This is a genomic window from Pseudomonas sp. NFX1 (assembly GCF_051123555.1).
Taxonomy (GTDB): Bacteria; Pseudomonadota; Gammaproteobacteria; order Pseudomonadales; family Pseudomonadaceae; genus Aquipseudomonas; species Aquipseudomonas capeferrum.
In genome coordinates, this window is the sequence record NZ_CP169366.1 from 1,082,623 (window position 1) to 1,195,929 (window position 113,307).

Sequence of the window (113,307 nt, forward strand, 5' to 3'; positions counted from 1 at the left end):
TTGGCGCGGATTTCCGGCTTCAGATCTTCAACAAAACCGCGACCGGCCCATGGGTTTTTGATCACCACGGCCAGGCCGACCATGGTCACCGGTTTGTCGGTGGCCTTGCCGCCTTCGATGCGGGTCTCTTCGGAGTAGGTGACGATCTTGCGGATTTCGAAACTCATGGGTGGCTCCTGGTGAGGGTTATCAGCTCTTGTTGTCTGATGGTATACCATAATATTTGTTGCGCAAGAGGGGGCTGGAAAAATCTCTTGCCGGGGGACGAAAGGCGTCTTGATCCCTTGATTTGCGCGGCGTCTGTACTGGCCGAAAAACTCAAAAAAATGCCCGCTCGCGAGGGCCACAAGGACCCCCGGGAGCGGGCTGATCCCGCAACTACTTCAGGCAAAGGGAATTCAGGCGAACGCCGGCACCACTTCGTTGATGAACAGCTCGAGCGACTTCTTCTTCTCGGCGTGGGGCAGGCTGTTGTCGCACCAGAAACTGAACTCGTCGACGCCCAGTTCCTGGTAGTACTTGATGCGCGCGATGATTTCTTCGGGTGTACCGATCATGGTGTTCTTGCGGATGTTCTCCAGCTGGAACGCCGGCACTTCGGCAAACTTCGACTCCGGGCTTGGCGCAAGGAAGCCATTGACCGGCACGGTCTTGTTGCCGAACCAGGCATCGAAGGTGCGGTAGAAACGCGAAATGGCCTGGGCGCCGACCTTCCAGCCTTCAGGTTCGGACGGGCTGTGCACGTGGGTGTGGCGCAGCACCATCAGTTGCGGGCGTGGCACATCCGGGTTGTTGTCCAGGGCCGCCTGGAACTTGTTGCGCAGGTCCAGCACTTCTTCATCACCCTTCATCAACGGGGTGACCATGACGTTGCAGCCGTTGGCCACGGCGAAGTTGTGCGAGTCCGGGTCGCGGGCGGCGATCCACATCGGCGGTTCGGCGTTGAAAGGCTTCGGTACGCTGGTGGAGGTGGGGAACTTGTACACCTCACCGTCGTGGGCGTAGTCGCCTTCCCACAGCTTGCGCACCACCGGCACCATTTCGCGCAGGGCCTTGCCGCCGTCGGTGGCGGGCATGCCATTGGCCATGCGATCGAACTCGAACTGGTAGGCGCCACGGGCCAGGCCCACTTCCATGCGGCCGTTGCTGATCACGTCGAGCAGGGCGCATTCGCCAGCCACGCGGATCGGGTTCCAGAACGGCGCGATGATGGTGCCAGCGCCCAGGCGAATCTTCTCGGTGCGCGCAGCGAGGTAGGCCAGCAGCGGCATCGGGCTTGGCGAGATGGTGTATTCCATGGCGTGATGTTCGCCGATCCACACGGTGCTGAAACCGCCGTGCTCGGCCATCAGGGTCAGTTCGGTCAGGTCTTCGAACAGCTGGCGATGGCTGACCTGTTCATCCCAACGTTCCATGTGTACGAACAACGAAAATTTCATGGGGCTTTCCTCGGAGCTTGAAAGTCTCGCCTGGCGCACCAGGCGTCAGTAATAAGGCTAGGTGCTTCAGGCGAAGGCGGGCAGGCTGGCCATCTTGCCGCGGCAGTAGATCATCGGCTGCGGGGCTTGCTCGGGGACGATCAGGTTGTGCACTTTGCCGACCATGATGGCGTGGTCGCCACCTTCGTATTCACGCCACAGTTCGCATTCGATAATGGCGGTGGCATTGGCCAGCAACGGGTTGCCCAGGGCGCTGAGGGTCCACTCGATGCCGGTGGCCTTGTCCTTGCCCTTTTTCGCGAAGGCATAGGCTTCGGCTTGCTGTTCACCGGACAGCAGGTGAATGGCGAAGCGCTTTTGCTTGATCAGCACAGGGTAGGAGTCGGAGCTGTAGTTGGGGCAGAACAGCACCAGTGGCGGGTCCATCGACAACGAAGAGAAGGCGCTGGCGGTGAGGCCGACGATCGAGCCGTCGTCGTCCAGGGTGGTGATGACGGTGACGCCTGAGGGGAAGGAGCCCAGGACGTTCTTATAGACGGTTGCGTCGATCATGGCGTGTACCTCGAAAGGGGTAGCGGTGGGCCGCTTTTTATCGTTGATGTGTCTGATGGTATACCGTAATACTCGATTTGCAAGCGGAATTTTCTGCCGTGCAAAATTCGCGATGAATGGCGCAAAGCCGCGTGAATAGGGGGTTTGGAGAAAGCGAGACGCCCTGAGCGCGGCTGCTGAACCGGATCAGTTGAAGATTTTTAGACCGAATCAGTGTTGTCAAAAGTTTGGAATACCATAATATGGTCCGCAGCTGAGAGGCCGCCTAGACGCGGTTTCCTTACAAAGATAAAAACGACCTTTCGAGCTGAAAACCATGTCCCAACCGTCATCGCAACACCAGTTTGTCGAGAATCACACGGTCGATTACGTTCCACCTGCCGAGCGCCATGGGAAGGCGCGCGACCTGTTCACCCTCTGGTTCAGCACCAACATTGCGCCACTGCCCATCGTCACCGGCGCCATGGTGGTCCAGGTGTTCCACCTGAACCTGTTGTGGGGCCTGGTCGCCATCGTGCTGGGCCATCTTGCCGGGGGGGTGGTCATCGCCCTGGCTTCTGCGCAGGGACCGCAGCTGGGCATTCCGCAGATGGTCCAGAGCCGCGGCCAGTTCGGCCGCTATGGTGCCTTGCTGATCGTGTTCTTCACGGCGCTGATCTACGTCGGCTTCTTCATTTCCAATATCGTGCTGGCGGGCAAGACCATCCACGGCATTGCCCCGAGCGTGCCGATGCCCGGTGCCATCGTCATCGGCGCCCTCAGCGCGACGGCCATCGGCGTGATCGGCTACCGCTTCATCCATATCCTCAACCGCATCGGTACCTGGGTTATGGGCTCGGCGCTGCTGGCCGGTTTCATCATGATGTTCGTCCAGGAGCTGCCGGCTGATTTCTTCAGCCGCGGGGCGTTCAACCTGTCCGGCTTCATCGCCACCGTGTCGCTGGGCACGATCTGGCAGATCAGCTTCTCGCCGTACACCTCGGACTACTCGCGCTACCTGCCGAAGGAAGTCGGCATTGCCAAGCCGTTCTGGGCGACCTACTTCGGCGCCACCCTGGGCACCATCCTGTGCTTCAGCTTTGGTGCAGTGGCGGTGCTGTGCGTGCCAGAAGGCACCGACGCGATGGACGCGGTCAAGCAGGCCACGGGCTGGCTGGGGCCGATCCTGATGGTGCTGTTCCTGCTCAACATCATCAGCCATAACGCGCTCAACCTGTATGGCGCGGTGCTGTCGATCGTCACGGCCATCCAGACCTTCTTCGCCAAGTGGACGCCGAGCATCAAGGTGCGAGTGATTTTGGCCTCGGTGATTCTGCTGGGCTGCGGGATGGTTGCACTGAATGCTTCGGCGGGCTTCATCGGCCAGTTCATCGGCCTGATCCTGGCGCTGCTGCTGGTGCTGGTGCCGTGGGCCTCGATCAACCTGATCGACTTCTACCTGATCAAGAAGGGCCAGTACGACATCGCGTCTATCTTCAGTGCCGACGGCGGCATCTATGGCCGCTTCAACCACCACGCGATCATTGCCTATGCCTGCGGGATTGCGGTGCAGTTGCCGTTTGCCAACACCGCGCTGTATGTGGGGCCGTATTCGAACCTTGTCGAAGGGGCTGATTTGTCCTGGTTGATCGGCTTGCTGGTGACGGTGCCGCTGTATTACTGCCTGGCCACGCGGGGGCAGGCGGTCAATCGTGCGCGGGTTATCAGCGTCAACGACTGACAGTTGCAAAGGGGGCCGCAAGGCGGCCCCGGCCATGTCTGATCAGACTTTGAATTGGGCAACCATGCCATTCAGGTCAACCGCCAACCGCGACAAATCCTGCGCCGCCGCACTGGTCTGATTCGCCCCCGCCGATGTCTGCATCGCCAGGTCACGAATGTTCACCAGGTTACGGTCCACCTCGCGCGCCACCTGTGCCTGTTCTTCAGAGGCGCTGGCGATTACCAGGTTGCGCTGGTTGATCGAGGCGATGGCCTCGGCAATCACCTCCAGCGCCTGGCCCGCACCCTGCGCCACTTCCAGGGTACCCGCAGCGCGCCCTTGGCTGCTGTGCATAGCCGTCACCGCACGCTCGGTGCCGGTCTGGATGCCCACGATCATCTGCTCGATCTCTGCCGTCGACTGTTGGGTACGGTGGGCGAGGGCGCGTACTTCATCCGCCACCACCGCAAAGCCGCGGCCGGCCTCACCCGCGCGGGCGGCTTCGATGGCGGCATTGAGCGCCAGCAGGTTGGTTTGCCCGGCGATTGCGCCGATTACATCGAGCACCCGGCTGATCTCGTTGGCGTTGCTGGCCAGCTGTTCGATTTCGGCCGAGGTGCCGGTCACGTCGTCGACCAGGTGCTGGATCGACGCCAGCGCCTGGTTGACCTGGTCGCGGCCGTCACGGGTGGTGCGGTCGGCGCCTTTGGAGGCGTCAGCGGTACTCACGGCATTGTTGGCCACTTCTTCCACGGCGGCGGTCATCTGGTTGACTGCGGTGGCTGCCTGGTCAATTTCGGCGCTCTGCTGATGCAGGCCGCGGCTGGTGTCTTCGGTGACGGTGTGCAGCTCTTCGGAGGCCGAGGCCAGTTGGTCGGACGAGGCGGCGATCTTGCGCAAGGTGTCGCGCAGGCTCTCTTGCATGCGGCCCAAGGCGCGCAGTAGCAGGGCCGGCTCGTCGCGGCCGGTGACCAGGATGTTCTGGGTCAGGTCGCCGGTGGCCACGCGCTCGGCCACGGCCACGGCAGCGGCCAGGGGCACGACGATGCTGCGGGTGAGCAGTGTGGCGATGGCGGCCAGTACCAGCATGATGACCAGCAATGAACCGATGATGGCGGTCAACGCCTGGTCAGCGACGTCGCTGCTGCGTTGCGAGGCCTCTTCGGCGCCCTTGCCGTTGTAGGCGATCAGCGCGGCCATGGCGTTCATCATGTTGTCGGCATGCTCGGAAAGCGGGCCGTTGATCTGCAGTTTGGCCTGGTCGAGGCGCCCGCCAGCAATGTCGCTGATGACCTGCGCCTGAAGGCTGACGTATTGCTCGTGGGCGGTATTGAAGCGGTTGAACAGGGCGCGGTCATCGGCGGCGATGATGGTGTTGTCGTAGGCCTTCAGGCCATCCTTGAGTTGCGCATTGATGCTTTTGAGCATGTCGAGACTGCGCGCACGCTCCAGGTCGGTTTCTTCCAGCGCTGCGCGCAGGGTGACCGCCCGCGCCCGGCCCAGGTTGCTGCTGATTTCACTGAGGGCTACCACGGCCGGCATCCAGGTGACACGGATTTCATCCGTGGCCTCGTCCATTTGCCGGGTTTCATAAAGGGCTATCAAGCCCATGGCCAGTACCAATACGCCCAACAGGGCGAATACGCTGGCTGCGCGAATGCCGATCTTCATATTCCGTAACTGCATGGAATGCTCCTTGACGGTGGCGTGCAGGCGTCAAGAGCATGGACGGAAGGCCGGCTCACCAGGGGGGTGCCAGCTCTCGATGCGCTGCGGATTTAGTGTGTGTGCCTTACCCTCGTACGTTTTTATTTAAATGATGTCACATAGCCATCATTATTGACCAGTCATTCAATGTAACGACGTGTGCTGACAAATCCGTCGTTTACTGACGGATTTGCCCGCAATCAGGTGTCACACGATCGGGATCAACGGGTCGGCAGCGGCCAGTGCCAGCGCACGGTCAGCGGCGGGCGGGTAGATCCATACCGAGTTGATCTGGCGTTTCAGCGCCTTGCCCTCCTGGCCGTGCAGCTTCAGCTCCCGTTCCCAGCCCTCGCTGTAGGCCGCGCCCCAGTCGCCCAGGTCGAGGCAGGTGACATATTTGGGCTGCCGGTAGATAACAGGTTCGACGCCGATCAGGTCGGCTGCCGCATTGTTGCCGGAATGCCGGCCCATGGGGATGGCGTGCTGGCAGGTCATCAGGGCGTGGTTGCCCAGGTCGTCGACGGCGGCCCATGCGGTGTCGCCCGTGGCATAGATGTGCGCCTGGCCGATCACTTTCAGGTGCTCGTCGACCCGCAGGCGGCCCGCGCCGTCACGTTCGCCAGCGACCTGTGCGGTCAATGGGCTGGCCTTGACGCCTGCGGTCCAGATCACGGTGTGGCTGGCGATGTACTCGCCGTTGTCGAGGGTCACACCGCCGGCGTCGACTGCCACCACCGAGGTGCCGGTCAGCCATTGCACACACGCTTGTGCCGAGGCGGCCTGGATCGTCGGGGTGATGCCCGCGCCTAGCGCCGCGCCCACGCTGGCGCCGCGGTCGACCAGCAGCACCCGCACCGGGCTGTCGTCACCCAGGATGGCGCGCAGGCGCGCGGGCATTTCGGTGGCGGTCTCGATGCCGGTAAACCCGCCACCACAGACCACTACGGTGTTGCGTGCGGGGGCGGCGGGCAGGGCGGCCAGCCGCAGCAGGTGCTGCTCCAGGGCGATGGCCGACTCCATCTGGTCGACATCGAAGCTGTGTTCGGCCAAGCCCGCCACCGGCGGGCGTGCTACCTGGCTGCCGGCGGCGAGGATCAGGCGGTCGTAGCCGAGCTGCTGTTGCTGCCCTGCGCCGTCGGTGTAGCTGACGCTGCGCCCGTCGGCATCGATGCGGTCAGCGTTGCCCTGGATGAAGTGAATGCCCACGGCCTCGAACAGCTCGCCCAGCGGCGCCTTCATGGCCTGCACATCCGCCTCGTAGAAACGTGGGCGAATGCGCAGTTCGGGTTGCGGGGCGAGCACGCTGATGCGCACGTCTTCGCGTTGCGCCTGGTCCAGCAGGCGGGCAGCGCTCAGGGCGCTCCAGACACCGGCAAAGCCGGCACCGATGATCAGGATGTTGGATTTCATGCAGGTGCTCCGCAGAGGTCGGATAGAGAAAAGGGGGCTTCGATCACACGTAAGGTGCCTCTCGAATAACTACGACTGTATTTGTCGTAGTTATTGCCTGCAAGCTTTTTTTCTTATCTACCCTCTCCTGCAGGGGCAGGGAGGAGGGGGCGGCAGGGCCGCAAACCTTGATATCCCCACCCCCATCCGTTATAGATAAAAAGGAAACCATAAAGAAAAGAGGCCATTTCAGCCCCCATGCACGAGATCACACGTATCTTCCGCCCCTCAGGCCCCCATTTCGCGCCCTGCGCAGATGGATACGGGCCGACCTCAATGACTCCCTCTCCGCTTTCGAGCCTGTTCCACGTGCTGTCGATCCCACCGGTCAAGCTCCTGCTGACCCAGATGCGCAAACGCCCCGTCCCTCCACCTGCACCGTAGCGCCTGAATTCCACCACCCCCGGCCTTTTGCCGTTCGGGGTTGGGGAGCCTTTGCTTTTTTTCAGCGTTCAACTGTTCAGGAATCACTATGACTCTTCGTGTCGCAATCATCGGTGCCGGCCCGTCCGGCCTTGCGCAACTGCGTGCCTTCCAATCCGCCCATGCCCAGGGCGCACCCATGCCCGAGATCGTATGCTTCGAAAAGCAGGCTGACTGGGGCGGTATGTGGAACTACACCTGGCGCACCGGCCTCGACCAGCATGGCGAACCGGTGCACGGCAGCATGTACCGCTACCTGTGGTCCAACGGCCCCAAGGAATGCCTGGAGTTCGCCGACTACAGCTTCGATGAGCACTTTGGCCGGCCGATTTCCTCGTACCCGCCGCGCGAGGTGCTGTGGGACTACATCCAAGGTCGCGTGAAGAAGGCCGGGGTGCGCGACTACATCCGCTTCAATACCGCAGTCAAGAACGTCAGCTTCGATGAGAACACCCGCGAGTTCACCGTCAGCGCCCACGACTACAGCGCGGGGCTTGGCATCGAGCAGGTGTTCGATTACGTGGTGGTGGCCAGCGGGCACTTCTCTACCCCGCACGTGCCGGAGTTTGAAGGCTTCGAGCGGTTCACCGGGCGTATCCTGCACGCCCACGACTTTCGCGAAGCGATGGAATTCAACGGCCAGGACCTGCTCATTGTCGGCAGCAGCTACTCGGCCGAAGACATCGGCTCGCAGTGCTACAAGTACGGCGCGCGCTCGATCACCACGGCTTACCGTACCCAACCGATGGGCTACAAATGGCCCAAGGGCTGGGAAGAGCGCCCGCAGCTGGTCCGCGTCGAAAACGACCTGGCGTTTTTCGCCGATGGGTCGAACAAGCGCGTGGATGCAATCATCCTGTGCACGGGCTACCAGCATCACTTCCCGTTCCTGCCCGATGAACTCACCCTCAAGACCAACAACCGCCTGTGGCCTGCCGGGTTGTACCAAGGCGTGGTGTGGGAGCAGAACCCGCAGTTGCTCTACCTGGGCATGCAGGACCTCTGGTACAGCTTCAACCTGTTCGATGCACAGGCCTGGTTTGCTCGCGACTACATGCTGGGGCGCATCAAGCTGCCGGCCAAGGCGGCCATGCAAGCCGACAGCGCGCGCTGGCGCGAGGATGAGGAGCAGCTGGCAACCACAGCTTCGATGTATGAATTCCAGGGCCGATACATCAAGCACCTGATCGAACAGACCGATTACCCGCGCTTCGATATCGATGCGGTAAACCGCATCTTCCTGCAATGGAAGAGCGACAAGAAGCACGACATCATGGGTTACCGTGACAAATCGTACCGCTCAGTGATCACCGGCACCAAAGCCGTGCCTCACCATACCCGCTGGCTGCAGGCGATGGACGACTCGCTGCAGGAGTACCTGCGCGAAACGGACGGCAAGCAAGGTGAGGTGAAAGTGCTACGCGGGTAGCCGCCGGCCCTGACATCGCGACCAGGTTCTGTGGCAGGCGGGGAAGTGCTTTGCGGTGCTGGCCTTCCCCGCGTATCATTTGCGACAAAGTTGGTCGGAGATTGATATGGCGCTTTACAGTGCTGGCGTCGAATACGGCATCCATTGCCTGTTGTACTTGGTGGGCGAGCGCGGTGACACGCGTGAGTCCAGCGTGCGCGACCTGGCTGAGTTGCAAGGTGTGCCTCAGGAATACCTGGCCAAGGTCTTCACCAAACTGGCCCGCGCCGGGCTGGTGGCTGCCACCGAAGGCGTGCGCGGTGGTTTCCGCCTGGCGCGGCCGTCGGACGAAATCAGCGTGTTGGACATCGTCAATGCCATTGACGGACCCAAGGCTATTTTCGACTGCCGCGAGATTCGTGAGCGTTGCACGCTGTTCGAAGGTTCGCCTCCCGGTTGGGCGACTGAAGGCACCTGCGCGATCCATGCGGTGATGCTGGGGGCGCAGAAGCGCATGGAAGAGGCGCTGGCGCAGCAGACCATCCTCGACCTGGCGCGACGTTTCGGGCGCAAGGCGCCTGCGGCGTTTGGGCAGCAGGTCAATGAGTGGATGGGCGAACGGCGCGAGCGCAAGGGCGGGGGGGATATCCCGGTCGGTCAGCTGTAAGGAGCGCTCAGATTCAGTACGAACTGTCTGCAAACTGGCTTCTCACCGATGCACAACCTCTGAATTGAGTTGCGAATCGGTGGGAGGCCTGTTCGGCGCGGTTGGGGCCTGATGCAGCCTTTACTCTTTTGGAGTAAAAACTCGGCGACTTCGCAGTTCTGATCGGGTATTTCTGTCAAATTTTATTGGCAGGTAACGTCATGCCGAGGTTCATTTTTAATTCTGATGCACGGCAGGCGACTTTCATGGTAGGCACGAGCCTCTATGAAGCGCCTGGCCGAGGATGCTGACAACTGGCAAAAATGCTAGTTCTAATGCCGCGGTTCCGGCCTGATCACCTACAAGCCGATCGCTACAAAGACCGACAACTACCTACCTACCTGGGCTTGCCTGCGATGTTCCGAGAAACGGTCAGCGGTTCTCATGCTGGCGCCGATACGCCCCCGGCTGCACCCCCACCGCCTTGGCAAACGCCCGGGTAAACGCCGCCACCGACTGATACCCCACCTGCGCTCCTACCTGCTCAACGGTGTTCCCTGCCTGCAGCAGCTGGCACGCATGGCGCATGCGCAGGGCCAGCAGCACCTGCCCCGGTGACTGCCCGGCCAGTTCGTTGAAACGCTTGAAAAACGCCGAGCGCGACAACCCCGTGCACGCCGCCATGCTTTCCAGCGTCCACGCCTGCCCAGGCTGTTCGATCAGTTGCGCCAGCAACGCGGCAAACGCCGGCTGCCGAGCCAGGGCCACAAGCCCGCCGAGGGGCTGCCCGGCATGCACTTGCTGGCGCAAAACGTACAGGAACAACAAGTGCGTCAGCCGCTCAAGCAGGGTCTGCGATGGGGCTGGCAGGCGCTCGCATTCTTCCAGGATCAGCCCGAAAAGCGCTCGCGCCGCATGCCCGGCAGGCTCGTCGGCGCGCAACAGAATCCAGTCGGCCAGGCCCTCGACGATCAGTGACGACAGCCCCGGGCGGAAGTGAAAGAACCCGCACACCAAGCCCACGCCATCCCCGGCATGGGCATCCAGCGCCTGCATGGCCTGGCGCGGCTGGGTACAGGCGCTTGCCGGGTCGTGGTCGCTGGACAACCGATACGCCAGGTCGCGCAGCAGGAACACCGCATCGCCGGCCTCCAGCCGCAGCGCCTCGGCTTGGCCGTCGATGTGCAGCCAGCAATATCCTTGCACCACCAAGTGGAAGCTGGCGCGGCCCATGCCCTGGGTGCTGGCGTGCCAGCCACCGCAATAGCGGCCGACATGAAACAGGCTGGCATCGAGCTCCAGGCCTTCTAATAACCAATCGACAAGGTGGCTGGACGAAATCATCTAATGCAAAGACTCAGGAGCAAGGAAAGGCGACTGATGAATATGGAGGCGAATTCTTATAACCAACAGACTGTAAGGACACCCACCACAGGAGACCACTCCATGTCCTCGCGCATTACTTTACACACTCTGCAGAGCGCCCCGGAAGCGGCCCGTCCATTCCTCGAGAACGCCCAGAAGAATTCCGGCTTCATCCCCAACCTGCTGGGCGTGCTGGCCAACGCCCCGGCCGCCCTGGAAACGTACGTGACCGTGTCGGCGCTCAATGGCAAGTCCGAGCTGACCCTGGCCGAGCGAGAGGTGGTGCAGCTGATTGCCGCTACCCAGCATGGCTGTGACTTCTGCGTCGCCGGCCACACTGCGGTGGCCTTGAACAAGGCCAAGCTGCCCCAGGACGTGGTCGATGCGCTGCGCGCCCGTGGCGAACTGCCCGATGCACGCTACGAAACCCTGGCCGCGTTTGCCCGTGAAGTGATCGCCACCCATGGCAACGTCAGCGAGCCCACCTACCAGGCATTTCGCGATGCCGGCTTCAGCGAAGGCAACGCCCTGGAGGTGATTCTTGGCGTGAGCCTCGCAACCTTGTGCAACTTTGCTAATGTCTTCGCCCAGACACCGCTCAACGACGAACTCAGCAAGTACCGCTGGCAGCCGTCTGCGTAAGCCAAGTGTGGTGCCGACCACGCCGGCGTTTTCAAAGGAGTAGAGACATGCTTGATCCCGCATTTCGGCAATGGCTGGATGCCAACGCCGAGGCAATCGACCAAGGCGTGTGCGACCCGCACCTGGTCCTGGCGCACATCGCCGAAGCGCAAGTGCTGCGCGTCGGCGTCGATCCGGCCCAGGGCGGCACGGGCGGGCAGGTGAGCGACGCGGTCGAAGCGATCGCGGCCATTGCCAGCCGTTCATTGGCGGCGGCGTTCGTCTGCTGGGGCCAGCGCGCCTTCATCGAATACCTGCTGCAAAGCCCCAACCAGCTGCTGCGCGAGCGCCTGTTGCCGCGCCTGTTGACGGGCGAGCTGGCCGGTGCAACCGGGCTGTCCAATGCCATGAAGTTTCTCTCCGGCATCGAGAGCCTGCAGGTGCGAGGCCGCCAGAGCCGCGACGGGTGGCAGCTTGAAGGCCGGCTGCATTGGGTGACCAACCTGCGCAAGAGCGGTTTTGTGGTGGCGGCAGCCATCGAGGGGGATGCCGAAGGGGCACCGTTCGTGGTGGCCATTCCATCCGAGGCGCAAGGGTTGGAGCGCTCGGACGACCTGCAACTGATGGGGCTGCAATCGAGCAATACCGCCGCACTGGCGTTCCACCAGGTCGAGCTGGGCCGCGAGTGGCTGCTGCACGAGAATGCCCGCGCGTTCCTGCCCAAGGTGCGCCCGGCCTTCCTGGCACTGCAATGCGGCATGGCCATCGGCCTGGCCCGGCGGGCACTGGATGAGGTGGCGGCACACCTGCAAGGCCGTGGCTCGTTCCTCGACGAGGCCGGCCAGGTGCTGAAGGCGCGCCTGGAAAACACCGTAAGCGAACTCAAGCAGGGCCTGCTCGACGAGCGTTTCCTGCAGCAGCCGGCGGCGCTGTTCAAACTGCGCATCACCCTCGCCGAATGCGCTGCCGACGCGGTGCAGTTGGAGCTGCAGGCCAGTGGCGGCAAGGCCTACCTCAGTGAGTATGGCGAAGGCTTCGCCCGCCGTTGGCGCGAGTCGGCGTTCGTGCCGATCGTGACGCCGAGCCTGGTGCAACTGCGCGCCGAACTGCAACGCCAGGCGGGCGCCGCATGAGCGAGGTACTGCTCGACGCCCGTGCCATCAGCCTGGGCTACCCCCGCGAGGGGGGCTGGCAAGAGGTGCTGGCACAGTTCGACCTGCAGCTGGCGCCGGGCGAGGTGGTGAGCATCCTGGGCCCCAGTGGTGTCGGCAAGTCCAGCCTGTTGCGGGTGCTGGCCGGCCTTCAGGCACCGCGTGGCGGTAGCGTGACGCTGCGCGGCGAGCCGCTGCAAGGGCCGCATCCGCGCCTAGCGGTGGCCTTCCAGGACCCCAGCCTGCTGCCCTGGTTGAGCCTTGAGAAGAACGTCGCCTTCGGCCTGGACTTTGCCCGCCAGCCTAAATTGGCGGCCAGCGAGCGGCGTGCGCGCATCGACCATGCGATTGCCGCCGTGGGCCTGGCCCATGCGCGCAACCAGTACCCGGCGCAGTTGTCCGGTGGCATGGCCCAACGCACGGCGCTGGCCCGCTGTCTGGCGCGTCAACCTGAAGTGCTGTTGCTTGACGAGCCGTTCGGCGCCCTCGACGAAGTGACCCGCGCCGACATGCAGCAACTGCTGCTGCAACTGATCGCCACCCACAATACTGCGGCGGTGCTGATCACCCACGATATCGACGAAGCCCTGCTGCTGTCCGACCGGGTCCTGCTACTGGGCAACCACCCAGCGCATATCCTCGGCCAGTGGTGTATCGACCTGCCGCAGCCGCGCACGCACCGGGTCGAGGAACTGGGCGCCCTGCGCATCGAGATCGTCAAAACCCTTCGGCGGGCAAGCCGCACAGTCGAACCTTCCCCAACCCCCTTGCCCTCGGAGGCTGTCCATGTGCATGGATGACTGCTGTTCTGCTTCGTCGCGTCGCGACTTCCTCAAGCTTGGCGCCATGCTCACTGCCGCCGGTGCCTTGCCGTTGCTGTCGAGCTTGCAAGCCCGCGCTGCCGCCGAACCGGACGCGCCGGTGCGCATCGGCTACTTGCCGATCACCGACGCTACGCCGTTGCTGGTGGCGCACAACAATGGCCTGTTCGAGGCCGAAGGCATCAAGGCCGAGCGCCCGGTGCTGCTGCGCAGTTGGGCGCAGGTGATCGAGGCGTTCATCTCCGGCCAGGTCAACGTGATCCACCTGTTGTCGCCAATGACCGTATGGGCGCGGTACGCCAGCAAGGTGCCGGCCAAGGTCGTGGCCTGGAACCATGTCGGCGGGTCGGGCCTGACCGTGGCGCCCGACATCACCGACATGAAGCAACTGGGCGGCAAGACCGTGGCCATCCCGTTCTGGTACTCGATCCATAACGTCGTGCTGCAGCAGATGCTCAACGACAACGGCCTGACCCCGGTGTCCAAACCGGTCAACACGCAGCTTGCGGCCAACGAAGTCAACCTGCTGGTGCTGCCGCCGTCCGACATGCCCCCGGCACTGGCCAGCAAGCGTATCGCTGGTTATATCGTCGCCGAACCGTTCAACGCCCTGGCCGAAAACCTCAAGGTTGGCCGTGTGCAGCGGTTTACCGGCGATGTCTGGCGCAACCACGCCTGCTGCGTGGTGTTCATGCACGAGCACGACCTCAACAACCGCCCGGAGTGGTCGCAGAAGGTAGTCAACGCCATCGTCAAGGCCCAGCAATGGACCCGCGAGCACCGCGCCGAAGCCGCCGCATTGTTGTCCAAGGCCGGCCCCAACAAGTACACCCCGCACGAACCTGCGGTGCTGAGCAAAGTCCTGGCCCCAGCCGCCGAGGATCGCGCAGCCTATATCGCCAGTGGTGCGATCCAGCACCAGCAGTGGGACGAGCGGCGTATCGACTTCCAGCCTTACCCGTTCCCCAGCTACACCGAGGAGCTGGTCAAGCGCCTGCAGCGCACGTTGATCGAAGGTGACAGTGGTTTTCTCGCAGGCCTGGACCCGGCGCAAACCGCCCGCGACCTGGTCGATGACCGCTTCGTGCGCAACGCCATCGCCGCCGTTGGCGGGCCATCGGTGTTCGGCATTGCCGACAGCTTCGAGCGTAGCGAGGAGTTCGCGGTCTGATGGGCAAGCATGTGGTTCATACCGGCCTGGGCTTGGCCGGGCTGTTGCTGTTGCTGCTGGTGTGGTGGGCAGGTGTGGCGCTGTTTGGCGAGGCCGACGGCCTGTCGGCGCGCTTCGCGCCCGAGGCCACCCTGGCCAGCCTGGTCGAGCTGCTGGGGCAGGGCGAGGTCTACGGCCACGTCTGGGTCAGCCTCAAACGTATTTTGATCGGGCTGCTGTTGGCGCTGTTGATCGGCGTACCCCTCGGTTTGCTGGTGGGCAGCTACCGGCACCTGGAGGCGGCGACCACGCCGGCCTTCCAGTTTCTGCGGATGATTTCGCCGCTGTCGTGGATGCCGGTGGTGGTGATGCTGATGGGGGTGGGCGACCAGCCGATCTATTTCCTGCTGGCCTTCGCCGCGCTGTGGCCGATTCTGCTCAACACCGCTGCGGGCGTGCGCCAGCTCGACCCGCGCTGGTTGCAACTGAGCCGCAGCTTGAGTGCCACGCGCTGGGAGACGTTGTGCAAGGTGATCGTGCCGGGGGTGATCGGCCATGTGCTGACCGGTGTGCGTCTGGCCATCGGCATCCTGTGGATCGTGCTGGTGCCGTGCGAGATGCTGGGGGTCAGTGCGGGGTTGGGGTATTTCATTCTCGACACCCGCGACCGGCTGGCGTATTCGGAGCTGATGGCGATGGTGCTGCTGATCGGCGTGCTGGGGTTCATGCTCGATGCCCTGGCGCGTGGCTTGCATCGGCGCTGGGTGCATGGCTGAAAACAGTAGGGGCCGCTGTGCGGCCCCCGTATCAATGCACGGTCTTGCGCTGCCTTACACAGGCCTGCGCCTGAACAGCCAGCTCGTCCAGCCGCTCGTCGCGCATCTGCTCGGCCTCGATCATCGCATCCTCGCCCTGCTGGTTGAGCAGGTAGGTATGGATCTGGTGCACCTCGGTGGTCTGGTAGATCGGCCCGATATCCAGCCGGCCAATCAACGCCCCGCTGGCTTGCCCGGTGCTGCTCATCAGCACCTGCGGCCCGTTGGCCGCCACCACCTGCATGCCCATCGCTTCGAACCAGGGTACCTGGCCGGCGAAGGTGTTCAGTTCGACGCAGGTGTGGCGCGCCTGCAGGTCAGCCAGCAGGGCGCGGGCGATACCTTGGCGGCGATGGCTGGTGCGCACGGCGAGAAACGCCAGCGCGCAGGTGGCCGGGTCGTCATCCGCCGGCAACGCCAGGGCGAAGCCGAGCAACTGGTCCGGGGCGTCGGCATCCAGCGCCAAGGTCAGCGTTACCGACAGGCCACCGGTACCGTCCATGGCCTGCAGGTACTGGTGCACCTCCATCCCGACACCGTACTGGTACAGCGGATACAGCGGGTTGTCGGCAAGAATGGCAACGCTGCTCAATTCGCCGACGTGGTTGATCACCAGCTCACGGATCTGGTTCTGGAAAGACTCGGGCGGCACGCTGTCGAGGCGGCTCAGGATGAACATCGGGGGGCGGGCTCCGGCGGGTAGGAATACAACCCGCGCCTTGCTGACGCGGGTAGTACAGTCTAACCGGTTTTGCCGAATCAGCCTTGCGCGTGTAGCGCCGCGAGCATCAGCTCGAGGTTTTGCACCGCCGCCCCGGAGGCGCCCTTGCCAAGGTTGTCGAACACCGCAGTCAGCAATACCTGGCCATGCTCCGGGTTGGCGTACAGCGCCAGGCGCAGGTCATTGCTGTCGTTCAGCGCTTCGGGGTCGAGCGCCGCCGCCGGGCCTTGCTGATGCAGGGGCATCAGTTGCACGTGGCGAGCCCCTTCATAGTGCTGTTGCAGGCAGGCATGCAGCTGTTCGGCGCTGACCTGGCCGGGCAGCAGGCGCAGTTGCAACGGGATGCTGAGGACGATGCCCTGGCGATAGGCGCCGTAGCCGGGCATGAACACTGGCCGCGCCGACAGCCCGGCGTGCTGCTGGATCTCCGGCACATGCTTGTGCGCCAGCTCCAGGCCATACATTTGCAAGGTCGGGGTTTTCTCGGTACTTGGCTGCTCATGGCGCTCGACCGCCGCGCGGCCGCCACCGGAGTAGCCCGAGATGGCATGAATGCTCAGTGGGTAGTCGGCTGGCAACAGCCCGGCGCTGATCAGCGGGCGCAGCAAGGCGATTGCACCTGTGGGGTAGCAGCCAGGGTTGCTGACACGCTTGCTGTGGGCGATACGCTCGGCTTGCTGTTCATCCAGCTCCGGCAGGCCATAGACCCAACCTGGGCTTGTGCGGTGGGCGGAACTGGCGTCGATAACCCGTACTTGCGGGTTATGGATCGCCGCCACGGCTTCGCGCGCTGCGTCATCGGGCAGGCAGAGTACGGCGATGTCGGCGCTATTGATCGCTTCGGCGCGGCGTTGTGGGTGCTTGCGCTCGGGTTCGGGCAGGGTCAGCAGGCGCAAGTCGCTGCGCCCGTGCAGGCGCGCGTGAATCTGCAGGCCAGTGGTGCCTTGGTCACCGTCGATGAAGACAACAGGGGTGTGCATGGTCGGGGTCCGGTCGGGGGAGAGATGGCCTATGCTCGCCTGCGGCTGGACTAAAGGAAATTTGAATATCATGATGCTGACGTTCATTTTTACTGAAGCATGCCATGCGCGAAATCAGCCTTGACCGCCTCCGCACCCTGGTCGAAATCTCCGACCTGGGTTCTTTTGCCGAGGCCGCACGCCGGCTCAACCTGGCCCCGCCCACCATCAGCCTGCACGTGGCCGAGCTGGAGGCGCGGGTGGGCGCCCCCTTGCTCACCCGTAACCGTGGCCAGGTGCGCCCTACGGCCATTGGTGAGACGTTACTGGCCCGCGCCCGACGCCTGCTGGCCGACGCCGACCTGGCCCTGGAAGAGGTTCGCCGTCAGGTCGAAGGCCTGACCGGCCGGGTACGGTTGGGCGCCTCGACCGGCGCCATCGCCCACCTGTTGCCCAAGGCGCTGGAACACTTGCGTGTGGCTCACCCGGGGATCGACGTGCAGGTCCAGGTGCTGACCTCCCAGGCGTCACTGGCGCGGCTGCGCGAGGGGGCCTTGGACATTGGCCTGGTGGCCTTGCCGCAAGTTGCGGGCAAGGGGCTAAAGGTCACACCTTGGCGGCGCGACCCGATCCTGGCCTACGTGCCGGCCGACTGGCAGCCGCCGGCCAAGGTAACGCCGGCATGGTTGGCGCAGCGGGCGTTGATTCTGAATGACAGCAGCACGCAGTTGTCGCGGGTGACGGGGGAGTGGTTCGCGGCGGCGGGGTTGTTCCCCGCACCGCGCATCGAGCTGAACTACAACGATGCGATCAAGAGCCTGGTGGGGGCGGGGTACGGTGCGACGTTGCTGCCGCAGGAGGGCGACGCGGCGGAGCTGGACCGGCGTATTGCCCGCCGGCCGTTGCGTCCGGGGTTGTGGCGGCAGTTGGGGATTGCCTGCCGAGAGGGGCAGGTCGAGCGGGCCACGGGGTATGTGCTGGAGGCGCTGGAGCGGTTGTTGTAGGGCACCTGCTGGCGCTGGGAAAGCATTAGGGCTGGCGGGTGCATGCCATGATGCTTTCAGCGCCTGTGAGATCGAGCGCCGCCCGCGCGGCGCATCGCGAGCGAAGCTCGCTCCTACATCTGTTTCGGGCCAGTGAGTCCTTTTATATAGGCGCGCGACCCCTTGTTTGTACGACGCGATGTCGAGCCGGGCGCCAAGGGGCCGCGCGCAAATACTTCAGGAATAATTGGCCCGAAACAGATGTAGGAGCGAGCTTCGCTCGCGATGCGCCGCGCGGGCGGCGCTCGATCTCACAGGCGCCGCCCCCCCAAGACATGCACCTTGAGCTCCACTGTCGCCCTCACCTCAGAACCAGCGGTCGTTCTTCTTCCGCCCGCGGGTCAGCGCCGGCATGATCAACCCCACCAACAAACCCGCGCCGGCAATGCTGCCGCCATACACCATATAGCGCATCATCACCTGCTTGTTCTCGTCCCCCAGGCGCGCCTGGGTGTCGCGCAGGGTCGACTGGCTCTGGTCCAGCTGCTCGTTCAGCGCCTGGTTGCGCGCCTCCAGCTCATCGATCAATTGCTTGCGCGAATCCAGCGTTTCCTGCATGCCCTGCACGCGGTTCTTCCAGCTGTCATCGATACTCTTGAGCTGCCCGGACAGGTCCGCCACCTGGGCATCGAGCTGCGGTAGCCGCTCGCCCTGGCCAGGCACGTCCTGCAGGTCGCTGCTGAGGATCCACACCAGGTCACCATTCTGCCCGCGTACCTGGCTGTAGCTGCCCTGGCTGCCGACCAGGGTCAGCTTTTGACCAGATTTGAGCGTGCCGACGATGCGGTGGCCATCGGTCGGCCCACTGCGCACATAGGTACTCAGGCTGTCACTGACCCAGCGCGCATCACTGGCAGGCGTTTCGGCATGCACCGGGGCGGCTAGGGCCACCAGGGCTGCGATCAAGCCGCCGCGCAGGGCTGGGAGGGCGGAAAATGTTGGACGGGAGTCGGGCATGTTGAGTCTTCGCTGAAACAGGACAAAAGTAGGCCCGATGACTGGGCCGATGAACCGGTCGGTGAGTTGACCGTCAGCGAAAGACCGTTTTTATGTAAGCAGGTTCACTACCTGATGTCGGAAATGTCTGCAGAATGTTGCAAAAGCCGAGGTGCACGGCCTGTCACGATGGTGGTTGAAACACCGCAACAGGCGCGTGGCGATCAGCTCTCTGGCTGCGGCACGATGGCCAGTGCATCAGGCTCTGGCCCGGTTTGCCAGCGTGCCTTCTCGCGCCAGTCAGCGGTATCGATGACGGCTACCTGGTCACCGCCACTGATGGCCACGTAGACCCGTTTGCCATCCGGCGAGACCACCGCACCGATCGGCAGGGCTTCGGCACCCAGCAGTGTCTCGCGGTATTCGGCACCTTCCTGAGCCAGGCTGATGCGCTTGATCTCGCGCTTGGCCGCGACATCGAACACGGCCAGCTCCGCCGACTTGGCGCAGGTGACCAGGGCATGCTTGCCGTCCGGGGTCATTACGACGCGTATCGGAAACAGGCCGGTACGGAGGCGGTCGGTGACCTCCAGGCGTTCGGCATCGACGATCACCACTTCATTGCCTTCGCGATTGCTGACCCACACCTGTGCGCCCGTCTGGGTCACCGCAACGCCCTCACTGCCGTTGCCGGTGGGGATGTCGGCGATCTTCTTCTTGTGCAGCAAGTCGATGACCGACAACGTGCCGGAGTCTACATGGGTTACGTAGGCGCGGTCCGCACCGGGCGACAGGGCGACCATGTGCGGCTTGCCGCCGCCGACGTCGATGCGGTCGAGGACCTGGCCCTGGGCCAGGTCGACGATCAGCAGGCGCTCGCTGTCCTCGGTGGTGACCACCACCCGCTGGCTGTCCGGCAGGAAGCGGATGCCGTGGGGGCGCGAGTCCTTGCCCAGGTCGATGGTGCGCACCACGCTGCGTGACGGCCAGTCGATCACGCTCAGGCTGTTGTTGGCGGTGCCGTGGGCGCCATAGTTGCCCACCACGGCCAAGCGGCCATTGCTGGCAACTACCACCTCGTGCGGGCCGGTGCCCACGGGCAGGCGGACCAGTTCCTTGCCGTTGCTGATGTCCAGTGCCGAGACACTGGCATCGGCCTTGTTGCCCACCAGCAGCACATCCTGCGCCTGAACCAGCGGCGCGCAGGCCAGTAGTGCGCCAGCCAAGGCCAGGTTACGGATGCGGAGGGCGATCGGGTTGTAAGGGTAGGGCATGTCCAGTCTCCTTTGGATTACAGTCCATGTTGCATGCTCACAGGGTGTGACCGGGGCAGGGTGGCAAGGGTTTCGTTTTTTTGCCGCGCCACGCTCACGATCTAGACTGAAGGGTTCACACCTGTTCATGGAGCTACACCATGACTGCCAAGAATACGGTTTGCCTCTGGTACAACAATGATGCCGAGGAGGCGGCGAACTTCTACGCCGCAACCTTCCCCGACAGCCGCGTGGTGGCGGTTCACCAGGCCCCCAGTGATTACCCGTCGGGCAAGGCGGGTGATGTGATCACCGTCGAATTCACCGTGATGGGCGTGCCCTGCGTAGGGCTTAACGGCGGCACGGCGTTCAAGCACAGCGAAGCGTTCTCGTTTCAGGTCAGCACCGAAGACCAGGCCGAGACTGACCGCCTGTGGAACGCCATCGTCAGCAATGGCGGCGAAGAGAGCGTCTGCGGCTGGTGCAAGGACCGATGGGGGGTCTCGTGGCAGATCTGCCCGCGCATCCTGATCGAGGCCATCGGTAACCCTGACCGGGCGGCGGCCAAGCGGGCCTTCGAGGCCATGATGGAAATGGGCAAGATCGATGTCGCCGGGATCGAGGCGGCATTGAAGGGCTGACGGCGAGCAACCCAGGGGCCGACTGACGGCCCCCAGCTCGCGGCTTAGTCGTTCAACTCCACGTCGGCCTGGGGTTGTGTCTGCTTGGTCGCAGACTTCTTCTCCTGCACCACGATGTAGAACTCCTCGCCATGTTTCACCGCGCCATACAGCACGGCCTTTTCGATCAGCTCGGTACCCCGCAGATGCCGCAGCATCATCGGGTCCTTGCGCAGGTCGCGGTACAGCGCCAGGCACAACAGCACCATCACCACGACAAACGGCAGCGCCACCACGATCGTCAGGTTCTGCAACCCCGTCAGTGCCTCGCCGGGGTTGCTGGGGTCGCCGATCGCCAACATGACCGCCGCCACCGTGCCGGTCAGCGCCCCCCAGAAGATCACGGTGCGCCGCGACGGTGCGGGGGTGCCGTGTTCCGACAGGGTGCCCATGACCAGTGAGGCGGCATCGGCGCCGGAGACGAAGAAGATGCCCACCAGGATCATCACCAGCACCGAGGTCAACGAGGCCAGCGGGTAGCTGTCCAGCAACTGATAGAGCGCGTGGTTGCTGTTGACGGCGCCATTGACCAGCGCGAAGCTACCCTCGCGCAGGGCGTCGATCGCCGCACCGCCGAAAATGGTGAACCACACCAGGCTGACCAGGCTCGGTACCAACAGCACCCCGGTGACGAACTGGCGAATGGTGCGGCCGCGGCTGATGCGGGCGATGAACATGCCGACGAAAGGCGTCCAGGATATCCACCAGGCCCAATAGAACACGGTCCAGCCGGCCAGCCAGCTGTCCATCTGCTCACCGCCGCTGGCGTTGGTGCGTGCCATCATTTCTGGCAGCAGCTTGATGTAGATGCCGATCGATGTGGGCAGCAGGTTGAGCATCAACAGCGTCGGGCCGACCAGAAAGACGAAGGCCGCCAGCACCAGTGCCAGCACCATGTTGGTGTTGGACAGCCACTGGATACCCTTGCCGATGCCGGACACTGCGGAGGTGACGAAGGCAATGGTCAGCAAGGTGATGATCGAGATGTAGAACAGCTTGCCGGGGCTCTCGATCCAGCCGTTGTATTCCAGGCCGCCGGCGATCTGCAGGGCGCCCAGGCCGAGCGAGGCGGCAGAGCCGAACAGCGTGGCGAAAATCGCCATCATGTCGATCACGCGGCCAACGGGGCCGTTGGCGTGCTTGCCGATCAGCGGCCGAAAGGCCGTGGAAATCAATTGCGAACGGCCGCGGCGGAACGTGCCGTAAGCGATCACCAGGCCGACGATGGCGTACATGGCCCAGGGGTGCAGGGTCCAGTGGAACAGCGTGGTGGCCATGGCCACCTGCATCGCCTCGCTCGATTGCCCGGTCGTCGTTCCAGGAGGGGGCGTCACATAGTGCGACAGGGGCTCGGCAACGCCGAAGAACATCAGGCCGATGCCCATGCCGGCGCTGAACATCATGGCCACCCAGGAAACGGTGCGGAACTCTGGCGCTTCGCCATCACGCCCCAGCGGGATCCTGCCATAGCGGCTGGCGGCCAGCCACAGCACGAAGATGACGAACACGGTCGAGGTGAGCACGAAGAACCAGCCAAAGTTGAGAATGACCCAGGACTGTGCCGACGACGCGCTGGCGGCAAGGCTGGCCTGGCTGACGAAGCCCCAGATGACGAAGGCAATGGCCAGAATGCTGGTGATGCCGAAGACGATCCAGTCGATCTTGCCCTCCAAGTGCCTGTCCTGGCGTGCCTCGGCGGTTTTCGAGGGGTCCGTAACGCCAAGGTCGAGCGTTTCGGTGATGTGTTCCTTTGCCATGAATAGTGATGCCCCTTTGTGGCTTACCTGCGTATGCAGGCTTGTTGTTGTGGGCTGCCGGGGTCGGTGACGGTCTCGGCGGGAAGTGCAGCTGGCCGGATTATCCTGCTTGGCAAACAGCGGCTCCTGTCCCGATAACGCCCTGGGGCGTCCACTGAACGACCTGTTTAATACTTTTAGTTCCGGGGGCGATGGCCCTTTCTGCGCCGCGTTCTGGTACCCTGATGGGCATTAACCTGGCCTGCATTCCCGAGCACCGTAGAAGCGGCGTTGCCTGCGGGCCTGGCCTTACCAGGAAACGGAGATTCGTCAATGGCCACTGACCGTGTGAGCCTGATTCATTTCGATAAATTGAGCATGAGCCCGGCTGCTGCCGATCGGTTCCAGACAGCCCTCGACGCGCTGGAAGCGCTCAAGCTGCAGGACCGTTACGTGTACCTCGTTGCTCCTTATCTGGGTGATATCGCCGACGCCTCCGACCGTGAGCAACTGGCCACGGCCATGGAGCAGGGCATCCGCGTCGTGCATGACCTGCTGGCCGCCAAGTCGATCACCAAAGCGAAGTCCGACGAGCTGTGCAACGTGTTTGAAAATGCCGCCGAGCGTGTGCGCGCTGAAATGCCGGCCTGAAGGGTGCAATGGCCAAGGACATAGACAACCCCTGCGTTTCGCTATGCCAGCTCAACAGCGAGCTGTGCGTAAGCTGTGGCCGCAGCCGTGAAGAAATCCGCAAGTGGCGTGGCATGAAGCGCCCGGAGAAGATGGCCACCGTGCAGCGGGCGGCCACGCGGATGAAGGCCATCGTCAAGAAGAGCGCGAAGCGGCAGAATGCCGACTGACCTTCGCATGCTGTTATAACCCGCGTTCCCTGAACCTTTATCGAGCCTGGAAAATGGATTCTCACTCGCTTCTTGCCTTTACCCTGGTTGCCGCGATCGCCATCGCCAGCCCTGGTCCTGCGACCCTGATGGCGATCAACAACAGCCTGGCCCATGGGCAACGCAGCGCGGTCTGGTCTTCACTGGGCAATGGCTCGGGCCTGTTCTGCCTGTCGGCAGCGGCCATGCTCGGGCTGGGGGCGTTGCTGGCAAGCTCCGAAGTGCTGTTCAACGCCGTCAAGATCATCGGCGCGGGTTACCTGTTCTACCTCGGCGCACGGCAGTTGTTGAAGAAGAGCCCGATGTTGGAGGAGGGCGCAACCGCCGGGGTGGCCAAGGAGCGGCCGACACCGCTCAAGCTGTACAAGTCGGCATTCCTGACGGCAGTGACCAACCCCAAGGCGACCATGTTCTTCACGGCGCTGTTCCCGCAGTTCATCGACCAGGGCGCCGCGTTGCTGCCGCAGTTCCTGATCCTTACCGGAATCTTCGTCGCCTTGTCGCTCGTTTCACTGACCCTGTACGCCGCGCTGGCCTCGCGGGCCAAGGGCGTGTTGACCCGGCCGGCGCTTTCGCGCTGGGTGAGCCGGGTCGTGGGCACGACCTTCATCGGCTTTGGTGCGGCGATTCTCACAATCCGTCGACAGTCGGCGTAGGTTTTTGCGGGCCGCCTGACGACGCGCAGCGGCCCTGGCAACTCCCCGGTCGATGAAAACCCTGGCGGCTGGCTGCCGATGGGCCAGACTGTCTACACCACGCGAAGCCAGATGCCCCATGTGCCGAGGGTTGTAGATGATCGAGCGTTGCTTTCGCCACGCCTTGCTGTCGTTGCTGTGCGCGCTGCTGCTGCCTGCGGTTGCAGGCGCGCAGGAGGCCTGCCAGCGCCTGACGGCCACCGGTAACCCCGAATACCCTCCTTATTTGTGGCGCGACCCGCATAACCCTCAGCAATTGATCGGGGCCAATGCCGACCTGCTCAAGTACCTGGGCAAGCAACTTGGGCTGGAGGTCGAAGTGGTCTACGGGGGGCCTTGGTCCCGTGCCCAGGAGCAAGTGCGCACAGGCCGTATCGACCTGCTCGCCGGGTATTTTCTGACCCAGGCACGGCAGCAACTGATGGACTTCATAAGCCCGGCCTTTCTGCACACGCCCAGCGTGGTCTGGGTACGCCAGCAAGGAGCCTTTGCCTACCATCAATGGGCTGACCTGCAAGGCCGTAAAGGCGGGATCCTGGTCAATAACAGCCATGGCCAGCAGTTCGATGACTATGCCACGGCCAACCTCACGCTCGAAGCGGTGCCCAGTGCCAAGCAGGCCTTCGAGAAGCTGCTGCTCAAGCGCAGCGACTACGTGGTGTTCGAGCACTATCCAGGCATGGCGTTGGCGCAGACGCTGGGCATGCAAGACAGCCTGCAGGTGCTAGACCCGCCGGTGTCCAGCGAAGGCTTGTACCTGGCGCTGTCGCATCAATCACCGTGCAACCAGCCGCAGTTGCGCGAAGACCTGGCACGGGAGATGAAAGCGATCGTTTCCGGCGCATTGCCAGAACAGTTGTTGCGCCAGAACCTGGAGCGCTGGCATCAACAGCACACAGCAGCCATTGTTCAATGACCCATCGGTAAACCGAGGGCCTGAGGGACATCCACGTCCAGCACCACCCCGGCATCGTCAACGGCGACCGTGATACAGGCGTGCGGGTTGTCCAGCATGACCTGCCGGCCGCCCTGATCACCTTGCAGTTGCGCCAGCGCCGGCCAGAACGCACGGCCGAAAATCACCGGATGCCCGCGCTGCCCCTGGTACTGCGGCAACACGATGTGTGCTGCACTGGCTTGCCGGCAGAGGGCTTGCAGGCTGCCGGGTGCGATCCATGGCATATCTGCCAACAGCACCGCCACCGCCTGGGCCTGTGTCTGCAGCAGCGCCGTAACCCCGGCCGCGAGGCTGGCGCCCATGCCAAGCGCTGCCTGCTCGGCCCGCACGATATGGGCTCGCGGGTCGATACCCAGGTGCTGCGCATCGTCACCCGGCCGTAGCACGACGTGCACTTCTGCGAAATGATCGAATGCGTGCGCCAACGCCGTGGCCAGCAGGGTGTGCCCGGAGGGCAGCCGTGCCAGGCGTTTGTCGCTGCCAAAGCGCTGCGCACGCCCGGCCGCCAGCACCAGCGCGGCGCAGATCACAGGTTGTGCTGGCACGCCTCGGCCTCCCGGGCAAGCTTGGCCTTGGTCACGTTGACTGCGCCAGGCAGGCACACGTCGTTCTTGGCCGCGAGGATCTCGGCCATGACGCTGACGGCGATTTCGGCCGGGGTCTTGCTGCCGATGTAGATGCCGATAGGGCCGTGCAGGCGCTTGAGGGAGGCTTCAGTCTCGCCAAAGTGTTCGATCAGGCGCTCGCGGCGCAATTGGCTGTTGCGCCTGGACCCGATCGCGCCGATGTAGAACGCCGGGCTGTGCAGCGCCTCGAGCAAGGCCAGGTCGTCAAGTTTGGGGTCGTGGCTGACGGCAACGATGGCGCTGCGCAGGTCGGGGGCGAAGGCACGCACCACGTCGTCCGGCATGCCGGCCAGTTTCGAGACGCCCGCGACGCCCCAGCCGCCCATGTATTCAGGCCGTGGGTCGCACACCGAAACGTTGAAGCCATTGAACAGCGCCATGGTCGCCAGGTACTCGGCCAGCGCGCCGGCGCCGATCAGCAGCACGCGGTAGCCAGGGCCGAGGGTGCTGAGCATGCGCTGGCCATCGAAGCTGAACTGCTCGGGCGTGGTGCTGGGGATGAGCGCGGCTTCGCCGCTGTGCAAGTCCAGTTCGCGGCGCACCAGGCTGCCACTGTCGAGGCAGGCCAGCAGTTGTTCGAGGTGTTCTGCCGAAGGTTCGAACTCGAGGACCAGTTGCAGGGTGCCGCCACAGGGCAAGCCGAACCGGTGAGCGTCCTCGGCGCTGACACCGTAGCGCACCACCTCGGGCAGCCCGGTCTGCATACCTGGGCCACCGTAGGCAGTGGTGTAGCGGTGGATGAGGTCATCCTCGATGCAGCCACCGGACACGCTGCCGACCACGCGACCGTCGCTGCGCAACGCCATCATCGAACCGACCGGGCGAGGGGACGAGCCCCAGGTGCGGGCCACAGTGGCCAGCAAGACGCGCTCGCCGCTGGCAAGCCAGTCGCGAGCGGTGCGCAGGACCAGCAGGTCGATGCTTTCCATCATCTTTCTCCAAAGCGTAATGCTTGTGCCGGCTTCATCGCATGTGCAACACAATCGGGCTGCTGCTGGCCGGGTCTGTGTGCCCGCGCAACGTGCCCACGGCCTGCGCATCCACTGCACCACCGTGATTACCCCAGGCGCCGCGCACGAAGCTCAATACTTCGGCAATTTCCCGGTCGCTCAGCTGTTCACGGAAGGCCGGCATGCGGTAGGCGTCGGGCAGCCCGGCAGCGACGATGCGTTGCGAGCCATTGAGGGTGATGTTGATCGCCGACGCGCTTTCTTTGGCCAAGGCCGAAGTGGCCCCGGCCAACGGCGGCATCCACTCGGCCTGGCCCTTGCCGTCCAGGCCGTGGCACGACGCGCAACGGGTCAGGTAAGTATGCGCCCCAGGGTTATCGAGCTTCGCGGCTACCGATTCGGCCTGGTACTGCCACGGCGTACCGTCACGCTGTGGATCGCCGGGCAGCGATTTCAGATAGCGGCCGATCGCCGCCAGGTCATCGTCACTCATGAATTGCGTGGAGTTGTTGAACGCCTCGGTCATCGAGCCATAGACCACGGCATGCCGGTTGCGCCCGGTCTTGAGGAACTGCACGATCTCGGTTTCGCTCCAGCGGCCAAGGCCGGTGTTGTGGTCGGCGCGCAGGCTTGGTGCGTACCAGCCATCGAGCAGCGCACCGGCCAGGAAGGGTTTGCCACTTTCATCCAGGGCTTTCTCGTTGAAGGCCAGGCCTCGTGGGCTATGGCAGCTGCCACAGTGCCCTGGGCCTTGGACGATGTAGGCGCCGCGGTTCCACAGGGCGTCCTGATCAGGCTTGGCGGCATACGGTGTGTTGGCGGCGAACAGCCCGTTCCACAGCGCAATGGGCCAGCGCATGTTCAGCGGCCAGGGAATGTCACTGGCGAGGTTCGCCTGCTGGGCAGGTTGCACGCCCTTCATGAAGAACGCGTACAGGGCCCGCACATCGTCATCGCTGAGTTTGGCGTAGGAAGGGTACGGCATGGCCGGGTACAGCCGCCGGCCACCGGGGGCCACGCCGTGGCGTACGGCGCGGTCGAAGTCGGCAAGGCTGTAGTGACCAATGCCAGTGTCGCGGTCGGGGGTGACGTTGGTGGCGTGAATCGCCCCCAGTGGCGTGGCCATCTCCAGCCCGCCGGCGAACGGCTTGCCGCCGGGCAGGCTGTGGCAGGCCACGCAGTCGCTCAGCCGGGCCACATATTCGCCGCGGCTGACCAGTGCGGGGTCGAAACGGTCAGCCTGCTCGGCCTCGAAAGGTGACGCGGGGTCACGGGTGACGTACCAGGCCAGCAGGCCTGCCGCGACCAGGCACGGCAGCGCCAGCCAGCCGGCGGTTCTTGCGAATCGGCTGTGGGTCATGGGCGTTCCTTGTGCTGTCAGGTGAAGGTGTAGCGGCTTAGCGGAATGCTGCGGATGCGCTGGCCGGTAAGCCGCGCCACCGCGTTGGCCACCGCTGGCGCAACGGCAGGTAGCGGCGGTTCGCCGATGCCGCCCATCTTCGCGCCGCTTTCGACGATGCGCACATGCACCCGTGCCATGCGCGAGGGCGGCAGGATGGGGTACAGGTCGTAGTTGCGCCCGCGGGGCTGGCCGTCGATGTACACCGCCTCTTCCAGCAACGTCTGCGACAGGCCCAAGGCCACGGCGCCGTTGACCTGGGCCTCGATGATCGCCGGGTTGACGATGCTGCCCGGGTCGATCGCCTGCCAGATGTCGTGGACCTTGACCTGGCCATTCTCGATCGAGACTTCGGCGATCACCGCCGCTTCCGAGCCGAACGGCGAGGCCATCGCCACGCCGCGCGCCCGCTTGCTGCCGTCCTCGGCAGTGAACGGCCCGCGCTTCCAGCCGCCAGACAGTTCTCCTACCGCGTGCAGCAGGTTGGTCAGGCGCTGATTGTCACGCAGCAGGTGCAGGCGCAGCTCATAGGGGTCCTTGCCACCCTTGTCGGCCAGCTCGTCGAGGAACGCTTCGTAGAAGAAGTCGTTCAGCGAATTGCCCACCGAACGCCAGTAGCCGAGCATGACCGGGCCTTTGACGTAGATCTGGGCAATGCGTTTGTTGGCGATGGCGTACGCTTTACCCGACAGCCCCTCCAGGGCGGTGGGGTCTATCTTGTCCCCCTGCTTGCCGGCCAGTGCCTCGGTCGGGCCTTCGGTGGCGCTCACCGCTTCTATGGCCACGGGCAGCCCGTCGGCGTCCAGCGCGGCGCGGAACTTGACCACCGCCAGTGGGCGCAACACGTCGCGCAGAAACTCTTCCTCACGGCTCCAGATCAGCTTGACCGGGCGGCCGACCGCTTTGGCCAGGGCGATGGCCTGAGGGTAAGGGTTTGCCGAGTCGTAGAGAAAGTGCCGGCCAAAAAAGCCGCCGAGCAAGGGCGAGTGCAGGGTGATGCGCGCAGCGTCCAGGCCGGTGCGCTTGGCGATGTCGTCGCGGAACATGTCCGGGGCCTGGTTGGGTAGCCAGACCTCCAGCGAGCCGTCGGGGTTGAAGCGGGCCAGGGCAGAAGGTGGTTCAAGCTGGGCGTGGTTGAGGTACTGGTTGTGGTAGGTGGCCTCGACCTTTGTCTTGGCATTGGCCAGCACACCTGCCACATCGCCTTCGTTTTCTTCGTCGCGGGCCGGGCCTTGCTCGCTGGCCAAGCGCTCCCGGTAGGCGTCGCTGGAAAAGTCCGCTGGCATCGGCCGTAGCGGGGTATCACTGCCGGGCTCTTGCCAGTCCACCTGGATGGCCTCGACCGCGCGTTTGGCATGCCACCAACGCTCGGCGACCACCGCCACCGCGCCCGGCAATTGATGCACGGAGTGCACGCCTTTCATGGCCTTTACCTGCGCTTCGTTGCGCAGGCTGCCCACCGTCATGCCCAGGCGGGGTGCATGCTGCACGGCGGCGTGCAGCATGCCGTCGAGCTTGATGTCGATGGTGTACAAGGCTTTGCCGGTGGATTTGTCATAGGCGTCGACCCGGCGTACCGGCTTGCCGATCCAGCGAAACTGGCTGGGGTCGCGCAGCTGTACGCTGGCCGGGTCTGGCACGGGCAGGTCGAGGGCGCGCTCGGCCAGTTCACCGTAGGGCAGTGAACGGCCAGATGCGGCGTGCACCACCTTGCCAGGCTCGGTGGACAGTTCGCCGAGCGGCACCCCCAGTTGTTCGGCAGCGGCCTGCAGCAACATGGCCCGGGCCAGCGCGCCGAGGCGGCGCATGGTCGGGTAGCTCATGCGCACCGACATGCTGCCGCCGGTGATGCGCATGCCGTTTTCCATCACCACATAGGCCTCGCCGGGCGGCGCGCAGTCGACCAGGAACGTGGCAGGGTCGGCATCCAGCTCTTCGCCAACGATCTGCGCCATGGCGGTGTAGGTGCCCTGGCCGCCTTCCATGAACGGGCAGAGCAGGCGTACGGTGCTGTCGGGCCGGATTTCGAGGAAAGCCGGGACCTGGGTGCCGCGCTCCTGGGCAGCAGCGGTGGCGGCCTGGGCCCTGGCCGAACCCAGCGGCAGGCCAAAGCCGAGCACCAGCGCACCGGCGGCGGCACCGGCCGAAGCCAGCAGGAAGCGGCGACGCGACAGGTTGACCGGCGCCCCCAAGGGCCCAAGCGGGCTATCGACAGGCGTGTTCATCAGGCACCCTCCTGCTGCGTGGCAAGGTCGTGCACGGCCGCATGGATGGCGTTGTAGGTGCCGCAGCGGCACAGGTTGACCATGGCCGCATCGATCTGCGCGTCGCTGGGGTTGGGCGTGTGTTTGAGCAGCGCGGTGGCCGCCATCACCTGGCCCGACTGGCAGTAGCCGCACTGCGCCACCTGGTGTTCGACCCAGGCTGCGACCACACGCTTGCCGACGCTGTCGGCCTCGATCGCCTCGATGGTGGTCACCTCACGCCCGACCACGCCTGCCACCGGGGTCACGCAGGCGCGCACCACGCTGCCGTCCACCAGCACCGAACAGGCGCCGCACTGGGCCAGGCCGCAGCCATACTTGGTGCCGGTCAGCCCGAGGTCGTCACGGATCACCCACAGCAGCGGCGTGTCAGCGTCGGCTTCGACCTCATAGGTCTTCTGGTTGATGCGTAGTTCCATGGTTCACCTGCCCATCATCGGTTTGCTGTCGCGTCATTGTCTTTGAGCGGGGGGTACGTTGCCCCCCAGTGCAGAAACGCTAGCACAGCGCGGCGGCCGGTGAGCGGGCGCTGCTGGGAGGTCAGGAGGATCAGGCAAGCAATCCGGTGAAATGCGCAAGGCCGGCGATGCGCCAGGCAAACAGGACTTCCAGGCGAAAAACCCGGATAATGCCGGCCAATTCGTTTTGCACGCTTAAATCACGGTAATCCCGCATGGAAATCAAGGTCAATTTTCTCGACAATCTCCGCCTCGAAGCCAAGTTCGACGACTTCACGGTGATCGCCGACCAACCGATCCGTTACAAAGGCGACGGTTCGGCCCCAGGGCCGTTCGATTATTTCCTGGCGTCTTCGGCGTTGTGCGCGGCTTACTTCGTGAAGCTGTACTGCCAGACCCGCGATATCCCCACCGAAAACATTCGCCTGTCGCAGAACAACATCGTCGACCCGGAAAACCGCTACAACCAGATCTTCAAGATCCAGGTCGAGTTGCCCGAAGACATCTCCGAGAAGGACCGCCAGGGCATCCTGCGCTCCATCGACCGTTGCACGGTGAAGAAGGTGGTGCAGACCGGGCCTGAATTCGTGATCGAGGTGGTCGACAACCTGGATGCCGATGCCCAAGGGCTGTTGATGCCGGTGTCGGACACCAGCACCTACATCCCGGGCAAGGACCTGCCGCTGGAGCAGACCATCGCCAACATGTCGGCGATCCTGGCCGGGTTGGGGATGAAGATCGAGATCGCCTCGTGGCGCAATATCGTGCCTAACGTGTGGTCGCTGCATGTGCGCGATGCGCAGTCGCCGATGTGCTTCACCAATGGCAAGGGCTCGACCAAGGAGGCCGCGCTGGCCTCGGCGCTGGGTGAGTTCATCGAGCGCTTGAACTGCAACTTCTTCTACAACGACCAGTTCTGGGGCGAAGAGATCGCCAACGCTGCGTTCGTGCACTACCCGAACGAGCAGTGGTTCAAGCCTGGGCCAAAGGATGCGCTGCCCAGCGAGATCCTCGACGCGAACTGCCTGGACATCTACAACCCCGACGGCGAACTGCGCGGCTCGCACCTGTACGATACCAACTCGGGCAATACCGCGCGGGGCATCTGCTCGTTGCCGTTCGTGCGCCAGTCGGACCAAGAGGTGGTGTACTTCCCGTCCAACCTGATCGAGAACCTGTTCCTCAGCAATGGCATGAGCGCTGGCAATACCCTGGCCGAAGCGCAAGTGCAGTGCCTGTCGGAAATCTTCGAGCGGGCGGTGAAGCGCGAAATCCTCGAAGGCGAGCTGTGCCTGCCGGATGTACCGCAGGAGGTGCTGGCCAAGTACCCGGGCATTATTGCTGGTATCCAGGGGCTGGAAGAGCAGGGCTTCCCGGTGCTGGTCAAGGATGCGTCGCTGGGCGGTGAATTCCCGGTGATGTGCGTGACCTTGATGAACCCGCGTACCGGTGGCGTGTTCGCCTCGTTCGGCGCGCACCCGAGCCTTGAAGTGGCGCTGGAGCGCAGCCTTACCGAATTGCTCCAGGGCCGCAGCTTCGAGGGCCTGAACGACCTGCCGCAGCCAACCTTCGAAAGCCACGCGCTGACCGAGCCGAACAACTTCGTCGAACACTTCATCGACTCCAGCGGCGTGGTGTCGTGGCGTTTCTTCAGTGCCAAGGCCGATTTCGAATTCGTCGAGTGGGACTTCTCTGGCCACGGCGAAGACTCCAACGTGCAGGAAGCCGCGACGCTGTTCGGCATCCTTGAAGACCTCGGCAAAGAGGCGTACATGGCGGTGTACGACAACCTGGGTGCCACCGCGTGCCGCATCCTGGTGCCGGGCTACTCGGAGATCTACCCGGTCGAGGACCTGATCTGGGACAACACCAACCGGGCCTTGTCGTTCCGCGCCGACATCCTCAACCTGCACAGCCTGGACAACCGCTCGCTCAAACTGCTGCTCAAGCGCCTGGACAACTGCGATGTGGATGACTACACAACCATCACCACGTTGATCGGTGTCGAGTTCGACGACAACACGGTGTGGGGCCAGTTGACCATTCTTGAGCTGAAGCTGCTGATCTGCCTGGCTGTGCAGCGCTTTGAAGAGGCCAAGGAGCTGGTCGAGGCGTTCCTGCAGTTCAACGACAACACCGTCGAGCGCGGGCTGTTCTACCAGGCCTTGAATGTGGTGCTGGAAGTGGTGCTGGACGATGAACTGGAGATGGAAGACTACGAAACCAACTTCCGCCGCATGTTCGGCAACCCGCGAATGGACGCGGTGCTGGGCTCGGTAGACGGTAGCGTGCGGTTCCATGGCTTGACGCCGACCAGCATGAAGCTGGAAGGCCTGGATCGTCATTTGCGCCTGATCGAGAGTTACAAGAAGCTGCATGCCGCTCGGGCCAAGTTTGCCTGAGGTGATGTAGGTCTGGAGTGTTTCAGCGCCTGGTAGATCGAGCGCCGCCCGCGCGGCGCTCGATCTACCAGGCGCCTCAAGCCACACGCCTCAGTTCTTGCACTTCGCCATCACCACCTGGCAAGTCTTGGGTGTCCCCCCCGATCGGCCTGCGTAACGAACGCAGTTATTCAGCGACTTCTGCCGGGCAATACTCAAGGTATTGCCCCAGGCCAGGCCGCCTTCGCCGGTGGTGGGCACGGCCTTGGCGAAGCAATTGGAGCCGACGGTGGTGGCTGCGTAGCGGGCCTTGCTGTGTTTGCTGGAGCAGCCCGAGGCCAGCCCCAGGCCGAGGATGAGCAGCGTGTTCAGTGCCCAGAGCGCACCCGTACGCCCCCAGTTGTTGCTCATGCCGATCTCCTCGTTGAAAAAATACCGCACAGAAACACCGTGGCGGTTCTTGTCAGGATATTTCATTCAAGCGAAACGGTGAACTATCGCGTTGTAGAGACGCTCCTTTGCTAAGCGCACCCCGCGCACGCCTGATGGCTTCAGCCATCAGCCAAGGGTCACTGAACGATAAGGAGGCGCCGTGACCGCATCTGAGCAAACCCTCTACCGCTGCACGCCAGGCCCGTTGCACGCCATGCTGCTGGCCGGCAGTGTTCCGTTGTTTCTTGGCGCGCTGCTGAGCGATATCGCCTACTTCAACAGCTTCCAGATCCAGTGGAGCAACTTCGCTGCCTGGCTGATCGCCGGTGGCCTGGTGTGCTGTGGGCTGGCGCTGCTGTTCGCGTTGGTCAACCTGGTCCGCGCCGAGCACAAGGGTGGGCGTGCAACCCTGTACTTCGTACTGTTGCTGGCCACCTGGGTGCTGGGGCTGGTCAATGCCTTCGAACATGCCAAGGACGCCTGGGCGGTAATGCCCTCGGGCTTGGTGTTGTCGGTGATCGTGACCGCGCTTGCAGCTGTGGCCGCGTGGACCGGGCTGAGCAACCTGCGTTCGGGAGGTGTGGCATGAAGCCTTTGCATGCATTGAGCCTGTTGAGCGTGGCGGTATTGCTGAGCGCGTGTGGCGGGGAAGGGGAGCCTACCCAGGCCCATGGCCCCGACCCGAAGTTGCCGGAGCCACAGCGCGGGCTGCTGCCGAGCATGAAAATCGCCGAGCCGGTGGCCTGGGGTGAACAGAAACCCACCGTGCCCGAAGGCTTCAGCGTCACGGCGATTGCCACCGGCCTGAAGATCCCCCGCCAGAGCCTGGTGCTGCCCAATGGCGATATCCTCGTGGCCGAGGGCCGCGGTGGCAGCGCAGCGAAACTTAAGCCCAAGGATGTGATCGCCAGCCAGATCAAGGCCAAGGGCAATACCCAGGTCAAAGGCGGCAATCGCCTGACCCTGCTGCGGGACGCCGACGGCGATGGCACCTACGAGCTGCAGACGGTGTTCGCGGAAAACCTCAATGCGCCCTATGGCCTGGCGTTTGCCGACGGCAAGCTGTACGTGGCCAACCAGGATGCGCTGGTGCGTTTCGACTACCAGGACGGCCAGACCAAGGCCAGTGCTGCGCCGACCAAGGTCACCGACCTGCCGGCCGAAATCAACCACCACTGGACCAAGGCGCTGACCGCAAGCCCTGATGGTCGTTTCCTGTATGTCGGCATCGGTTCGAACAGCAACATCACCGAGCGCGGCCTTGAAGTGGAGATCGATCGGGCCATGGTCTGGCAGGTCGATGCCCAGACCGGCGCGCACCGGCCCTACGCGACCGGCCTGCGCAACCCGACGGCCTTGGCTGTTCAGCCGCAGACAGGGCAGGTGTGGGCGGTGGTCAACGAGCGTGACGAACTTGGCCCCGACCTGGTGCCGGACTACCTCACGTCAGTGCGCGAAGGCGGCTTCTACGGCTGGCCCTACAGCTACTGGGGGCAGAACGTCGATGATCGGGTCAGGCCGCAGAACCCGGACAAGGTAGCGGCGGCGATCAAGCCGGATTACAGCCTGGGTTCGCATGTGGCCGCCTTAGGTGTCGACTTCTCTATTGCGGCCATGGGCGAGCGCTTCGCCGACGGTGTGTTCGTGGGGCAGCACGGCAGTTGGAACCGGCCGAACCCGGTGGGCTACAAGGTGGTGTTCGTGCCGTTCAGCAAGGGCAAGCCGGCAGGCGAACCGGTCGACTTCGCCACAGGCTTTCGTGGTGAGGATGGCAAGACCCGCGGGCGGCCGGTGGGGGTCACGGTCGACCCGCGTGGCGCCTTGATCATCGCCGACGACCTGGCCAACACCGTCTGGCGGGTGACTCGCAACCGCTAAGCGCAGCGGGCGCCCTTGCATCGCCGCACGGGTGCCCGACAGTGTCTATGCTTGTGGGCGCGTGAGTATTTCACGCACCAACCCGGAAACGATTACAGGGAAGCATGCCTATGAAACCTATCAGTTCACTCGCTCGCGCTGTGGCAATCGCCTCGCTGGTCTTCGCTGGCAGCTTCACGGCCCAGGCCGCCGATGTGCCGATTGGCAGTGAAGCGCTTGAAAGCCATGTCACCACCCAGGTGCAGGCTATCGACCTGGAGAAGCGCCTGGTCACGGTGCAGGGTGCCAACGACAAGCCTGTGACCTTCCAGTTGACGGAAAAGGCCAAGGCGCTGCCCAACCTCAAAGTCGGTGACACGGTCGACATCTACGTGACCCGCGCGGTGGCCTATGTGCTCAACACCGATGTGGGCGGTGCGCCGAAGGTCAGTGATGAGTCTGGCACCATTCGCGCCACCGAAAACAACCCGAACCCGGGCGGCGAGGCGTTCCGCCAGGTCAGGGTCACCTCGCAGATCAAGAAGATCGACCTCAAGCAGCATGAAGTGAGCCTGCTGCCGCCAGAGGGCAAGCTGCAGGTGGTCAAGGTCGAAAACCCAGACCTGCAAGCGCGGATGAAAAACCTCAAGGTGGGCCAGACGGTCGATGCCATCTACACCGAAGTGCTGAGGGTCGAGACGTCGCGTTGACGGCGGCCGCTTAGGGGGGGATTCAGCGGGTCAGGCTGCGTGTGGCCCGTTGCTGGATGCGTCGTGAGGCCTTGCAGGCCGGTGGGTGGCGCTCGAACAGGTCGAGCACCCAGTCTGGGCGGGTTTTGCTGGCGTCATTGAGCCAGTTGGCTACCGAGTCCTGGGGGTATTTCTCGCTTTCCGCCAGGTGCGGCACCAGCAGCGCTTCGGCCGCCTCCGGCGCCTGCTTGAAGGCCGTTATGTGTTCGCACCAGACGCCACGTGGGCGCAGCACTTCGATGCAGAACCGACGCTCCAGCGGGTCTTCGCTACTGGCCTGCCTAACGAGCAATGCGAGGGCCGCAGGGAGGTCCTCGCTGAGGCGCGGGCGCAAGGCGATCCAGGCCCATTCGCGCACACCGAAGTGCGGGTCTTTGGCGAAGCGCAGTTGGGCCGCCAGGGCCGCCTGCAGGTCAAGGCTGGCGGTGAGGTGCGCCTGCGCGAAAGCCGCCCAGCTGCGCACCGTATCCGAAGGGTGGGCACAGCAGTGTTCGAACACCTGCTGGCTAATCGCAATGGGGGCTTGTTGCAACCATTGGCCGAGGGCCAGGCCGATGCCCGCGATTTTTTTCGACAGCCCCAAGGGCTGTTTTTCCTTGGCTGCATGAACCAGGCATTCACCTACGGCAGGCGGCAGTTGCTGTGCGACGGCCGTTGCCAGGGCAAGTTGGTCGACTGCCAGGCATTGTGCAAGGTTGCGGGTCGGCATCAGGCCGTGGTCCAGTTGCGTCTTGCGTTCATCGCTCATCGAATGTGTTCCATCACAAAAGGGGAAATACGCCTGCGGTCGACAGCGTGCAGGCGCGCAAGGCCAGCATCCTAGCTCAACGGGTTGGTTCTGGGGCTGCCCTGTATCACGGTCCGGTCTCCCGCCATCCATCGCACGAATAATACGCGTGCATGTTTTCGATTTCCGTCCTCCTGGTAAATGTCCTGATCATGACACCCTCACTACTCGAAACTGAGGGCGGTCATGTACAGCAAAACCCTGTTTTTCATCCTTGTCCCGATTGCCATGGCTTTGCTCGCGGGTGCGCTGCTGCCGTTTCAGGCGGCTGGCAACGCCGCGGTTGGCCGTGCCTTGGGGCATTGGTTGTGGGGGGCATTCACCTCGCTTGCGGTGAGTTCGCTGGTGGTGATCGCAGCGCTGCTGATCCTCCGGGTACCCGCACCAGACGTAAGCAAGGCCCTGCAAGGGCCCTGGTGGTTATGGATCGGCGGTGTGCTGGGCGCCATTTACGTGGCCGGCGCAGCCGCACTTACGCCGAAACTGGGCGCAGCGGGTTTTCTTGCGCTGGTGGTGGCAGGGCAGATCCTGATGGCGGTAATCGCTGACCATTTCGGGGTAATGGGGTTGGGTGGCAAGCCGATCAGCCTGGTCAGGCTGGCCGGGGTGGTGCTGATTTTGTGCGGGGTAGTCATGGTGCAGGGCAACTGGGCGACAAGCGCTGCGGCCAAGCCGACAGTGCTCAATCAGTCAGGAGGCTGATCAAGCGGCTGACTGCAAGCCCATACGGCTTCGCGCAGCCAGCGGTGCCCAGGGTCGCTGTCTTTGCGCTGATGCCAGGCCTGTTGATAGGCAAACGATGGAATGGCCAGTGGCGGTTCAAACCGGCGCAACGCTGCGTGCTGGCGCAATGAACCGACCGCACGGCTGGCCACTGTGAGAATCAGGTCGGTGCCGGCAAGTACCTCCACCGCCGCGCTCCAGTGCGGCAGAGCGAGGGCAATGCGCCGTTGCAGGCCTCTGGCGGCCAGCGCGCGTTCGATTTCATCGTGGGCATCCGGGCGCATGGCTATCAACACATGGGGCCGCGCAAGCCAGTCGGTCAACTCTAGGCCTCCGCTGGCGGGCAACACCTGGCGGTCGGCGACGCTGGTGAAGATTTCCTCGAACAGTGGCTGTGCGGTGATGTCCTGCGGCAGGTCGGGGAAGATGCCCAGGGCCAGGTCGAGTTCGCCATCGAGCAGCTGAGCCAACATGGTTTCTCGGCTGGCCTGGCTGATCGCCAGGTCCACGCCTGGGGCGACCTGGCGCACGTGGCGAACCAGCGCTGGCAGGATGATGCGCGACGAATAGTCGGACAGTGACAAGCGGAAGCGGCGCTGGGCCTGGGCCGGGTCGAACAGGGGGGCGGCCAGCAGCGCATTGAGGTTGCCCAAGGCGTCTTGCAGCGGCTTGGCCAGCGACTGCGCACGTGCGGTCAGCGCCATGTAGCCGTTCTGGCGGACCAGCAACGGGTCGTCGAAATGCCTGCGTAGTTGTGCCAGTGCATGGCTCACTGCCGGCTGGCTGCGATGCAGACGAAGGGCGGCGCGGGTCACGTGCTTCTCGGTCAGCAGCGCATGCAAGGCCAGGAGCAGGTTGAGGTCGATCTTGCGCAGTTCATCCATGGGGTGAATAGTCGAGGCTGGCCGAGAGGGGTTTGATCAGCCTAACAGATGTCCAGGCGCTGGACGCCGGTCACAGCGTCTAGCGGCTGCGGCCGACGGCGCGGCTGGATGGTTCGGACAGGATCCGTACTCAATGCTTTACTTAAAGTATCGACTCTAAGTTTATGAAAAATAATATTTTATCTTCTTGCGACTGCATGCTGCACGCATTGCTCATAGTAGGTCTGCTTGATCGCCGCCGGCTTCAACCGCGATCGGCTGTTGTAAGTCTGCTCGGTAATGCCGAAGGCGGTCATGCGCATCCACGGTTTGGCAAATCTGCGCACCTGCAGCTTCTTGCGCGTGGCATACAGGGTTACCCCCGATAACTTGGCCTGCTGAGCTTCTGCAGCAATCTGCGCGCCCCAGCCACAGGTGTGGCGATCATTCTGGCTCAGCGCCCTGGCCTGGGCGCCGAAGGCGGCCGTGGCCAGCAGGCAGCCGGCCATCGTTGCTAGAAGTACTCGCATGTTGCTGTCCTAAGCATCTGAAGGAGAAGGGAGTTTGCCTTCGCTTCAAGCCGCTGGGGGCCAGCAATTTGCCGTCAGATTACGGCCATGCGCAGCGCGTTGGCTGGCGGGCGCAAGCTGGCCCAGGCCAGGCCAGCGACCCAGACCACCGATACGCCGTAGTTCAGGCGCTGGTACAGGCCGAACAGATGGCCGCTCTGCGCCGCCTGCCCCATCAGCACGACGGTGGCGATCGCCAGCACCACGCACGCCAGGGAGAACAGCGCCAACGTTCGCGAACCGGCAACCCGATTGCCCAGCCATGCCCACAGGGCACTGGCCAGGGTCAATGAAAGAAACATCAGCAGGCCCGAGAGGTTGTGCAGTTGCTGTGACAGCGAGGGCTGCGCCGGTGCGCAGCCCTGGTCGCAGGGGAACCAGCCAGTGCCCAGGCTGCCCAGGCCATGCAGCAGCACCAGAACGGCGCTGACCCGTGCCAGGGTCGACCCCTGCCAGCGACGGGCCAGGCCCCAGGCGAACAGGGCGAACAGCACGGCCAAGGGGAAGTTGTTGACCCATGGCGACCAGAGCTGGGTGGGTGCACCCTCGGCGCCGAGTTGGCTCATGGCCTGTTGCAGGTGGTCGTAACCTGGGTAAGCCTGGGCGGTCAGCCAGACGCCGGCCAGCAGCCAGAGGGGGATCACCAGGCCAGTGGCGAGCAGAAGACGGTCGAGGGGTTTCATGCTGTCGTTTCCTTCCATGGATGAGTGAGCGCGAAGGCGCACAGTACAGCCTTGCAGCGGGGATAGACCAGCGCGTGAAGCAGATTTTTTGCGTGGTGCGTGGCGCAGACCCATACAGAAATACCGCATACGGTGTATGTGATCGTACAACTGCTTGCGCTATCATGGGCATTGTCTTTCAAGGTGAAATACAGGGCATGACAGAGCAGCAGGTACAGGCAAGGACCCGGCGCAAGCCGCGCAGTCTGGCCCAGGAACTGGTCACAGTGCTGACCGAGCGGATTCGCAGCGGCCAACTGAAGCGCGGCGACAAGCTGCCGACCGAATCGCAGATCATGGCCGAAGAGGGCGTCAGCCGCACGGTGGTGCGCGAGGCTATCTCGCGGCTGCAGGCCGCAGGGCAGGTGGAGACCCGGCACGGCATCGGTACGTTTGTGCTGGATGCACCGTCCACGGGCGGTTTCCGTATCGACCCGGCGACCGTGGTGACCCTGCGCGAAGTGCTGGCGGTGCTGGAGTTGCGCATTGCCCTGGAGATCGAGTCGGCGGGCCTGGCGGCGCAGCGGCGCAGCGATGAACAGCTGGTTGGCATGCGCGCGGCGCTGGATGAGCTCAACGAAGGCGCGGCCCATGCCAACGATGCCGTATCGGCGGATTTCCAGTTCCACCTGCGCATTGCCCAGGCCAGTGGCAACCACTACTTCGCCGACATCATCAACCACCTGGGTACCAGTATCATCCCGCGTACCCGGCTCAACTCGGCGCGCCTGGCCCATGACGACCAGGCGCACTACATGAGCCGGCTCATGCATGAACACGAGGCGATCTACGAAGCCATTGCCCGGCAAGACAGCGAAGGGGCGAAGATGGCCATGCGCATGCACCTGAGCAACAGCCGCGAGCGCCTGCGCCAGGCGCATGAAGAAGCTGAGGCGCAAGGGGCCTGAGACCTCTCTCACCCTCGAAGAGGCCGGTACCGACAAAAGAAAAAGCCCCGACGTGTGCGGGGCTTTTACATTTCAGGGCGATCAGATCCCCCCGTCACTCCACTGCCCATTCACCAACCGGCGCAACCCCAGCGGGTTCTCATCGCGAAGCGCCTCAGGCAGCAACGCCTGCGGGTAGTTCTGGTAGCACACCGGGCGCAGGAAGCGGTCGATGGCCAAGGTGCCGACCGAGGTGCCGCGCGCATCCGACGTAGCCGGATACGGCCCGCCGTGGACCATGGCATCGCACACTTCGACGCCGGTGGGGTAGCCATTGACCAGAATCCGACCGACCTTTTCTTCCAGCAGCGGTACCAGCCAGGCGAAGGCTTCGAAATCTTCAGGCTCGCCGATCAGGGTCGCGGTCAACTGGCCACGCAGGCCGAGCAGCGCGGCGCGCAGCTGTGCGTTGTCCTGGGCTTCGACAGCCACGGTGGTCGGGCCAAACACTTCTTCTTGCAGCAAGGGGTCGGCGTCGACCAGCAGGCGCGCCTGTGCCTTGAACAGCTGGGCGCGGGCCTGGCTGCCTTGTTGCGGTTGGCCGGCCAAGTGTTCGATACCGGCATGGGCGTGCAGGTGTTCCAGGCCGCCCACATAGCTGCGCAGGCCGCCGGCGTTGAGCAGGGTCTGGCCGGCCTGTTGCTCGAGGTGCTGACCGAGGTCGGCGAGCAGTTGGCTGTATTGCGGCGATTGCAGACCGATCACCAGGCCCGGGTTGGTGCAGAACTGGCCGGCACCCAGGCACACCGAGCCCGCCAGTTCGCGGGCGATGGCTTCGCCGCGCTTGGCCAGGGCGCCAGGCAGGATGATCACCGGGTTGATGCTGGACATCTCGGCGAATACCGGGATTGGCTGTGGGCGCTCTGCGGCCATGCGGCACAAGGCGTCGCCACCCTTGAGCGAGCCGGTGAAACCGACCGCCTGGATGGCCGGGTGCTTGACCAGCCATTCGCCGACACCACCGCCGAAGACCATGTTGAACACGCCCTTGGGCATGCCGGTGCGCTCGGCGGCGCGCTGGATTGCACAGCCGACCAGGTCGGCTGTGGCCATGTGGCCGCTGTGTGCCTTGAACACCACCGGGCAGCCAGCGGCGAGGGCGGCAGCCGTGTCGCCACCGGCTGTCGAGAAGGCCAGCGGGAAGTTGCTGGCACCGAACACGGCAACCGGGCCTACGCCGATGCGCATCTGGCGCAGGTCGACGCGAGGCAACGGTTGGCGCTCGGGCAGGGCCAGGTCGATGCGTGCACCGAGGTAGTCACCGCGCCGCAGCACTTGCGCGAACAGGCGCATCTGGCCACTGGTACGGCCGCGCTCGCCCTGGATCCGCGCTGCAGGCAGGGCGGTTTCGCGGCAGACGATGGCGACGAAGGCGTCGTCCAGTTCATCCAGCTCGGCAGCGATGGCATCGAGGAACTCGGCGCGGCGCGCCGGGGCCAATTGGCGGAACTCGGCAAAGGCGGCAGCGGCGGCCTGGGCGGCTTGGTCGACTTCGCTTTCAGTGGCTTGCACGAAGCTGTAAGGCAGGGCCTCGCCGGTGGTGGCGTCCAGGCTCTGCAGGCGTTGCGCGCCAGCGGCACTGCGCTGACCGGCGATGAAGTTGTGGCCTAGGATCTCAGGCATTTTGGCACTCCTGTAGGTGAATGAAGGGGGTAGGCGGTCGAGAAGGGCTGCAAAGCAGCCCCAAGGGCCTCAGGTAATCGGCGCCGGGTTGAACAGGGTGATGTCGTTGTGCAGCCTGTGCTGCTCGGCCCAGGTCTGCTTGCGGCCGCTGGCCACGTCCAGGTAGTAGTGGAACAGCTCCCAACCCAGTTCCTCGATGCTCGAGCGGCCTGTGGCGATGCGCCCTGCGTCGATGTCGATCAAGTCGGGCCAGCGTTCGGCCAGTTCAGTGCGGGTGCAGACCTTGACCACCGGGGCCATGGCCAGGCCGTACGGCGTGCCACGGCCCGTGGTGAACACATGCAGGTTCATCCCGGCCGCCAGTTGCAAGGTGCCGCAGACGAAGTCGCTGGCCGGGGTGGCGCAGAAGATCAGGCCTTTGCGCGCCACCCGCTCGCCAGGGCCAAGCACGCCCTGAATGGCGCCGCTGCCGGACTTCACGATCGAGCCCAGGGACTTTTCGACGATGTTGGACAACCCACCCTTCTTGTTGCCCGGCGTGGTGTTGGCGCTGCGGTCGGCCGCGCCTTGTTGCAGGTAGCGGTCGTACCAGTCCATCTCACGCACCAGCGCCTCGGCCACGTCCTGGTTCTCGGCGCGGGAGGTAAGCATGTAGATGGCGTCGCGCACTTCGGTCACTTCCGAAAACAACACGGTCGCGCCAGCGCGTACCAGCAGGTCCGAGGCGTAGCCCAGTGCCGGGTTGGCGGTGATGCCGGAGAACGCATCGCTGCCGCCACACTGCATGCCCAGGATCAGCTCGCTGGCGGGCACCGTTTCGCGGCGGCGCTGGTCGAGTTTTTTCAGGCGGGTCTCAGCCAGCGCCATGATCTGTTCGATCATTTCGCCGAAGCCCAGGCTGGCATCCTGCAGGCGGTACAGCCACGGGTCGCTGAGGTCTACCGACGGATCGTTGTCATGCATGACCTGGCCGGCCTGCAGTTTTTCGCAGCCCAGGCTGATGACCAGCGCTTCGCCACCAAGGTTGGGGTTGCGCGCCAGGTTGCGCACGGTGCGGATCGGGATGTAGGCATCGCGGGCATTGATCGCCACGCCGCAGCCGTAGCTATGGGTGATGGCGACCACGTCATCGACGTGGGGGTACTTGGGCAGCAGTTCTTGACGAATGCGCTTGACCGCATGCTCCAGCACGCCGGTCACGCATTGCACGGTGGTGGTGATGCCAAGGATGTTGCGGGTGCCCACGGTGCCGTCGGCATTGCGGTAGCCCTCGAAGGTGAAGCCTTCGAGCGGCGGCAGGGGCTCGGGCACGGCGTCGCAACGCGGCAGGCTGTCCAGCGCCGGCGCCTCTGGCATGGCCAGCTGGCTTTCCTGCACCCAGGTACCCTGGCGCAAGTCTTCCAGGGCGTAGCCGATGATCTGCCCATAGCGGCGCACAGGCTCGCCCTTGGCGATCAGCACGGTGGCCACCTTGTGGCTCTGTGGCACGCCTTCGACCAGGGTCAGGCCGTCGGGGAAGCGGGCGCCTTCACCCAGGCCACCGTCGTTGACCACTACCACGACATTGTCGTCATCGTGCAGGCGGACGTAGCGGGGCGAGTCGGAATGTTCGATCAACTGCATGTTCGGGCCCTTCTAGTGATTGCTCAGGCTTTATACATCCGCCCGCCGCCGGCAGGTGCCAGCGGCGGGCGTGTTCACTCAGTGACGGGAGCTTGCCAGTTCGCCATTGGCGCCGGGCTCGGCTTCAGCCTTTGGGGTTTCACGCAGCTCGATGCGCTTGATCGGGCCGACGATCACCAGGTAGCTGAACACCGCGACCAGGGCGTTGGCGCCCACATATACCAGGGCCCACTTGAACGAGCCGGTGGCGCTGATGATGTAGCCGATGACGATGGGCGTGGTGATCGAGGCGATGTTGCCGAAGGTGTTGAACAACCCGCCCGACAGGCCAGCGATCTGCTTCGGCGAAGTGTCGGCGACCACCGCCCAGCCCAGTGCGCCAATGCCCTTGCCGAAGAAGGCCAGGGTCATGAAACCGACCACCATCCACTCAGCGTCGACGTAGTTGCAGAAGACCATGGTGGTCGACAGCAACAGGCCGCAGACGATGGGCAGCTTGCGCGAGAAGGTCAGCGAGTTACCGCGGCGCAGCAGCCAGTCCGACAGCACACCGCCCAGCACGCCACCGATGAAACCACAGATGGCGGGCAGCGAGGCGATGACACCCGCCTTGAGGATGGTCATGCCGCGCTCCTGCACCAGGTACACCGGGAACCAGGTCAGGAAGAAGTAGGTGATGGCGTTGATGCAGTACTGGCCCAGGTACACCCCCAGCAGCATGCGGCTGGTCAGCAACTGCTTGATGTAGCCCCATTTCGGGCCGTCGTTGCCGCGTTTCTGGTCCATGTCTACCAGGCCGCCGTTCTGCTCGATGTGTTCGAGCTCGCTTTGGCTGATGCGCGGGTGTTGCTTGGGGTTGTAGATGGTCCTCAGCCACACGAACGAGAACAGAATGCCGAGCACGCCCATCACCACGAACACGTGTTCCCAACCGAAGCTGAAGACGATCCAGCCCATGATCGGGGCAAACAGTGCGGTGGCAAAATACTGCGCCGAGTTGAAGATGGCCGACGCCGTGCCGCGTTCTGCGGTGGGGAACCAGGCCGCGACGATGCGGGCGTTGCCCGGGAACGACGGGGCTTCGGCGAAACCGACCAGAAAGCGCAGGGTGAACAAGGTCACCACCGCCCAGGCCACCGGCATGCCACCGACAAACCCTTGCAGCAGGGTGAACAGCGACCAGGTGAAGATGCTGAAGGCGTAGACGTTCTTGGAGCCGAAACGGTCGAGCAGCCAGCCACCGGGAATCTGGCCAGCCACGTAAGCCCATCCAAAGGCGGAGAAGATATAACCGAGGGTGACGGCGTCAATGCCGAGGTCTTTCTGCAGGCTGGAGCCTGCGATTGCAATGGTGGCGCGGTCGGCATAGTTGATCGTGGTCACCAGAAACAGCATGAACAGGATCAGGTAGCGCACATGCGTCTTTTTAGTCGCTTGCATGCTGGTAATACTCCCACTAGTTATTTTTGTGCGGGCTCACGAGTTGTAGCCGGGGTGGGGGGCTCCCACTCCGGCGGCGGCAGTTCAGGCCGCAGGGGTTCGCTTATTGCGGACCCATCTTGTCCATCAGCGCTGCGAGCATTTCGTATTCTTCGCCGGTCAGGTCGGTCAGCGGCGTGCGTACCGGGCCTGCGTCGTAACCGGCAATCTTCGCGCCCGCCTTGACGATGCTCACGGCGTAGCCGGCCTTGCGGTTACGGATGTCCAGGTACGGCAGGAAGAAGTCATCGATCAGCTTGCCGACGGTGGCATGATCTTCGCGGGCGATGGCGTGGTAGAAGTCCATCGCGGTCTTCGGCACGAAGTTGAACACGGCCGAGGAGTACACCGGCACGCCCAGCGCCTTGTAGGCCGCAGCATACACCTCGGCGGTCGGCAGGCCACCCAGGTAGCTGAAGCGATCGCCCAGGCGGCGACGGATCGACACCATCAGCTCGATGTCACCCAGGCCGTCCTTGTAGCCGATCAGGTTCGGGCAGCGCTCGGCGAGCTTTTCCAGCAGGTCGGCATTCAAGCGGCAGACATTGCGGTTGTAGACCACCACCCCGATCTTCACCGATTTGCACACGGCTTCGACGTGGGCGGCAACGCCATCCTGGCTGGCTTCGGTCAGGTAGTGGGGCAGCAGCAGCAGGCCCTTGGCACCCAGGCGCTCGGCTTCTTGTGCGTATTCGATGGCCTGGCGGGTCGAGCCGCCGACGCCGGCAAGGATCGGTACCGAGGTGGCGCAGGTATCGACGGCGGTCTTCACCACCTGGCTGTACTCGCTGGCCGCCAGGGAGAAGAACTCACCGGTACCACCGGCCGCGAACAGGGCGCTGGCGCCGTAGGGGGCGAGCCATTCCAGGCGCTTGATGTAGCCAGCCTGGTTGAAGTCGCCTTGGGCATTGAAGTCGGTGACCGGGAAAGACAGCAGGCCGTGGGAGAGGATGGATTTCAGTTCTTGTGGATTCATTGTTGTTGGCATCCTGAGGCGCTTGGGGTGAAGGGAGTGATGTGCTGCGATGGAGGTAAGTTATCGTACAACTGTAGGGATGGCTAGTGCCTTGGGAGAATTTTTTATGATTTGGGTGCTTGGCTGGGGTGTTGGGGGGATGCTGAAATCGAGCGCCGCCCGCGCGGCGCTCGATCTTCCAGGCACAGAAAATCCCCCGACAACCACCTGAACAGTCATCGTATCTCTAAACGGGGGAAAGGCTAAAAAAACGATCGCGGAGACAGGCACAAGCCCGCCGCCCGCTTCCACGGGAAGTGTTCTGGGACCAGCAGAGGGTGACCGGGGAAGCGGGGGGCGGCCTTGCGCCGCCCCCGCGATCAAAGCTAACGAAGCTTTGTGTCAGGCAGCCTGATGGTGCTTGACCTGGGACTTGCGGACCTGGGCACGGCACGCATCGCCGAACGCCTGGAAGATCCTGATCGAATCAGGGTTCTTCGCGGCTTGCCACTCGGGGTGCCACTGCACCGCGAACAGGAAGGGCGAAATGCTCGGGGCATGGATGGCCTCGACCAGGCCGTCTTCGGCCAGGGCAATTGGCTCGATGCCTTTACCGAGGTTGCGCAGGCCTTGGCCATGCAGCGAGTTCACGCGAATCTCGTCGCAGCCCAGAGTGTCGCGCAGCCAGCTGCCTGGCTTGACCTTAACACTGTGGACCTGGGCGTACTGCACCTCGACCGGGTCTTCGGGGTTTTCCCGGTGGTCGTTGAAGCCTGGCTCGGCATACACCTTCTGGTAGATGTCGCCACCCAGGGCCACGTTGATTTCCTGCATGCCGCGGCAGATGCCGAAAATCGGCAGGCCACGCTTGATCGCTGCCTTGACCAGCGGGATGTCGAACAGGTCGCGTGCCTTGTCCTGGCCCTTGCCGGGGGTTTCGTTGTCCTGGCCGTACAGGGCCGGGTCGATGTTGCTGCCGGCACCGGTCAGGTAGACGCCGTCGGCCATGTTCAGATAGGTCTCGAGGTCTTCGGTACCACAGCAAGTGGGTACCAGGACCGGGACGCAATCGGCGAAGTCGACCAGCGGAGTGATGTATTTGTGGGTCATGACCTGATAGTCATGGCCTTTGCGCTCTTGGCTGCCCATGGTCATCAGGACGACGGGTTTGCGCAGGGAAGGTTGCTTGTTGCCAATGTTGCTGTTGGACATATGTCACCTTGGGACAGGTTCGACCTGTCGTTGTTGTGCAGGCGCACGGCCGGGGCCTTGAGTGCGACCTGAAGCCCCGAGCACTGCCGGCTCGTCAGAGGCGACGATTCCGGTCGGGACTTGTTGATAGCTTGCCAGAGCCGTTCGATATGTCAAACGACTGGTAGAGGCGTTAGCGGGGGGGATACGCCGAATTCAGGGGGGTTAAACCGTTGAAGCCCTGTAGCAGCAAGGGTTTGGCAGGGGGTTAGGTCAATTATATTTAACGACGCAGTTGGTTCATTGCACCGCTGCAATGAAGGGGGCTTGTACCGGCCTCTTGGTGGGCAAGCCCGCTGACAAAGGAAGCCGGTACAGGGAGGAACGGGCTCAGTGCAGAATCTGCGCCAGGAAACCCTTGGCCCGTTCTGTCTTGGGCTGGTTGAAGAACACCTGTGGCGGGCTGTCCTCGATGATCTGCCCGCCCTCAAGGAACAGCACCCGTTCGGCCACCTGCCGGGCAAAGCCCATCTCATGGGTAACGCAGAGCATGGTCATGCCCGTGCCGGCCAGTTGCACCAGGACATCCAGCACTTCGGCGACCATTTCCGGGTCCAGTGCCGAGGTCGGCTCATCGAACAGCATGATCCGGGGTTTCATGCACAAGGCGCGGGCAATGGCCACGCGTTGCTGCTGGCCGCCGGAAAGCTGGCTGGGGTATTTGTGCGCCTGGCACTCGATGCCGACCTTGCACAGGTACATCCGTGCCCGTTCTTCGGCGTCCTTGCGCGACAGCCCGCGCACGCTGGTAGGGGCCAGCAGGCAATTGTCGAGCACAGTCATGTGCGGGAACAGGTTGAAGTGCTGGAACACCATGCCGATTTCGCTGCGGATCTGCGCTGCCTGGCGTGTGGTGGCAGCCAGGTCGGTGCCATCTACCTGGATGCTGCCCTGTTGGGCCACTTCCAGGCGGTTGATGCAGCGGATCAGGGTCGACTTGCCCGAACCGGACGGGCCACAGAGGACGATGCGTTCGCCTTCGCGTACCTGCAGGTTGATGTCGCGCAGCACATGGTACGCGCCATAGTGCTTGTTCAGGCCCTCGATGCGGATGAGTACCGGGCGTGGGTCGGGTTCTGGGGCAAGGCTGGCAAGGCTCAGAGGGGCGGTCATATTGTTGTTCTCCGCAAGGTTCAGTCGAAACGCGTCGCGCTGTAGGGTGCAGGGTCGGTAAAGGGGCGCTCGCCGGTCAGAAGCTCTGCCAGCAGCCGGCCACTGACCGGGCCAAGGGTGAGGCCATGGTGGGCGTGGCCGAAGTTGAACCACAGGCCTTGGTGCCGAGGGGCAGGGCCAATTACCGGGCGCATGTCTGGCAGGCACGGGCGACGGCCCAGCCAAGGGGTATCGTCGAGGCGCTCGCCGAGCGCCGGGAACAAGCGCCGGGCCAAGGCCTCGCAGCGGCGCAGCTGGATCTCGTTGCCGGGTGCATTGCTGGCGGCAAACTCGATGCCGGTGGTCAGGCGCACGCCCCGGGCCATGGGCGCCAGCACGTAGCCGCCTTGGGTGTCGCAAATCGAATGTTCGAGTTGCGCACCGTCGCGGGTGCTGTAGTGCATGTGGTAACCGCGTTTGATCGCCAATGGGATCTTGTAGCCCAGGCCTTCGTACAGGTCTGCCGACTGTGGACCCAGGCAGACCACCACCTCGTCTGCGGTGACAGGGCCACGACGGCTGTCGACCTGCCATTGCCCCTCCACTTGGCGCAGGCTGCGCGCATCACCGTGCAGGAACTGCCCACCACGCTGCACGAACAACGCGGCGTAGCCACGGGTGAGGCCACCGGGGTTGTTCACTGTCTTCGGGTCGAGCCAGTGAATGCCACCGACCACGGTGCTGTCCAGTTGGTGCTCGCGGGCCTGGAGCTGCCCGCATTCGAGGATTTCATACTGCAGGCCGTAGCGGCTCAGGCCTTTGACCTCGGCCTTGGCTTGCTCGAACAGGGCCGGGTCACGGAACACTTCGATCCAACCTTTGGCCTGCACCAGCCCTTCAAGGCCGGCGGCTTTGATCAGGGCGTCATGCTCCTCGACGCAGCGCTGCACCAGCGGCAGCATGTCGGCAGCGGCGCCCGCCAGGCGCCCCGGCGCCGACTGGCGCCAGTAGCGCCACAGCCAGGGCGCGGCCTTGGGCAAGTGCAGCAGGCTGTAGCGCACGTCGGGTTGGCGGTTCAGGCCGTAGCGCAGCAGTGCACCGGCTTGGCGCGGGAAGGCATACGGGATGACGCTGGAGCGCTCGATCAGCCCGGCGTTGCCATGGCTGGTACCGCTGCCGGGTTCGTCACGGTCGATCAGAATCACCTGGCGCCCACGCGCCTGCAGGTGCAGCGCGGTGCTGACGCCGACAATGCCGGCGCCGAGGACGAGGGTCTGGCAATGCATGGTAGGTATCCTTCGGTCAGTTCAGGTGGCGGCCCAGGCGGGCTTCCAGGTGTTTCAGGAGGCGCCGCACCAGCTCGACGATCACCAGGTAGAGCACGGCGGCCCACAGGTAGATCTGGAAGTCGAAGCTGCGCGAGAACGCCAGTTTGGTCACGCCCATCAGGTCGTAGATGGTCACCAGCGAGGCAATGGCGCTGGCCTTGATCATCAGGATCAGCTCATTGCCCAGTGGGCCGATGGCCACCAGCAACGACTGCGGCAGGATCACCTTGAAGAAGGTGGTCGAGCGTTTCAGGTTCAGCGCCCGCGCTGCCTCGTACTGCCCAGGCGCGACGGCCATCAGGCTGCCGCGGAAGATCTCGGCCTGGTAGGCGGCGGTGTTCAGGGTGAACGCCAGCAAGGTGCAGAACCAGGCCTCGCGGAAGAACCACCACAGGCCGACGTCTTGCCAGAACCCCTTGAGCGAACCGAGGCCGTAATAAAGCAGGAACAACTGAGCCAGCAGCGGCGATCCGCGGAAGAAGTACACGTAACCGGCGGCCATGCGTTGCAGCAGTTGGCTGCGCGACAGGCGTGCCAGTGCCAGCAACAGGCCGAGCACGGCACCCAGGGTGAACGAAATCGCCACCAGCTTGGCTGTTACCAGCAGGCCATCGACGAAGCGTGGGCCGTAGCGTTCCAGCAGGTCGGGGTCGAGGACTACCGCCAGCCATTGTTCGACGTTCATGCCCGGGCTCCTTGCAGGTGACGGCTGCTACGCCGCTCGATGAAGGCAAAGACCCGGCCCGAGACTGCCGAAAACAGCAGGTAGCCCAGGCAGGCAACGCCATAGAAGAACATCGGCTCCTTGGTCACGCTCACCGCCAGGTTGGTCTGGCGCATCAGGTCGACCAGCGAGATGGTCGACACCAGCGAGGTGTCCTTGAGCAACGACAGCCAGTTGTTGGACAGGCCAGGCAGGGCGATGCGCGTCAGTTGCGGCAGCACCACCTTGAAGAAGCCTGTGCGTTTGCTCAGGCCCAATGCAGAGCAGGCCTCAAGCTGCCCTTTGGGCAGGGTCTTGAAGGCGGCCAGCCAGATCTCGCTGGAGAACGCGGCAAACACCAGGCTGAACGCGATCATCGCGGCCAGGAAGGTATTGATCAGGAACTCGCCCTGATAGCCCATGGCGGCCAGCAGCTTTTGCGCTGCGATCTGGCAGCCGTAATAGATGATCAGCAAGGTCAGCAGTTCGGGCAGGCCGCGGAACACGGTCGAGAAGGTCGTGGCCCAGGCCCGGGGCAGGCGCTTGCGCGAGCGCGCCGCGAGGGCCACGGCCAGCCCCAGGGGCAGGCCGATGGGCAGGCAGGCGAGGGCCAGCGAGACGGTTACCAGGGCGCCGGCCAGCAACGCCTGGCCCCAGCCTCCGCTGGCAAAAGACAGCAAGGACAATTGATCGAGCATGACAAACCCCTTGGACGGGTAATGCGGTCGCTGTAGGAGCGGCCTTGCGTCGCGAAAGGGCCGCGTAGCGGCCCCGGCAATCTGTGCCGTTGCATAAATCCTGGGGTCGCAAAACGTCCCCTGGCAATCTGTGCCGTCGCATAGATCCTGGGGCCGCTACGCAGCCCTTTCGCGACGCAAGGCCGCTCCTACAGATCAGTTGTAGATATCGAAAGCGAAGTACTTGCTGGCGATCTTCTGGTAGGTGCCGTTGGCCACGATCTGTTGCAGCGCGGTGTTCAGGCGCTGGCGCAGCGCCTCGTCATCCTTGCGCACGGCAATGGCGGCGTCGGCCTTGGTGTCGGCCACGTCGCCGAGGATCTTGCAGCAGTCCTGGCCGTTCTTGTTCATCCACTCGTGCAGGGGGAACTTGTCGGCGATCACCCCGTCCAGGCGGCCCGCGGCCAGGTCGGCGTTGGCTTCGTCCATGGTCGGGTACAGCTTCACATCGGCGCCGGCCTTGCCATAGACGTCTTCGGCATAGATGGCCTGGGTCGAAGAGGACTGCGCGCCAACGGTGTAGCCGACGAAATTGTTCTGGGCGTCGCTGATCTCGCTGTCCTTGGCCACGGCCACGGTCAGCGGGGTGCGGTAGTAATGATCGGTGAAGGCGATTTTCTTGCGGCGCTCTTCGGTGTCGATCATCGACGCGACCACGGCGTCGTACTTGCGTGCCATCAGGGCCGGGATGATGCCTTCCCAATCCTGGGCCACCAGCGTGCACTCGACTTTCATCTGTTCGCACAGGGCGTGGGTGATGTCGATGTCGAAGCCGTGCAGTTGGTTATCGGCGTCGACATAGTTGAAGGGCGGGTACGCGCCCTCGGTGGCGAAGCGCAGGGTTTCGGCATTGGCGGCGCCCGTCAGCAGCAGGGCACACGCACCCACCATAGCCATGGTCTTGTTCATCTCGCACCTCTTGCACTCTTGCTATTGTTGTTTTGCCGACGGCCACGAGGTGTAGCCGACGAATTCGTTATGTAGAGCGGCAGTCGCTTCCAAGCGTTTTTCAACATCCGGCCCGAGCTTCTTGCAGACCTCGTTGACCATCAGGTGCACCCACGACAGCATGGTCGCGGTGGATTCCCAGAACAGATTGAACTCGGTGGGGATGCGGAACACCTCGTCGGCGTTGGCATCGGCCCAGTCACAAAAGGTGTCGGTCACCAGGGTGACCGCAATGCCGGCTGCGCGCGCCTTCTGGCACAGCTGCAGGGCATGGCGTGAATAGCGGCGGGCCTCGAACACCACCAGTGCGCTGTCTTCGGCGCGGCCCAGCAGCACGTCGCCGAAATGCCCGGCGCTGAGATCGACCAGTTGCACGCCATCGCGCAGGTACTGCAGCAGGTGGCTCATGCACATGGCGACGCCGCGCTCGGTCTGAAAGCCCGCGACGAATACCCGCGGTTTGCTCGCCAGGCGTTGCGCGGCACGGTGCCAGGGCTCGCTCTGGCGGTACTCGTGGACACGGACCAGTGCGGCGATTTCCAGCTCCAGGCTGCCGGCGGTGTCGCTGGCATCGTGGTTCTGGCGGTAGTCTTGCAGGCGGTCACCCACCAGCCAGGGGCCATCGCCCAGGTCGTTCTGCAGGTCTTGCTTGAGCGCCTTGAGGTGGGCATAACCTAACGAGCGGCAGAAACGGCCGACACTGGATTCGCTGACGCCGAGCTTGGCAGCAATGCTGGCCGAGGTCTGGAACGGCAGTTCGTGCAGGTTGGCGAGCATGTAGCTGGCGATCGTGCGGCCTGAGGCGGCAGCCCCTTGCAGGCTGTTTTCCAGGCGTTGCTTGATCGGTTGGCTCATGCTGCATCTCCGGGGTGAGGCTTGCGATAGAAAATGAATGTTTTCTGTCATCAAGTCAACATTTGACAGATAGCTGTCACATGCAGGAAAGTTTTTGTCGTTGCAACGCTGTAGCCATTCCAATTCCAACAAGGAGCTTCAGATGTCCGCACCTTCCACCGGCACTGTCGTACGCGTGCCTTTTACCGAGCTGCAGACCCTCTTGCAGGCGATTTTTCAGCGTCATGGCTGCAGCGAAACAGTGGCCCAGGTGCTTGCCCACAACTGCGCCAGCGCCCAGCGCGATGGCGCCCACAGCCACGGGGTGTTCCGTATTCCGGGCTATGTTTCAACCCTGGCCAGCGGCTGGGTCAATGGGCGTGCCACGCCGAAGGTGACTGACGTGGCCTCCGGTTATGTGCGTGTCGATGCCGCCGGCGGCTTCGCCCAGCCGGCACTGGCAGCGGCCCGTGCGCTGTTGCTGGAAAAGGCCCGCAGCGCCGGTATCGCCGTGCTGGCCATTCACAACTCGCACCATTTCGCCGCGCTGTGGCCGGACGTCGAGCCGTTCGCCGACGAGGGCCTGGTGGCGCTCAGCGTGGTCAACAGCATGACCTGCGTGGTGCCGCATGGTGCCCGCAAGCCGCTGTTCGGCACCAACCCCATCGCCTTTGCCGCGCCCTGCGCCGAACACGACCCGATCGTCTTCGACATGGCCACCAGCGCCATGGCCCACGGTGACGTGCAGATCGCCGCCAGGGCTGGCCAACAGTTGCCCGAGGGCATGGGCGTGGACGCCAATGGCCAGCCGACCACCGACCCCAAGGCCATTCTCGAAGGTGGCGCCTTGTTGCCGTTTGGCGAGCACAAGGGCTCGGCGCTGTCGATGATGGTCGAGTTGTTGGCCGCAGCGCTGACCGGCGGGCACTTTTCCTGGGAGTTCGACTGGTCCGGGCACCCAGGGGCGAAAACGCCATGGACCGGGCAGCTGATCATCGTCATCGACCCGAGCAAGGCCGAAGGCGAGCGTTTTGCCCAGCGCAGCCGCGAACTGGTGGAGCAAATGCAGGCGGTGGGGTTGACGCGGATGCCGGGCGAGCGCCGCTACCGCGAGCGTGAAGTGGCCGAGGAGGAGGGCGTGGCGCTGACCGAGCAGGAGCTGCATGGCCTCAAGGCGCTGCTGGGCTGAGCCAGGCTGTCGGCGCAGATCGGCGGCTGTGCAATCTTGCATAGACAACCTGCACAATAGGTGATGTTACTCAGCAGCGACTCCGGGTATCCTCAGGGCAGCCTTTCCGAACTGTCCTGATCCAAGGAGCTGCACGCTGTGTTCAAACATGTCGATGCCTATGCCGGCGACCCGATCCTCTCGCTGATGGAAACCTTCAAGGCCGATCCCCGTGCCGACAAGGTCAACCTGAGTATCGGCCTGTACTACGATGAAGCCGGCGTGGTGCCGCAGTTGGCGGCGGTGGATGCGGTCGAGAAACGCATCGCCGGCCAGGCTCACGAAGCCTCGCTCTACCTGCCGATGGAAGGCCTGGCCAGCTACCGCCAGGCCATTCAGGCCCTGCTGTTCGGTGCCGATCACCCAGCGGTGACCGGCGGCCGTGTGGCCACCGTGCAGACCGTGGGCGGTTCTGGCGCACTGAAAGTCGGTGCCGACTTCCTCAAGCGTTATTTCCCGCAGTCCGAAGTCTGGGTCAGCAACCCGACCTGGGATAACCACCGCGCCATCTTCGAAGGCGCCGGTTTCAAGGTGAATACCTACCCGTACTTCGACCAGACCAGCCGTGGCGTCGACTTCGCTGGCATGCTGCAAGCGCTGCAGACCCTGCCGGCCAACAGCGTCGTGCTGCTGCACCCGTGCTGCCACAACCCGACCGGTGCCGACCTGGACCAGAACCAGTGGCAGCAAGTGGTGGAAGTGGTCAAGGCGCGTCAGCTGATCCCGTTCCTCGACATCGCCTACCAGGGCTTCGGTGAGGGGCTGGTCGAAGATGCCTTCGCCATCCGCGAAATGGCCCGTGCCGGCGTGCCGTGCCTGGTCAGCAACTCGTTCTCGAAAATCTTCTCGCTGTACGGCGAGCGAGTAGGGGGCCTATCGGTGGTCTGCGACGACGACGCCACTGCCCAGAGCGTACTCGGCCAGTTGAAGGCTACCGTGCGCCGCAACTACTCCAGCCCACCCAACTTCGGTGCTCAGCTGGTTGCCGGCGTGCTCGGCGATGCCGTGCTCAATGCCCAGTGGGCGGCGGAGGTCGAAGTGATGCGCAAGCGTATCCTCGACATGCGTCAGGCACTGGTCGATGCCCTGGGCACGCTGCTGCCGGGGCAGGACTTCCAGTTCTTCCTGCGCCAGCGCGGCATGTTCAGCTACACCGGTTTCAGCGTCGAGCAGGTGCGCCGCCTGCGTGACGAGTTCGGCGTGTACCTGATCGACAGTGGCCGGGTGTGCATGTCTGGCCTGCGACCGGCCAACCTGCAACGGGTGGCCGAGGCGTTCGCCGCCGTTCAGTAAAAACCGAAGCAGAAGCCGCCTTCAAAATTGAGTGAAGCGCGGCTTCATCGGTGATAGTCCCGTCCCACGACTCATCCGTCACGTACTCCAGTGACTGGAGTCGTCGGGCTTACCTTGCAGTACCTGGTTTTCCACTGGCTGAACTTACTCATCCGAGTCCTCCAACCTGGTAAAACTACTAGTTGCGCACGCCGACCTCGTACGGGTATTAATATTTCTGTGCATGGGAGGGTGGGCATGAAAACAGACCCAGCTTGGCGCTCTTATACGAGTTATGGTTACTGCGTAAATGTTAGTTCTGCGTTGCTGGGTTTTTGTGGATATCCGCTAGACCTGCCCACGCTCTGTTATCTGCTTGGCAAGGGCTATCGACTTTATAATCCAGGATTAATGCGTTTTGTGTCCGTTGATAATGCGAGTCCCTTCGAGGAAGGCGGCATAAATCCCTACTGCTACTGCGGCGGCGACCCAGTAAATCGTTTTGACTCATCGGGGCGTGGCTGGTTAGATGTTCTGACTTTCAAGCGAGTGAAACTGCAGGCCAGTCATGAAGTGTTTGACACTAGAATGCTTAGGCGTTTTGGTAGTGAGGTCAAAGTTGCCAAGCTATCCACTGCATATAAAGTCAAGTTTAATGATGCCCCTTCCCCTGATCTGGATGCGACTTTATTCGGAGAGATCTCGCTGTTTGTGAAGTATCGCTCCAATCGCAATGCCAAACGCGCTTACTTGCTGATGGTAGACGGAAGCCAACCCATACCTGAGGCGAGAGGGATGTTTAGTTATGATTATGATACAGCAATAACCTTCCGGGATAGACTTAATTACACGTACTCGCCGACAAGAGCTCCAGCGGAAAATGCCCACGCTTATAGGCAGGCCCATGACATGCACATTGCGAAGTTTAATGAAGCGGCCAGGGAGATTCGAAGGCTCAGGGATTTAAAAAGTATTGAGCTTTCACTCGAGCGGCGTTGATGGATGTATGACTTGGAAACCGGTGATGTGCGTTTCTCGGGCAGGGCCTCCCTAGTTGCATCCTTTGCCGGTAATCGCATTTTATTTCCGGTTGGGTATGGCGATAGCACTATGTTCGCCATTCTCAGCCTGTTGCACTCTTGCGAGTGGGCTTAACGAGGAATGAATGAGCAGTCTCCAAACGTTAAACAACGCTATGCAGAAACGCGTCGCCTGCGTGACGAGTTCGGCGTGTACCTGATCGACAGTGGCCGGGTGTGCATGTCTGGCCTGCGGCCGGCCAACCTGCAACGGGTGGCCGAGGCGTTCGCCGCGGTTCAGCAGTAATGTGACAGGGGGGACGCGAAGCGGCCCCCTTGGTTTCACCTTGTTGTCATGACAAGTGCAACCGTCCCTCGGACGGGGCTTCGCAAGTGCAACCTTTCAGTGCACAATCGCGCCCTCTTTTTCGGTTGAGGGGTGCGATACGTCTGTTTCGCCACTCTCAGCCTGTTGCAGTCTTGCGAGTGGAGCTACACCCGGAATGAATGAGCAGGCCCCAAGCGTCGAACGGCGCTATGAAGAATCGACCCCGGCAGCCTTGGGCAGTTGGGCACGTCAAGACACCACCTGGATGCTGGGCCTGTTTGGCACCGCCATCGGTGCAGGCACCTTGTTCCTGCCCATCAACGCCGGCTTGGGCGGCTTCTGGCCGCTGCTGATCCTGGCCGTACTGGCCTTCCCGATGACCTACTTCGCCCACCGCGGGCTGACCCGTTTTGTCCTTTCCGGGCGCACGGGCGGCGATATCACGCAAGTGGTCGAGGAGCATTTCGGCATCAAGGCCGGTGCGCTGATCACCGTGCTGTACTTCTTCGCCATCTTCCCGATCCTGCTTATCTATAGCGTGGCGCTGACCAACACCGTTACCAGCTTCATGGAGCACCAGTTGCACATGACGCCGCCGCCACGGGCGCTGCTGTCGTTCGTGCTGATCCTCGGCCTGCTGGCCATCGTGCGTTGCGGTGAGCAGGCCACGGTCAAGGTCATGAGCCTGCTGGTCTACCCGTTCATCGTTGCCCTGGCGTTGCTGGGCCTGTACCTGGTCCCGCACTGGACCGGGGGCATCCTCGACAGCGCCACGCAACTGCCCTCGGGCTCGGCCTTCCTGCACACCGTGTGGCTGGCGATTCCGGTGATGGTGTTCTCGTTCAACCACTCACCGATCATCTCGGCCTTCGCCGTCGACCAGAAGCGCCGCTACGGCGAGCATGCCGATGAGCGCAGCGGCCAGATCCTCGCCCGCGCCCACCTGCTGATGGTGGCCATGGTGCTGTTCTTCGTCTTCAGCTGCGTGCTGACCCTCAGCAGTGCCCAACTGGCTGAGGCCAAGGCGCAGAACCTGTCGATCCTGTCGTACCTGGCCAACCACTTCAGCAACCCGACCATCGCCTTTGCCGCACCACTGATCGCCTTCATTGCCATCGCCAAGTCGTTCCTGGGCCACTACATCGGCGCCAGCGAAGGCCTCAAGGGCATCATCGTCAAGGCCGGTGCGCGCCCGGGTGCAAAAACCCTGGACCGCGTGGTCGCTGCGCTGATGCTGGTGGTCTGCTGGATCGTCGCCACCCTCAACCCGAGCATTCTGGGCATGATCGAATCGCTGGGCGGCCCGATTATCGCGGTATTGCTGTTCCTGATGCCGATGTACGCCATTCGCCGCGTACCGTCGATGCGCAAGTACAGCGGCGCGATGTCCAATGTATTCGTCGTGACAATCGGCGTGGTTGCGCTGACTTCGGTGGTTTACGGCTTGCTGAGCTGATTCACCACCGCTGCAAGCAATGCCCAGGTCGCTTGTCGCGATCTGGGCATTTTTTTTTGTCCACAATAATTGTCTGGCAATAGAACAATTTTAACTTCACCCATAGGCACCCGGTCGGCTTCATGCTTAACTCAGTGTCCTTTTCAAACCCCGCATAAGGATTTCGTTCATGGCTCAAGTGACTCTCAAAGGCAACCCGGTTCAGGTCAAGGGCAACCTGCCGCAGGCCGGTGCTCAGGCCCCAGCCTTCTCGCTGGTGGGTGAAGGCCTGGCCGACCAGTCGCTGCAGAACTACGCCGGCAAGCGCAAGGTGCTGAACATCTTCCCAAGCGTCGATACCCCAACCTGCGCCACCTCGGTGCGCAAGTTCAATGCCCAGGCCAATGACGTAGCCAACACCGTGGTGCTGTGCATTTCCGCCGACCTGCCGTTCGCCCAGGCGCGCTTCTGCGGTGCCGAAGGCCTGGAGAACGTGAAAAACCTGTCGACCCTGCGCGGCGCCGAGTTCCTCGAGAACTACGGTGTGGCCATTGCCGACGGCCCGCTGGCCGGCCTGGCTGCGCGTGCGGTAGTGGTACTGGACGAGAACGACAAGGTGCTGCACAGCGAGCTGGTAGCTGAAATCGCTGAAGAGCCTAACTACGAGGCAGCGCTGGCTGTCCTGAAGTAAGGGCTTCTGGCGGGGCCGGTACCGGTAACGGAACTCCAGCCACGCCCACCGCTCCAAGCAACACCCTGTAACGGCCCGGAACGATTTCCGGGCCGTTTTCGTTTAAAGTTCAGCGTTTTGGCAACGTCAGCCAAAGGTAAACCTCTGGTAAAGGGCCTTTGCTAAAACGATGCCAGTGCTTATCGTTCACCCTCCCCACATCGTTATTCCGAACAAGGTTCGTTCAACCCATGCAAGCGTCCAAATCCCGTTCCTCCCGTCGCTGGCTCGTCGGCCTGCTGATCCTGCTGCTGGTGGCCTTGCTGGCCTGGTGGCTGTGGCCCGCAACGCCCGCCCACACAGAGGCCGGCAGCGGGCGCATGGGCAAGGGCGGGCGCCCAGGGTTCGGCGCATCCAGCGACCCGGTGCCGGTACGCGTCGAGCCGGCACGGGTTGGCGATTTCCCGCTTTATTACAAAGCCTTGGGCACGGTCACCGCGACCAATACCGTCAACGTGCGCAGCCGGGTGGGCGGTGAGCTGGTCAAGATCCACTTCAAGGAAGGCCAGCAGGTAAAGGCCGGCGACCTGCTCGCTGAGATCGACCCGCGCAGCTACCGCATCGCCTTGCAGCAGGCCGAAGGCACCCTGGCGCAGAACCAGGCTCAGCTGAAGAACGCCCAGGTAGACGTCGCGCGCTACCGAGGCCTGTATGCCGAAGACAGCATCGCCAAACAGACACTCGACACCGCCGAAGCCCAGGTCGCGCAGTTCCAGGGCCTGGTCAAGACCAACCAGGCGCAGGTCAACGACGCGCGCCTGAACCTCGATTTCACCCAGATCCGTGCGCCGATCAATGGCCGTGTAGGCCTGCGTCAGCTCGACCTGGGTAACCTGGTAGCCGCCAACGACACCACCGCGCTGGTCGTCATCACCCAGACCGAGCCGATCAACGTCGTGTTCACCCTGCCGGAAACCGAGCTGAGCACCGTGCTGGAACGCTATCGCAGCGGCGCCAGCCTGCCGGTCGAGGCCTGGGACCGCAGCGACAGCAAGCTGCAGTCCAGCGGTGTACTGGGCAGTATCGATAACCAGATCGACACCACCACCGGCACCCTCAAGTTCAAGGGCCGGTTCGAGAACAAGGACCTGGCCCTGTTCCCCAACCAGTTCGTCAACGTGCGCCTGCTGGCCGACACCCTCAAGCAGGTGGTAATGGGCCCTGCGGCGGCCATTCAGTTCGGTAACGACGGCACCTTCGCCTATGTGATCAACGCCGAGAACACCGTCAACGTGCGCAAGCTCAAGGTCGGTGCCAGCGATGGTGAAAACAGCGTGATTCTCGAAGGCCTGGCTGCCGGCGACCGCCTTGTGCTGGAAGGCACCGACCGGCTGCGAGAGGGCACCAAGGTGGACGTGGTCGAAGACAGCTCGCAAGTGCCGACCACCCCCGGTCAGCACCTGCAAGGCCAGGACGCCAAGGGCGCCGCCCAGGCTGCTGAAGCAGGCAAGGCGGGCGCATGAACCTCTCGCGCCTGTTCATCCTGCGGCCGGTCGCCACCACGCTGAGCATGCTGGCTATCGTCCTGGCCGGCCTGATTGCCTACACGTTGTTGCCGGTTTCGGCCCTGCCACAGGTCGATTACCCGACCATCCGGGTCATGACCCTGTACCCCGGCGCCAGCCCGCAAGTCATGACCAGTGCGGTCACCGCGCCGCTTGAACGCCAGTTCGGGCAAATGCCGGGCCTGACCCAGATGGCCTCGACCAGCTCCGGCGGTGCCTCGGTGCTGACCCTGCGTTTCAGCCTCGACATGAACATGGATGTCGCCGAGCAACAGGTGCAGGCAGCGATCAATGCGGCCAGCAACTTGCTGCCCAGCGACCTGCCCGCACCGCCGGTGTACAACAAGGTCAACCCGGCCGACACCCCGGTGCTGACCCTGGCCATTTCCTCCAAGACCATGCCGCTGCCCAAGCTCAACGACCTGGTCGATACCCGGGTGGCGCAAAAGCTCGCCCAGATCAGTGGCGTGGGCATGGTCAGTATCGCCGGTGGCCAACGCCAGGCGGTGCGCATCAAGGTCAACGTCGATGCCCTGGCTGCCAACGGCCTCAACCTCGATGACGTGCGTACGCTGATCGGCGCGTCCAACGTCAACCAGCCCAAAGGCAACTTTGACGGCCCGACCCGGGTGTCGATGCTCGACGCCAACGACCAGCTGCGTTCCCCGGCGGAATACGCCAACCTGATCCTGGCCTACAACAACGGTGCGCCGCTGCGCCTGAAGGATGTGGCCGAGATCGTCGACGGTGCCGAAAACGAGCGCCTCGCCGCCTGGGCCAACGAAAACCAGGCCGTGTTGCTGAACATTCAGCGCCAGCCGGGGGCCAACGTCATCGAAGTGGTCGACCGGATCAAGGAACTGCTGCCTTCGATCACCGACAACCTGCCGGCCGGCCTCGACGTGTCGGTGCTCACCGACCGTACCCAGACCATCCGCGCCGCGGTCAAGGACGTGCAGCACGAGTTGCTGATCGCCATCGTCCTGGTGGTCATGGTCACCTTCGTGTTCCTGCGCCGTTTCAGTGCCACCCTGATCCCGTCGATTGCCGTCCCGTTGTCGTTGATCGGCACCTTTGGCGTGATGTACCTGGCCGGTTTTTCGGTGAACAACCTGACCCTCATGGCCCTGACCATCGCCACCGGTTTCGTGGTGGACGATGCCATCGTCATGCTGGAGAACATCTCCCGGCACATCGAGGAAGGCGAAACCCCCATGCAGGCCGCGCTCAAGGGCGCCCGGCAGATCGGCTTCACCCTGATATCGCTGACCTTCTCGCTGATCGCGGTACTGATCCCGCTGTTGTTCATGGCCGATGTGGTCGGCCGGCTGTTCCGCGAGTTCGCGATCACCCTGGCGGTGGCGATCCTGATTTCCCTGGTCGTGTCGCTGACCCTCACGCCGATGATGTGCGCGCGCTTGCTCAAGCGCGAGCCCAAGGAAGAAGAGCAGGGCCGTTTCTACCGCGCCAGTGGCGCCTGGATCGACTGGCTGATCGAGCACTACGGCCGCGGCCTGCAGTGGGTGCTCAGGCATCAGCCGCTGACCCTGCTGGTGGCGGTGGGCAGCCTTGCGCTTACCGTGGTGCTCTACATGGCGGTGCCCAAGGGCTTCTTCCCGGTGCAGGACACCGGCGTGATCCAGGGTATTTCCGAAGCGCCGCAATCGACCTCGTTCGCCGCCATGAGCGAGCGCCAGCAGTCGCTGAGCAAGGTAATCCTGCAGGACCCGGCCGTGCAGAGCCTGTCGTCCTACATTGGCGTGGATGGCGACAACGCCACACTCAACAGCGGGCGCCTGCTGATCAACCTCAAGCCGCACGGTGAACGTGACGTCACCGCCGGCGAGGTCATCAGCCGCCTGCAGCCGCAGCTCGACAAGCTGGTGGGCATCCGCCTGTTCATGCAGCCGGTGCAGGACTTGAGTATCGAGGACCGGGTCAGCCGCACCCAGTACCAGTTCAGCCTGTCCTCGCCTGACGCCGACCTGCTGGCGCAGTGGAGCGGCAAGCTGGTGCAGGCGCTGCAACAGCGCCCGGAGCTTGCCGACGTAGCCAGCGACCTGCAGGACAAGGGCCTGCAGGTGTACCTGGTGATCGACCGCGACATGGCCAGCCGCCTTGGCATCACGGTTGCGCAGATCACCAACGCTTTGTACGACGCCTTCGGCCAGCGGCAGATCTCGACCATCTACACCCAGGCCAGCCAGTACCGCGTGGTGCTGCAGTCGCAAGCCGCCGCCAGCATCGGCCCGCAGGCGTTGGAGTCGATCCACGTCAAGGCCACCGATGGCGGCCAGGTGCGGTTGTCGGCGCTGGCGCGTATCGAGCAGCGCCAGGCGCAGTTGGCGATTTCGCACATCGGCCAGTTCCCGGCGGTGATGATGTCGTTCAACCTGGCCCATGGCGCGTCGCTGGGCGAGGCGGTCAAGGTCATCGAGCAGGTGCAGCAGGAGATCGGCATGCCGATTGGCGTGCAAACCCGCTTCCAGGGCGCGGCAGAAGCCTTCCAGGCCTCGCTGTCGAGCACCTTGCTGCTGATTCTCGCCGCCGTGGTGACCATGTACATCGTGCTGGGTGTGCTCTACGAGAGCTACGTCCACCCGGTGACCATCCTTTCGACCTTGCCCTCGGCGGCGGTCGGCGCGTTGCTGGCATTGCTCATCAGTGGCAACGACCTGGGCATGATCGCCATCATCGGCATCATCCTGCTGATCGGCATCGTCAAGAAGAACGCGATCATGATGATCGACTTCGCCCTTGAAGCCGAACGCCATCAGGGCATGTCCCCGCAGGACGCCATCTACCAGGCCGCGTTGCTGCGCTTCCGGCCGATCCTGATGACCACCCTGGCCGCGCTGTTCGGTGCGGTGCCGCTGATGCTCGCAACCGGCTCCGGTGCCGAACTGCGCCAGCCGCTGGGCCTGGTGATGGTGGGCGGGCTGCTGGTCAGCCAGGTACTGACACTGTTCACCACGCCGGTCATCTACCTTTATTTTGATCGGCTTGCGCGTCGTTTTGGTCGGCCGGACGTTGCGGAGGAGCCGGCATGAGCGGCCTCAAGCATCAAGCCGCAAGCTGCAAGCTGATTGACGTGAGCCGGAGTTCCGAGCCTGCTCGCACGACCACTTGTAGCTTGCAACTTGCAGCTTGGAGCTACAAATGAACCTGTCCGGTCCTTTCATCCGGCGCCCGGTAGCGACCATGCTGCTGAGCCTGGCGATCATGCTGCTGGGCGGGGTCAGCTTCGGCCTGCTGCCGGTTGCGCCGCTGCCGCAGATGGACTTCCCGGTGATCGTGGTGCAGGCCAACCTGTCCGGTGCCAGCCCTGAAGTCATGGCCGCCACCGTGGCCACGCCGCTGGAACGCAAGCTGGGCAGCATCGCCGGCGTTACCACGCTGACCAGCAGCTCCAACCAGGGCTCGACGCGGGTGATCATCGGCTTTGAAATGGGCCGTGACATCGACGGCGCGGCGCGTGAGGTGCAGGCGGCCATCAATGCCACCCGCAACCTGCTGCCCAGCGGCATGCGCAGCATGCCCACGTACAAGAAGATCAACCCGTCGCAGGCACCGATCATGGTGCTGTCGCTGACCTCCGAAGTGCTGCAGAAGGGCCAGCTGTACGATTTGGCAGACACCATCCTGTCGCAGAGCCTGGCCCAGGTGTCCGGGGTAGGGGAGGTGCAGATCGGCGGCAGTTCGCTGCCGGCCGTGCGCATCTCGGTGGAACCGCAGTTGCTCAACCAGTACGGCGTATCGCTGGACGAGGTACGCACCGCCGTGTCCAACGCCAACCAGCGCCGGCCCATGGGCTTCGTCGAGGATGCCGAACGGAGCTGGGAGGTGCGGGCCAACGACCAGCTGGAAACGGCCAAGGACTACGAGCCGGTGGTGATCCGCCAGCAGAACGGCACCATCCTGCGCCTGTCCGACGTGGCGACCATCACCGACAGCGTCGAGAACCGCTACAACAGCGGCTTCTTCAACGACCAGAGCGCGGTACTGCTGGTGGTCAACCGCCAGACCGGGGCCAACATCATCGAAACGGTCGACCAGATCAAGGCGCAGTTGCCAGCGTTGCAGTCGCTACTGCCGGCCAGCGTCCAGCTGAATGTGGCCATGGACCGCTCGCCGGTGATCAAGGCGACCCTCAAGGAGGCCGAGCACACCCTGTTGATCGCGGTAGGGCTGGTGATCCTGGTGGTCTACCTGTTCCTCGGCAGCCTGCGTGCCTCGTTGATCCCGAGCCTGGCGGTACCGGTGTCGCTGGTGGGCACCTTTGCGGTCATGTACCTGTGCGGTTTTTCCCTCAACAACCTGTCGCTGATGGCGCTGATCCTGGCCACCGGCCTGGTGGTGGACGATGCCATCGTGGTGCTGGAGAACATCTCCCGGCACATCGAGGATGGCCAGCCGCCGATGCGTGCGGCCTTCCTGGGCGCCAAGGAAGTGGGCTTCACGCTGTTGTCGATGAACGTGTCGCTGGTGGCGGTATTCGTCTCGATCCTGTTCATGGGCGGCATCGTGCGCAGCCTGTTCCAGGAGTTTTCGATCACGTTGGCGGCGGCGATCATCGTCTCGCTGGTGGTCTCGCTGACCCTGACACCAATGCTCTGCGCGCGCTGGCTCAAGCCGCACCAGGCGCAGCAGACCCGCGTGCAGCGCTGGAGCGACAAGCTGCACCGGCGCATGGTCAATGGCTATGACCGCAGCCTTGGCTGGGCGCTGCGCCACAAGCGCCTGACCCTGCTCAGTCTGTTGGCCACCATCGGCATCAACATTGCCCTGTACGTGGTGGTGCCCAAGACACTGATGCCGCAGCAGGACACCGGCCAGTTGATGGGCTTTATCCGGGGTGACGATGGCCTGTCGTTCAGCGTGATGCAGCCCAAGATGGAAATCTACCGCCGCGCCTTGCTGGCCGACCCTGCGGTGCAGAGTGTGGCGGGCTTCATCGGCGGCAACAGTGGTACCAACAATGCCATGGTGCTGGTGCGCCTGAAACCGATCAACGAGCGCAAGATCGATGCCCAGAAGGTCATCGAGCGCCTGCGCAAAGAGATGCCCAAGGTGCCCGGCGGGCGCCTGTTCCTGATGGCTGACCAGGACCTGCAGCTGGGTGGCGGCGGGCGTGACCAGACCTCGTCGCAGTACCTGTACACCCTGCAGAGCGGCGACCTGGCGGCCCTGCGCGAGTGGTTCCCGAAAGTGGTCGCGGCGGTGCGTGCCTTGCCCGAGTTGACGGCCATTGACGCCCGTGACGGCGCCGGCACCCAGCAGGTCACCCTGGTGGTCGATCGTGACCAGGCCAAGCGCCTGGGCATCGACATGGACATGGTCACCACGGTGCTCAACAACGCCTACAGCCAGCGGCAGATCTCGACCATCTACGACAGCCTCAACCAGTACCAGGTGGTGCTGGAGATCAACCCGAAATACGCCTGGGACCCGAGCACCCTGGAGCAGGTGCAGGTGATCACCAATGATGGCGCCCGGGTGCCGTTGTCGACCATTGCCCACTACGAGAACAGCCTGGCCAATGACCGGGTCAGCCACGAGGGCCAGTTCGCCTCCGAAGACATTGCCTTCGACGTTGCCGAAGGCTACAGCCCTGACCAGGCCATGGCCGCAGTGGAGCGGGCGGTGGCCAAGCTGGGCCTGCCCGAGGAAGTCATCGCCAAGCTCGGCGGCACCGCCGACGCTTTCGCCAAGACCCAGGAAGGCCAGCCCTTCATGATTCTTGGCGCGCTGGTGCTGGTGTACCTGGTGCTGGGCATTCTTTATGAAAGCTACATTCACCCGCTGACCATTCTCTCGACACTGCCCTCGGCCGGCGTCGGTGCCTTGCTGGCGCTGTATGTCACCGGCGGCGAGTTCAGCCTGATCTCGCTGCTGGGCCTGTTCCTGCTGATTGGCGTGGTGAAGAAGAACGCGATCCTGATGATCGACCTGGCGCTGCAACTGGAGCGCCACCAGGGCCTGTCGCCGGAGGAGTCCATCCGCCGCGCTTGCCTGTTGCGCTTGCGGCCGATTCTGATGACCACCCTGGCGGCCATCCTCGGCGCCTTGCCGCTGCTGGTCAGCCGTGCCGAAGGCGCGGAAATGCGCCAGCCGCTGGGTTTGACCATCATCGGTGGCCTGGTCTTCAGCCAGATCCTCACCCTTTATACGACACCGGTGGTCTATCTGTACCTCGACCGCCTGCGTCACCGTTTCAACCATTGGCGCGGCGTGCGCACCGACGCCGCTCTGGAAACCCCGCTATGAACTTTGCCCAGACACCCCTTCACCGTACCCTGCAGTCGTTGACCCTGGGGCGTGGCTCGCGTCTGCTCGGCGCCGGCCTGTGTGTAGCGCTGCTCAGTGCCTGTACCCTGAGCCCGGACTACCACCGCCCTGAGCTGAGCACCCCGGCGCAGTACAAGCAGGCCGAGGGCTGGAGCCAGGCCAAACCGTCGGACGCCATTGCCCGTGGCGCTTGGTGGGAGGTTTATGGCGATGCCGGGCTCAATGCCTTGGTCGAAGAGCTCAACCGCAGCAACCAGACCGTCGCGCAGTCCGAAGCCCAGTACCGCCAGGCCCAGGCGCTGGTGCGCAGCAGCCGCGCCGCGCTGTTCCCGAGCCTGGACCTGAGCGCCAGCAAGAACCGTTCGGCTCAAGGCACCGGCAGCTCCAGCTCCAGCCTGTCGAACAACAGCAGCGGCATTCGCAACACCTACAACACGCAGCTCGGCGTGAGCTGGGAGATCGACCTGTGGGGCAAGCTACGTGAAACCTTGAACGCCAACGAAGCCAGTGCCGAAGCCAGCTTTGCCGACCTTGCCTCGATTCGCCTGAGCCAGCAGTCGGAGCTGGTGCAAAACTACCTGCAGTTGCGTGTGATCGATGAGCAGAAGCGCCTGCTGGAAGCGACCGTGGCCACCTACGAGCGCTCGCTGCGCATGACCGAAAACCAGTATCGCGCCGGTGTGTCCGGCCCCGATGCGGTGGCGCAGGCGCGGACCCAGCTGAAAAGCACCCAGGCAGACCTGATCGACCTGATCTGGCAGCGTGCTCAGTTCGAGAATGCCATTGCCGTGTTGCTGGGCAAGGCCCCGGCGAACTTCGCGCTGGCCGACAGCAAGAACATCCCGGCGCTGCCGGACATCCCCGTGACATTGCCCTCGCAATTGCTTGAGCGCCGCCCGGACATTGCCTCGGCCGAGCGCAACGTGATGGCCGCCAACGCCAATATCGGCGTATCGCGGGCTGCCTACTTCCCCGACCTGAGCCTGAGCCTGAGTGGGGGCTATTCCAGCAGCAGCTTCAGCAACTGGATCGAACTGCCGAACCGCTACTGGTCGGTAGGGCCTTCGCTGGCCATGACCTTGTTCGATGCGGGCAAGCGCAGCGCCGAGGTGGACCGTACCGTGGCGGTGTATGACCAGACTGTGGCGCAGTATCGCCAGACCGTGCTCGATGGCTTCAAGGAGGTGGAAAACTACCTGGTGCAGCTGAAGGTATACGGCGATGAAGCGGTGGTACGCCAGGAGGCCCTGGACGCGGCGCGTGAGTCGCTGCGCCTTACGGAGAACCAGTACCGCGCGGGCTTGATCGGCTACCTGGATGTGGTGAACGTGCAGACCACGGCGCTGAGTAATGAGCGCAGTGTGCTGAACCTACTGCAAGGGCGGCTGGTGGCGAGTGTGCAACTGATCGCCGCGCTGGGCGGCGGTTGGGATGCCGAGCAGGCGTTTGCCGAGTAGGAGCTCGCCCAGCCCTAGGGCTGTGTGAGCACCTGCCTTGCTCGAAATTCAGAAAACAACGATGACCCAGTAGGAGCGGGCCGGGGCAGAGCCTCAGGAGGGGATGTTGGATCCATTCCCATTCGCAAAAACCCCGTGCGTTTCGCCAAAGCTTGAGTACAATTGTCAGCTTTTTCCGGGCCCCCTGGCCTGTCGCTGGAACTCCCAATGCTCACAGGCAGCTACTCCTCTTCGTTGGTGTTGATTTCGCTGTGCGTGGCGATCCTGGCGTCCTATACCGCCCTTGACCTGACCGGCCGCATTGCCACGGCCAAAGGCAGGGCTGTGCACCTGTGGATGGGGGGCGGCGCGCTGGCCATGGGCATCGGCGTGTGGTCGATGCACTTCATCGGCATGCTCGCGTTCAGCCTGCCCGTCGAGCTGGGCTACGACCTTGGGCTGACGGCGTTTTCGCTGTTGATCGCCGTGCTGTCGTCAGGCTTTGCCTTGTGGCTGGTGAGCCAGCCGAGCCTGCCCTGGCTGCAACTGGGCTTTGGTGCGTTGATCATGGGGGCGGGCATCAGTTGCATGCACTACACCGGCATGGCCGCGCTGCGCATGCTGCCGGGCATCGACTATGACCCAACGCTGTTCGGCGCTTCGCTGTTGATCGCCGTTGGCGCCTCGGCGGCGGCGCTGTGGATCGCGTTTCGCTTGCGCAGACACACCCCTTACGTGCGCCAGATCCGGGGCCTGGCGGCCGTGATCATGGGGGTTGCCATAGTGGGCATGCACTACACCGGCATGGCGGCGGCCAATTTCCCTGCGGGCAGCTTCTGTGGTGCGCTGGGCGGCGGGCTGCAAGGCGACGGGCTGGTCTACCTGGTGCTGATCACCACCCTGGCGGTATTGGCGGTGGCGTTGCTGACCTCGGTGCTGGACGCGCGCCTGGAAGCGCGCACCGCGGAACTTGCCCGCTCGCTGACCCTGGCCAACCAGGAGCTGACCCAGCTGGCCCTGCACGACACGCTCACCGACCTGCCCAACCGTACCCTGCTGGCCGACCGCATCGAGCAGGCCATCGGCAAGGTGGCGGAGCAGGGCGGGTGCTTTGCCTTGATGTTCATCGACCTGGATGGTTTCAAACCGGTCAACGATGCCTTTGGCCATCATGTCGGTGACCTGTTGCTCAAGGCTGTGGCCGCACGCCTGCGTGGCCACTTGCACAGCCAGGACACCTTGGCGCGCATTGGCGGCGACGAGTTCGTGCTGCTGGTGGAATTGCAGGAGCCGAACGATGCCATGGACGTGGCGGTCAAGCAGGTCAACCTGGTGTCGCGGCCGTTCCGTGTCGCCGAGCATGATCTGCAGCTCACGGCCAGCCTGGGCATCGTCTTGTACCCAGGCAATGGCCTGGACCAGCACGAGTTGCTGCGCAATGCCGATGCCGCGATGTACCACGCCAAAAGCGCCGGCAAGAATGGCTACAGCTTCTTCGACGTGTCGATGAACAGCAACGCTCGGCAGCAGCTGCAGTTGCTGCAGGACCTGCGCCAGGCGCTGGAGCAGGGCCAGTTCCGCCTGCATTACCAGCCCAAGTTCGATGCCCAGGCCTGCCAGCCGATCGGTGCCGAAGCCCTGCTGCGCTGGGAGCACCCGCAGCAGGGGTTGTTGCTGCCTGATCGGTTCATCGGCCTGGCGGAAAAGACCGGCCTGATAATCCCCATTGGCGAATGGGTGCTCGACGAAGCCTGCCGGCAGATGCGTCAGTGGCTGGACCAAGGGCACCTGGGCTGGCGCATGGCGGTCAACCTTTCGGCCATCCAGTTCTGCCACGCTGGGCTGGTCGAAAGCGTGGCCCGGGCTTTGAGCGAGAATGGCCTGCCGGCCAACTGCCTGACTCTGGAAATCACCGAAACCACCGCCATGCACGACGCCGATGCCAGCCTGACGGTGCTGCAACGCCTGTCCGACATGGGCGTGGACTTGTCCATCGATGACTTTGGCACCGGTTACTCCAGCCTCATGTACCTCAAGCGCCTGCCGGCCAACGAGCTGAAGATCGACCGTGGTTTCGTGCGTGACCTGGAGCAGGACAGCGATGACGCCGCGATTGTCTCTGCAATCGTTGCCCTGGGCCAGGCACTGGGGTTGCGCATCGTTGCCGAAGGGGTAGAGACCGGCAAACAGCAAGACTTCCTCACCCGCCTGGGGTGCGATTCGCTGCAAGGGTATCTGCTGGGCCAGCCGGTGCCGGCAGAGCAGTTCATGGGCAATTTGCAGGCGCTGCGCCAGGAACCCGAGGTGCCGGTTTAGCCTGCGTCGCGCAAAGCGAAGACCGGTACGAAGGCGTCCATTTCGGCCTCGACCGCTTCGATGATGCGCTCGACATCCGCCGCGGCCATGATGGCGGCGCAAGGAATGCCGGCGATGGCCAGCAGGGTTTCCCCGGTGGCGCGGTCGAACAGGCGCGCGATCATGCTGCGCGGTGCATCCATGCTGGCCTCGAAGCCCAGCGGGTGGAAATGCCAGCGCATCACCTGACAGGCGTTTGGGAACGTCATCTTGTTCATGCCAGCCTCCTTGTCCTTACCTGGACGCGGTGAGCGGGTGGCCGCAGGCACGGCCGCAGGGAATGTAACCATAGCACCTGCCACGCCAGTGCCCAGTGGCTGAGTTCGACCAAAGCGATGAGGCTTGACCCACGTCACATTAGCGTCTCGGACAGCGGCTAGCGGCAAAAGGCCCGGCAAACGTTTTCCTTGTGCGGCGGTGCCGAATAACCCGGCAGATTCTGCCAATTTCACGATTCTCAGGCGTGCAGCGTTTTCTGACGAGCGGTGCGAGTTGAACCGGTGCTAGCCCAGCAGGCCCGCCGCAATATTGATGGTGAACCCCAGAATCGCCGTGTTGAACACGAAGCCGACCACGGAGTGCGCCAGCACCACCCGCCGCAGCCCGCGCCCGGCGACGCCGACATCGGACGTTTGCACCGCCACGCTGATGGTGAACGAGAAGTAGTGGAAGTCCCAGTAATCCGGGTTGCGTTCGCCGTCGGCGAAGCGCAGTGGGGGTTCGTGGTTTTGCCCGTTATAGAACAGCCGGGCGTAGTGCAGGCTGAAAATGCAGCCGATCAGCAGCCAGGAGCCGGCCACGGTCAAGCCGGTGTAGAGGTAGTGCAGGGCCAGCGCATTGCCTTGCAAGCCGCGGCTGGAGACCAGTTGCAGGGTGATCGCGGCCAGGCTGGCGATGGCGGCGATGCACACGGTAAACAGAACCAGCCCGGCGTTTTCGTCCTCGATCTGGGCGACCTTGCGGACTTTATCCGGGTTGGCGTTCCAGGTCAGCCACAGCACCAGCAGCAGGTAAAGCCAGACGCCGAGGTTCCAGCCGACGAGGATATGCTGGACGGTGTCACCTGCCGGGACCAGCCAGGCGCCGATGATGCCGACCAGGGCGGCGAACGTGAGGCGGGGGTGAGTGCGGGTCAGGCGGTGGACAGCCATGGGGCCTCGTTGCCGGGGAGTGATGGCAAATACTCTAGACCATCGCGCGGCATTGCAACTCTCAGTACACTGCAAGCTCCAACACCAACATCCGTTGAACTCGAGGTTTCTGCATGACGCTCAGTCCTTTGGCAGGCAAGCTGGCTCCGGCCAGCGTGCTGGTCGATATTCCCCGACTGCTCACCGCTTACTACACCGGCCGCCCCGACGCGGCGGTGGCGGCCCAGCGGGTGGCCTTCGGCACCTCGGGGCACCGAGGTACTTCCTTCGAGTTGAGTTTCAACGAGTACCACGTGCTGGCCATCACCCAGGCCATCTGCCTGTACCGCCAGGAGAAGGGCATCGACGGCCCGCTGTTCATCGGCGCCGACACCCACGCGCTGTCGGCACCGGCCTCGGCCAGTGCGCTGGAAGTGCTGGCGGCCAACGGCGTGCAGGTGATGTTGTCCAAAGACGACGAGTACACGCCGACCCCGGCGGTGTCCCACGCCATCCTTTGCTACAACCGTGGCCGTGAACAAGGCCTTGCCGACGGCATCGTCATCACGCCGTCGCACAACCCGCCGCAAAGCGGGGGCTTCAAGTACAACCCGCCCAATGGCGGCCCGGCCGACAGCGACGTGACCAAGTGGGTCGAGGCCAAGGCCAACGAACTGCTGGCGGCGAACCTGGCGGGCGTCAAGCGCATGGACCATGCCCAGGCCTTGCAAGCTGCCACCACCCATCGCCACGACTACGTGAGCCACTACGTGGCAGACCTGGGCAATGTCATCGACTTCGATGTGATTCGCAGCGCCAACCTGCGCCTGGGCGTTGACCCGTTGGGTGGGGCCGGGGTGCATTACTGGGCGGCGATTGCCGAGCATTACAAAATCAACCTGGAAGTGGTCAACACCGAGGTCGACCCGACCTTCCGCTTCATGACCGTCGACTGGGACGGCCAGATCCGCATGGACCCATCCTCGCCCCACGCCATGCAGGGCCTGATTGGCCTGCGCGAGCGCTTCGACGTGGCGTTTGCCTGCGACCCGGACCACGACCGCCATGGCATCGTCACCCCGGATGGCCTGTTGCAGCCGAACAACTACCTGGCCGTGGCCATCGACTACCTGTTCCGTCACCGCCCGCAATGGCGCAGCGACGCGGCAGTGGGCAAGACCGTTGTGTCCAGCGGCCTGATCGACCGCGTCACCGAACGCCTGGGCCGTGAACTGTATGAGGTGCCGGTGGGCTTCAAGTTCTTTGCCCAGGGCCTGTTCGATGGCTCGTTGGGTTTTGGTGGCGAGGAAAGCGCGGGGGCGTCGTTCCTGCGCCGCGATGGCTCGGTCTGGGCCACTGACAAAGACGGGTTGATTCCGGCCTTGCTGGCTGCAGAGATGACCGCACGTACCGGGCGCAATCCGAGCCAGGCCTATGCGGACCTGACGGCGGCACTGGGCAAGCCGTTTGCTACGCGTGTCGAGGCCAAGGCCGATGTACGGCAGAAGGCGTTGCTGAGCAAGCTGGCACCCGAACAGGTCAAGTCGACCGAACTGGCCGGTGAGCCGATCGTGCAGATCCTCAGCCATGCGCCAGGCAACGGCCAGGCGATTGGCGGGTTGAAGGTGATGACCGCCAACGGCTGGTTTGCCGCGCGGCCGTCGGGCACCGAGGACATCTACAAGATCTACGCCGAGAGCTTCATCGACGAGGCGCACCTGCAGCGCCTGGTGCAGGAAGCGCAGGTGTTGGTGGACGCCGCCATCGCCTGATTCCCTGCAGAGGCGGCCTTGCCGGGCCGCTTCTCTGCCTCAGGCGGCAGGCAGCTCGAACCCCGCAACCCCACGGCCAAGCTTCAACGCCTGCGCATGCAGCACCTGCATCAGGTGCAGCGCCGAGTGCGAAGGCGGTTCGAAGCGCGAATAGACAAAGCTGATGTCGAAGTGGATTTCTTCGGCCAGTGGCACCACCGCCAAGCCGCTGTCCTGCGCCACGAACTCGTCGATCAGGGTAAGCCCCATGCCTTGCTTGACCAGGGCCACGGCTTCGTTGGCATTGGTGAACGACAACAATGATTGCAGCTGCAGGCCGCGCTGGTGGATGTGTTCGGCCAGCAGTTTGCCAAACGGCATGTCGGGCCTGAACAGCAGCAAGTCATGGCCTTGCAGTTGCTCCAGGGTCAGGGATGCCTGCCGCGCCAGGGCGTGCTCCGGCGGCATCACCACCACCATGCGGCCACGCATGAACGCCCGTGAATGCAGGTGATCGTGGATCACCGGCAAGGCGGCAATCGACAGGTCGACCTTCTTCGACAGGATCTGGTTCGGCATTTCACCCATCAGCGAGGTTTGCCACTCGATGTTCAGCGAGGGCGACTCGCGCTTGAGCTGGGCCAGCGCAATCGGTATTACCACGGTCGACAGCGATGCGCTGCACGAGATGCGCAGGTTGCGATGGCCGCCACTGGCCAGTGACAACGCACATTCATTGACCTCCAGCGCCGCCTGATACACCCGCTCGACTTCGCGAAAGAGAATCTGCGCCTCGTGGGTTGGCACCAGGCGGTTGTTGATGCGCTCGAACAACCGGTACGCCAGGCGCCCCTCGATGTACTGGATCAACTTGCTCACCGCTGGCTGCGACACATAAAGCATTTTCGCCGCCGCGCTGATCGACCCGGTCAGCATCACCGCACGAAACACTTCCATGTGCCGCAGTTTGAACACCAGCGCGCGGGCTTCCGGGCCTTCGTTGTCGAGGGGCATGGGCATTACCTTTGGTTATGGTCTTCGCCATCTGGGTATGAGCGCATCCGCTGGGCACGCAGTATCTTGAACCCAGCCGAGCCGCCTTTGCGGCGCACAATAACAAGATCTGCAGGCAAGCGCAGCGGCGCTTGACGGGAGTGCTGCGTGAACATCTTTGATGAACCCAAGATCGATTGCCATAACCATCTGTTTGACCCCGCCCGCTTTGCCTATCACCCCGACGCGCCCTATGCACCGTCCGGGCAGGAGGTCGCCACCCTCGAGCAGTTCAACCGGGTGATGGAGGCCTACGGTGTGCAGCATGCCTTGCTGGTAGGCCCCAACAGCGGCTACCACACCGACAACCGTTGCCTGTTGCACGCCCTGGCCATAGGGCAGGGGCGTTTCAAGGGCGTGGCGGTGGTCGACCCTGGCATCACCCTCGATGCGCTGGCCGCGCTGCAGACCCAAGGGGTGGTCGGGGTGGCTTTCAACCCGGCGCTGTACGGGGTGGCGAGCCTCGACGCGGTCGACGGGTTGTTCGGCAAGCTCGCCGAGCTCGACCTGTTTGCCCAGGTCCAGGTCTGCGAAGACCAGTTGCTGGCGTTGCGCGGGCTGCTGCGGCGTACCTCGGCACGCCTGTTGATCGACCACTGCGGCCGACCAGACGTACGCGCCGGCGTCCAGCAGCCGGGCTTCCAGGCCTTGCTGCAGTTGGCTGGCAGCGGCCGGGCCAGCGTCAAGCTGTCCGGCATGCAGAAGTTCGCCGCGGCCGATGCGCTGCTGGCGCAGAGCAGTGCCTACGTCCATGCCCTGATCGAGGCCTTTGGCCCGGATGCTTGTGTGTGGGGCTCGGACTGGCCGTTCATTCGCCAGCGCGCGCGGGTGGACTACGGGCCATTGCTGAAACTGGCCGAGCGCCTGATGCCGGATGCGCAACTGCGCCGCCAGGTCATGTGGGACACGCCGCGACGTCTGTTCGGGTTCGCCTGACGCAGCGCCCTTTGCCATTCCAATAACAAGAGAGCAACCGTCATGAACACTGAGCAGAACATCGGCTTGGGGGTGTTGGACACCCCTGCACACCTGCAACAACGCACTCGCACGCGCTTCATGATCCTGGCGCTGATATCCGGCGGCACCATGATCAACTACCTCGACCGCAGCGTGATGGGCATTGCGGCGCCCAGTATCAGTGCCGACCTGGGCCTGAATGCGGCGATGATGGGGGTGATCTTTTCGGCGTTTTCCTGGACCTACGCGGCGGCGCAGATCCCGGGCGGGATCCTCATCGACCGGCTGGGTACGAAGTTCACCTACTGGCTGGCCTTGACGCTGTGGTCGCTGTTCACCGGCTTGCAAGGGTTGGCCCAGGGCTTTCTGTCGCTGTTGGGCATGCGTTTTCTGGTGGGGGTGACCGAAGCACCGTGCTTCCCCACCAACAGCCGCGTGGTGGCGACCTGGTTCCCGCAGAGTGAACGGGCCAGGGCGACCGGTATCTACACCTTCGCCGAGTACACCGGGCTGGCCTTTTTAACGCCGCTGCTGTTCTGGGTGCTGCATGCCTACGGCTGGCGTTTTCTGCTGATGGCGGTCGGGCTGATGGGCATCCTGTATGGCCTGGTCTGGTGGCGCAAATACCATGAACCGCACCAGTCCACCACGGCTAACCAGGCCGAACTCGACTACATCGCCGCCGGCGGCGGCGTGGTCGACGGTGGCCAGAAAGCCACGGTGTTCCGCTGGTCGCAGATCCCGGCGTTGCTCAAGCACCGCAACATGCTGGGTATCTGCCTGGGGCAGTTTGCCTGCAACTCGACCAACGTGTTCTTCCTGACCTGGTTTCCGACGTACCTGGTGACCGAGCGGCACATGCCGTGGCTGAAGGTCGGCTGGGTCGCAGTCCTGCCTTTCATCGCCGCGTCGCTGGGGACCCTGGTCGGCGGCTGGTTGTCCGACGCCTTGCTGCGCCGTGGCTACTCCCTGAACGTGGCGCGCAAGCTGCCGGTGATTGCCGGCCTGCTCACGGCCTCGGTCATTGTGTTGGCCAACTATGTCGAGTCCGACGCGCTGGTGATCGCCATTCTCTGCATCGCCTACTTTGCCCAGGGCATGTCGGCGCTGGCCTGGATGATCGTCTCCGATATCGCGCCCAAAGGCCTGCTGGGCTTGAGTGGCGGCCTGTTCAACCTGTTCGCCAACGCGGCGGGCATCGTCACCCCATTGACCATCGGCATCATCGTGTCAATGACCGGCTCGTTTGTCTGGGCCCTGGTCTTCGTGTCGTCGATCACCGTCCTGGGTGCGCTGTGTTACCTGTTCATGGTCAGCGACCTGCGTCGCCTGCCAGACGTTCCCTCTCTCGATAATGGAGCAAAGCAATGAGCCAATACCTGCAAGGGCAGACTGCAATCGTCACCGGCGGCATGCGTGGCATCGGCCTGGGCATTGCGCAGCGGTTGCACGCTGCGGGCGCCCAAGTGGTGATCTGGGACCTCGCGGTCGATGGCTGGGACGCGGCCGAGCAGGGTTTCGAGCCTGTGCTGCGTCAGTCGGTCGATGTGTCGTCTCTGGCCTCGGTTGAAGCGGCCTTCGCCCATGTGCTGGCGCAGGTCGGGCAGGTCGAGATCCTGGTCAACAACGCCGGTATCAATGGCCCGGTGGTGCCCGCGTGGGAATACCCGCCAGCGGCCTGGGACAAGGTCATCGCCATTGACCTGAACGGCGTGTTCTATTGCTGCCGCACTGCCATCCCGCACATGCGTGAGCGCGGCTACGGGCGCATCGTCAATGTCGCCTCGATGGCCGGCAAGGATGGCGTGCAATACATCTCGGCGTACTCGGCAGCCAAGGCAGGGGTGATCGCCTTCACCAAGGCCGCAGCCAAAGAGCTGGCGCAGGACGGCGTGTTGCTCAACTGCGTGGCGCCGGCCATGGTCGAAACGCCGCTGATGGCCGAGATGACCCCGGAGCACATTGCCGCGAGCAAGGCCAAGATCCCCATGGGGCGGTTCCTGAAGGTAGAGGAAATCGCCAACATGGTGAGCTGGATCGCCGGGCCCGAGTGCAGTTTCACTACCGGCTTCGTGTTCGACCTCAGCGGTGGGAGGGCGACCTATTGAGTGGCCTGGGTGTCGCTCACCTGACGGCGCTGGACCTGGCGCCTGCCGAGCTGGTGCGCGAGGCGCGCCGTGCCGGCTTCAGTTCGGTGGGGCTGCGCTTGCATCCGGTGCTGCCGGGTGCACTGGCCTACCCGGAAGCGGCGGGTAGCCAGGCGCTGCGTGAGCTCAAGGCGGTGATGGCGGGCGAGGGCGTGCGGGTCGCTGACATCGAGTTCGTGTCATTGACACCCGAGGTGGTGGTCGCCGATTACGAGCCGTTGCTGGCGGCAGGTGCAGAGCTGGGGGCGGTGAGCTTGACGGTGTCGGGGGATGACGCCGATTTCGCGCGGCTGACCGGGCACTTCGCGGCCTTGTGCGTGCTGGCGCGGGGTTATGGCCTGCGCGTGGACCTTGAGTTCATGCGCTGGCGGCCGGTGGCGACCGTGCAGCAGGCCTACAGCGTGGTGGCAGGGGCGGGGCAAGGCAACAGCGGTGTGTTGGTCGATGCCCTGCACTTGTTTCGCGCGGGTGGGCAGGTGGCAGACCTTGCCCACATCGACCCGCGTTACTTGCAGGCCGTGCAGTTGTGCGATGCGCCCCTGCAGGCGCCACCCGAGAGCGGCATCATCCAGGAAGCGCGCCAGGGCCGGCAGTTGCCGGGCGACGGGCAACTGCCGTTGGTGCAGTTGCTCGCAGCCTTGCCCAAAGGCGTCAGCCTCAGCGTTGAAGTGCCGTCAGCCCAGTTGCACGGGGCACAGCGGCTAACGGCGGCTGCGCGGGTAACGCAGGCCTGGCTGAGTGCGCAGGCGGTGGCTCAAGCCTGATCCGGCACCACGGCGATCACGTCGATCTCCATCAGCCACTCGGCCTGGGCAAGGCCTGCCACCACCAGCCCGGTGGAAATCGGGAACACGCCCTTGAGCCACTTGCCGACTTCCTTGTACACCGGCTCGCGGAAGCGCGGGTCGGTGATGTAGGTGGTGGTCTTGACGATGTGCGACAGGTCCGAGCCTGCCTCTTCAAGCAGCTGCTTGACGTTTTTCATCGCCTGTTCGGCTTGTGCCCGTGGGTCACCCAGGCCCACCAGTCGCCCTTCGAAGTCGGTGCCCACCTGGCCGCGTACGTAGACGGTGTTGCCGGCGCGCACTGCCTGGCACAGGTCGTTGTCCAGGGTCTGGTTGGGGTAGGTGACCTTGGTGTTGAACATGCGGATACGGGTATGGGTAGGCATCAGTGGGCTCCGAGGGTGCTGACGTTGCTGGTCGTGGGTTGTTGCTGGTCATCCGCTGCGCGTTGATCGCTGTCGCGGTAGGCCAGGTAGGTCCGTTGCGTGGCGATGTGGCCGGCGACGTGCTTGGCGTCGTGCCACACGCCCCAGATGAACGACGAGCCGCGGCGTGACAGCCAGGGCAGGCCGAGGAAGTACACGCCCGGCTCGCGGGCAACGCCGCGCTGGTGCTGAGGCTTGCCGTTGGCGTCGAATGTGTCGACCTGCAACCAGCTGAAGTCCACGCCATAGCCGGTGGCCCAGATGATGCTGCTGACGCCGGCCTTTATCAGGTCGAGTTCGAGCAGAGGGTTGCTGACGCACGCTGGGTCGGGCAGCCGCTCGCGAGCTGCGGGCTCTTCTGGCAGGTCCAGGCCGTTGCGTTCGATGTAGGCGTCGGCGGCATCGAGCAGGGCCAGGTAGTTCTCGTCGCCACGGCGAATGTTGTCCGCCAGGTTGTCCTGGAAGCGGGCAACGCCTTCGCTGAACGACTGAGTCAGGCCGACCAGGGTCATGCCTTGATGGGCGAGGGCACGGAAGTCCACGGTATGGCCGCCGCGTGCGCCGCTGACGGCAATGGTCACGTGCTCACGGCCGGGCTTGGCGATTTCGGCGTCCCACTCGCCCAGCACGCCCAGCCACCAGCAGAAGTCGCGGTTGCGGTAGGCCCGTGGCGGGCGGTCATGGGCGCCGACCGAGAGGTACACCTGGCGCCCGGCGCGCATCAGTTCTTCGGCGATCTGCACGCCCGAAGAACCCGCACCCACTACCAGCACGGCGCCTGCGGGCAACTGCTCGGGGTTGAAATAGGCGGCGGAGTGGATCTGGTGCAGACGTGGGTCTTGCGGCGCAATGGCCGGAATCACCGGGCGCTGGAACGGGCCGGTGGCGGCGACCACGCGGTTGGCGCGGATCACGCCCTCGTTGGTTTCGATGGTGAAGCCGGGGCGGTCGCTGTTACGCACCACTTTCTTCACTTCGATGCCGGTACGTACCGGCAGGTTGTACTTGCGCACGTACTGTTCGAAGTAGTCAGCGACCTGGTCCTTGCCGGCGAATGCATCGGCATCGAGGTTGAATTCGAGCCCCGGGAAGCGGTCATGCCAGACCGGGCCGTTGGCGACCAGCGAGTCCCAGCGGCCGGTGCGCCAGGCTTCGGCGATGCGGTTGCGCTCCAGTACCAGGTGCGGCACGCCGAGCTTGTTCAGGTGTTCACTCATGGCCACGCCGGCTTGGCCGGCGCCGACGACGAGGGTGTCGATTTCGATGTTGTTCAGAGTCATGTCCGAGCCCTTTTCTGGCGGTTTTTGTAAGGTCGGTTTGGAGGACCGCCGTTGCCTGGGGCCAGACTAGGGATGCAGCACAAATGGCGAAAATAGTATTTAGCTGGTGCTTGCCGATAAAACGGCGAAGGCCTTGATTCGCGTGGCTTGCAGCGGTGTTTTGGCGGTTTTTCGCAGCGCGGGCGAGGGGCTTAGTTTTTTCCTGCTCAAGCCCTCGGAAAAAGGTCGTTTCGCGTGCTGGATGCTTCCACCCAGAATGGCGTGCATTGGACAGAACAACAGGAGCCATGACATGACTTTCTCCATCATCGGTCGCTGCCAGGAAACCGGCCAGGTCGGTATCGCCATCAGTTCGTCGAGCATTGCGGTAGGGGCACGCTGCCCCTGGGTGCGTGCAGGTGTGGGGGCGGTCGCGACCCAGAACATCACCTTGCCGGCCCTCGGGCCGCAGCTGCTCGATGCCCTGGAGCAGGGGCAGCTGCCGCCTGCCGCGCTGGACCGGGTGCTCAATGCCAACGGCTGGAGCGAATACCGCCAGGTCACGGTGATCGACAGCCATGGCCAGGTCGCGCTGTTCACCGGCAAGCAGGCCCTGGGTGTACATGATGCCGTGGCGGGCGAGCAGTGCGCTGCGGCCGGTAACTTGCTGTCTTCCCGGCAGGTGATCGAGGCCATGGTGCACGCCTTCGAACAGGCCGAGGGGCATCTGGCCGACCGCCTGCTGGCGGCCATGCACGCGGCCATGGCGGCGGGGGGCGAGGCCGGCCCTGTGCACTCTGCGGCATTGAAGATTGCCGGGGAGCTGACCTGGCCCTTGGTGGACCTGCGTGTCGACTGGGCCGATGAGGACCCGATCGGTCAACTGGATGGCCTGTGGCAGGCCTATCGCCCTCAGATGCAGGACTACGTGACCCGCGCCCTCGACCCTACGGCAGCGCCAAGCTACGGGGTACCGGGGAATGAGTGAGTTCGCCAGCCGCGCGCTGCTTGCCCGGCTGATCGGCTTTGCCACGGTCAGCCGCGATTCCAACCTGGCGCTGATCGGCTTCATCGCTGACTACCTGGCGGGTCTTGGCGTGGAGTGCGAGTTGTTCCATAACGCCGAAGGCACCAAGGCCAACCTGTTTGCCACCATCGGCCCGCAGGACGTGGGCGGTGTGGTGCTGTCGGGGCACACCGACGTGGTACCGGTGGACGGCCAGGCCTGGACGGTCGAGCCGTTTGCCCTGAGCGAACGTGATGGGCGCTTGTACGGGCGCGGCGCTGCGGACATGAAGGGCTTCATTGCCTCGGTGCTGGCGGCGGTCCCGGCGTTTCTCGCGCGGCCTTTGCGTATGCCGCTGCACCTGGCGTTCTCCTATGACGAAGAAGTCGGTTGCCTGGGGGTACGTTCGATGCTCGCGGCGCTTGAACAGCGGCCCCATAAACCGCGGCTGTGCCTGATTGGCGAGCCGACCGAGCTCAAGCCGGTGCTAGGCCACAAGGGCAAGCTGGCCATGCGTTGCCAGGTCCATGGCGCGGCCTGCCATTCGGCCTATGCGCCTTATGGGGTGAATGCCATCGAGTATGCGGCGCGCCTGATCGGCAAGCTGGGCGAGATGGGTGAGGGGCTGGCGCAGCCCGAGCAGCATGACGCGCGTTTCGATCCGCCGTTCTCCACGGTGCAGACCGGCGTGATCAAGGGGGGCAGGGCGCTGAACATCGTGCCCGAGGAGTGCGAGTTCGACTTCGAGGTGCGCGCCTTGCCGGGCTTCGACGCGCAAGGCGTGGCTGACCAGTTGCAGGGCTACGCCGAGGCTGAGTTGCTGCCGCGCATGCGCGCCGTCAACGCGGGCGCCGATATCCGCCTGCAAGCACTCAGTGCCTACCCGGGGCTGGCCACGCCGGCTGACAGCGAGGCGGCGCAGCTGGTGGCGTTGCTCAGTGGTTCGCAAGCGTTCGGCACGGTAGCGTTCGGTACCGAAGGCGGCCTGTTCGATCAGGCTGGAATCCCGACGGTGGTCTGCGGGCCTGGCAGTATGGAGCAGGGTCACAAGCCGGACGAGTTTGTCAGTGTCGAGCAGTTGCAGGGGTGTGATGCCATGTTGCTGCGGCTGGTGGATTACCTGCGGCAGGGCTGAAAAACGGGGGCCGCGTTGCGGCCCCAGGATTCCACTGCCATTGAAGGTCAGAACGTCGCCTTGACCTGCAAACCGACGACCAACGCATTGTCGATGGCTTTGCCCGAAAACGCCCCAGGCTCGATGATGTACTGCACATCCGGCCGCAGGTTCAGCCAAGGGGTGGCCTGGTAGCCGTAGCTCAGTTCGATCAACTGTTCGGCGCTGTCGATGTCCGGGAACTGCTGGCCTGCGTCGAACGCGGCGTCTTCCAACACATCGCGGCTGCGCGGGTTAGGCACGGCGCGGCCATAGCCCAGGGCCACGGTATCGCGCGGGCGGCCTTCGAACGGTTTGTACAGCACCACGCCGGCGCCATACCACTTGGTGAACGGCGAAGCGGCCTTGCTCGATGCCGAGTACTGGCCAAAGGCATGCAGGCTGCGGCCCGGCGAGCCCTGGTCGTTCCACACGGCCTGGTCGATCAGCAGGTAATGGCCGCCACGGCCGGACACTTCCTTGTCGCTGTCGATACGTTTTACATCGGAGCTGTCGTAGTAGTAGCCCAGCTTGTACTCGCCTGGCAGCTCGCCTTGCAGTTTATACACCAGCTCCACCGGCACCACGGTGCCTGTGGTGTGCTTGGGCCCCAGGTGCCAGGCACGGCTGGAGTTGCCGTTGCTTTCGGGGTCGACGTTGAACGCCGCCACCCGCAGCTGCCAGGACGGCGACAGGTCGTATTTGACCCGCACGCCCAGGTGCGCGTTGGGGTAGTTGGTCCAGCCGCTGCCGCCGGACATGTTCAGCGGGTGTCCGCAGAAACCGGCGTTCATGAAGTTGCACAGAATGCCGCTGTCCAGGCCGCCGAGGTCGTTGCCCATGGCCATGTAGCCCAGCTTGACGTTGAGGACCGGGGTGAACAGGGTGCGCTCGTAGCTCAGTTCGGTCAGGCGGGTGTACAGGCCACCGAAGTTCTCCTGGATCGGCAGGCGGTTGCCCACCAGGTCTTCCGAGGCACTGTTGCCGCGGCGGTCGTTGATGGTCAGCTGAACCTTGCCGCCGTTCTCCAGGCCATACAGTTTCGACAGGTCGAACTGCACGCCTAGCTTGAGGTTCTGCGAGTAACGGGCCGAACGGTGCAGGCCACCGTGGGCGTTGTAGGCGGTTTCACCGCTGTAGTCGCCGGTGAACTTGACGCCGTCTTCTTCGAGCTGATGGCGCAGGCCACCCCAGTCACCGGTCATAGTGCTACGGTTCATGAGGTCGCCGTCGGCGAGGGCGCTGGTGCTGGCCAGGGCAAGCAGCAGGGAAGACGTGATGCGAATTGCGGATGGCATTGCGGGGTCTCGATTGATCTTTCAGGGCCTCATCGCTGGCAAGCCGGCCCCCACAGGTTCCGTGTAGGGCCTGTGGAGCCGGCTTGCCAGCGAGGGGGATGACGCGGTTTATGGCAGTGCGTAAGAAATCACGTAGTCGCCACGGTCAGTCGACTGACGCGCGCCACCGGCGGTGATCACCACATACTGCTTGCCGGTTTTCGGCGAAACGTAGGTCATTGGGCCACCCTGGCTACCCACCGGCAGGCGGGCCTTCCACACTTCATTACCGTTGCTGCTGTCGTAGGCGCGCAGGTAGAAGTCCTGGGTGCCGGCGATGAACACCAGGCCGCCTTGGGTCGACAGCGTGCCGCCCAGGGTGGGCAGGCCGATCTTGATCGGCAGGTGCATGCGGATACCCAGCGGGCCGGTGTCCTCGACGGTGCCGACCGGTACCTGCCAGGCGATCTGACGGGTTTTCATGTCGACGGCGGTGAGGGTGCCGAACGGCGGTGCCTGGCAGGGGATGCCGGCAACCGACAGGAAGCGGTTCTTGTTCACCGCATAAGGCGTGCCCTTGAGGGGTACGGCGCCCATGCCGGTGTTCAGTGCTTCGCCACCCGAAGCGGCATCGCCTTTGTTCTGCGACGGGATCATCTGGATCCACAGGCCCAGGCGCATGTCGTTGACGAAGATGAAACCATGTACCGGGTCGGTGGAAATGCTGCCCCAGTTCATGCCACCCAGCGAGCCCGGGAAGCTCAGCGACAGGTCGGTGCCTGGCGCGGTGTACAGGCCGTCGTAGCGCATTTTCTTGAAGTCGATGCGGCACAGCAGCTGGTCATACGGGGTAGCGCCCCACATGTCCGATTCGGTCAGGGTCTGCGCGCCGATCTGCGGCATGCCTACCGATTTCGGCTGGGTCGGGGAGTACGGCTCATTGGGGATGTTGCTCGGTTTGACCGGTACTTCGTCGACCTGGGTCAGCGGTTTGCCGGTGGCACGGTCAAGTACGTAGATCTGCCCGGCCTTGGTACCGATCACCACCGCAGGCACGGTCTTGCCGTCGTCCTTGGTGAAGTCGATCAGGCTTGGCTGCATCGGCAGGTCAAAATCCCAGAGGTCGTTGTGCACGGTCTGGTAAACCCATTTCTGATTGCCGGTGGTCGCATCCAGCGCCAGTACCGACGCACCGTAAGTGTGATCCAGCGTGTTGCGTTCAACGCCATAGATGTCGGTGGACGACGAACCCATCGGCAGGAACACGGTGTTCATGGCCGGGTCGTAGGACATCGGTGCCCAGCTGTTCGGGGTGCTGCGCACGTAGCTGCTGCCGTCGGCCGGGGCGTTGCGGTCTTCCGGGTTGCCTGGGTCGAAGGCCCAGCGCATGGCCCCGGTGATGACGTCGAAGCCACGGATCACGCCGCCTGGCATGTCGGTCTGGACGTTATCGGCAACGCGACCGCCAACCACCACGGTGGTACCGGCCATCAGCGGCGCGGACGACAGTTGGTAGAAGGAGTCCGGCACGTCACCCAGGCCGGCCATGAGGTTGACCTGGCCGTTGTTGCCGAAGCCCTGGCAGAACTCACCGGTGTCGGCGTCGACTGCAATCAGGCGGCCGTCGATGGTGTTGGTGAGCAAGCGGCGCTGGCAGTTGGCACCGGCCGCCACAGTGGCTGCGGCAATCGGCGAGCTGTTCGGCTGGGTCGGTTGGGCCAGCGGCGCGGTTGCGTCGAAGTAGGCCATGCCGCGGCAACGCTGCCAGACCTTGGACTGGGCGTTGATTGCGTTCTTCCACAGCTCTTTGCCGGTGTCGGCGTCGAGTGCGATCAGGTTGTTGTGCGGGGTGCAGATGAACACCTTGTTGCCAACCTGCAGCGGGGTCAGCTGGTCCTCGGCGCCGTTGCCGTCACTGATGGCGACGTCACCGGTGTGGTAGGTCCAGGCCACCTTCAGCTTGTTGACGTTGTCACGGTTGATCTGGTCGAGCGCAGCGAAGCGGCTGCCACCTTCGGTGTTGCCGTAGTGGGCCCAGTCCTTCTGCTCCTTGCCCGCTTCGACCGGGGTCATGCCAGGGCCTTTGCCGGTAGGGGCTACGCTTGGGTGGGCGACGAACATGTTGCCTGCAGCAACCACCAGCGCCACCGCCAGCACACCGGCGATGCCGTAGGCGCCACGCCCGGTGGTGCCGCCGTTGGCGCGGACCAGCAGCGGGTAGACCAGCGCCACCACCATACCGATCGCGGCGAACATGAACACGCGGGAGAACAGCGGCCAGAACACCAGGCCCGCGTCGATCAGTGCCCAGATCGCGGTGCCGACCAGGAATACAGCATACAGCCAGGCGCCGGCGACCTTGCGACGGGCGATGAGGATACCGGCGATGGCCATGGCCAGGCCGCCGATGAGGAAGTACCAGGAGCCGCCGAGGCCGGCCAGTTTGATGCCGCCAGCGGCCAGGAGCAGGCCGAGCAGGGCGACGATGACGCCCAGGCCGACCAGAATGAGGTTTGTGGCGCCAGAGGCGCGCGGCGTTTCTTTCATGCCAGGGATCTCAGCAGGTGGAATGTGCGCAGTTTAAGCCCTTAGCAAGCTAATTAACAAGTTAGTACAAAGTTTTGTGAGGCTGATTGTCGCAGGGCTGAACTTGCCAAGGTGTCGGCAAAAGTCTAGATCAGGCGCTGAAAATTGCAGTAAACAAGGCGTTCATGTGGGCTATGCAATCGGTACTCATACTTTGGTCGAGTCGCTGCCCGCGAAAGCCTGCAGCACCTGCAGGCCCCGATTGCATCGAACAGCCTCAGTCGGGCCACGGGTTGGTGCTGCTGTAGAACACCGCGAGCCAGACAGTCGGGGTACCGGGTGCGGTCCATTCCACGCGGTGGCGGTAATGCGCCGGGATGTCCAGGCAATCGCCGGGCTCCAGCAGCCGGGTATGGTTTTCATGCTCGAAGCGCAGGCCGGCTGCGCCGCTCAGCAGCACGATCCATTCACCTTCGGCCTGGTCGTACCAGTACCCCGGCGGGCTGCATTGGCCGCTCGAGACAATGCGCTCTATCCGCACACCGGGGCGGCTGAGCAGCTCGTCGACCCGCTCGGCAGAGGTTGGGTCGCAGGGCGGGAGGGGGTTGAGCACGTTGAGGGGCACCATGTGTCATCTCGTTCAAAGGGAGGTGCTTCCACTATGGACGTGATTGCCGGGCAGCGCGCTTCTTGACCCGCCCACTAGATTGTAGGACCGTTCCGAGTTTTCAACGATGGACGAAAAATGGACAAACTCCTGGCCATGAAGATGTTCGCGGCGACCGTCGATGCTCAGGGGTTTTCTGCAGCAGCGCGCAAGCTCGGGCTGGCGACATCGTCGGTGACACGCCTGGTCGATGCCCTGGAGGCGGAGCTTGGGGCGACCTTGTTGAACCGCTCCACCCGCCAGGTCAGCCTGACCGAGGCGGGCGCCCGCTACTACGCGCGTGCCCGGGGCATCTTCGAAGCGTTGGACGAAGCCGATGCCAGTGTCGCCGACCGGGGCGAGGAGCCGGTCGGCGTGCTGCGCCTGTGCCTGCCGGTGGAATTCGGGCGCCGGGTGATCGCGCCGCACCTGGGGGCGTTTCTGGCCAGGCACCCGGCCCTGGAGCTGGACATCGACCTGAGCGATCGCCTGGATGACTTGCTCGATGGCCGTTACGACCTGTCGATCCGCCTGGGCGACCCTGCGCCGAATGATGAGCTGGTTTGCCGCCCTCTGGGTCGGTTCGAGCGTTGGCTGGTGGCCAGCCCCGCCTACCTGAGCGGTCGCGAAACGCTGGCCCACCCGCAACAGTTGATGGAGCACGCCTGCCTGCGTTTTCGCTATGGGCAAAAAGCTCGCCCCTGGCGCCTGTCCCGCGGGCAGCAGGTGCTGGAGCTGGACGTGAGCGGGCCGCTGCGCAGCGCCAATGCCGACCTGTTGCGTGAAGCCGCGCTGGCGGGTAGCGGGATTGCCCTGCTGGCCGACTGGCTGGTGCGTGAGGATGTGGCTGGCGGCGCGCTGCAGCGCGTGTTCGCTGATTGGCAGGTCAGCCCCGGCACCGCCAATGACAGGATCAATGCGTTGTACTTGCCCAACCACCGCGGCTCGCGTCGGGTGCAGGCGTTCATCGGCTTCTGTGAAGGCTTGCTGGCCCCCTGAAACACCAGCGTTGCGCAGGGTGCAAAGCCCTGTTGCGTGCTGGCCGGATTCTCGCCTGCGGCACGCCTGGGTAAGGTGTGCGGCATATTCCGTCCCTTGTCGAGGCACATCGCATGAACCCCTCCCTAGCTGCAGAGCAGCCCTCGGTCATCGGCCTGAGCCGGGCCCTGGTGACACTGCTGGCGTTTTGTTGCGGCGCCATCGTCGCGAATATCTACTATGCCCAGCCCATCGTCGGGCTGATCGCGCCAGACCTGGGGCTTTCCAACGAGCATGCCAGCCTGATCGTTTCCCTCACCCAGCTGGGTTACGCGCTGGGCCTGCTGTTGCTGGTACCGCTGGCCGACCTGCTGGAAAACCGCCGGCTGATGATCGCCACTGCGGTGCTGGCCTGTATCAGCCTGCTGTTGGCAGGCACCAGCGGCAGTGGCCAGGGCCAGCTGTTTCTGGGCTATGCGCTGTTGATCGGGTTCAGTTCGGTGGCGGTGCAGATGCTGATCCCGCTGGCGGCGCACCTGGCACCCGAGCAGCAGCGTGGGCGTGTGGTCGGCAACATCATGGGCGGGTTGCTGTTGGGCATTCTGCTGGCACGGCCGTTGTCGAGCCTGGTGGCCGACCACTTCGGCTGGCGAACCGTGTTCATCGGCGCGGCGGGGGTGATGCTGGCGATCATCGTGCTGCTGGCCCTGACCCTGCCGCGGCGAGTGCCCGAGCACAAGGCCAGCTATGCCGCGCTGATGATGTCGCTGATCGCGCTGCTGCGCCGTTATCCGGTGCTGCGTCAGCGTTCGCTGTATCAGGCATTGATGTTCGCGGCCTTCAGCCTGTACTGGACCGCGGTGCCACTGGCGTTGGTAGGGGAATACGGCCTGTCGCAGAGCCAGATCGCGCTGTTTGCCCTGGTCGGTGCGGTGGGCGCCGTGGCCGCGCCCTTGGCCGGCCGCCTGGCCGATGCCGGGCATGCCCGTGCCGGTTCGCTGGCGGCCTTGCTGCTGGCGCCGGTGGCGCTGTTGATCGGGCTGACTTCGCCTGGCTTCAGCGTGATCGGCCTTGCACTGACAGGCGTGCTGTTGGACTTCGCGGTACAGATGAACATGGTCATAGGCCAGCGTGAAGTGTATGCCCTGGACCCGGCAAGCCGTGGGCGGCTGAACGCGGTGTACATGACCAGCATCTTTCTGGGCGGGGCGTTGGGCTCGGCGGTGGCCAGTGCGCTGTTTGCCGAGTTCGGCTGGCAGGGGGTAGCGCTGGTGGGCGCCGGGTTGCCTGGGGTGGCGTTGATTGTGTTCCTCATCCAGGCCCGGCGGGGTTGGTAGGAGCGGCCTTGCGTCGCGAAAGGGGCGCGTAGCGGCCCTAGATTTCAGCTTCGCCGCATAGATTGTCGGGGCCGCTGCGCAGCCCTTTCGCGACGCAAGGCCGCTCCTACAAACGGTCACTCAGCGGCCAAGGGGCAACGCCACGCCAATCACGGCGAACAATGTCCCGCAGCAGCGATTGAACCCTTTCCCGCCTTTGGCCAGCCAGGGCCGAATGCGAAATGCCAGCCGTGCCAGCAGGTACTCGACCACAAACTCCACGCTGGCAAAGGTCGCCGCCATCACCACGAACTGCAGCAACAGCCCCCGTTGGGGGTCGAGGAACTGCGGCAGGAACGCACCATAGAACAACAGCACCTTGGGGTTGGCCATGGCCGACAGCAGCCCCTGACGGAACAGGCTCGCATTGCTCAAGCGTGGGGTCTGCGGGGTCACCTCCAGGTGCAGCGCCGGGCTGCGCCACAGCTGCACACCCAGCCAGACCAGGTAGGCGCCACCCACCCACTTGAGGATGCCAAGCACCGATGCAGAGGTTCGCAGCAACGCACTGAGGCCGAACATCGCCAGGGCGATCAGGGCGCTGAAGCCGAATACCCCGCCAACGATGGTGAACAGGGTGCGGCGCGCGCCATACAGTGCACCGTGGGTCAAGGCCAGCAAACTGTTAGGGCCTGGGGTCAGCGACAGGCCAATGCTGGCCAGCAGGTAGATAAGCCAAGTGTCGAGTGCCATGGGCAATGCCTTGTAGATTCACAGGGCGCCAGTCTAGGCTACGACGACGTTTTTAGAGGGTATTATCTGGACATTCGATGGTTTGATCTGGACGCCCTGCGATGCCCCCTGATATCCGCCTGCTGATCGTGCCGCTGCCAGAATTCGCCTTGCTGCCGTTCGGGGCGTTTCTCGACAAGCTCCGCTTCAGCGCCGATGACGAAGACTACAGCCGTCAGCGCTACTGCAGCTGGACCCTGGCAGGACTGACCCGCGAGCCGGTGGCCGCCAGCAGTGGCGTGGTGGTGCAAGTAGAGGCCATCGCCGAACAGCTCGACCTGCACCCGTACGATTACCTGGTGCTGTTTGGCGGCCGCAATGCCATGGCCACCGCCGAGCTGGCACCGTCTTACAAGGGCTTGCTGAAACGGGCCGCCAAGGCGGGCGTCAAGCTGGTGGGTGTCGATAACGCGGCGTTTCTACTGGCCGCGTGCGGCCTGCTGGAGGGGCACGATGTGGTGGTCCACTGGCGGCATGAGGCTGAGTTCCGTGCCGCGTTCCCTCATCTGAAGGTCCTGCGCGATCAGCTTTATTGCATTCAAGGCGGGCGCATCACCTGCGCTGGGGGGACGGCGGCCATCGACCTGGCCGTGGAACTGTTGTCGCGCGCCTGTGGGCGGGCCCGAGCGCTGAAGGGCCTGGCCGACATGCTGGTGGACGAAACGCGCGATAGCCGCCACGCGTTGCGCTCGCTGGAGCAGGGGGCAGGGCAGGGGCGGCAGGTGCAACGCGCACTGGCGTTGATGCGCCATCACCTGGGCTCACCGTTGTCGGTCGAGCACCTGGCGGCAGAGCTGTGCATCAGCCGTCGGCAGCTCGATCGCCAGTTTCAGGCCAGCCAGGGCATGAGCGCCAAGGCCTGGTGGCTGGAAATGCGCTTGCAGCAGGCGCGCTGGCGGTTGCTCAATTCCAGCCACAGCCTGGCGCAGATTGCCGATGAAGTCGGGTTGGGCGATGCCAGCCACCTGGGCAAGTGCGTGCGGCGGCGGTTTGGCTGTACGGCGTTGCAACTGCGCAGCGGGGCGGCTGCTGGCTGAGGCCGCCCAGGCTGTTCAGGTGCTTATTGCGGGGTACCGAACAAGGCCGTCCAGTAGATACCGGCATCACTCTTCGGGTCCACCGCATAGGCGGCCCCCAACTCGCGGAAATCAGGGTTCATCAACGTAGCGCAATGCCCAGGGCTGGCCAGCCATCCGTCGACTACCTTGTGCGCGCTGTCGCGGCCGGCAGCGATGTTCTCGCCGACCTGCTGATACAGGTAACCGGCCAACTCCGCCCGATCGCCGGGGGTACGGCCGTCCTTGTCGATGTGGTCGAAGAAGTTCTGGTTGGCCATGGCCCGGGTGTGGTCGGCGGCCACGCCGGCCAAGGTGGTATTCCAGGTCAGCGCCGGGGCGCCAGCAAAGGGCTGGCCGCCGCACTGGCGCGGCAACTTGCGCGCAGCGTTGATTTCCTGCAGCACCTTCTGCCCCTCGGCTTGCCAGTCACCCAGGCGCCCGCTGAGCAACGGGCGGGCGAGGACGATGCGCCAGTCGCGTCCTTCCTGGCTGACGCCGATATCGACGAACTGCGGGTCGAGCACCACTTGGCAGAAACTTTCTTCGATGGCATGCATGGCCGCTTGTGCATCACGCGGGCCCGAGAGGCTGATCGCCTGCACGTTGACCATCGGGTAGGCAGCGCGGGTCATGGCCTGCTGCAAGTCGCGGGTGCCCTCGGGGGATAATGCCAGGCGGGTGTCGCTGTTGAGGGGGGGAAGCTCCAGCGACGCTTCGCCACCGCAAGGCTGGGCCTTGCTGCGGTAGGCATTGATCGAATCGATCAGTTGCCCCTCTTCGCCAGTCACGGCGAAGGCCCCGGTCGAGATGACCAGGCCCAGCGACAAGGCGGCAACAGATGACAGGACGCGCATGTGAATCTCCCTATGACTGGCAGCGTCGTGGTAAGCGCTGCTCATCCTACACAAGCCCAGGGTTTTTGGCCCGGTATCGTGTAAAGCAATGAAAACGCCGGCAATCGTTGCAGGCGGCAAAAGAGGGAGTAGACCACTGGTCGGCCAAAAAGTGCGATCACTTGGTAATCATTCTTAGTTTCGGCTAGAAACAATACTCAATCGCTTATACCCTATGCCCGCAGTTTCACCGTGCCAGGAAGGCCCCATCCCGTTATCGAGGCGCCTTGCATGGCACGATCCCGTCAGTATCAATCGACCCTTCTCGCCGTCTGCTGTTCCGTGGCCGTCACCGCCCAGGCGGCTGACGGTGTGATCCAGCTGGACGCCACCGCCATCAATGCCGAGTCCGCCAAGCGCAAGGGCGAAGCCCCGGAAGCCTTTGCCGGCGGCCAGGTTGCCCGTGGTGGGCAGATGGGCGTGCTGGGCAATCAGGACATGATGGACGTGCCGTTCACCATGACCAGCTACACCTCGCAACTGATCGAAGACCAGCAGGCCGAGGACATCGGCGATGTACTGCTCAACGACCCGTCGGTGCGCCAGTCGTTCGGTTTCGGCAACCAGTCGCAGGTCTTCGTCATCCGGGGTTTGCCGCTCAACGGGGATGATGTGGCATTCAATGGCCTGTATGGCGTGTTGCCCAGGCAGATGATCAGCACCGATGCCGTGGAGCGGGTCGAGCTGCTGAAAGGGCCGAACGCCTTTCTCAACGGCGCCAGCCCCACGGGTACTGGCCTGGGCGGTAACGTCAACCTGCAGCCCAAGCGTGCCGGCGATACGCCGACCCGCCGCTACACCCAGGACATCAGCAGCGATGGCCGCCTGGGTGAGCACCTGGACCTCGGCCAGCGCTTTGGTGAGGACAACCGCTTTGGCGTGCGCCTGAACCTGTCGCAACGTGAAGGCGAAACCGCAGTCGACGACCAGGACCAACGCAGCAAGCTGTTCATCGTCGGCCTCGACTACCGTGGCGACAAGCTGCGCCTGTCTACCGACATCGGCTATCAGAAACAGCGGGTCAACCATATGCGCAACTCGGTGCGCCTGGGGGCCGGCCTGAGCGATATACCCCGGGCGCCGGATGCCGACCATAATTATGGCCAGGACTGGGCCTGGACCGAGACCGAAGACACCTTCGGCATGGTCCGCGGCGATTACGACTTCAACGACAACTGGAGCGGTTACCTGGCGGGTGGCGTCAAGCACACCCACGAAAACGGTTTTTATGGCACGCCGATCCTCACTGACGCCGCCAGCGGTGCTGCAACCATCGGCGGTTCGAAAATCCCCCATAACGAAGACAACACCACCTTCATGGGCGGCATCAACGGCCGCTTGCAGACCGGCCCGGTCAGCCACCAACTGAACCTCGGCGCTGCCAGCATCTGGACCGAGCAAGAAAACGCGTTCGTCTTCTACAATTCGCAGGCCACCAACCTCTACCACACCGACCCGTTGCCCAAACCCACCACCCCCACCTTCACCGGTGGCAAGCTGGACGACCCTGGGGTCACCGGCAAGACGCGCAACCGCAGCCTTGCCGTGTCCGACACGCTGGGCCTGTTCGACAATACCTTGCTGGTCACCGTCGGCGTGCGGCGCCAGCAGTTGCGCGTCGAAGGCTATGCCTATGACGGCGAGGGGCCGGACCTTGGCCGCAACGCCTTCTACGATGAGTCGGTCACCACGCCTGTCTACGGCATCGTCTACAAGGTAAACCCGTCGATCTCGCTGTACGCCAACCGCATCGAAGGGCTCGCGCAAGGGGCGACTGCATCGGGCCAGGTGATCAATGCCGGGGAAGTGTTCCCGCCGGCCAAGACCAAGCAGGTCGAGGCCGGTGTCAAGCTCGACTACCAGACCTTCGGTGCCAACCTGGCGCTGTTCCGTATCGAGCGGCCCACCGACGGTTTTGTTCAGGGCGATGTATTCGTCCAGGATGGCGAGCAGGTCAACAAGGGCGTCGAACTGAGTGTGTTCGGCGAGCCGCTGCAGGGGCTGCGCTTGATGGCCGGCGGAACGCGCATGGACACCGAGCTGAAAAACACCCAGGGCGGGGCCGATGACGGCAACCATGCGGTCGGGGTGCCGACCTTCCAGTTGAACGCCAGCGTCGATTGGGACGTGCCTGGCTTGCAGGGCGTGGCGCTCAACGCCCGTATGCTACGTACCGGGGGGCAGTACGCCAACCCGGCCAACACCCTCAGCCTGCCGACCTGGAACCGCTTCGATGTGGGCGCACGCTACCGCTTCAAGGTGCAGCAAAAGGAGGTCACCCTGCGCATGAACGTGGAAAACCTCACCGACAAGAACTATTGGGCATCCGCCAACGGCGGCTACCTGACCCAGGGCGACCCGCGCCTGGTCAAGTTCTCCGGCTCGATTGACTTCTGACCGCGCCGATCAGCGGGCGAGCGCCTGGTGAGGCTTGTAGAACAGAAAGTGCGTGGTCTCGGCCGTCCTGCGGTAGGCCTTGGCCCACTGCGGGTGCACATTGCGGTCGTGAAAGTACAGCGCCCCGCCGGTGGGGTCCTTGAGCTGCTGGTTCAGCGCCTTGCGCGCGATCTCTTTGGCGATGTCGTAGCGTTGCGCCTCTTCAACCTGATCGGAGCGCCCGTCGCACCACCAGGAAAACTGGCAGGCCTTGGTCTCCACGCCCTGCTTGACGACGCCGCAGATGGTGTCCGGGAAGCCATCGTGGCCCAGGCGGTTGAGCACCACGCTGGCTACTGCGGTCATGTCCTTGGCGTCGGCACCCTTGGCTTCCCAATAGATGGTGCGGGCCAGGCAGGTGATGCTGTCGTCCAGCGGCGACTTGCCTGCCGGGTCGACGGCTTTCACCTCGCCCGGGGTGATGGTCTCGGCCTTTTTCGGTGGTGGGGCATCCTCCACCACCTTTTCCTCGAGCACTTCGGCCTTGTCTTCGGCGACAGCGGCCTTGGCTGCGTCAGCTGCGTGCACTGGGCCTGCAAGCAGGGCTGTGGTCAAACCGATCAGCATCCACGAAAGGCGCATGGCCGAGCTTCCGAACTGTGGGTTGAATCACAGTCTAGCCAAGCGTAAGCATTAGCACCAAAGGAAGGGTTGCGGCAGCGGCCACGGTCTGCAGGGCGATGATGGTGGCCATCAGCGGGGCGTTGCCGCCCATCTGCCTGGCCATCACATAGGAAGAGGATGCGGTAGGCAGCGCCTGGAACAGCACGGCCACCACTGCCGCCTGGCCACTCAGGCCAAGGATGCGGCACAGGCCCCAGGTGGTCAGTGGCATCACCAGAAACTTGAATGCCGAGGCTGCCATCAACGGGCGCACCTGTTGGCCGACGCGGGCGCCCCCCAGGGCCGCGCCCACGCACAGCAGGCCCAGGGGCAGGGCGGCCTGGCCGAGGGCCTTGACGGTAGGCTCAAGCCCTGCGGGCAAGCCAAGCCCGGTGACCCGCAGCAGCAGGCCGCCGGCACAGCCAACGATCAGCGGGTTGGCGAAAATCGCACGCAACACCGTGGCCGGTGAGCTGTGGCGGGCGCTGAAACGGGCGAACACCAGGACGCACAGCAGGTTGACCAAGGGCACGATGGCGGCATTGGCCACCGCCGCCAGGGCGATGCCGGCACTGCCATAGATACCGGCGGCCAGGGTGGCGCCGATGTAGTTGTTGAAGCGTACGCCACCTTGAAATACCGAGGTGAAATCGGCGCCGTCATGGTTGACCGCACCTTGGTAGAGCACCAACAGCAGGGCGCCGAGCAGGGTCGAGAGCATCAGCACACCGACCATGCCCAGCACCGGCACCCCGTCGAGGTTGGCAGTGGCCAGCCCGTGGAGGAACAGCGACGGCAACAGCACGTAATAGCTCAGGCGTTCGGCACCGGGCCAGAAGGTTTCGGCAAGAAAACCGCGAACACGCAGAAAGGTGCCCAAGGCGATCAGCAAGATGATCGGTAACAGCGTGGTCAGCAGCAGGTGGAGCATGGTCGGCCTTCCGTAGTCGGGTATGGCTAAAGCCTACGGGGACGCTTTGGTTTGGAAAAACGTTGTTTTCTTCAGTGACCGTTGAGAATAAATGCACAGTCTGCTCGGGTTCAGGCCTCAAGTGCCGTCTTCAACACCGCGCTCAAGTGGCGCCGCTGACTTTTTTCATGCTCCAGCAGCACCACCCGCCGCGTCAGTTGCGGCTCGCCAAAGGGCAGGCAGGTGGCCGCCGGCAAGCGTTGCAGGTCTTCGTCGGCCATGGGGATGATCGCCACCCCCAGGCCCATCACCGCCATGCATGCCAGGGCTTCCTGGCTGTCCAGTTCCATCTGTTCGCTCACTTGCAAGTGCTGGCGGCGCAGCTCCTGTTCGATCTGCCGCCCGGCCCAGGCGCGCTTGTCGAAGCGCAAAAACGGTTGGCTGGCCAACAGCGCTGGCAGGCTCTGGCCCGCCAGCTCGGGGCTGGCGATGGCCCAGAAGCGGTCAGCGAACAAGGGCGTGAAGACCAGGCTCTGGGGATAGGGGCTGATTGGCTCGGTGGTGATCGCCGCATCGAGTTCGCCGTCTTCGACGCGCCGCGCCAGTTCCGCCGACATGCCTGAAGCGACGCTGATATGCAGCTGCGGATGATGGGTCTTGATCCACAGCAGCGCCTTGGGCAAGCGCCGGGCCAGCACCGTGTGGATCGCCCCCAGGCGCAAGCGGCCGCGCAAGCTCGGGCCACTGGCCAAGGCGTCGGCCAATTCGTCATAGGCGCCGAGGATGCCCTCGGCGCGCGCCACCGCCAACTGGCCGGCTTCGGTCAGTACCACTTGGCGCCGGCTGCGATCGAACAGGCTGACCTGCAGCTCGTTTTCGAGGCTCTTGATGTGCAGGCTCACGGCTGAAGGGGTGAGGCTGAGCAGGTCGGCCGCTCGGGCAAAGGTGCCGTGGCGGGCGATGGTCACCAAGGTGCGCAGGGCTTTGAGGGACACGCTGAAAGGCTCCAGGGCTGAGCGGACGGTAGCGCATTGTCAGCGCCGGGCCGGTCGCCGGCAAGCCGGCAGATGCCGAGATCAGCGTTTGACCTGCCCATACGCCTGGCTGATGCGGTCAATCACCATGGCCAGTGCCACGATCGCCAGCCCCGCTTCGACGCCCTGGCCGACGTTGAGGGTCTGGATGCCGGCCAGTACATCCTCACCCAGGCCGCGCGCGCCGATCATCGAGGCCACCACCACCATCGACAACGCCATCATCACTGACTGGTTGAGGCCGGCCATGATGCTCGGCAGGGCCAACGGCAGGGCAATGCGCTGCAGCCTCTGCCAGCGGCTAGCGCCCAAACCGTGTGCGGCTTGCAGCAACGATGGGTCGATCTGCCGCAAGCCCAGCTCGGTCAGCCGCACCAGTGGCGGCAAGGCGTAGATCAGGGTGGCGAACACCGCCGGTACCTTGCCCAGGCCGAACAGCATGAGCACCGGGATCAGGTAGACGAAGGCGGGGAGTGTCTGCATCACATCCAGCACCGGCATCAACAGCCGCCGAGCCAGCGGGCGTGACGCCAGCAGGATGCCCAGCGGCACCCCGACCAGCACGCACAGGCCGGTACTGACCAGCACCAGGGCCAAGGTCTGCAGCAGCTTGTCCCACAGCCCGAGCACGCCGATCAAGGCCAGCAGGGCAACCATCGCCACGCTGCGCAGCACGCTGCGGCTGGCATGCCAGGCGAGCAGCCCGACCAGCAGCAACAGTGCCCACCAGGGCAGCAGGCGCAGCAGGTTCTCCAGGCTTACCAACAGTTGCAGCAGCTGGTCCGAGACGCTGCGCAGGTAATCGCCGTAGTTCAGCACCAGCCAGTCGACCAGCTGGTTGACGCGATTGGCGAAGGAAAATTGCAGCGCTTCGGGAAAGCCGCCACTCATAGGCTGCCCTCGACCTTGGCCGCGACCTCTGCGGGCACCCAGGCTTTCCAGACCTCTGGGTTGTCACGCAGGAAGGTGAGGGCAGCCTTGTTCGGTGGTGTGCGTTTTTCGCTCATCTCGGCCAGGGCGCGGTTAAGCCGATCGATCGGCAGGTCGACCTTTTCGAACACAGCCACCAAATCCGGGTAACCCTCGTGGAACGCCTTGGACACGCCAATCGACAATTTGGCCGGCAGTGACTGGCTGCCTTGCGGGTTGGGGTTGCTGGCATCTGTCAGGGTGGCCCAGGCCTGGGCATTGAAGGGCGGTTCTTGCAGGCGTATCAGTTTGTAGCGCCCCATCAATGGGGTCGGGTTCCAGTAGTAGAACAACACCGGTTGACCGCGCCGGATGGCAGAGCCGATTTCGGCATCCAGTGCCGCGCCGGAGCCACTGCGAAAGTTGCTATAGCTGTCGCTGAGCCCGTAGGCCTTGAGCTTCTGGCTGTTGACCGTTTCGGAGGTCCAGCCGCTGGGGCTGTTGAGGAAACGCCCTTTGCCCGGCGACTCGGGGTCGCGGAACACCTGCGGGTAGCGCTTGAGGTCATCGACACTGCGCAGGTCCGGCGCCAGGGCCTTGAGGTTGCGCGAAGGGTCGCCTTCGATCACGTAAGCCGGCACCCACCAGCCTTCCTCGGCGTGCTTGACGGTATCGCCCAGAGCGAACACTTGCCCGGCCTGTTCGGCCTTTACCCAGGCGGGGCTACGCCCGGCCCACTCCTCGGCGATCACCTGCAGGTCATTGCGGGCCAGCGCCACTTCCATGCTCACGGTGCTGCCAGGCAGGGTGTCGGTGGGGTAGCCATAACCCCGCTCGACGATCAGCCGCAGTATTTCGGTGGTCAGGGCGCCGCTTTCCCAACCAATGGCGCCAAAGTGAATGGGTGTGGTGCGCTCCGCTGAGGCGGCGCTGTCGGTGCTGGCCAGGCCGGCGGCGAGCAGCAGGCTGGCCAGCAACGTTGGAATTTTTTTCATCGGGGCCTCGTGGGTTGTCATTCCAGTTGCCGCGAAAGTGTAGCCGAAGGTACTTGTAGCCGAAGTTGCTGCGGCCCCTGCTGCACCAGCAGGAACCGCTTCTGTCTAGGCGCGTTGGATACAGGTTGCAAGGCTATGTACCTGTGCCCGCGGCCGCTGGGCACGTAGCGCTGACAGGAGTACGCAATGGGTTTCAATCTGGATTTCGTGTATTACCGCAACTTCACGTTCGATGGGAAGTTTCATGTGCGTTGCACAGGGGACGACCTGCACAAGGTCAAATCCATCCAGTATCTACTTGAGCGCGAGGTCCCCGAAGGTGTGGTTCAGCTGGATGGCGTTAACGTGCTTTCACAGGCTCACAGTGGCACGGTCGCCAATCATGGATGCCCTGCCACCCTCAGTTGCGAGGTGCTGGCAGGTACCTACAGGATCACCCCGCTGGTCACGCTGATCGACAGCGAAGTCATCAAGCTGGACCTGGACGCTGATGCAGACGCTACCTTGCGTGAGGGGCCATTGCTGATCGAGGTCAGTGAAGGTGAGCTGACCCGGCGCATTCTTGATACGGTGCCGCTGCCGTCGTCCAGTACCCGGCGAAGGCGGGCCGCGCAGGAGGGCGCAACGCTCCCGCCTCTGCCTGAAGGGCAGCGTTACCCCGCGCTGATTCTGGTGTTCAGTGTAGGAGGGCATGCGCGTTTCATGGCCGATGTGCAAGCTGATGCCAGCTCGTCATTGGCCCATGATTGGCCCGGCCTCAAGCAAATCATTGACCTGCAGCCGTTTCTGGAACCTCACGAGCGTGAGGATGAGCACTTGCAGGTACTCGCCAACCACTACTGGGTCGAGCAGCCGCAGGGCATGCCCAATGCAACCTTCAGCGCACTGGTCCAGAGCCTGAATGGGCTTGAGTACGTCGAAGACACCGCACTGCTCCCCGCGCAACTCGAACAGGGCAATCTGCTGGCCTTCGCTGCTGCCGCTGTCATCGCGACACTGCTGACCGGCGGTGCCTACGTCGCTGGCACCAATGCCAATGAGCAATCGCAGCCTACACCCGACTATGAAGCGTTGCAGCGCTACCTGAACGAGCCAGACAGCAGCGCCAAAGGCTTGAACATCCGCAACGCATGGCAGGCAGGCGTACTGGGCAGAGGTGTACGCGTGCATTTCTCCGACGGTGGGCTCTATGCCAATCATGAAGACTTGCGTGGTAACCCCAGGCTGAAAGTCATCCCGCCAACAGTCGATTCGGAGCCTGACCACGGCACGGCTTCGGTGGGGGTGTTGCTGGCACATGACAATGGGTTGGGCATGACCGGTATTTGCCATGCCGCGGAGTTGTTCCTGTATGACAACCGTGCCTACGATGCACGTGGGTATTCTCAGACACTGAAAAAGCTGCTGGCTTATGCAAGGGCTGGCGATATCGTTGGCGTCAACCGCCAGACAGCCAATGTGAATGTCCTGGGGACCTTCCTGCCTTCTTTGCATGACAGGACCTGGTGGGATGTCACCCGGTCGCTGACCGAGCGAGGCGCCGTGGTGCTCAATGCGGCCAGCAATGGTACCAGTGTGGCTGATCAGAACGCCCGCACGACTCAAGGTTACGGCGTCGACCTGGAGCAGTGGCGTTACTTCGACGACCATGGTGACGCCAACGCGATTCTGGTGGGCGCCTGCCATTCCTGGGATGGCAAGCCGCATAGTTACTCCAATTACAACTACCGCTACCGCATGCTCAATGCCTGGGGTGACAGCGTCGCAACGCTAGGGTATGGGGCACTGCAGGACAAGAACGGGCACGATCGCGACTACACCAGCACCTATGGGGGTACCTCCAGTGCCACGCCGATGGTGACCGGTGCCCTGGCCTTGATCCAGTCGTATGCCATCGAGCAGCACCACCTGTACCTGAACGCCGACCAGATGCACTTGCTGGTCATGCAGTCGGGGTACAAGGACGCCACGTTGCCCGACGCCAGCAGGTTACCCATGGGCGCCCGGCCGAATGTGCTGGGCGCCTTGCTGTTGCTCGATCAAATCCTCCAGGCCGGTCGGTTTCACCTGCCGGACGATGGTGTCTGCGGCGACGAGTGCGCGCCGCAGGCCTAGACCCGGAACTGATCCATCAATGCCTGCTGCTGGTTGGCCAGGCTATTGAGCGACTGGCTGACCCGCGCCGATTCGTTGGCCTGCCCCGACAGCGACTCGGTCACATCACGAATGGTCGCGACGTTGCTGTTGATCTCCTCGGCCACTGCGCTTTGCTCTTCGGCGGCCGAGGCGATCTGCAGGTTCATGTCGGTGATCACGGTCACTGCTTGGCCGATGCGCTGCAGCGCGGTGACGGCCTGGCCGACCTGTTCCACGCCACCCTGGGCCTGGCGGTGGCTGTTGTCCATGGCGCCGACCACTTCGCGGGTACCGGCTTGCAAGGCTTCGATCACCTGGCGGGTTTCTTCCACCGACTCCTGGGTGCGTCGGGCCAGGTTGCGCACTTCATCGGCGACCACGGCAAAACCACGGCCTGCCTCGCCGGCGCGGGCGGCTTCGATCGCTGCGTTGAGCGCCAGCAGGTTGGTCTGTTCGGCGATCGAGCGGATCACTTCCAGCACCGACCCGATCTTCTCGCTGTTCTGCGCCAGGCCTTCGACTTCGGCCATGGCGTTGTTCATGTCGGCAGCCAGGGCGTCGATGCTGTGGGTGGTGCGGTCGATCACGGCCAGCCCTTCACGGGTGGCCTGGTCGGCTTCACGGGCCGCCTGCGCGGCCTGGGCGGCGCTGCGGGCAACGTCCTGGGCGGTGGCGCTCATCTCGTGCGAGGCAGTCGCCACCTGGTCGACCTGGCGGTACTGCTGCTCCATGCCGGCGCTGGTTTCGCTGGCGATGGCCGAGGACTGGTCGGCGGTGCCTCGGGCGGCCTGTACCGATTGTTTGACCTCGGCAATGGTCGGCTGCAGCTTGTCGAGGAAACGGTTGAACCAACCCGCCAGCTCGCCCAGTTCGTCCTGCTTCTGGTAGGTCAGGCGGCGGGTCAGGTCACCTTCGCCGCTGGCAATGTCCTTGAGCATCGCCGCCACACCGAGAATCGGCCGGGTGACGCCGCGGGCCATCAACCACACCAGCAGCAGGCCGGCGATCGCGGCGGCCAGGCCCAGGCCCAGCTCCAGCAGGGTGCCACTGGTGTTCAGTACGTCCAGTTCCTGCTTCAGCGTTTCGGCAGGCCCGGTCAGGGCGTTTTCCGGTACATCCAGCAGCACCCCCCAGGGCTGAGCGCCAGGGATCGGCTCGAAGGCGGCAAGTACTTTGAGGCGCTGCTGGTCGTGCAGGATGCTCAACTTGCCTTCGGCCAGCTTGCGCACCAGTTCGGCGCCCTTGGCCGTGTCGACCTGGTCGAAGCGCTGGGCCAGCTTGCCGGCATCGGCGCTGTAGCCGGCCAGCAGGCCCACCGGGCTGAGGATGCCGACGGTGGTGCGGCCTTCGTAGAGGCTGTGGCTGGCATTCTGGGTCAAGGCCTGCAGGCTGTTGAGGTTGATGTCGATGGACAGGGTGGCGATCACCTTGCCGTTGACTGCCAGGGGGAAGACGATGCTGGTCATCAGCACCCGCTGGCCATCGATGTCATAGAAGTAGGGTTCCACCACGCAGACCTTGCCAGTGCTGCGCGGGCACACCCACCAGGTGTTGGCGGGCTGGCCGCTGGGGCCGATCTCGGTGTTGGCCATGTCCTGTTCGGGCAGGGCCATGGCGGTCAGCTGGCCGGCACGCGGTTGCGACCAGTACAGCGCGAAACGCCCGGTTTCGTTGCTGCCCAGCTCGGGCTTGGCGGTGAACAGGTTGTCCTTGTTGTCCAGCGCGTTGGGCTCGAACACCAGCGACAAACCGAGCAGGTCAGGGTTGGCCTGCAGCGCGGCACGTACCTGGCGCGTCATGTCCTCGCGCAGGTCGTAGGCATCGAGAAAGCGCTTTTCGGCCTGCTCGCGCAGGAACAGTACCTGGCGGGCGAAGCCGGCGCCGTACTGGTAGGCGTCCATGAACTGACGGCGAATGTTCAAGGCCTGCACTTCACCTTGCGACTCGATGCGCCCCTGGGCCGCCTCGGTGAGCATCTGCATGCTGCTTGCCTTGACCAGGTCTGAACTGTGGTCCATGCGGTACAGCGAGAGGCCGACGAGCAGGGTGACGATACCGGCCAGGCAGAGACCGGCAAGCAGGGTGATCTTCCACTGGATGGAAAGGTGTCGCAAAGGCATGGGGCGAATCCCTTGTAATAGTGCTGGCTGACGACTGTGTCGGCCGCGGTGTTTTTTTCTTTATTCAAACGTTCAATTTAAACTCGAAGGGGCTGGGTAATGCGCCGACACCTGGCGCTTTTGACATCTGCCGCCCACTGCTTCAGAGTGCGCGCTTTTTTGTCCGCAGCTACGAGGAAAGCCAAACCATGAATGCAGTGATCGCCGCAGTCGGCATCATGCTGATACTCAGCCTGTCGCGCGTGCACGTGGTCATCGCCCTGATCATCGGCGCGCTGGTCGGTGGCCTGGTCGGTGGGCTAGGCATCGAGGGGACGCTCAAGGCCTTCAACGGCGGCCTGGGCGGGGGTGCCACGGTGGCGCTGTCGTATGCGCTGCTGGGTGCCTTTGCGGTGGCCATCGCCAAGTCCGGGCTGGCGCATGCCCTGGCTGACCGAGCCCTGGCCATGATCGATCGCCAGGGCCATGCCAATGGCGGCAAGGTCAAGTGGCTGCTGATCGGCCTGATGCTGGTGGTGGCGGTGTCGTCGCAGAACATCCTGCCCATCCACATCGCCTTTATCCCGCTGCTGGTGCCGCCGCTGCTGTATGTGCTGACGCGGTTGCGCATCGACCGCCGGCTGATCGCCTGCGTGATCACCTTTGGCCTGATCACGCCCTACATGTTCCTGCCGGTGGGCTTTGGCAACATCTTCCTCAACGAAATCCTGCTGGCCAACGTCGCCCGGGCCGGGGTCGATGTGAGTGGCGTCAACGTCACCCATGCCATGGCCATTCCGGCGGCTGGCATGCTCGCCGGCCTGCTGCTGGCGGTGTTGTTCAGTTACCGCAAGAAGCGTGATTACGACCTGGCGCGTATCGAGCAGGTCGAGCAGGTGAGCGTGCAATACAACCCATTGACCCTGATGGTCGCGGGCCTGGCGATCGCCGCAGCGTTCATTGTTCAGCTGTGGCTGAACTCGATGATCATCGGCGCCATGGTCGGGTTCCTGATCTTCTCGCTGTCTGGCATCGTGCGCTGGAAAGACACCGACGACCTGTTCACCGAAGGCATGAAGATGATGGCCATGATCGGCTTCATCATGATTGCCGCCTCGGGCTTTGCCGATGTGATGAAGGCCACGGGCGAGGTCAACAGCCTGGTCCAGGCGTCGGCGCAGTGGATCGACCATAGCAAGGGCGTCGGCGCTTTGCTGATGCTGCTGGTGGGCTTGCTGGTGACCATGGGCATCGGCTCGTCGTTTTCCACCGTGCCCATCCTGGCGGCGATCTTCGTGCCACTGTGCGTGCAGCTGGGCTTCGACCCGCTGGCCACGGTGTGTATTGTCGGCACCGCCGGGGCGTTGGGGGATGCTGGTTCGCCAGCGTCGGACTCGACCCTGGGGCCGACCTCGGGCCTGAATGTGGATGGCCAGCACCACCATATCTGGGACACTGTGGTGCCGACCTTCCTCCATTACAACCTGCCGCTGTTGGCCTTCGGCTGGTTGGCGGCGATGACGCTGTAAGGCGTCAGCCCTTGCCGGGCGGCGGCGAAATGCGGTTGAGGACGGTGCTGCCGTCCTTGCTGCGGGTCAGGTACACCGGCAGTACCTTGGGCAGGTTGTTGACCAGGCGCCCGACTTCACGGGTGTTGTAGATGCCGCTGATGCGGATCCGGCCGGTGCTGGCATCAGCCAGCAGCAGCGGGGCGTCGAGGTAGCGGTTGATCACCGGCAGCGCCTGCTCCAGGCTCAGGTTGTCGAGCACCAGCTTGCCACTGCGCCAGGCCAGGGTGTTGCCGTAATCGTCGCTCTGCTCCAGTTGTGGCTCGAAATCACCTTTGTGATAGCTGGCCTGCATCCCAGGGCCGAGGCGGTAACCGCCCGCGCTGCCGTCGCTGGTGACCAGCACCGAGCCTTCCACCAGCGTGACCTTGACCTGGTCCTGGTACTTCCACACGTTGAACTGGGTGCCGGTGACGCGGGTCTGGCCGCGGCCTGCGCGGACGATGAACGGGTGTGCACTGTCGTGCTGCACCTTGAAAAACGCCTCGCCGCGCTTGAGGGTGACCTGGCGCTGGTCTTTGTAGTTGAGGTAGGTCAGCTCGGTGTTGAGGTTGAGTTCGACCGTGCTGCCGTCGCTCAGCTCCACCGTCTGCATCCGGTTGCTGGCTTCGAAGTGCTGGTAGTGGTTCGGCAGCCAGCCTTGTTCCCAGCCTATCCAGCCGGCCAAGGGCAGCACCGCCAGGGCAATGGCCGCGGCCGAGGCCAGCGGGCGCCAGTTGCGTACCCGCGGTGCTTGGCGTGCCGGCGGATTGAAATCGACCACGGTGGCGTTGCGTGGCAGCAGGTCGGCGGTTTGCCAGATCTCCAGCATCGCGTGGTATTCCTCGGCGTGCCGTGGGTCGGCCGCCAGCCAGCGGGCGAACGCCTCACGCTCGGCCGCAGTGCAATCTTCGGCGTGCAGGCGCATGCACCAATGCGCGGCGGCGTCGGTGATGGCATCGTCTGAGCTGGGATTGAGGCGGTCGTGGTTCATTGCGGCTCCGGGTTTTGCGCATTCTACCCTTGCAAAGGGGTCCCGAGAACCGAGGTAATGGCGAATGACTATCAGTTGTGACGGTTTTTCGTCGGATTTGCAATGGAATTTCAGCGTTTGAGAACCCTTCGCGGGCAACGCCGGGGGGCGCTGCGCACCCCTGGGCCGATCAGAACTGCGCTTCTGTCATGCCATAAAGGCTGGCGCTGCCCGCCCGCATGCTTGCCTCCAGCCCAAGACTGCGCGGCAGGATGCGCTGGAAGAAGAACGCCGCACAGGCCAGCTTCGCCCCATGGAAAGCGGGGTCTTGTTCATGCTTGGCCTGCGCCACGGCGGCCATGCGCGCCCACATGTAGGCATAGGCGGTGAGGCCGAACAGGTGCAGGTACTCCACGGCCACGCTGCTGACCAGGTTGGCGTCTTCGCCGGCCTGGGCCCGCAGCCACGCACTGGTCGCCTCCAGGCGCGCAACGCTGGCCTGCAGAGCTTCGCGATGCAGCGGCGCGGCCACGCTGAACGCGCGCACTTCGGCGGTGAAGCTGGCCAGGGCCTGGCCACCATCGGCCAGTACCTTGCGCCCGAGCAGGTCGAGGGCCTGGATGCCGTTGGTGCCTTCGTAGATCTGAGCGATGCGCACGTCGCGCACACGCTGTTCCTGGCCCCATTCGCGGATGTAGCCATGGCCACCGTACACCTGCTGGCCGAGCACGCAGCTTTCCAGGCCATTGTCGGTGAAAAAGGCCTTGGCCACTGGTGTGAGCAGCGCCACCAGGCGCTGGGCATGTTCACGCTCGCCTGCGTCTTCGGCGTAACGGGCCAGGTCCAGTTGTTGCCCCACGTAGGCCGCGAATGCCCGGCCGCCCTCGGTGAGGGTGCGCATGGTCAGCAGCATACGCCGCACATCGCCATGCTGGATGATCGGGTCGGCCACCTTGCCCCGCGCCTGCGGGCCGCTGGCGGCGCGGCTCTGCAGGCGTTCGCTGGCGTAGCGCGCAGCGCTCTGGTACGACGCTTCGGCGCAGCCGATACCCTGGATGCCGATGGACAACCGCTCGTAATTCATCATGGTGAACATGGCCGCCAGGCCCTTGTTCGCTTCGCCCACCAGGTAGCCCGTGGCGCCATCGAAGTTCATCACGCAGGTGGCCGAGGCCTTGATGCCCATTTTGTGCTCGACCGAGCCGCAATGCACGGTGTTGCGCTCACCCAGGCTGCCATCGGCATTGACCTGGTACTTGGGCACCAGGAACAGCGAGATACCTTTGGCGCCTGTGGGGGCATCCGGCAGCTTGGCCAGCACCAGGTGGACGATGTTCTCGGTCAGGTCCTGCTCGCCACCGGTGATGAAGATCTTGCTGCCAGCGATGCGATAACTGCCATCGGCGTGTGGCTCGGCGCGGGTGCGGATCAACCCCAGGTCGGTGCCGGCCTGGGGCTCGGTCAGGCACATGGTGCCGGCCCAGCGGCCTTCGTAGAGCGGTGGCAGGTAGGTGGCCTTGAGCGTCTCGCTGGCGTGGGCATCGATCGCCAGGCAACTGCCGGCGCTCAAGGCGGAATACAGGCTGAAGCTGCAGTCGGCGGCGTAGAGCATCTCTTCGAACAGCACGCCAAGCATCTTCGGCATGCCCATGCCGCCATGCTCGGGGTTGCCCCCCAAGCCGACCCAGCCGCCTTCCCGGTAGGTGCGCCAGGCTTCGCGGAAACCGTCCGGGGTGCTCACCTGCCCGGCCTCGAAGTGCACACCTTGTTCGTCACCGTTGCGGCTGAGCGGGGCGATCAGTTGGCCGGTGACCTTGGCCGCTTCTTCGAGGATGGCATCGGCGGTGTCGGCGTCGATGCGCTCGGCCAGGGCGGGCAGGCGTGCCCACAGGGCAGGGGCGTTGAAAACGTCACGCAGAATAAAGCGCATGTCGCGCAGGGGGGCGATGTAGTCGGTCATCAGCGGCTCGGTAGGTGCAAAAGCAAAGGGTGTGGGTGCTGGCCTCGGCGCCGGTTTGCCGACGACGAGGCCCATGAACGGTCAGAGGGCTTTGGCCCGGTCGCGCAGGAGGTACTTCTGGATCTTGCCGGTGGAGGTCTTCGGCAGTTCGCCAAAAATCACCGTCTTGGGCACCTTGAAGCCCGCCAGGTGCTCCCGGCACCAACTGCTGATGTCGGCTTCGCGGGTGTCTTCCCGGCCAGGCTTGAGGGCAACGAAGGCGCACGGCGTCTCGCCCCATTTCTCGTCGGGGCGTGCCACCACAGCGGCTTCAAGCACCGCCGGGTGCTTGTACAAGGCGTCCTCGACCTCGATGGTAGAGATGTTCTCGCCACCGGAGATGATGATGTCCTTGAGCCGGTCCTTGATCTCGACATAGCCATCGGCGTGCCACACGGCCAGGTCGCCGGTATGGAACCAGCCACCGCGGAAGGCTTCGGCCGTGGCTTCGGGGTTTTTCAGGTAGCCCTTCATCACTGTGTTGCCACGCATGAAGATCTCGCCCAGGGTGTTGCCGTCGCGCGGCACCGCTGCAAGGGTTTGCGGGTCGGCGACCATCAGGCCGTCGAGTGTCGGGTAGCGCACGCCCTGGCGCGACTTGATGCGCGCACGTTCCTCGAGCGGCAGCCCGTCCCACGCTTCATGCCAGGCGCATACCGTCACTGGCCCGTATACCTCGGTCAGGCCGTAGGTGTGGGTCACCTGAATGCCCATTTCTTCCACTGCGCCGATCACCTTGGCCGGTGGCGCGGCACCTGCGACCATCGCCTGCACCGGGTGCTCGATGGCAGCCTTGGCGGCCTCAGGCATGTTGACCAAGGCGTTGAGCACGATGGGTGCGCCGCACAGGTGCGTGACCCGATGTTCGCGGATCAGGGTGAGGATCTTCTGCGGGTCGACCCGGCGCAGGAACACGTGGGTGCCTGCCAGGGCGGTGATGGTCCAGGGGTAGCACCAGCCGTTGCAGTGGAACATCGGCAGGGTCCACAGGTACACCGGGCGGTGGCCCATGGCCCAGGTCATCTGGTTGCCCAGGGCATTGAGGTAAGCGCCGCGATGGTGATAGACCACGCCCTTGGGGTTGCCGGTGGTGCCGGAGGTGTAGTTGAGGGAAATGGCCTGCCATTCGTCATCGGGCCATTCCCAGGCGAAGTCCGGGTCGCCCTCGGCCAGCAGGGCCTCGTAATCCAGCTCGCTGACCGCGCGGCCTTCGCCGTACTCCGGGTCATCGACATCGACCACCAGGGGCGGGTGTTCGAGCAAGGCGAGGGCGGCTTCGATGACCGAGTGGAATTCGCGGTCGGTGATCAGCACCTTGGCCTCGCCGTGTTGCAGCATGAAGGCGATGGCCTCGGCGTCCAGGCGAACGTTGAGGGTGTTGAGCACTGCACCGGTCATGGGGATGCCGAAGTGCGCTTCGAGCATGGCCGGGGTGTTTGGCAGCATGACCGCTACCGTGTCGCCACGCCCGATGCCACGGCCGGCCAGTGCGCTGGCCAGGCGCCGGCAGCGTTGGTAGGTTTCCTGCCAGTTGCGGCGTATGGCGCCGTGGATGACAGCCGGGTAGTTGCCATACACGGCTGCGGTGCGTTCGATAAAGCTCAGTGGGGTGAGGGCGACGTGGTTGACGGCAGTGGGCATCAGGCCCTGGGCATAGATCGACATGCGGTAATCCTGTAAGGGAGGCAGGCGCAGGCTGTGCGCTTGGCCCCCGATGGCTGATTGTTAGCTCTGTTCAGGGTGTGGGAAGGCGTACGGTTGGCCGCAATTTCCCTGTCGCAGTTTTACGCGAGTCGCTATGGTAGATGGAATATCGACTATAGCAATATAGTAAAACTACTATAACAACGAGCCTCACAACGTGGACAAGCCCCTCTCTCCTTTGCTCGCCAAAGACCCCCAGCCCAGCCTGCTGCTGGCCGCCGATGCCACGCCGCTGGCCAGCAACCCGGCCTTGCAGGCCTGGGTTGATGAAGGCCCAGCGTTGGCCTGCTGGCTGCCCGCCAACTGCGCCGCACTGGTGCGCGCCTGCCTGCGACAGCACCGGGCAATTGCCGATGTGCAAGTAGAGGTGGGCGAGCGCATCGTGCTGTGGACGTTCATCCCCGACGAACAAGGCCAGCAGGTGCTCGGCCGCTGCCGTGACGCCAGTGCCGAGCGCCACGGAGCGCGTGAAGCCAGCCGCGCCCGGCGCCTGTACCGCTTGATCATCGAGAACACCACCGACCTGATTTCCCGGCACAGCCCCGATGGCCGTTTTCTTGATGCCTCACCGGCGGCGTTCCGCCTGTTGGGCCTGTGGCCCGAGCAACTGCGAGGCATGGCCGTACGGACCTTGCTGCACCCGCGCGAGCGCCGCCAGGTGCTGGCTCAGGCCGCCGCCGCCCTGGACCAGGACGGTTATCACACCATGACCTGCCGGGTGCGCCAGGCCGCTGGCGGCTACCGCTGGTTCGAGATCGCCAGCCGCGCCATCCGCGAAACCTATACCGGGGCCGTGGTGGAGATCGTCAGTGTCTCGCGTGACATCACCTTGCGCATCGAGGCCCAGGAGAACCTGGCGCACAGTGCCCGGCTCGCCACCTTGGGTGAGCTGGCCTCGGGCATCGCCCACGAGATCAATCAACCGTTGGCGGCGGTGGTCAACTATGCCAATGCCAGCCAGCGCTACCTGCAGGGCCTGGAGCGCGACCCGCAGGCACGCGTGCGGGTCGGGCAGGGGCTGCAACGCATCACCGAACAGGCGACCCACGCCGCGCAAGTGATCCGCCGGCTGCGGGTGTTTCTGCGTAAAGGGCCGCGGCGGCTACAGGCGCTGGACATGCTCGATGTCGCCAACGAGGCCATGCGCCTGTGTGCCTGGGAGGCGGCGCGTGACCAGGTCAGCTTCGAGCTGCGCGTGAGTGCGCAATTACCGGCGGTGTATGCCGACCGGGTATTGCTCGAGCAGGTGCTGCTGAACCTGCTGCGCAACGCCATCGATGCCAACCGCGAGCAGCATGGCGAACGCCCGTCACGTATCCTCCTGGCCGCCGTGCGCGAGGGTGATGGGGTGTTGGTGGAGGTGGCCGACCAAGGGCCAGGGGTTGCGGCCGAACGCCTGGAAGACATCTTTACCCCGTTCACCACCAGCAAGGCCGATGGCCTGGGGCTGGGTTTGAGCATGAGCCGCAGCCTTGTCGAAGGGTTTGGCGGCAGTGTGTGGGCACGTGCGGGCGAGCAGGGCGGTTTGGTAGTGTGCTGCCGCCTGGCGGTGAGCAGGGGATAAGAGGAGGTCAGGGTGCAAGCGAAAGTGTATGTGGTCGACGACGACCAGGGCATGCGTGATTCCACGGTCTGGCTGTTGCAGTCGGTGGGGCTTGAGGCCCTGTCGTTTGCCAGTGGCCAGGCGTTTCTGGACGCGTGCCGGGATGATGGACCGGCCTGCGTGCTGCTGGATGTGCGGATGCCGGGGCTGGGTGGGCTGGCGGTGCAGCAGCTGATGAGGGAGCGGGGCCTGGACTTGCCGGTGATCTTCGTCAGCGGCCATGCCGATGTGCCGATCGTGGTGCGGGCATTCAAGGCCGGTGCCTGCGACTTCATCGAAAAGCCGTACAGTGACCAGTTGCTGCTCGACAGTGTGCAGGAAGCGCTGGAGCGCGCCGGCCGCGTGCGTCAGGGCAACCAGGCGCTGGCCCGGGTGCAGGCGCGCATCGATGGCCTGACGCCGCGAGAGCGCGATGTGTTCGTACCGCTGGCCCAAGGCCTGAGCAACCGCGAGATCGCCGAGCAGTTGGGGGTTAGCGTGAAAACCGTGGACTTGTACCGGGGGCGGGTGATGAAACGGCTGCAGGCCGGCAGCCTGGCCGAGCTGGTGGGCATGGCGATTGCCTGTGGCGCGGTGCCGGCGTTGGCGTAGCAGCGCAACCACATCAGCAAGTCATGAGCGTCAAATCATGAAGTTTTGCATAGCAGCCTAATCAAAGCTTTGACATTCACTGCCTAGGCAGTAATATTTTCACACAATTACCCACGGCAGATCCCATGGCGCATTTTTCTCCCGAGAATTTCCAGACCTGTGCCATTGGCATGCTGTTGGGCCGCGCGGCGATCCTCAAGGACCGCATTCTCGACTGGCACCTTGAATCCGAGGGCGTCACCGCCGCGCAGTTCAAAGTGTTGATCATCGTCACCCAGTACCAGGTCGACACCCCGGCCGAGCTGTGCCGCTACCTGGGCCTGGACAGTGGTTCGATGACCCGCATGCTCGATCGCCTCGAACAGAAGGGCCTGATCGTACGCAACCGTTGCGCCGACGATCGCCGCCAGGTGCGCCTGGCCCTGACCGACGATGGCCAGCGCCTGGCTGATCGGCTGCCAGAGATCGGTGCGGCGGCGATGAACGAATTGTGCGGCGTGCTGCAACCTGAAGAACTCAAGACCCTCGAGGGCTTGCTGGCCAAGGTGCTGCTCAGCGCTGGCGACCCCCTGACGATCCGCCGCTTCGGCGATCGTTGATCCCTGTTACGCATTATCCAAGGTATTGTCATGGCCACTCCCACAGACACCACACCCCCCGCCGACGCACCCGAGCCGTCGCGCAAACGCAAGGCCTGGCTGCTCGGCCTGCTGCTGCTGTTGATTGTTGGCGGCATCGGCGCCTGGGCCTGGTACTCCCTGGTCGGGCGTTGGCACGAGAGCACCGATGACGCCTACGTCAACGGCAACGTGGTAGAGATCACCCCGCTGGTGACCGGTACCGTCACCAGCATTGGTGCCGATGACGGCGACCTGGTCCATGCCGGCCAGGTGTTGCTGCAATTCGACCCGGCCGACAGCGAGGTGGCGCTGCAGTCCGCCGAAGCCAAACTGGCGCGCACGGTACGCCAGGTGCGTGGCCTGTACAGCAACGTGGATGCGCTCAAGGCCCAGTTGCAGACACGCCAGGCCGAGTTGCAGAAGGCCCAGGACAATTACAACCGGCGCAAGGTGCTGGCCGACAGCGGGGCGATTGCGGCGGAAGAAATCTCCCACGCCCGCGACGACCTGAGCGTCGCCCAGAGCGCCCTCACCAGCGCCCGCCAGCAGCTCAATACCAGCTCCGCGCTGGTGGATGACACCGTGGTGTCCTCGCACCCGGAAGTCATGGCGGCCGCGGCCGACCTGCGCCAGGCCTACCTGGACAATGCCCGCACCACCCTGGTGGCGCCGGTGACCGGTTATGTCGCCAAGCGCACCGTGCAACTGGGGCAGCGCCTGCAACCTGGCACCGCGACCATGGCGGTGATCCCCCTGGACCAGGTGTGGATCGATGCCAACTTCAAGGAAACCCAGCTGCGCGACATGCGCATCGGTCAGCCCGTGGAAATCAGCGCCGACCTGTACGGCAGCGAGGTCAAGTACAGCGGCACGGTGGACAGCCTCGGTGCAGGTACGGGCAGCGCCTTCGCGCTGCTGCCGGCGCAAAATGCCACCGGCAACTGGATCAAGATCGTGCAGCGGGTACCGGT

99 protein-coding genes and 3 pseudogenes (2 of these 102 cut by a window edge) are annotated in these 113,307 nt (G+C 64.0%); 48 read left to right on the forward strand and 54 right to left on the reverse strand.

Annotated features, from left to right (window positions below; genetic code table 11):
- The 3 genes from DJ563_RS04780 to DJ563_RS04790 form a co-directional block, all read right to left on the reverse strand.
- Positions 1-167, reverse strand: the beginning of a protein-coding gene (locus DJ563_RS04780; RefSeq protein WP_003256068.1) for an amino acid synthesis family protein. It extends 430 nt beyond the left edge of the window; the window shows 167 of its 597 coding nt (coding positions 1-167); it begins with the start codon at positions 165-167; its stop codon lies beyond the left edge, outside the window.
- A 231-nt stretch (positions 168-398) separates the two neighbouring features.
- Positions 399-1,439 (reverse strand): LLM class flavin-dependent oxidoreductase, encoded by a 1,041-nt coding sequence (locus DJ563_RS04785; protein ID WP_043203125.1) that lies wholly within the window; start codon positions 1,437-1,439, stop codon positions 399-401.
- Positions 1,440-1,505: 66 nt separating this feature from the next.
- On the reverse strand, positions 1,506-1,991 hold the full coding sequence (locus DJ563_RS04790; protein ID WP_033697327.1) for a flavin reductase family protein: 486 nt from the start codon (positions 1,989-1,991) through the stop codon (positions 1,506-1,508).
- A gap of 316 nt (positions 1,992-2,307) precedes the next feature.
- On the opposite strand from DJ563_RS04790, the gene DJ563_RS04795 reads away from it, so the two are divergent.
- Positions 2,308-3,711, forward strand: a complete 1,404-nt coding sequence (locus tag DJ563_RS04795) for a purine-cytosine permease family protein (RefSeq protein WP_274100222.1) — start codon at positions 2,308-2,310, stop codon at positions 3,709-3,711.
- Between the two features lie 42 nt (positions 3,712-3,753).
- Here the strand turns inward: DJ563_RS04795 and DJ563_RS04800 are convergent, their stop codons facing one another.
- The 3 genes and pseudogenes from DJ563_RS04800 to DJ563_RS04810 form a co-directional block, all read right to left on the reverse strand.
- Positions 3,754-4,617, reverse strand: a complete 864-nt coding sequence (locus DJ563_RS04800) for a methyl-accepting chemotaxis protein (protein WP_434519693.1) — start codon at positions 4,615-4,617, stop codon at positions 3,754-3,756.
- A pseudogene (locus DJ563_RS04805) lies at positions 4,609-5,379 on the reverse strand (MCP four helix bundle domain-containing protein); the annotation flags it as partial. The pseudogene DJ563_RS04805 and the gene DJ563_RS04800, both read right to left, overlap by 9 nt.
- Before the next feature lie 228 nt (positions 5,380-5,607).
- The gene (locus tag DJ563_RS04810) at positions 5,608-6,810 is read right to left on the reverse strand and encodes an NAD(P)/FAD-dependent oxidoreductase (protein WP_434518921.1); all 1,203 of its coding nucleotides are present in this window, start codon (positions 6,808-6,810) and stop codon (positions 5,608-5,610) included.
- A 511-nt stretch (positions 6,811-7,321) separates the two neighbouring features.
- Between DJ563_RS04810 and DJ563_RS04815 the strand changes: the two genes are divergently transcribed.
- Together DJ563_RS04815 and DJ563_RS04820 are read left to right on the forward strand one after the other, a co-directional pair.
- Positions 7,322-8,701: an NAD(P)-binding domain-containing protein gene (locus DJ563_RS04815; RefSeq protein WP_274100220.1), complete on the forward strand. Its 1,380-nt coding sequence runs from the start codon at positions 7,322-7,324 to the stop codon at positions 8,699-8,701.
- 106 nt (positions 8,702-8,807) lie between these two features.
- Positions 8,808-9,347, forward strand: a complete 540-nt coding sequence (locus tag DJ563_RS04820) for an RrF2 family transcriptional regulator (protein ID WP_434518922.1) — start codon at positions 8,808-8,810, stop codon at positions 9,345-9,347.
- 411 nt (positions 9,348-9,758) lie between these two features.
- Here DJ563_RS04820 and DJ563_RS04825 read toward each other — a convergent pair whose 3' ends face one another.
- The gene (locus tag DJ563_RS04825) at positions 9,759-10,670 is read right to left on the reverse strand and encodes an AraC family transcriptional regulator (protein WP_434518923.1); all 912 of its coding nucleotides are present in this window, start codon (positions 10,668-10,670) and stop codon (positions 9,759-9,761) included.
- Between the two features lie 102 nt (positions 10,671-10,772).
- Between DJ563_RS04825 and DJ563_RS04830 the strand changes: the two genes are divergently transcribed.
- Genes DJ563_RS04830 through DJ563_RS04850 form a run of 5 tightly spaced genes read left to right on the forward strand, consistent with a single transcriptional unit; the run spans position 10,773 to position 15,210 of the window.
- A complete protein-coding gene (locus DJ563_RS04830; RefSeq protein WP_434518924.1) occupies positions 10,773-11,333 on the forward strand; it encodes a carboxymuconolactone decarboxylase family protein in 561 nt (186 codons plus the stop codon).
- A 47-nt stretch (positions 11,334-11,380) separates the two neighbouring features.
- Positions 11,381-12,445 carry an acyl-CoA dehydrogenase family protein gene (locus DJ563_RS04835; RefSeq protein ID WP_043203150.1) on the forward strand — a complete coding sequence of 355 codons (1,065 nt, stop codon included), beginning with the start codon at positions 11,381-11,383 and terminating at the stop codon, positions 12,443-12,445.
- Complete coding sequence (locus DJ563_RS04840; protein WP_047583895.1) at positions 12,442-13,263, forward strand: ABC transporter ATP-binding protein; 822 nt, start codon at positions 12,442-12,444, stop codon at positions 13,261-13,263. The genes DJ563_RS04835 and DJ563_RS04840 overlap by 4 nt, the downstream gene beginning before the upstream one ends.
- Positions 13,250-14,455: an ABC transporter substrate-binding protein gene (locus tag DJ563_RS04845; RefSeq protein WP_033697347.1), complete on the forward strand. Its 1,206-nt coding sequence runs from the start codon at positions 13,250-13,252 to the stop codon at positions 14,453-14,455. The genes DJ563_RS04840 and DJ563_RS04845 overlap by 14 nt, the downstream gene beginning before the upstream one ends.
- Entirely contained in the window at positions 14,455-15,210 is a 756-nt protein-coding gene (locus tag DJ563_RS04850) for an ABC transporter permease (RefSeq protein ID WP_274100342.1), read from the forward strand. The genes DJ563_RS04845 and DJ563_RS04850 overlap by 1 nt, the downstream gene beginning before the upstream one ends.
- A 31-nt stretch (positions 15,211-15,241) precedes the next feature.
- On the opposite strand, the gene DJ563_RS04855 is transcribed toward DJ563_RS04850, so the two are convergent.
- Both DJ563_RS04855 and argC read right to left on the reverse strand, forming a co-directional pair.
- Positions 15,242-15,928 carry a GNAT family N-acetyltransferase gene (locus tag DJ563_RS04855; protein WP_434518925.1) on the reverse strand — a complete coding sequence of 229 codons (687 nt, stop codon included), beginning with the start codon at positions 15,926-15,928 and terminating at the stop codon, positions 15,242-15,244.
- Between the two features lie 80 nt (positions 15,929-16,008).
- Positions 16,009-16,950, reverse strand: a complete 942-nt coding sequence (gene argC, locus DJ563_RS04860) for an N-acetyl-gamma-glutamyl-phosphate reductase (RefSeq protein ID WP_434518926.1) — start codon at positions 16,948-16,950, stop codon at positions 16,009-16,011.
- A 104-nt stretch (positions 16,951-17,054) separates the two neighbouring features.
- Here argC and DJ563_RS04865 point away from each other — a divergent pair, with 104 nt between their 5' ends.
- Positions 17,055-17,933: a LysR family transcriptional regulator gene (locus tag DJ563_RS04865; protein WP_033697352.1), complete on the forward strand. Its 879-nt coding sequence runs from the start codon at positions 17,055-17,057 to the stop codon at positions 17,931-17,933.
- Between the two features lie 345 nt (positions 17,934-18,278).
- Here DJ563_RS04865 and DJ563_RS04870 read toward each other — a convergent pair whose 3' ends face one another.
- Both DJ563_RS04870 and DJ563_RS04875 read right to left on the reverse strand, forming a co-directional pair.
- The gene (locus DJ563_RS04870; RefSeq protein WP_186659498.1) at positions 18,279-18,929 is read right to left on the reverse strand and encodes a TIGR04211 family SH3 domain-containing protein; all 651 of its coding nucleotides are present in this window, start codon (positions 18,927-18,929) and stop codon (positions 18,279-18,281) included.
- A 203-nt stretch (positions 18,930-19,132) separates the two neighbouring features.
- Positions 19,133-20,182: a cytochrome D1 domain-containing protein gene (locus DJ563_RS04875; protein WP_434518927.1), complete on the reverse strand. Its 1,050-nt coding sequence runs from the start codon at positions 20,180-20,182 to the stop codon at positions 19,133-19,135.
- A gap of 140 nt (positions 20,183-20,322) precedes the next feature.
- Between DJ563_RS04875 and DJ563_RS04880 the strand changes: the two genes are divergently transcribed.
- Positions 20,323-20,802, forward strand: coding sequence for a VOC family protein (locus tag DJ563_RS04880; protein ID WP_434518928.1), 480 nt, complete (start codon positions 20,323-20,325; stop codon positions 20,800-20,802).
- A gap of 44 nt (positions 20,803-20,846) precedes the next feature.
- On the opposite strand, the gene DJ563_RS04885 is transcribed toward DJ563_RS04880, so the two are convergent.
- Positions 20,847-22,598, reverse strand: coding sequence for a BCCT family transporter (locus DJ563_RS04885; RefSeq protein ID WP_434518929.1), 1,752 nt, complete (start codon positions 22,596-22,598; stop codon positions 20,847-20,849).
- A gap of 312 nt (positions 22,599-22,910) precedes the next feature.
- Between DJ563_RS04885 and DJ563_RS04890 the strand changes: the two genes are divergently transcribed.
- The 4 genes from DJ563_RS04890 to DJ563_RS04905 all read left to right on the forward strand — a co-directional run bounded on the left by DJ563_RS04890 (position 22,911) and on the right by DJ563_RS04905 (position 25,087).
- On the forward strand, positions 22,911-23,228 hold the full coding sequence (locus DJ563_RS04890; RefSeq protein WP_274099905.1) for a hypothetical protein: 318 nt from the start codon (positions 22,911-22,913) through the stop codon (positions 23,226-23,228).
- An 8-nt stretch (positions 23,229-23,236) separates the two neighbouring features.
- On the forward strand, positions 23,237-23,437 hold the full coding sequence (locus DJ563_RS04895) for a DUF1289 domain-containing protein (RefSeq protein ID WP_186659508.1): 201 nt from the start codon (positions 23,237-23,239) through the stop codon (positions 23,435-23,437).
- A gap of 53 nt (positions 23,438-23,490) precedes the next feature.
- On the forward strand, positions 23,491-24,132 hold the full coding sequence (locus tag DJ563_RS04900; protein WP_274099906.1) for a LysE family translocator: 642 nt from the start codon (positions 23,491-23,493) through the stop codon (positions 24,130-24,132).
- Between the two features lie 136 nt (positions 24,133-24,268).
- Positions 24,269-25,087: a substrate-binding periplasmic protein gene (locus tag DJ563_RS04905; protein ID WP_274099907.1), complete on the forward strand. Its 819-nt coding sequence runs from the start codon at positions 24,269-24,271 to the stop codon at positions 25,085-25,087.
- Here DJ563_RS04905 and DJ563_RS04910 read toward each other — a convergent pair.
- The 5 genes from DJ563_RS04910 to DJ563_RS04930 are packed head-to-tail and all read right to left on the reverse strand — an operon-like array spanning position 25,081 to position 30,787.
- Complete coding sequence (locus tag DJ563_RS04910; protein WP_274099908.1) at positions 25,081-25,674, reverse strand: nucleotidyltransferase family protein; 594 nt, start codon at positions 25,672-25,674, stop codon at positions 25,081-25,083. The genes DJ563_RS04905 and DJ563_RS04910 overlap by 7 nt on opposite strands.
- Entirely contained in the window at positions 25,656-26,684 is a 1,029-nt protein-coding gene (locus DJ563_RS04915) for an XdhC family protein (RefSeq protein WP_274099909.1), read from the reverse strand. The genes DJ563_RS04910 and DJ563_RS04915 overlap by 19 nt, the downstream gene beginning before the upstream one ends.
- A 34-nt stretch (positions 26,685-26,718) precedes the next feature.
- Positions 26,719-28,065: a c-type cytochrome gene (locus tag DJ563_RS04920; protein WP_274099910.1), complete on the reverse strand. Its 1,347-nt coding sequence runs from the start codon at positions 28,063-28,065 to the stop codon at positions 26,719-26,721.
- A gap of 17 nt (positions 28,066-28,082) precedes the next feature.
- Positions 28,083-30,329 (reverse strand): molybdopterin cofactor-binding domain-containing protein, encoded by a 2,247-nt coding sequence (locus tag DJ563_RS04925; protein WP_434518930.1) that lies wholly within the window; start codon positions 30,327-30,329, stop codon positions 28,083-28,085.
- A complete protein-coding gene (locus DJ563_RS04930) occupies positions 30,329-30,787 on the reverse strand; it encodes a (2Fe-2S)-binding protein (protein WP_274099912.1) in 459 nt (152 codons plus the stop codon). The genes DJ563_RS04925 and DJ563_RS04930 overlap by 1 nt, the downstream gene beginning before the upstream one ends.
- Positions 30,788-31,041: 254 nt before the next feature.
- Here DJ563_RS04930 and DJ563_RS04935 point away from each other — a divergent pair, with 254 nt between their 5' ends.
- The gene (locus DJ563_RS04935; protein WP_434518931.1) at positions 31,042-33,228 is read left to right on the forward strand and encodes an OsmC domain/YcaO domain-containing protein; all 2,187 of its coding nucleotides are present in this window, start codon (positions 31,042-31,044) and stop codon (positions 33,226-33,228) included.
- Between the two features lie 90 nt (positions 33,229-33,318).
- Here DJ563_RS04935 and DJ563_RS04940 read toward each other — a convergent pair whose 3' ends face one another.
- Positions 33,319-33,618, reverse strand: coding sequence for a hypothetical protein (locus tag DJ563_RS04940; RefSeq protein ID WP_434518932.1), 300 nt, complete (start codon positions 33,616-33,618; stop codon positions 33,319-33,321).
- A 235-nt stretch (positions 33,619-33,853) separates the two neighbouring features.
- Between DJ563_RS04940 and DJ563_RS04945 the strand changes: the two genes are divergently transcribed.
- The 3 genes from DJ563_RS04945 to DJ563_RS04955 all read left to right on the forward strand — a co-directional run bounded on the left by DJ563_RS04945 (position 33,854) and on the right by DJ563_RS04955 (position 36,206).
- Complete coding sequence (locus DJ563_RS04945; RefSeq protein ID WP_434519694.1) at positions 33,854-34,228, forward strand: DUF2231 domain-containing protein; 375 nt, start codon at positions 33,854-33,856, stop codon at positions 34,226-34,228.
- Positions 34,225-35,517: a PQQ-dependent sugar dehydrogenase gene (locus DJ563_RS04950; protein ID WP_434518933.1), complete on the forward strand. Its 1,293-nt coding sequence runs from the start codon at positions 34,225-34,227 to the stop codon at positions 35,515-35,517. Before DJ563_RS04945 ends, DJ563_RS04950 begins: the two co-directional genes overlap by 4 nt.
- 110 nt (positions 35,518-35,627) lie before the next feature.
- Entirely contained in the window at positions 35,628-36,206 is a 579-nt protein-coding gene (locus DJ563_RS04955) for a hypothetical protein (RefSeq protein ID WP_033697378.1), read from the forward strand.
- 22 nt (positions 36,207-36,228) lie between these two features.
- On the opposite strand, the gene DJ563_RS04960 is transcribed toward DJ563_RS04955, so the two are convergent.
- Positions 36,229-36,993: a hypothetical protein gene (locus tag DJ563_RS04960; protein WP_434518934.1), complete on the reverse strand. Its 765-nt coding sequence runs from the start codon at positions 36,991-36,993 to the stop codon at positions 36,229-36,231.
- 225 nt (positions 36,994-37,218) lie between these two features.
- On the opposite strand from DJ563_RS04960, the gene DJ563_RS04965 reads away from it, so the two are divergent.
- Complete coding sequence (locus DJ563_RS04965) at positions 37,219-37,734, forward strand: DMT family transporter (RefSeq protein WP_434518935.1); 516 nt, start codon at positions 37,219-37,221, stop codon at positions 37,732-37,734.
- Here DJ563_RS04965 and DJ563_RS04970 read toward each other — a convergent pair.
- The 3 genes from DJ563_RS04970 to DJ563_RS04980 form a co-directional block, all read right to left on the reverse strand.
- Positions 37,719-38,639, reverse strand: coding sequence for a LysR family transcriptional regulator (locus DJ563_RS04970; protein ID WP_434518936.1), 921 nt, complete (start codon positions 38,637-38,639; stop codon positions 37,719-37,721). The two genes, DJ563_RS04965 and DJ563_RS04970, sit on opposite strands and share 16 nt — an antisense overlap.
- Positions 38,640-38,818: 179 nt before the next feature.
- Positions 38,819-39,148, reverse strand: a complete 330-nt coding sequence (locus tag DJ563_RS04975) for a hypothetical protein (protein ID WP_434518937.1) — start codon at positions 39,146-39,148, stop codon at positions 38,819-38,821.
- A gap of 74 nt (positions 39,149-39,222) precedes the next feature.
- Positions 39,223-39,870, reverse strand: a complete 648-nt coding sequence (locus DJ563_RS04980; protein WP_434518938.1) for a DUF998 domain-containing protein — start codon at positions 39,868-39,870, stop codon at positions 39,223-39,225.
- Positions 39,871-40,067: 197 nt separating this feature from the next.
- On the opposite strand from DJ563_RS04980, the gene DJ563_RS04985 reads away from it, so the two are divergent.
- Positions 40,068-40,817, forward strand: coding sequence for a FadR/GntR family transcriptional regulator (locus DJ563_RS04985; RefSeq protein ID WP_033697384.1), 750 nt, complete (start codon positions 40,068-40,070; stop codon positions 40,815-40,817).
- 81 nt (positions 40,818-40,898) lie between these two features.
- Here DJ563_RS04985 and DJ563_RS04990 read toward each other — a convergent pair whose 3' ends face one another.
- The 11 genes from DJ563_RS04990 to DJ563_RS05040 all read right to left on the reverse strand — a co-directional run bounded on the left by DJ563_RS04990 (position 40,899) and on the right by DJ563_RS05040 (position 53,450).
- The gene (locus DJ563_RS04990) at positions 40,899-42,479 is read right to left on the reverse strand and encodes an aldehyde dehydrogenase (NADP(+)) (RefSeq protein ID WP_274100366.1); all 1,581 of its coding nucleotides are present in this window, start codon (positions 42,477-42,479) and stop codon (positions 40,899-40,901) included.
- Positions 42,480-42,548: 69 nt separating this feature from the next.
- Positions 42,549-44,102: a galactarate dehydratase gene (gene garD, locus DJ563_RS04995; protein ID WP_434518939.1), complete on the reverse strand. Its 1,554-nt coding sequence runs from the start codon at positions 44,100-44,102 to the stop codon at positions 42,549-42,551.
- 78 nt (positions 44,103-44,180) lie between these two features.
- Entirely contained in the window at positions 44,181-45,542 is a 1,362-nt protein-coding gene (locus tag DJ563_RS05000; RefSeq protein ID WP_033697387.1) for an MFS transporter, read from the reverse strand.
- Positions 45,543-45,645: 103 nt separating this feature from the next.
- Positions 45,646-46,557: a 5-dehydro-4-deoxyglucarate dehydratase gene (gene kdgD, locus DJ563_RS05005; RefSeq protein ID WP_033697388.1), complete on the reverse strand. Its 912-nt coding sequence runs from the start codon at positions 46,555-46,557 to the stop codon at positions 45,646-45,648.
- 381 nt (positions 46,558-46,938) lie between these two features.
- The gene (locus DJ563_RS05010; protein ID WP_274099351.1) at positions 46,939-47,748 is read right to left on the reverse strand and encodes a gamma-glutamyl-gamma-aminobutyrate hydrolase family protein; all 810 of its coding nucleotides are present in this window, start codon (positions 47,746-47,748) and stop codon (positions 46,939-46,941) included.
- A 369-nt stretch (positions 47,749-48,117) separates the two neighbouring features.
- Positions 48,118-48,900: an amino acid ABC transporter ATP-binding protein gene (locus DJ563_RS05015; RefSeq protein ID WP_274099350.1), complete on the reverse strand. Its 783-nt coding sequence runs from the start codon at positions 48,898-48,900 to the stop codon at positions 48,118-48,120.
- 20 nt (positions 48,901-48,920) lie between these two features.
- On the reverse strand, positions 48,921-50,165 hold the full coding sequence (locus DJ563_RS05020) for an NAD(P)/FAD-dependent oxidoreductase (protein WP_274099349.1): 1,245 nt from the start codon (positions 50,163-50,165) through the stop codon (positions 48,921-48,923).
- A gap of 16 nt (positions 50,166-50,181) precedes the next feature.
- Positions 50,182-50,892, reverse strand: a complete 711-nt coding sequence (locus DJ563_RS05025) for an ABC transporter permease (protein WP_033697392.1) — start codon at positions 50,890-50,892, stop codon at positions 50,182-50,184.
- On the reverse strand, positions 50,889-51,608 hold the full coding sequence (locus DJ563_RS05030) for an ABC transporter permease (protein WP_274099348.1): 720 nt from the start codon (positions 51,606-51,608) through the stop codon (positions 50,889-50,891). The genes DJ563_RS05025 and DJ563_RS05030 overlap by 4 nt, the downstream gene beginning before the upstream one ends.
- A 195-nt stretch (positions 51,609-51,803) precedes the next feature.
- Entirely contained in the window at positions 51,804-52,556 is a 753-nt protein-coding gene (locus DJ563_RS05035) for a transporter substrate-binding domain-containing protein (protein WP_274099347.1), read from the reverse strand.
- A gap of 21 nt (positions 52,557-52,577) precedes the next feature.
- A complete protein-coding gene (locus DJ563_RS05040) occupies positions 52,578-53,450 on the reverse strand; it encodes a MurR/RpiR family transcriptional regulator (protein ID WP_274099346.1) in 873 nt (290 codons plus the stop codon).
- A 142-nt stretch (positions 53,451-53,592) separates the two neighbouring features.
- Between DJ563_RS05040 and DJ563_RS05045 the strand changes: the two genes are divergently transcribed.
- From DJ563_RS05045 to DJ563_RS05095, 11 genes are all read left to right on the forward strand, one after another.
- A complete protein-coding gene (locus DJ563_RS05045; RefSeq protein ID WP_033697397.1) occupies positions 53,593-54,618 on the forward strand; it encodes an Ldh family oxidoreductase in 1,026 nt (341 codons plus the stop codon).
- A 138-nt stretch (positions 54,619-54,756) separates the two neighbouring features.
- Positions 54,757-55,950, forward strand: a complete 1,194-nt coding sequence (locus DJ563_RS05050) for an aromatic amino acid transaminase (protein WP_434518940.1) — start codon at positions 54,757-54,759, stop codon at positions 55,948-55,950.
- A gap of 237 nt (positions 55,951-56,187) precedes the next feature.
- Positions 56,188-56,928, forward strand: a complete 741-nt coding sequence (locus DJ563_RS05055) for an RHS repeat-associated core domain-containing protein (RefSeq protein ID WP_434518941.1) — start codon at positions 56,188-56,190, stop codon at positions 56,926-56,928.
- A gap of 162 nt (positions 56,929-57,090) precedes the next feature.
- Positions 57,091-57,255, forward strand: coding sequence for a hypothetical protein (locus DJ563_RS05060; protein ID WP_434519754.1), 165 nt, complete (start codon positions 57,091-57,093; stop codon positions 57,253-57,255).
- 196 nt (positions 57,256-57,451) lie between these two features.
- Positions 57,452-58,732 (forward strand): serine/threonine transporter, encoded by a 1,281-nt coding sequence (locus tag DJ563_RS05065; protein ID WP_047583738.1) that lies wholly within the window; start codon positions 57,452-57,454, stop codon positions 58,730-58,732.
- 169 nt (positions 58,733-58,901) lie between these two features.
- On the forward strand, positions 58,902-59,402 hold the full coding sequence (gene tpx, locus DJ563_RS05070; protein WP_033697401.1) for a thiol peroxidase: 501 nt from the start codon (positions 58,902-58,904) through the stop codon (positions 59,400-59,402).
- A 230-nt stretch (positions 59,403-59,632) separates the two neighbouring features.
- On the forward strand, positions 59,633-60,904 hold the full coding sequence (locus DJ563_RS05075) for an MdtA/MuxA family multidrug efflux RND transporter periplasmic adaptor subunit (protein WP_434518942.1): 1,272 nt from the start codon (positions 59,633-59,635) through the stop codon (positions 60,902-60,904).
- Entirely contained in the window at positions 60,901-63,996 is a 3,096-nt protein-coding gene (locus DJ563_RS05080; RefSeq protein WP_434518943.1) for an MdtB/MuxB family multidrug efflux RND transporter permease subunit, read from the forward strand. Before DJ563_RS05075 ends, DJ563_RS05080 begins: the two co-directional genes overlap by 4 nt.
- 109 nt (positions 63,997-64,105) lie before the next feature.
- Positions 64,106-67,213, forward strand: coding sequence for an efflux RND transporter permease subunit (locus DJ563_RS05085; RefSeq protein ID WP_434518944.1), 3,108 nt, complete (start codon positions 64,106-64,108; stop codon positions 67,211-67,213).
- Entirely contained in the window at positions 67,210-68,691 is a 1,482-nt protein-coding gene (locus DJ563_RS05090; protein WP_274099342.1) for an efflux transporter outer membrane subunit, read from the forward strand. Before DJ563_RS05085 ends, DJ563_RS05090 begins: the two co-directional genes overlap by 4 nt.
- Positions 68,692-68,898: 207 nt before the next feature.
- On the forward strand, positions 68,899-70,986 hold the full coding sequence (locus tag DJ563_RS05095; protein ID WP_434518945.1) for a putative bifunctional diguanylate cyclase/phosphodiesterase: 2,088 nt from the start codon (positions 68,899-68,901) through the stop codon (positions 70,984-70,986).
- Here the strand turns inward: DJ563_RS05095 and DJ563_RS05100 are convergent.
- Both DJ563_RS05100 and DJ563_RS05105 read right to left on the reverse strand, forming a co-directional pair.
- On the reverse strand, positions 70,983-71,243 hold the full coding sequence (locus tag DJ563_RS05100; protein WP_027593589.1) for a DUF1652 domain-containing protein: 261 nt from the start codon (positions 71,241-71,243) through the stop codon (positions 70,983-70,985). The genes DJ563_RS05095 and DJ563_RS05100 overlap by 4 nt on opposite strands.
- 285 nt (positions 71,244-71,528) lie before the next feature.
- Positions 71,529-72,176: a DUF1345 domain-containing protein gene (locus DJ563_RS05105; protein WP_033697408.1), complete on the reverse strand. Its 648-nt coding sequence runs from the start codon at positions 72,174-72,176 to the stop codon at positions 71,529-71,531.
- 113 nt (positions 72,177-72,289) lie between these two features.
- Here DJ563_RS05105 and pgm point away from each other — a divergent pair, with 113 nt between their 5' ends.
- On the forward strand, positions 72,290-73,927 hold the full coding sequence (pgm, locus tag DJ563_RS05110) for a phosphoglucomutase (alpha-D-glucose-1,6-bisphosphate-dependent) (RefSeq protein WP_434518946.1): 1,638 nt from the start codon (positions 72,290-72,292) through the stop codon (positions 73,925-73,927).
- 39 nt (positions 73,928-73,966) lie between these two features.
- Here pgm and DJ563_RS05115 read toward each other — a convergent pair whose 3' ends face one another.
- Positions 73,967-74,920 carry a LysR family transcriptional regulator gene (locus tag DJ563_RS05115; RefSeq protein WP_274099655.1) on the reverse strand — a complete coding sequence of 318 codons (954 nt, stop codon included), beginning with the start codon at positions 74,918-74,920 and terminating at the stop codon, positions 73,967-73,969.
- A 147-nt stretch (positions 74,921-75,067) separates the two neighbouring features.
- Here DJ563_RS05115 and DJ563_RS05120 point away from each other — a divergent pair, with 147 nt between their 5' ends.
- Genes DJ563_RS05120 through DJ563_RS05135 form a run of 4 tightly spaced genes read left to right on the forward strand, consistent with a single transcriptional unit; the run spans position 75,068 to position 78,827 of the window.
- Positions 75,068-75,895 (forward strand): amidohydrolase family protein, encoded by an 828-nt coding sequence (locus DJ563_RS05120; RefSeq protein WP_434518947.1) that lies wholly within the window; start codon positions 75,068-75,070, stop codon positions 75,893-75,895.
- Positions 75,896-75,937: 42 nt separating this feature from the next.
- Entirely contained in the window at positions 75,938-77,287 is a 1,350-nt protein-coding gene (locus DJ563_RS05125) for an MFS transporter (protein ID WP_434518948.1), read from the forward strand.
- Positions 77,284-78,024 carry an SDR family NAD(P)-dependent oxidoreductase gene (locus DJ563_RS05130; RefSeq protein ID WP_033697414.1) on the forward strand — a complete coding sequence of 247 codons (741 nt, stop codon included), beginning with the start codon at positions 77,284-77,286 and terminating at the stop codon, positions 78,022-78,024. Before DJ563_RS05125 ends, DJ563_RS05130 begins: the two co-directional genes overlap by 4 nt.
- The gene (locus DJ563_RS05135) at positions 78,021-78,827 is read left to right on the forward strand and encodes a sugar phosphate isomerase/epimerase family protein (RefSeq protein ID WP_434518949.1); all 807 of its coding nucleotides are present in this window, start codon (positions 78,021-78,023) and stop codon (positions 78,825-78,827) included. Before DJ563_RS05130 ends, DJ563_RS05135 begins: the two co-directional genes overlap by 4 nt.
- Here DJ563_RS05135 and DJ563_RS05140 read toward each other — a convergent pair.
- The 3 genes and pseudogenes from DJ563_RS05140 to DJ563_RS05150 form a co-directional block, all read right to left on the reverse strand.
- Complete coding sequence (locus DJ563_RS05140) at positions 78,818-79,234, reverse strand: RidA family protein (protein ID WP_033697417.1); 417 nt, start codon at positions 79,232-79,234, stop codon at positions 78,818-78,820. The two genes, DJ563_RS05135 and DJ563_RS05140, sit on opposite strands and share 10 nt — an antisense overlap.
- Positions 79,234-80,638 (reverse strand): annotated as a pseudogene (locus DJ563_RS05145) (flavin-containing monooxygenase). Before DJ563_RS05145 ends, DJ563_RS05140 begins: the two are co-directional and overlap by 1 nt.
- A gap of 14 nt (positions 80,639-80,652) precedes the next feature.
- Positions 80,653-80,847 (reverse strand): hypothetical protein, encoded by a 195-nt coding sequence (locus DJ563_RS05150; RefSeq protein ID WP_152604624.1) that lies wholly within the window; start codon positions 80,845-80,847, stop codon positions 80,653-80,655.
- On the opposite strand from DJ563_RS05150, the gene DJ563_RS05155 reads away from it, so the two are divergent.
- Together DJ563_RS05155 and argE are read left to right on the forward strand one after the other, a co-directional pair.
- Complete coding sequence (locus tag DJ563_RS05155) at positions 80,846-81,520, forward strand: DUF1028 domain-containing protein (RefSeq protein WP_033697421.1); 675 nt, start codon at positions 80,846-80,848, stop codon at positions 81,518-81,520. The genes DJ563_RS05150 and DJ563_RS05155 overlap by 2 nt on opposite strands.
- Positions 81,513-82,673: an acetylornithine deacetylase gene (gene argE / locus DJ563_RS05160; RefSeq protein ID WP_274099660.1), complete on the forward strand. Its 1,161-nt coding sequence runs from the start codon at positions 81,513-81,515 to the stop codon at positions 82,671-82,673. The genes DJ563_RS05155 and argE overlap by 8 nt, the downstream gene beginning before the upstream one ends.
- Positions 82,674-82,720: 47 nt before the next feature.
- On the opposite strand, the gene DJ563_RS05165 is transcribed toward argE, so the two are convergent.
- The 3 genes from DJ563_RS05165 to DJ563_RS05175 all read right to left on the reverse strand — a co-directional run bounded on the left by DJ563_RS05165 (position 82,721) and on the right by DJ563_RS05175 (position 87,122).
- Entirely contained in the window at positions 82,721-83,989 is a 1,269-nt protein-coding gene (locus tag DJ563_RS05165; RefSeq protein WP_434518950.1) for a carbohydrate porin, read from the reverse strand.
- A gap of 108 nt (positions 83,990-84,097) precedes the next feature.
- Positions 84,098-86,515, reverse strand: a complete 2,418-nt coding sequence (locus tag DJ563_RS05170) for a glucose/quinate/shikimate family membrane-bound PQQ-dependent dehydrogenase (RefSeq protein WP_274099662.1) — start codon at positions 86,513-86,515, stop codon at positions 84,098-84,100.
- A gap of 256 nt (positions 86,516-86,771) precedes the next feature.
- The gene (locus DJ563_RS05175; protein WP_274099663.1) at positions 86,772-87,122 is read right to left on the reverse strand and encodes a cupin domain-containing protein; all 351 of its coding nucleotides are present in this window, start codon (positions 87,120-87,122) and stop codon (positions 86,772-86,774) included.
- A 117-nt stretch (positions 87,123-87,239) separates the two neighbouring features.
- Here DJ563_RS05175 and DJ563_RS05180 point away from each other — a divergent pair, with 117 nt between their 5' ends.
- Together DJ563_RS05180 and DJ563_RS05185 are read left to right on the forward strand one after the other, a co-directional pair.
- Complete coding sequence (locus DJ563_RS05180) at positions 87,240-88,139, forward strand: LysR family transcriptional regulator (RefSeq protein ID WP_339469510.1); 900 nt, start codon at positions 87,240-87,242, stop codon at positions 88,137-88,139.
- Positions 88,140-88,252: 113 nt separating this feature from the next.
- Entirely contained in the window at positions 88,253-89,455 is a 1,203-nt protein-coding gene (locus DJ563_RS05185; protein ID WP_434518951.1) for an MFS transporter, read from the forward strand.
- A gap of 120 nt (positions 89,456-89,575) precedes the next feature.
- On the opposite strand, the gene DJ563_RS05190 is transcribed toward DJ563_RS05185, so the two are convergent.
- Positions 89,576-90,187: a LysE family translocator gene (locus DJ563_RS05190; RefSeq protein WP_434518952.1), complete on the reverse strand. Its 612-nt coding sequence runs from the start codon at positions 90,185-90,187 to the stop codon at positions 89,576-89,578.
- A 101-nt stretch (positions 90,188-90,288) separates the two neighbouring features.
- Between DJ563_RS05190 and DJ563_RS05195 the strand changes: the two genes are divergently transcribed.
- Positions 90,289-91,263: a GlxA family transcriptional regulator gene (locus tag DJ563_RS05195; RefSeq protein ID WP_434518953.1), complete on the forward strand. Its 975-nt coding sequence runs from the start codon at positions 90,289-90,291 to the stop codon at positions 91,261-91,263.
- Positions 91,264-91,286: 23 nt separating this feature from the next.
- On the opposite strand, the gene DJ563_RS05200 is transcribed toward DJ563_RS05195, so the two are convergent.
- Entirely contained in the window at positions 91,287-92,138 is an 852-nt protein-coding gene (locus tag DJ563_RS05200; RefSeq protein ID WP_186660437.1) for a CAP domain-containing protein, read from the reverse strand.
- Between the two features lie 270 nt (positions 92,139-92,408).
- Here DJ563_RS05200 and DJ563_RS05205 point away from each other — a divergent pair, with 270 nt between their 5' ends.
- Positions 92,409-94,574: a TonB-dependent receptor gene (locus tag DJ563_RS05205; protein WP_434518954.1), complete on the forward strand. Its 2,166-nt coding sequence runs from the start codon at positions 92,409-92,411 to the stop codon at positions 94,572-94,574.
- 9 nt (positions 94,575-94,583) lie between these two features.
- Here the strand turns inward: DJ563_RS05205 and DJ563_RS05210 are convergent, their stop codons facing one another.
- From DJ563_RS05210 to DJ563_RS05230, 5 genes are all read right to left on the reverse strand, one after another.
- Entirely contained in the window at positions 94,584-95,195 is a 612-nt protein-coding gene (locus tag DJ563_RS05210; protein WP_434518955.1) for a cell wall hydrolase, read from the reverse strand.
- A gap of 34 nt (positions 95,196-95,229) precedes the next feature.
- On the reverse strand, positions 95,230-96,147 hold the full coding sequence (locus tag DJ563_RS05215; RefSeq protein ID WP_434518956.1) for an AEC family transporter: 918 nt from the start codon (positions 96,145-96,147) through the stop codon (positions 95,230-95,232).
- A 110-nt stretch (positions 96,148-96,257) separates the two neighbouring features.
- Entirely contained in the window at positions 96,258-97,121 is an 864-nt protein-coding gene (locus DJ563_RS05220; RefSeq protein ID WP_434518957.1) for a LysR family transcriptional regulator, read from the reverse strand.
- A gap of 81 nt (positions 97,122-97,202) precedes the next feature.
- On the reverse strand, positions 97,203-98,051 hold the full coding sequence (locus DJ563_RS05225) for an ABC transporter permease (RefSeq protein ID WP_274099989.1): 849 nt from the start codon (positions 98,049-98,051) through the stop codon (positions 97,203-97,205).
- Positions 98,048-99,064 (reverse strand): ABC transporter substrate-binding protein, encoded by a 1,017-nt coding sequence (locus DJ563_RS05230; protein ID WP_434518958.1) that lies wholly within the window; start codon positions 99,062-99,064, stop codon positions 98,048-98,050. Before DJ563_RS05230 ends, DJ563_RS05225 begins: the two co-directional genes overlap by 4 nt.
- 186 nt (positions 99,065-99,250) lie before the next feature.
- Here DJ563_RS05230 and DJ563_RS05235 point away from each other — a divergent pair, with 186 nt between their 5' ends.
- On the forward strand, positions 99,251-101,179 hold the full coding sequence (locus DJ563_RS05235; protein WP_434518959.1) for a S8 family serine peptidase: 1,929 nt from the start codon (positions 99,251-99,253) through the stop codon (positions 101,177-101,179).
- On the opposite strand, the gene DJ563_RS05240 is transcribed toward DJ563_RS05235, so the two are convergent.
- Together DJ563_RS05240 and DJ563_RS05245 are read right to left on the reverse strand one after the other, a co-directional pair.
- Entirely contained in the window at positions 101,176-101,931 is a 756-nt protein-coding gene (locus tag DJ563_RS05240) for a methyl-accepting chemotaxis protein (RefSeq protein WP_371097434.1), read from the reverse strand. The genes DJ563_RS05235 and DJ563_RS05240 overlap by 4 nt on opposite strands.
- Before the next feature lie 102 nt (positions 101,932-102,033).
- Positions 102,034-103,320, reverse strand: a pseudogene (locus tag DJ563_RS05245) (PDC sensor domain-containing protein); the annotation flags it as partial.
- Positions 103,321-103,508: 188 nt separating this feature from the next.
- Between DJ563_RS05245 and DJ563_RS05250 the strand changes: the two are divergent.
- Entirely contained in the window at positions 103,509-104,828 is a 1,320-nt protein-coding gene (locus tag DJ563_RS05250; protein WP_434518960.1) for a Na+/H+ antiporter family protein, read from the forward strand.
- 4 nt (positions 104,829-104,832) lie between these two features.
- Here DJ563_RS05250 and DJ563_RS05255 read toward each other — a convergent pair whose 3' ends face one another.
- From DJ563_RS05255 to DJ563_RS05265, 3 genes are all read right to left on the reverse strand, one after another.
- Positions 104,833-105,840, reverse strand: coding sequence for a FecR family protein (locus DJ563_RS05255; protein WP_274099409.1), 1,008 nt, complete (start codon positions 105,838-105,840; stop codon positions 104,833-104,835).
- 169 nt (positions 105,841-106,009) lie between these two features.
- On the reverse strand, positions 106,010-107,779 hold the full coding sequence (locus DJ563_RS05260; RefSeq protein ID WP_434518961.1) for an acyl-CoA dehydrogenase C-terminal domain-containing protein: 1,770 nt from the start codon (positions 107,777-107,779) through the stop codon (positions 106,010-106,012).
- Between the two features lie 81 nt (positions 107,780-107,860).
- Positions 107,861-109,483 carry an acyl-CoA synthetase gene (locus tag DJ563_RS05265; protein WP_274099411.1) on the reverse strand — a complete coding sequence of 541 codons (1,623 nt, stop codon included), beginning with the start codon at positions 109,481-109,483 and terminating at the stop codon, positions 107,861-107,863.
- Positions 109,484-109,679: 196 nt separating this feature from the next.
- On the opposite strand from DJ563_RS05265, the gene DJ563_RS05270 reads away from it, so the two are divergent.
- From DJ563_RS05270 to DJ563_RS05285, 4 genes are all read left to right on the forward strand, one after another.
- Positions 109,680-111,086, forward strand: coding sequence for a sensor histidine kinase (locus DJ563_RS05270; RefSeq protein WP_434518962.1), 1,407 nt, complete (start codon positions 109,680-109,682; stop codon positions 111,084-111,086).
- Positions 111,087-111,098: 12 nt separating this feature from the next.
- On the forward strand, positions 111,099-111,716 hold the full coding sequence (locus DJ563_RS05275; protein WP_274099413.1) for a response regulator transcription factor: 618 nt from the start codon (positions 111,099-111,101) through the stop codon (positions 111,714-111,716).
- Positions 111,717-111,841: 125 nt separating this feature from the next.
- On the forward strand, positions 111,842-112,315 hold the full coding sequence (locus DJ563_RS05280) for a MarR family winged helix-turn-helix transcriptional regulator (RefSeq protein WP_033697451.1): 474 nt from the start codon (positions 111,842-111,844) through the stop codon (positions 112,313-112,315).
- Between the two features lie 30 nt (positions 112,316-112,345).
- Positions 112,346-113,307 carry the 5' portion of an HlyD family efflux transporter periplasmic adaptor subunit gene (locus DJ563_RS05285; protein WP_274099414.1) on the forward strand. Its footprint extends 232 nt past the window's final position, so the window shows 962 of its 1,194 coding nt (coding positions 1-962); the start codon lies at positions 112,346-112,348; its stop codon lies beyond the right edge, outside the window.

Coding starts and splice junctions, on each gene's coding strand:
- DJ563_RS04785 (WP_043203125.1), bottom strand. CDS start 1,439: ATGAAATTTTCGTTGTTCGTACACATGGAACGTTGGGATGAACAGGTC.
- DJ563_RS04790 (WP_033697327.1), bottom strand. CDS start 1,991: ATGATCGACGCAACCGTCTATAAGAACGTCCTGGGCTCCTTCCCCTCA.
- DJ563_RS04795 (WP_274100222.1), top strand. CDS start 2,308: ATGTCCCAACCGTCATCGCAACACCAGTTTGTCGAGAATCACACGGTC.
- DJ563_RS04800 (WP_434519693.1), bottom strand. CDS start 4,617: ATGCAAGAGAGCCTGCGCGACACCTTGCGCAAGATCGCCGCCTCGTCC.
- DJ563_RS04810 (WP_434518921.1), bottom strand. CDS start 6,810: ATGAAATCCAACATCCTGATCATCGGTGCCGGCTTTGCCGGTGTCTGG.
- DJ563_RS04815 (WP_274100220.1), top strand. CDS start 7,322: ATGACTCTTCGTGTCGCAATCATCGGTGCCGGCCCGTCCGGCCTTGCG.
- DJ563_RS04820 (WP_434518922.1), top strand. CDS start 8,808: ATGGCGCTTTACAGTGCTGGCGTCGAATACGGCATCCATTGCCTGTTG.
- DJ563_RS04825 (WP_434518923.1), bottom strand. CDS start 10,670: ATGATTTCGTCCAGCCACCTTGTCGATTGGTTATTAGAAGGCCTGGAG.
- DJ563_RS04830 (WP_434518924.1), top strand. CDS start 10,773: ATGTCCTCGCGCATTACTTTACACACTCTGCAGAGCGCCCCGGAAGCG.
- DJ563_RS04835 (WP_043203150.1), top strand. CDS start 11,381: ATGCTTGATCCCGCATTTCGGCAATGGCTGGATGCCAACGCCGAGGCA.
- DJ563_RS04840 (WP_047583895.1), top strand. CDS start 12,442: ATGAGCGAGGTACTGCTCGACGCCCGTGCCATCAGCCTGGGCTACCCC.
- DJ563_RS04845 (WP_033697347.1), top strand. CDS start 13,250: ATGTGCATGGATGACTGCTGTTCTGCTTCGTCGCGTCGCGACTTCCTC.
- DJ563_RS04850 (WP_274100342.1), top strand. CDS start 14,455: ATGGGCAAGCATGTGGTTCATACCGGCCTGGGCTTGGCCGGGCTGTTG.
- DJ563_RS04855 (WP_434518925.1), bottom strand. CDS start 15,928: ATGTTCATCCTGAGCCGCCTCGACAGCGTGCCGCCCGAGTCTTTCCAG.
- argC (WP_434518926.1), bottom strand. CDS start 16,950: ATGCACACCCCTGTTGTCTTCATCGACGGTGACCAAGGCACCACTGGC.
- DJ563_RS04865 (WP_033697352.1), top strand. CDS start 17,055: ATGCGCGAAATCAGCCTTGACCGCCTCCGCACCCTGGTCGAAATCTCC.
- DJ563_RS04870 (WP_186659498.1), bottom strand. CDS start 18,929: ATGCCCGACTCCCGTCCAACATTTTCCGCCCTCCCAGCCCTGCGCGGC.
- DJ563_RS04875 (WP_434518927.1), bottom strand. CDS start 20,182: ATGCCCTACCCTTACAACCCGATCGCCCTCCGCATCCGTAACCTGGCC.
- DJ563_RS04880 (WP_434518928.1), top strand. CDS start 20,323: ATGACTGCCAAGAATACGGTTTGCCTCTGGTACAACAATGATGCCGAG.
- DJ563_RS04885 (WP_434518929.1), bottom strand. CDS start 22,598: ATGGCAAAGGAACACATCACCGAAACGCTCGACCTTGGCGTTACGGAC.
- DJ563_RS04890 (WP_274099905.1), top strand. CDS start 22,911: ATGGCCACTGACCGTGTGAGCCTGATTCATTTCGATAAATTGAGCATG.
- DJ563_RS04895 (WP_186659508.1), top strand. CDS start 23,237: ATGGCCAAGGACATAGACAACCCCTGCGTTTCGCTATGCCAGCTCAAC.
- DJ563_RS04900 (WP_274099906.1), top strand. CDS start 23,491: ATGGATTCTCACTCGCTTCTTGCCTTTACCCTGGTTGCCGCGATCGCC.
- DJ563_RS04905 (WP_274099907.1), top strand. CDS start 24,269: ATGATCGAGCGTTGCTTTCGCCACGCCTTGCTGTCGTTGCTGTGCGCG.
- DJ563_RS04915 (WP_274099909.1), bottom strand. CDS start 26,684: ATGGAAAGCATCGACCTGCTGGTCCTGCGCACCGCTCGCGACTGGCTT.
- DJ563_RS04920 (WP_274099910.1), bottom strand. CDS start 28,065: ATGACCCACAGCCGATTCGCAAGAACCGCCGGCTGGCTGGCGCTGCCG.
- DJ563_RS04925 (WP_434518930.1), bottom strand. CDS start 30,329: ATGAACACGCCTGTCGATAGCCCGCTTGGGCCCTTGGGGGCGCCGGTC.
- DJ563_RS04930 (WP_274099912.1), bottom strand. CDS start 30,787: ATGGAACTACGCATCAACCAGAAGACCTATGAGGTCGAAGCCGACGCT.
- DJ563_RS04935 (WP_434518931.1), top strand. CDS start 31,042: ATGGAAATCAAGGTCAATTTTCTCGACAATCTCCGCCTCGAAGCCAAG.
- DJ563_RS04940 (WP_434518932.1), bottom strand. CDS start 33,618: ATGAGCAACAACTGGGGGCGTACGGGTGCGCTCTGGGCACTGAACACG.
- DJ563_RS04945 (WP_434519694.1), top strand. CDS start 33,854: ATGCTGCTGGCCGGCAGTGTTCCGTTGTTTCTTGGCGCGCTGCTGAGC.
- DJ563_RS04950 (WP_434518933.1), top strand. CDS start 34,225: ATGAAGCCTTTGCATGCATTGAGCCTGTTGAGCGTGGCGGTATTGCTG.
- DJ563_RS04955 (WP_033697378.1), top strand. CDS start 35,628: ATGAAACCTATCAGTTCACTCGCTCGCGCTGTGGCAATCGCCTCGCTG.
- DJ563_RS04960 (WP_434518934.1), bottom strand. CDS start 36,993: ATGAGCGATGAACGCAAGACGCAACTGGACCACGGCCTGATGCCGACC.
- DJ563_RS04965 (WP_434518935.1), top strand. CDS start 37,219: ATGTACAGCAAAACCCTGTTTTTCATCCTTGTCCCGATTGCCATGGCT.
- DJ563_RS04970 (WP_434518936.1), bottom strand. CDS start 38,639: ATGGATGAACTGCGCAAGATCGACCTCAACCTGCTCCTGGCCTTGCAT.
- DJ563_RS04975 (WP_434518937.1), bottom strand. CDS start 39,148: ATGCGAGTACTTCTAGCAACGATGGCCGGCTGCCTGCTGGCCACGGCC.
- DJ563_RS04980 (WP_434518938.1), bottom strand. CDS start 39,870: ATGAAACCCCTCGACCGTCTTCTGCTCGCCACTGGCCTGGTGATCCCC.
- DJ563_RS04985 (WP_033697384.1), top strand. CDS start 40,068: ATGACAGAGCAGCAGGTACAGGCAAGGACCCGGCGCAAGCCGCGCAGT.
- DJ563_RS04990 (WP_274100366.1), bottom strand. CDS start 42,479: ATGCCTGAGATCCTAGGCCACAACTTCATCGCCGGTCAGCGCAGTGCC.
- garD (WP_434518939.1), bottom strand. CDS start 44,102: ATGCAGTTGATCGAACATTCCGACTCGCCCCGCTACGTCCGCCTGCAC.
- DJ563_RS05000 (WP_033697387.1), bottom strand. CDS start 45,542: ATGCAAGCGACTAAAAAGACGCATGTGCGCTACCTGATCCTGTTCATG.
- kdgD (WP_033697388.1), bottom strand. CDS start 46,557: ATGAATCCACAAGAACTGAAATCCATCCTCTCCCACGGCCTGCTGTCT.
- DJ563_RS05010 (WP_274099351.1), bottom strand. CDS start 47,748: ATGTCCAACAGCAACATTGGCAACAAGCAACCTTCCCTGCGCAAACCC.
- DJ563_RS05015 (WP_274099350.1), bottom strand. CDS start 48,900: ATGACCGCCCCTCTGAGCCTTGCCAGCCTTGCCCCAGAACCCGACCCA.
- DJ563_RS05020 (WP_274099349.1), bottom strand. CDS start 50,165: ATGCATTGCCAGACCCTCGTCCTCGGCGCCGGCATTGTCGGCGTCAGC.
- DJ563_RS05025 (WP_033697392.1), bottom strand. CDS start 50,892: ATGAACGTCGAACAATGGCTGGCGGTAGTCCTCGACCCCGACCTGCTG.
- DJ563_RS05030 (WP_274099348.1), bottom strand. CDS start 51,608: ATGCTCGATCAATTGTCCTTGCTGTCTTTTGCCAGCGGAGGCTGGGGC.
- DJ563_RS05035 (WP_274099347.1), bottom strand. CDS start 52,556: ATGAACAAGACCATGGCTATGGTGGGTGCGTGTGCCCTGCTGCTGACG.
- DJ563_RS05040 (WP_274099346.1), bottom strand. CDS start 53,450: ATGAGCCAACCGATCAAGCAACGCCTGGAAAACAGCCTGCAAGGGGCT.
- DJ563_RS05045 (WP_033697397.1), top strand. CDS start 53,593: ATGTCCGCACCTTCCACCGGCACTGTCGTACGCGTGCCTTTTACCGAG.
- DJ563_RS05055 (WP_434518941.1), top strand. CDS start 56,188: ATGAAAACAGACCCAGCTTGGCGCTCTTATACGAGTTATGGTTACTGC.
- DJ563_RS05060 (WP_434519754.1), top strand. CDS start 57,091: ATGAATGAGCAGTCTCCAAACGTTAAACAACGCTATGCAGAAACGCGT.
- DJ563_RS05065 (WP_047583738.1), top strand. CDS start 57,452: ATGAATGAGCAGGCCCCAAGCGTCGAACGGCGCTATGAAGAATCGACC.
- tpx (WP_033697401.1), top strand. CDS start 58,902: ATGGCTCAAGTGACTCTCAAAGGCAACCCGGTTCAGGTCAAGGGCAAC.
- DJ563_RS05075 (WP_434518942.1), top strand. CDS start 59,633: ATGCAAGCGTCCAAATCCCGTTCCTCCCGTCGCTGGCTCGTCGGCCTG.
- DJ563_RS05080 (WP_434518943.1), top strand. CDS start 60,901: ATGAACCTCTCGCGCCTGTTCATCCTGCGGCCGGTCGCCACCACGCTG.
- DJ563_RS05085 (WP_434518944.1), top strand. CDS start 64,106: ATGAACCTGTCCGGTCCTTTCATCCGGCGCCCGGTAGCGACCATGCTG.
- DJ563_RS05090 (WP_274099342.1), top strand. CDS start 67,210: ATGAACTTTGCCCAGACACCCCTTCACCGTACCCTGCAGTCGTTGACC.
- DJ563_RS05095 (WP_434518945.1), top strand. CDS start 68,899: ATGCTCACAGGCAGCTACTCCTCTTCGTTGGTGTTGATTTCGCTGTGC.
- DJ563_RS05100 (WP_027593589.1), bottom strand. CDS start 71,243: ATGAACAAGATGACGTTCCCAAACGCCTGTCAGGTGATGCGCTGGCAT.
- DJ563_RS05105 (WP_033697408.1), bottom strand. CDS start 72,176: ATGGCTGTCCACCGCCTGACCCGCACTCACCCCCGCCTCACGTTCGCC.
- pgm (WP_434518946.1), top strand. CDS start 72,290: ATGACGCTCAGTCCTTTGGCAGGCAAGCTGGCTCCGGCCAGCGTGCTG.
- DJ563_RS05115 (WP_274099655.1), bottom strand. CDS start 74,920: ATGCCCCTCGACAACGAAGGCCCGGAAGCCCGCGCGCTGGTGTTCAAA.
- DJ563_RS05125 (WP_434518948.1), top strand. CDS start 75,938: ATGAACACTGAGCAGAACATCGGCTTGGGGGTGTTGGACACCCCTGCA.
- DJ563_RS05130 (WP_033697414.1), top strand. CDS start 77,284: ATGAGCCAATACCTGCAAGGGCAGACTGCAATCGTCACCGGCGGCATG.
- DJ563_RS05140 (WP_033697417.1), bottom strand. CDS start 79,234: ATGCCTACCCATACCCGTATCCGCATGTTCAACACCAAGGTCACCTAC.
- DJ563_RS05155 (WP_033697421.1), top strand. CDS start 80,846: ATGACTTTCTCCATCATCGGTCGCTGCCAGGAAACCGGCCAGGTCGGT.
- DJ563_RS05150 (WP_152604624.1), bottom strand. CDS start 80,847: ATGTCATGGCTCCTGTTGTTCTGTCCAATGCACGCCATTCTGGGTGGA.
- argE (WP_274099660.1), top strand. CDS start 81,513: ATGAGTGAGTTCGCCAGCCGCGCGCTGCTTGCCCGGCTGATCGGCTTT.
- DJ563_RS05165 (WP_434518950.1), bottom strand. CDS start 83,989: ATGCCATCCGCAATTCGCATCACGTCTTCCCTGCTGCTTGCCCTGGCC.
- DJ563_RS05170 (WP_274099662.1), bottom strand. CDS start 86,515: ATGAAAGAAACGCCGCGCGCCTCTGGCGCCACAAACCTCATTCTGGTC.
- DJ563_RS05175 (WP_274099663.1), bottom strand. CDS start 87,122: ATGGTGCCCCTCAACGTGCTCAACCCCCTCCCGCCCTGCGACCCAACC.
- DJ563_RS05180 (WP_339469510.1), top strand. CDS start 87,240: ATGGACAAACTCCTGGCCATGAAGATGTTCGCGGCGACCGTCGATGCT.
- DJ563_RS05185 (WP_434518951.1), top strand. CDS start 88,253: ATGAACCCCTCCCTAGCTGCAGAGCAGCCCTCGGTCATCGGCCTGAGC.
- DJ563_RS05190 (WP_434518952.1), bottom strand. CDS start 90,187: ATGGCACTCGACACTTGGCTTATCTACCTGCTGGCCAGCATTGGCCTG.
- DJ563_RS05195 (WP_434518953.1), top strand. CDS start 90,289: ATGCCCCCTGATATCCGCCTGCTGATCGTGCCGCTGCCAGAATTCGCC.
- DJ563_RS05200 (WP_186660437.1), bottom strand. CDS start 92,138: ATGCGCGTCCTGTCATCTGTTGCCGCCTTGTCGCTGGGCCTGGTCATC.
- DJ563_RS05205 (WP_434518954.1), top strand. CDS start 92,409: ATGGCACGATCCCGTCAGTATCAATCGACCCTTCTCGCCGTCTGCTGT.
- DJ563_RS05210 (WP_434518955.1), bottom strand. CDS start 95,195: ATGCGCCTTTCGTGGATGCTGATCGGTTTGACCACAGCCCTGCTTGCA.
- DJ563_RS05215 (WP_434518956.1), bottom strand. CDS start 96,147: ATGCTCCACCTGCTGCTGACCACGCTGTTACCGATCATCTTGCTGATC.
- DJ563_RS05225 (WP_274099989.1), bottom strand. CDS start 98,051: ATGAGTGGCGGCTTTCCCGAAGCGCTGCAATTTTCCTTCGCCAATCGC.
- DJ563_RS05230 (WP_434518958.1), bottom strand. CDS start 99,064: ATGAAAAAAATTCCAACGTTGCTGGCCAGCCTGCTGCTCGCCGCCGGC.
- DJ563_RS05235 (WP_434518959.1), top strand. CDS start 99,251: ATGGGTTTCAATCTGGATTTCGTGTATTACCGCAACTTCACGTTCGAT.
- DJ563_RS05240 (WP_371097434.1), bottom strand. CDS start 101,931: ATGGAGCAGCAGTACCGCCAGGTCGACCAGGTGGCGACTGCCTCGCAC.
- DJ563_RS05250 (WP_434518960.1), top strand. CDS start 103,509: ATGAATGCAGTGATCGCCGCAGTCGGCATCATGCTGATACTCAGCCTG.
- DJ563_RS05255 (WP_274099409.1), bottom strand. CDS start 105,840: ATGAACCACGACCGCCTCAATCCCAGCTCAGACGATGCCATCACCGAC.
- DJ563_RS05260 (WP_434518961.1), bottom strand. CDS start 107,779: ATGACCGACTACATCGCCCCCCTGCGCGACATGCGCTTTATTCTGCGT.
- DJ563_RS05265 (WP_274099411.1), bottom strand. CDS start 109,483: ATGTCGATCTATGCCCAGGGCCTGATGCCCACTGCCGTCAACCACGTC.
- DJ563_RS05280 (WP_033697451.1), top strand. CDS start 111,842: ATGGCGCATTTTTCTCCCGAGAATTTCCAGACCTGTGCCATTGGCATG.